This window comes from Sphaerisporangium cinnabarinum (genome assembly GCF_055567015.1).
Genome location: NZ_JBVHRG010000006.1, coordinates 158,474 through 272,590, shown reverse-complemented (window position 1 = coordinate 272,590; position 114,117 = coordinate 158,474). Strand labels below are relative to the sequence as shown.

The 114,117-nt window shown below is 74.3% G+C and carries 98 protein-coding genes and 1 tRNA gene (1 of these 99 running past the window's edge); 45 read left to right on the top strand and 54 right to left on the bottom strand.

What is annotated here, in order from left to right; genetic code table 11:
* Both ACZ4MO_RS11240 and ACZ4MO_RS11235 read left to right on the top strand, forming a co-directional pair.
* On the top strand, positions 1 to 44 hold the 3' end of the coding sequence (locus ACZ4MO_RS11240) for an alpha/beta fold hydrolase (RefSeq protein ID WP_175007628.1). Its footprint begins 1,510 nt before the window's first position; 44 of the gene's 1,554 nt are visible here — the last part of the coding sequence; the start codon falls outside the window, past its left edge; its stop codon occupies positions 42 to 44.
* 112 nt (positions 45 to 156) lie between these two features.
* A tRNA-Thr gene (locus tag ACZ4MO_RS11235) sits at positions 157 to 232 on the top strand.
* 97 nt (positions 233 to 329) lie between these two features.
* On the opposite strand, the gene ACZ4MO_RS11230 is transcribed toward ACZ4MO_RS11235, so the two are convergent.
* From ACZ4MO_RS11230 to ACZ4MO_RS11215, 4 genes are all read right to left on the bottom strand, one after another.
* On the bottom strand, positions 330 to 1,094 hold the full coding sequence (locus ACZ4MO_RS11230) for a hypothetical protein (RefSeq protein WP_175007629.1): 765 nt from the start codon (positions 1,092 to 1,094) through the stop codon (positions 330 to 332).
* Between the two features lie 92 nt (positions 1,095 to 1,186).
* A complete protein-coding gene (locus tag ACZ4MO_RS11225; RefSeq protein ID WP_175007630.1) occupies positions 1,187 to 1,786 on the bottom strand; it encodes an alpha/beta family hydrolase in 600 nt (199 codons plus the stop codon).
* A 61-nt stretch (positions 1,787 to 1,847) separates the two neighbouring features.
* Positions 1,848 to 3,932, bottom strand: a complete 2,085-nt coding sequence (locus ACZ4MO_RS11220) for a heavy metal translocating P-type ATPase (RefSeq protein WP_175007789.1) — start codon at positions 3,930 to 3,932, stop codon at positions 1,848 to 1,850.
* Between the two features lie 290 nt (positions 3,933 to 4,222).
* Positions 4,223 to 5,260, bottom strand: a complete 1,038-nt coding sequence (locus ACZ4MO_RS11215) for a substrate-binding domain-containing protein (RefSeq protein ID WP_175007631.1) — start codon at positions 5,258 to 5,260, stop codon at positions 4,223 to 4,225.
* Positions 5,261 to 5,365: 105 nt separating this feature from the next.
* Here ACZ4MO_RS11215 and ACZ4MO_RS11210 point away from each other — a divergent pair, with 105 nt between their 5' ends.
* Positions 5,366 to 5,857 carry a hypothetical protein gene (locus ACZ4MO_RS11210; protein WP_175007632.1) on the top strand — a complete coding sequence of 164 codons (492 nt, stop codon included), beginning with the start codon at positions 5,366 to 5,368 and terminating at the stop codon, positions 5,855 to 5,857.
* Between the two features lie 55 nt (positions 5,858 to 5,912).
* Here the strand turns inward: ACZ4MO_RS11210 and ACZ4MO_RS11205 are convergent, their stop codons facing one another.
* Both ACZ4MO_RS11205 and ACZ4MO_RS11200 read right to left on the bottom strand, forming a co-directional pair.
* Positions 5,913 to 6,611 carry a hypothetical protein gene (locus tag ACZ4MO_RS11205; protein WP_175007633.1) on the bottom strand — a complete coding sequence of 233 codons (699 nt, stop codon included), beginning with the start codon at positions 6,609 to 6,611 and terminating at the stop codon, positions 5,913 to 5,915.
* A gap of 172 nt (positions 6,612 to 6,783) precedes the next feature.
* A complete protein-coding gene (locus ACZ4MO_RS11200) occupies positions 6,784 to 7,116 on the bottom strand; it encodes a cupin domain-containing protein (protein WP_175007634.1) in 333 nt (110 codons plus the stop codon).
* A gap of 164 nt (positions 7,117 to 7,280) precedes the next feature.
* Between ACZ4MO_RS11200 and ACZ4MO_RS11195 the strand changes: the two genes are divergently transcribed.
* Positions 7,281 to 9,347: an AarF/UbiB family protein gene (locus ACZ4MO_RS11195; protein WP_175007635.1), complete on the top strand. Its 2,067-nt coding sequence runs from the start codon at positions 7,281 to 7,283 to the stop codon at positions 9,345 to 9,347.
* A 2-nt stretch (positions 9,348 to 9,349) separates the two neighbouring features.
* Here the strand turns inward: ACZ4MO_RS11195 and ACZ4MO_RS11190 are convergent, their stop codons facing one another.
* On the bottom strand, positions 9,350 to 10,303 hold the full coding sequence (locus tag ACZ4MO_RS11190; protein ID WP_175007636.1) for a universal stress protein: 954 nt from the start codon (positions 10,301 to 10,303) through the stop codon (positions 9,350 to 9,352).
* 193 nt (positions 10,304 to 10,496) lie between these two features.
* The gene (locus ACZ4MO_RS11185; RefSeq protein WP_255436953.1) at positions 10,497 to 11,144 is read right to left on the bottom strand and encodes a hypothetical protein; all 648 of its coding nucleotides are present in this window, start codon (positions 11,142 to 11,144) and stop codon (positions 10,497 to 10,499) included.
* Between the two features lie 281 nt (positions 11,145 to 11,425).
* Here ACZ4MO_RS11185 and ACZ4MO_RS11180 point away from each other — a divergent pair, with 281 nt between their 5' ends.
* Positions 11,426 to 13,993 carry an AAA family ATPase gene (locus ACZ4MO_RS11180; protein ID WP_175007637.1) on the top strand — a complete coding sequence of 856 codons (2,568 nt, stop codon included), beginning with the start codon at positions 11,426 to 11,428 and terminating at the stop codon, positions 13,991 to 13,993.
* A gap of 244 nt (positions 13,994 to 14,237) precedes the next feature.
* Positions 14,238 to 15,041: a putative protein N(5)-glutamine methyltransferase gene (locus ACZ4MO_RS11175; protein WP_255436954.1), complete on the top strand. Its 804-nt coding sequence runs from the start codon at positions 14,238 to 14,240 to the stop codon at positions 15,039 to 15,041.
* A 100-nt stretch (positions 15,042 to 15,141) separates the two neighbouring features.
* Here ACZ4MO_RS11175 and ACZ4MO_RS11170 read toward each other — a convergent pair whose 3' ends face one another.
* Positions 15,142 to 15,858, bottom strand: a complete 717-nt coding sequence (locus ACZ4MO_RS11170) for a uridine kinase family protein (RefSeq protein WP_342779520.1) — start codon at positions 15,856 to 15,858, stop codon at positions 15,142 to 15,144.
* Between the two features lie 72 nt (positions 15,859 to 15,930).
* Here ACZ4MO_RS11170 and ACZ4MO_RS11165 point away from each other — a divergent pair, with 72 nt between their 5' ends.
* A complete protein-coding gene (locus ACZ4MO_RS11165) occupies positions 15,931 to 16,626 on the top strand; it encodes an NUDIX hydrolase (protein WP_255436955.1) in 696 nt (231 codons plus the stop codon).
* Positions 16,627 to 16,711: 85 nt separating this feature from the next.
* Here the strand turns inward: ACZ4MO_RS11165 and ACZ4MO_RS11160 are convergent, their stop codons facing one another.
* The 3 genes from ACZ4MO_RS11160 to ACZ4MO_RS11150 all read right to left on the bottom strand — a co-directional run bounded on the left by ACZ4MO_RS11160 (position 16,712) and on the right by ACZ4MO_RS11150 (position 19,775).
* Positions 16,712 to 17,377, bottom strand: a complete 666-nt coding sequence (locus ACZ4MO_RS11160; protein WP_175007638.1) for an LUD domain-containing protein — start codon at positions 17,375 to 17,377, stop codon at positions 16,712 to 16,714.
* Entirely contained in the window at positions 17,374 to 18,837 is a 1,464-nt protein-coding gene (locus ACZ4MO_RS11155) for a LutB/LldF family L-lactate oxidation iron-sulfur protein (protein WP_108048996.1), read from the bottom strand. Before ACZ4MO_RS11155 ends, ACZ4MO_RS11160 begins: the two co-directional genes overlap by 4 nt.
* A 143-nt stretch (positions 18,838 to 18,980) precedes the next feature.
* A complete protein-coding gene (locus tag ACZ4MO_RS11150; RefSeq protein WP_175007639.1) occupies positions 18,981 to 19,775 on the bottom strand; it encodes a (Fe-S)-binding protein in 795 nt (264 codons plus the stop codon).
* 173 nt (positions 19,776 to 19,948) lie between these two features.
* Between ACZ4MO_RS11150 and ACZ4MO_RS11145 the strand changes: the two genes are divergently transcribed.
* On the top strand, positions 19,949 to 20,653 hold the full coding sequence (locus ACZ4MO_RS11145; RefSeq protein WP_175007640.1) for a GntR family transcriptional regulator: 705 nt from the start codon (positions 19,949 to 19,951) through the stop codon (positions 20,651 to 20,653).
* Between the two features lie 118 nt (positions 20,654 to 20,771).
* On the opposite strand, the gene ACZ4MO_RS11140 is transcribed toward ACZ4MO_RS11145, so the two are convergent.
* The 6 genes from ACZ4MO_RS11140 to ACZ4MO_RS11115 all read right to left on the bottom strand — a co-directional run bounded on the left by ACZ4MO_RS11140 (position 20,772) and on the right by ACZ4MO_RS11115 (position 28,922).
* Positions 20,772 to 22,103 (bottom strand): DUF6596 domain-containing protein, encoded by a 1,332-nt coding sequence (locus ACZ4MO_RS11140; RefSeq protein ID WP_175007641.1) that lies wholly within the window; start codon positions 22,101 to 22,103, stop codon positions 20,772 to 20,774.
* 1 nt (position 22,104) lies between these two features.
* The gene (locus ACZ4MO_RS11135; RefSeq protein ID WP_061266624.1) at positions 22,105 to 22,461 is read right to left on the bottom strand and encodes a YciI family protein; all 357 of its coding nucleotides are present in this window, start codon (positions 22,459 to 22,461) and stop codon (positions 22,105 to 22,107) included.
* Positions 22,461 to 22,631: a hypothetical protein gene (locus ACZ4MO_RS11130; protein WP_186810323.1), complete on the bottom strand. Its 171-nt coding sequence runs from the start codon at positions 22,629 to 22,631 to the stop codon at positions 22,461 to 22,463. The genes ACZ4MO_RS11135 and ACZ4MO_RS11130 overlap by 1 nt, the downstream gene beginning before the upstream one ends.
* Positions 22,628 to 24,220, bottom strand: coding sequence for a glucuronate isomerase (gene uxaC / locus ACZ4MO_RS11125; protein WP_175007642.1), 1,593 nt, complete (start codon positions 24,218 to 24,220; stop codon positions 22,628 to 22,630). Before uxaC ends, ACZ4MO_RS11130 begins: the two co-directional genes overlap by 4 nt.
* A 168-nt stretch (positions 24,221 to 24,388) precedes the next feature.
* Positions 24,389 to 27,760 (bottom strand): 3-keto-alpha-glucoside-1,2-lyase-like domain-containing protein, encoded by a 3,372-nt coding sequence (locus tag ACZ4MO_RS11120; protein WP_255436956.1) that lies wholly within the window; start codon positions 27,758 to 27,760, stop codon positions 24,389 to 24,391.
* A 157-nt stretch (positions 27,761 to 27,917) separates the two neighbouring features.
* Positions 27,918 to 28,922: a LacI family DNA-binding transcriptional regulator gene (locus tag ACZ4MO_RS11115; protein ID WP_168945395.1), complete on the bottom strand. Its 1,005-nt coding sequence runs from the start codon at positions 28,920 to 28,922 to the stop codon at positions 27,918 to 27,920.
* Between the two features lie 300 nt (positions 28,923 to 29,222).
* Between ACZ4MO_RS11115 and ACZ4MO_RS11110 the strand changes: the two genes are divergently transcribed.
* The 8 genes from ACZ4MO_RS11110 (at position 29,223) to ACZ4MO_RS11075 (ending at position 37,243) form a co-directional block, all read left to right on the top strand.
* A complete protein-coding gene (locus tag ACZ4MO_RS11110) occupies positions 29,223 to 29,513 on the top strand; it encodes an adenine nucleotide alpha-hydrolase family protein (RefSeq protein WP_175007643.1) in 291 nt (96 codons plus the stop codon).
* Positions 29,514 to 29,861: 348 nt separating this feature from the next.
* Positions 29,862 to 30,689 carry a TIM barrel protein gene (locus ACZ4MO_RS11105; RefSeq protein ID WP_175007644.1) on the top strand — a complete coding sequence of 276 codons (828 nt, stop codon included), beginning with the start codon at positions 29,862 to 29,864 and terminating at the stop codon, positions 30,687 to 30,689.
* A 68-nt stretch (positions 30,690 to 30,757) separates the two neighbouring features.
* Complete coding sequence (locus tag ACZ4MO_RS11100; protein ID WP_175007645.1) at positions 30,758 to 31,648, top strand: ABC transporter permease subunit; 891 nt, start codon at positions 30,758 to 30,760, stop codon at positions 31,646 to 31,648.
* Positions 31,649 to 31,736: 88 nt separating this feature from the next.
* Positions 31,737 to 32,759, top strand: coding sequence for an ABC transporter substrate-binding protein (locus tag ACZ4MO_RS11095; RefSeq protein WP_175007646.1), 1,023 nt, complete (start codon positions 31,737 to 31,739; stop codon positions 32,757 to 32,759).
* A complete protein-coding gene (locus ACZ4MO_RS11090) occupies positions 32,756 to 33,574 on the top strand; it encodes an ABC transporter ATP-binding protein (protein ID WP_499278873.1) in 819 nt (272 codons plus the stop codon). Before ACZ4MO_RS11095 ends, ACZ4MO_RS11090 begins: the two co-directional genes overlap by 4 nt.
* On the top strand, positions 33,571 to 34,644 hold the full coding sequence (locus ACZ4MO_RS11085; RefSeq protein ID WP_175007647.1) for a Gfo/Idh/MocA family protein: 1,074 nt from the start codon (positions 33,571 to 33,573) through the stop codon (positions 34,642 to 34,644). The genes ACZ4MO_RS11090 and ACZ4MO_RS11085 overlap by 4 nt, the downstream gene beginning before the upstream one ends.
* The gene (locus tag ACZ4MO_RS11080) at positions 34,641 to 36,125 is read left to right on the top strand and encodes a mannitol dehydrogenase family protein (protein ID WP_175007648.1); all 1,485 of its coding nucleotides are present in this window, start codon (positions 34,641 to 34,643) and stop codon (positions 36,123 to 36,125) included. The genes ACZ4MO_RS11085 and ACZ4MO_RS11080 overlap by 4 nt, the downstream gene beginning before the upstream one ends.
* A gap of 2 nt (positions 36,126 to 36,127) precedes the next feature.
* Positions 36,128 to 37,243 (top strand): mannonate dehydratase, encoded by a 1,116-nt coding sequence (locus ACZ4MO_RS11075; protein WP_206154087.1) that lies wholly within the window; start codon positions 36,128 to 36,130, stop codon positions 37,241 to 37,243.
* A 26-nt stretch (positions 37,244 to 37,269) separates the two neighbouring features.
* On the opposite strand, the gene ACZ4MO_RS11070 is transcribed toward ACZ4MO_RS11075, so the two are convergent.
* Positions 37,270 to 37,686 (bottom strand): TIGR03618 family F420-dependent PPOX class oxidoreductase, encoded by a 417-nt coding sequence (locus ACZ4MO_RS11070; RefSeq protein WP_061266625.1) that lies wholly within the window; start codon positions 37,684 to 37,686, stop codon positions 37,270 to 37,272.
* A gap of 123 nt (positions 37,687 to 37,809) precedes the next feature.
* Between ACZ4MO_RS11070 and ACZ4MO_RS11065 the strand changes: the two genes are divergently transcribed.
* Positions 37,810 to 38,835 carry a 3-oxoacyl-[acyl-carrier-protein] synthase III C-terminal domain-containing protein gene (locus tag ACZ4MO_RS11065; RefSeq protein WP_175007649.1) on the top strand — a complete coding sequence of 342 codons (1,026 nt, stop codon included), beginning with the start codon at positions 37,810 to 37,812 and terminating at the stop codon, positions 38,833 to 38,835.
* A 23-nt stretch (positions 38,836 to 38,858) separates the two neighbouring features.
* Here the strand turns inward: ACZ4MO_RS11065 and ACZ4MO_RS11060 are convergent, their stop codons facing one another.
* The gene (locus ACZ4MO_RS11060; protein ID WP_175007650.1) at positions 38,859 to 39,395 is read right to left on the bottom strand and encodes a DUF488 family protein; all 537 of its coding nucleotides are present in this window, start codon (positions 39,393 to 39,395) and stop codon (positions 38,859 to 38,861) included.
* 110 nt (positions 39,396 to 39,505) lie between these two features.
* On the opposite strand from ACZ4MO_RS11060, the gene ACZ4MO_RS11055 reads away from it, so the two are divergent.
* Positions 39,506 to 40,555 carry an aldo/keto reductase gene (locus tag ACZ4MO_RS11055; RefSeq protein ID WP_175007651.1) on the top strand — a complete coding sequence of 350 codons (1,050 nt, stop codon included), beginning with the start codon at positions 39,506 to 39,508 and terminating at the stop codon, positions 40,553 to 40,555.
* 64 nt (positions 40,556 to 40,619) lie between these two features.
* Here the strand turns inward: ACZ4MO_RS11055 and ACZ4MO_RS11050 are convergent, their stop codons facing one another.
* From ACZ4MO_RS11050 to ACZ4MO_RS11040, 3 genes are all read right to left on the bottom strand, one after another.
* Positions 40,620 to 41,957 carry a sigma-70 family RNA polymerase sigma factor gene (locus ACZ4MO_RS11050; protein ID WP_175007652.1) on the bottom strand — a complete coding sequence of 446 codons (1,338 nt, stop codon included), beginning with the start codon at positions 41,955 to 41,957 and terminating at the stop codon, positions 40,620 to 40,622.
* 33 nt (positions 41,958 to 41,990) lie between these two features.
* Positions 41,991 to 42,428 carry a YciI family protein gene (locus ACZ4MO_RS11045; RefSeq protein WP_175007653.1) on the bottom strand — a complete coding sequence of 146 codons (438 nt, stop codon included), beginning with the start codon at positions 42,426 to 42,428 and terminating at the stop codon, positions 41,991 to 41,993.
* A 117-nt stretch (positions 42,429 to 42,545) separates the two neighbouring features.
* Positions 42,546 to 43,343 carry an ATP-binding cassette domain-containing protein gene (locus tag ACZ4MO_RS11040; protein WP_175007654.1) on the bottom strand — a complete coding sequence of 266 codons (798 nt, stop codon included), beginning with the start codon at positions 43,341 to 43,343 and terminating at the stop codon, positions 42,546 to 42,548.
* A 247-nt stretch (positions 43,344 to 43,590) separates the two neighbouring features.
* On the opposite strand from ACZ4MO_RS11040, the gene ACZ4MO_RS11035 reads away from it, so the two are divergent.
* Positions 43,591 to 45,876: a SpoIIE family protein phosphatase gene (locus ACZ4MO_RS11035; protein WP_255436959.1), complete on the top strand. Its 2,286-nt coding sequence runs from the start codon at positions 43,591 to 43,593 to the stop codon at positions 45,874 to 45,876.
* 80 nt (positions 45,877 to 45,956) lie between these two features.
* On the opposite strand, the gene ACZ4MO_RS11030 is transcribed toward ACZ4MO_RS11035, so the two are convergent.
* The 7 genes from ACZ4MO_RS11030 to ACZ4MO_RS11000 all read right to left on the bottom strand — a co-directional run bounded on the left by ACZ4MO_RS11030 (position 45,957) and on the right by ACZ4MO_RS11000 (position 56,368).
* A complete protein-coding gene (locus ACZ4MO_RS11030) occupies positions 45,957 to 46,430 on the bottom strand; it encodes an ATP-binding protein (protein WP_209828385.1) in 474 nt (157 codons plus the stop codon).
* Positions 46,427 to 46,762: an STAS domain-containing protein gene (locus tag ACZ4MO_RS11025; RefSeq protein WP_228485224.1), complete on the bottom strand. Its 336-nt coding sequence runs from the start codon at positions 46,760 to 46,762 to the stop codon at positions 46,427 to 46,429. The genes ACZ4MO_RS11030 and ACZ4MO_RS11025 overlap by 4 nt, the downstream gene beginning before the upstream one ends.
* 227 nt (positions 46,763 to 46,989) lie before the next feature.
* Entirely contained in the window at positions 46,990 to 50,589 is a 3,600-nt protein-coding gene (locus ACZ4MO_RS11020) for an RICIN domain-containing protein (RefSeq protein WP_175007656.1), read from the bottom strand.
* A 205-nt stretch (positions 50,590 to 50,794) separates the two neighbouring features.
* Complete coding sequence (locus ACZ4MO_RS11015) at positions 50,795 to 53,023, bottom strand: beta-galactosidase (protein WP_175007657.1); 2,229 nt, start codon at positions 53,021 to 53,023, stop codon at positions 50,795 to 50,797.
* 138 nt (positions 53,024 to 53,161) lie between these two features.
* Positions 53,162 to 54,493: an ABC transporter substrate-binding protein gene (locus tag ACZ4MO_RS11010; protein WP_043654300.1), complete on the bottom strand. Its 1,332-nt coding sequence runs from the start codon at positions 54,491 to 54,493 to the stop codon at positions 53,162 to 53,164.
* Between the two features lie 110 nt (positions 54,494 to 54,603).
* Complete coding sequence (locus ACZ4MO_RS11005) at positions 54,604 to 55,542, bottom strand: carbohydrate ABC transporter permease (protein ID WP_043654299.1); 939 nt, start codon at positions 55,540 to 55,542, stop codon at positions 54,604 to 54,606.
* 4 nt (positions 55,543 to 55,546) lie between these two features.
* A complete protein-coding gene (locus ACZ4MO_RS11000; protein WP_499278866.1) occupies positions 55,547 to 56,368 on the bottom strand; it encodes a carbohydrate ABC transporter permease in 822 nt (273 codons plus the stop codon).
* A gap of 293 nt (positions 56,369 to 56,661) precedes the next feature.
* On the opposite strand from ACZ4MO_RS11000, the gene ACZ4MO_RS10995 reads away from it, so the two are divergent.
* Together ACZ4MO_RS10995 and arfA are read left to right on the top strand one after the other, a co-directional pair.
* Positions 56,662 to 57,798 (top strand): LacI family DNA-binding transcriptional regulator, encoded by a 1,137-nt coding sequence (locus ACZ4MO_RS10995; protein ID WP_081599966.1) that lies wholly within the window; start codon positions 56,662 to 56,664, stop codon positions 57,796 to 57,798.
* Between the two features lie 65 nt (positions 57,799 to 57,863).
* Positions 57,864 to 59,387: an arabinosylfuranosidase ArfA gene (gene arfA / locus ACZ4MO_RS10990; protein WP_171467486.1), complete on the top strand. Its 1,524-nt coding sequence runs from the start codon at positions 57,864 to 57,866 to the stop codon at positions 59,385 to 59,387.
* A 41-nt stretch (positions 59,388 to 59,428) separates the two neighbouring features.
* On the opposite strand, the gene ACZ4MO_RS10985 is transcribed toward arfA, so the two are convergent.
* Positions 59,429 to 60,658, bottom strand: coding sequence for an ROK family protein (locus ACZ4MO_RS10985; protein WP_175007658.1), 1,230 nt, complete (start codon positions 60,656 to 60,658; stop codon positions 59,429 to 59,431).
* A 101-nt stretch (positions 60,659 to 60,759) separates the two neighbouring features.
* Here ACZ4MO_RS10985 and xylA point away from each other — a divergent pair, with 101 nt between their 5' ends.
* Positions 60,760 to 61,941, top strand: a complete 1,182-nt coding sequence (xylA, locus tag ACZ4MO_RS10980; protein WP_249355793.1) for a xylose isomerase — start codon at positions 60,760 to 60,762, stop codon at positions 61,939 to 61,941.
* Between the two features lies 1 nt (position 61,942).
* Positions 61,943 to 63,538, top strand: a complete 1,596-nt coding sequence (locus tag ACZ4MO_RS10975; protein WP_255436961.1) for a xylulokinase — start codon at positions 61,943 to 61,945, stop codon at positions 63,536 to 63,538.
* 106 nt (positions 63,539 to 63,644) lie between these two features.
* Here the strand turns inward: ACZ4MO_RS10975 and ACZ4MO_RS10970 are convergent, their stop codons facing one another.
* From ACZ4MO_RS10970 to ACZ4MO_RS10915, 12 genes are all read right to left on the bottom strand, one after another.
* Positions 63,645 to 64,181 (bottom strand): tRNA (cytidine(34)-2'-O)-methyltransferase, encoded by a 537-nt coding sequence (locus tag ACZ4MO_RS10970; RefSeq protein ID WP_499278863.1) that lies wholly within the window; start codon positions 64,179 to 64,181, stop codon positions 63,645 to 63,647.
* A 79-nt stretch (positions 64,182 to 64,260) separates the two neighbouring features.
* Positions 64,261 to 65,325: an NAD(P)-dependent oxidoreductase gene (locus tag ACZ4MO_RS10965; RefSeq protein WP_175007659.1), complete on the bottom strand. Its 1,065-nt coding sequence runs from the start codon at positions 65,323 to 65,325 to the stop codon at positions 64,261 to 64,263.
* Positions 65,322 to 66,509: a dihydrodipicolinate synthase family protein gene (locus ACZ4MO_RS10960; protein WP_222592333.1), complete on the bottom strand. Its 1,188-nt coding sequence runs from the start codon at positions 66,507 to 66,509 to the stop codon at positions 65,322 to 65,324. Before ACZ4MO_RS10960 ends, ACZ4MO_RS10965 begins: the two co-directional genes overlap by 4 nt.
* Positions 66,509 to 67,567, bottom strand: coding sequence for an NAD-dependent epimerase/dehydratase family protein (locus tag ACZ4MO_RS10955; protein ID WP_222592334.1), 1,059 nt, complete (start codon positions 67,565 to 67,567; stop codon positions 66,509 to 66,511). Before ACZ4MO_RS10955 ends, ACZ4MO_RS10960 begins: the two co-directional genes overlap by 1 nt.
* Before the next feature lie 8 nt (positions 67,568 to 67,575).
* Positions 67,576 to 68,496 carry a carbohydrate ABC transporter permease gene (locus ACZ4MO_RS10950; RefSeq protein ID WP_255436962.1) on the bottom strand — a complete coding sequence of 307 codons (921 nt, stop codon included), beginning with the start codon at positions 68,494 to 68,496 and terminating at the stop codon, positions 67,576 to 67,578.
* Positions 68,493 to 69,446, bottom strand: coding sequence for a carbohydrate ABC transporter permease (locus ACZ4MO_RS10945; RefSeq protein ID WP_083385437.1), 954 nt, complete (start codon positions 69,444 to 69,446; stop codon positions 68,493 to 68,495). The genes ACZ4MO_RS10950 and ACZ4MO_RS10945 overlap by 4 nt, the downstream gene beginning before the upstream one ends.
* Positions 69,447 to 69,520: 74 nt before the next feature.
* A complete protein-coding gene (locus ACZ4MO_RS10940; RefSeq protein WP_499278860.1) occupies positions 69,521 to 70,795 on the bottom strand; it encodes an ABC transporter substrate-binding protein in 1,275 nt (424 codons plus the stop codon).
* 103 nt (positions 70,796 to 70,898) lie between these two features.
* Positions 70,899 to 72,260 carry a Gfo/Idh/MocA family oxidoreductase gene (locus tag ACZ4MO_RS10935; protein WP_175007662.1) on the bottom strand — a complete coding sequence of 454 codons (1,362 nt, stop codon included), beginning with the start codon at positions 72,258 to 72,260 and terminating at the stop codon, positions 70,899 to 70,901.
* 380 nt (positions 72,261 to 72,640) lie between these two features.
* Complete coding sequence (locus ACZ4MO_RS10930; protein ID WP_186810325.1) at positions 72,641 to 74,860, bottom strand: peptidase C14; 2,220 nt, start codon at positions 74,858 to 74,860, stop codon at positions 72,641 to 72,643.
* 83 nt (positions 74,861 to 74,943) lie between these two features.
* The gene (locus ACZ4MO_RS10925; protein WP_222592335.1) at positions 74,944 to 77,217 is read right to left on the bottom strand and encodes a peptidase C14; all 2,274 of its coding nucleotides are present in this window, start codon (positions 77,215 to 77,217) and stop codon (positions 74,944 to 74,946) included.
* A gap of 906 nt (positions 77,218 to 78,123) precedes the next feature.
* Positions 78,124 to 79,221: a GNAT family N-acetyltransferase gene (locus tag ACZ4MO_RS10920; protein ID WP_175007663.1), complete on the bottom strand. Its 1,098-nt coding sequence runs from the start codon at positions 79,219 to 79,221 to the stop codon at positions 78,124 to 78,126.
* Positions 79,222 to 79,391: 170 nt separating this feature from the next.
* The gene (locus ACZ4MO_RS10915; protein WP_043653767.1) at positions 79,392 to 80,081 is read right to left on the bottom strand and encodes a GntR family transcriptional regulator; all 690 of its coding nucleotides are present in this window, start codon (positions 80,079 to 80,081) and stop codon (positions 79,392 to 79,394) included.
* Between the two features lie 148 nt (positions 80,082 to 80,229).
* Between ACZ4MO_RS10915 and ACZ4MO_RS10910 the strand changes: the two genes are divergently transcribed.
* The 4 genes from ACZ4MO_RS10910 to ACZ4MO_RS10895 are packed head-to-tail and all read left to right on the top strand — an operon-like array spanning position 80,230 to position 84,813.
* Positions 80,230 to 81,876, top strand: coding sequence for a hypothetical protein (locus tag ACZ4MO_RS10910; RefSeq protein ID WP_499278855.1), 1,647 nt, complete (start codon positions 80,230 to 80,232; stop codon positions 81,874 to 81,876).
* Positions 81,873 to 82,670 carry an SDR family oxidoreductase gene (locus ACZ4MO_RS10905; RefSeq protein ID WP_175007665.1) on the top strand — a complete coding sequence of 266 codons (798 nt, stop codon included), beginning with the start codon at positions 81,873 to 81,875 and terminating at the stop codon, positions 82,668 to 82,670. The genes ACZ4MO_RS10910 and ACZ4MO_RS10905 overlap by 4 nt, the downstream gene beginning before the upstream one ends.
* Positions 82,667 to 83,977, top strand: coding sequence for an enolase C-terminal domain-like protein (locus tag ACZ4MO_RS10900; protein ID WP_255436964.1), 1,311 nt, complete (start codon positions 82,667 to 82,669; stop codon positions 83,975 to 83,977). Before ACZ4MO_RS10905 ends, ACZ4MO_RS10900 begins: the two co-directional genes overlap by 4 nt.
* Positions 83,974 to 84,813, top strand: coding sequence for an SDR family oxidoreductase (locus tag ACZ4MO_RS10895; protein WP_175007666.1), 840 nt, complete (start codon positions 83,974 to 83,976; stop codon positions 84,811 to 84,813). Before ACZ4MO_RS10900 ends, ACZ4MO_RS10895 begins: the two co-directional genes overlap by 4 nt.
* 39 nt (positions 84,814 to 84,852) lie before the next feature.
* Here ACZ4MO_RS10895 and ACZ4MO_RS10890 read toward each other — a convergent pair whose 3' ends face one another.
* The 3 genes from ACZ4MO_RS10890 to ACZ4MO_RS10880 form a co-directional block, all read right to left on the bottom strand.
* The gene (locus tag ACZ4MO_RS10890; RefSeq protein WP_499278853.1) at positions 84,853 to 85,920 is read right to left on the bottom strand and encodes a type I restriction enzyme HsdR N-terminal domain-containing protein; all 1,068 of its coding nucleotides are present in this window, start codon (positions 85,918 to 85,920) and stop codon (positions 84,853 to 84,855) included.
* Positions 85,921 to 86,318: 398 nt separating this feature from the next.
* Entirely contained in the window at positions 86,319 to 86,651 is a 333-nt protein-coding gene (locus tag ACZ4MO_RS10885) for a nuclear transport factor 2 family protein (RefSeq protein ID WP_021482951.1), read from the bottom strand.
* 47 nt (positions 86,652 to 86,698) lie between these two features.
* Positions 86,699 to 87,511 carry an SDR family oxidoreductase gene (locus ACZ4MO_RS10880; RefSeq protein ID WP_175007668.1) on the bottom strand — a complete coding sequence of 271 codons (813 nt, stop codon included), beginning with the start codon at positions 87,509 to 87,511 and terminating at the stop codon, positions 86,699 to 86,701.
* A 70-nt stretch (positions 87,512 to 87,581) separates the two neighbouring features.
* On the opposite strand from ACZ4MO_RS10880, the gene ACZ4MO_RS10875 reads away from it, so the two are divergent.
* Positions 87,582 to 88,586, top strand: coding sequence for an NAD(P)-dependent oxidoreductase (locus ACZ4MO_RS10875; protein ID WP_175007669.1), 1,005 nt, complete (start codon positions 87,582 to 87,584; stop codon positions 88,584 to 88,586).
* A 38-nt stretch (positions 88,587 to 88,624) separates the two neighbouring features.
* Entirely contained in the window at positions 88,625 to 89,479 is an 855-nt protein-coding gene (locus tag ACZ4MO_RS10870) for a fumarylacetoacetate hydrolase family protein (protein ID WP_175007670.1), read from the top strand.
* Positions 89,480 to 89,494: 15 nt separating this feature from the next.
* On the opposite strand, the gene ACZ4MO_RS10865 is transcribed toward ACZ4MO_RS10870, so the two are convergent.
* Positions 89,495 to 90,367 carry an SMP-30/gluconolactonase/LRE family protein gene (locus ACZ4MO_RS10865; protein ID WP_186810326.1) on the bottom strand — a complete coding sequence of 291 codons (873 nt, stop codon included), beginning with the start codon at positions 90,365 to 90,367 and terminating at the stop codon, positions 89,495 to 89,497.
* Positions 90,368 to 90,575: 208 nt separating this feature from the next.
* Between ACZ4MO_RS10865 and trpS the strand changes: the two genes are divergently transcribed.
* Positions 90,576 to 91,709 (top strand): tryptophan--tRNA ligase, encoded by a 1,134-nt coding sequence (gene trpS, locus ACZ4MO_RS10860; RefSeq protein ID WP_175007671.1) that lies wholly within the window; start codon positions 90,576 to 90,578, stop codon positions 91,707 to 91,709.
* Here trpS and ACZ4MO_RS10855 read toward each other — a convergent pair.
* Entirely contained in the window at positions 91,703 to 92,368 is a 666-nt protein-coding gene (locus tag ACZ4MO_RS10855) for a methyltransferase domain-containing protein (RefSeq protein ID WP_175007672.1), read from the bottom strand. The two genes, trpS and ACZ4MO_RS10855, sit on opposite strands and share 7 nt — an antisense overlap.
* A gap of 39 nt (positions 92,369 to 92,407) precedes the next feature.
* On the bottom strand, positions 92,408 to 94,348 hold the full coding sequence (locus ACZ4MO_RS10850; protein WP_175007673.1) for a phosphoenolpyruvate carboxykinase (GTP): 1,941 nt from the start codon (positions 94,346 to 94,348) through the stop codon (positions 92,408 to 92,410).
* 116 nt (positions 94,349 to 94,464) lie between these two features.
* Between ACZ4MO_RS10850 and ACZ4MO_RS10845 the strand changes: the two genes are divergently transcribed.
* Entirely contained in the window at positions 94,465 to 95,961 is a 1,497-nt protein-coding gene (locus tag ACZ4MO_RS10845) for a helix-turn-helix domain-containing protein (protein ID WP_175007674.1), read from the top strand.
* A gap of 21 nt (positions 95,962 to 95,982) precedes the next feature.
* Here the strand turns inward: ACZ4MO_RS10845 and ACZ4MO_RS10840 are convergent, their stop codons facing one another.
* Complete coding sequence (locus tag ACZ4MO_RS10840) at positions 95,983 to 97,053, bottom strand: hypothetical protein (RefSeq protein WP_175007675.1); 1,071 nt, start codon at positions 97,051 to 97,053, stop codon at positions 95,983 to 95,985.
* Positions 97,054 to 97,215: 162 nt separating this feature from the next.
* Here ACZ4MO_RS10840 and ACZ4MO_RS10835 point away from each other — a divergent pair, with 162 nt between their 5' ends.
* From ACZ4MO_RS10835 to ACZ4MO_RS10780, 12 genes are all read left to right on the top strand, one after another.
* A complete protein-coding gene (locus ACZ4MO_RS10835; RefSeq protein ID WP_175007676.1) occupies positions 97,216 to 98,472 on the top strand; it encodes a hypothetical protein in 1,257 nt (418 codons plus the stop codon).
* Positions 98,473 to 98,524: 52 nt separating this feature from the next.
* On the top strand, positions 98,525 to 98,740 hold the full coding sequence (locus ACZ4MO_RS10830; protein WP_043653789.1) for a hypothetical protein: 216 nt from the start codon (positions 98,525 to 98,527) through the stop codon (positions 98,738 to 98,740).
* Between the two features lie 181 nt (positions 98,741 to 98,921).
* Positions 98,922 to 101,216 (top strand): chemotaxis protein CheW, encoded by a 2,295-nt coding sequence (locus tag ACZ4MO_RS10825; protein WP_255436983.1) that lies wholly within the window; start codon positions 98,922 to 98,924, stop codon positions 101,214 to 101,216.
* A complete protein-coding gene (locus ACZ4MO_RS10820; protein WP_043660141.1) occupies positions 101,213 to 101,626 on the top strand; it encodes a chemotaxis protein CheW in 414 nt (137 codons plus the stop codon). The genes ACZ4MO_RS10825 and ACZ4MO_RS10820 overlap by 4 nt, the downstream gene beginning before the upstream one ends.
* A 55-nt stretch (positions 101,627 to 101,681) precedes the next feature.
* The gene (locus ACZ4MO_RS10815; protein ID WP_499278849.1) at positions 101,682 to 103,295 is read left to right on the top strand and encodes a methyl-accepting chemotaxis protein; all 1,614 of its coding nucleotides are present in this window, start codon (positions 101,682 to 101,684) and stop codon (positions 103,293 to 103,295) included.
* Positions 103,296 to 103,336: 41 nt separating this feature from the next.
* A complete protein-coding gene (locus ACZ4MO_RS10810) occupies positions 103,337 to 104,944 on the top strand; it encodes a methyl-accepting chemotaxis protein (protein WP_209828426.1) in 1,608 nt (535 codons plus the stop codon).
* A 64-nt stretch (positions 104,945 to 105,008) separates the two neighbouring features.
* The gene (locus ACZ4MO_RS10805) at positions 105,009 to 106,061 is read left to right on the top strand and encodes a chemotaxis-specific protein-glutamate methyltransferase CheB (RefSeq protein ID WP_175007678.1); all 1,053 of its coding nucleotides are present in this window, start codon (positions 105,009 to 105,011) and stop codon (positions 106,059 to 106,061) included.
* On the top strand, positions 106,058 to 106,870 hold the full coding sequence (locus ACZ4MO_RS10800; protein ID WP_175007679.1) for a CheR family methyltransferase: 813 nt from the start codon (positions 106,058 to 106,060) through the stop codon (positions 106,868 to 106,870). Before ACZ4MO_RS10805 ends, ACZ4MO_RS10800 begins: the two co-directional genes overlap by 4 nt.
* Positions 106,867 to 107,250 (top strand): response regulator, encoded by a 384-nt coding sequence (locus ACZ4MO_RS10795; protein ID WP_175007680.1) that lies wholly within the window; start codon positions 106,867 to 106,869, stop codon positions 107,248 to 107,250. The genes ACZ4MO_RS10800 and ACZ4MO_RS10795 overlap by 4 nt, the downstream gene beginning before the upstream one ends.
* Positions 107,247 to 107,717, top strand: coding sequence for a chemotaxis protein CheX (locus ACZ4MO_RS10790; protein ID WP_175007681.1), 471 nt, complete (start codon positions 107,247 to 107,249; stop codon positions 107,715 to 107,717). The genes ACZ4MO_RS10795 and ACZ4MO_RS10790 overlap by 4 nt, the downstream gene beginning before the upstream one ends.
* Positions 107,714 to 108,076 carry a response regulator gene (locus ACZ4MO_RS10785; RefSeq protein WP_175007682.1) on the top strand — a complete coding sequence of 121 codons (363 nt, stop codon included), beginning with the start codon at positions 107,714 to 107,716 and terminating at the stop codon, positions 108,074 to 108,076. Before ACZ4MO_RS10790 ends, ACZ4MO_RS10785 begins: the two co-directional genes overlap by 4 nt.
* Positions 108,077 to 108,107: 31 nt before the next feature.
* Complete coding sequence (locus ACZ4MO_RS10780; RefSeq protein WP_061266681.1) at positions 108,108 to 108,596, top strand: hypothetical protein; 489 nt, start codon at positions 108,108 to 108,110, stop codon at positions 108,594 to 108,596.
* Between the two features lie 178 nt (positions 108,597 to 108,774).
* Here the strand turns inward: ACZ4MO_RS10780 and ACZ4MO_RS10775 are convergent, their stop codons facing one another.
* From ACZ4MO_RS10775 to ACZ4MO_RS10760, 4 genes are read right to left on the bottom strand one after another with little or no spacing between them, the layout of a single operon-like run.
* The gene (locus ACZ4MO_RS10775) at positions 108,775 to 109,140 is read right to left on the bottom strand and encodes a flagellar assembly protein FliW (RefSeq protein WP_061266682.1); all 366 of its coding nucleotides are present in this window, start codon (positions 109,138 to 109,140) and stop codon (positions 108,775 to 108,777) included.
* Positions 109,140 to 110,015, bottom strand: a complete 876-nt coding sequence (flgL, locus tag ACZ4MO_RS10770; protein WP_175007683.1) for a flagellar hook-associated protein FlgL — start codon at positions 110,013 to 110,015, stop codon at positions 109,140 to 109,142. The genes ACZ4MO_RS10775 and flgL overlap by 1 nt, the downstream gene beginning before the upstream one ends.
* Positions 110,016 to 110,044: 29 nt before the next feature.
* Positions 110,045 to 111,466, bottom strand: a complete 1,422-nt coding sequence (gene flgK / locus ACZ4MO_RS10765) for a flagellar hook-associated protein FlgK (RefSeq protein WP_108051604.1) — start codon at positions 111,464 to 111,466, stop codon at positions 110,045 to 110,047.
* Between the two features lie 12 nt (positions 111,467 to 111,478).
* A complete protein-coding gene (locus ACZ4MO_RS10760; RefSeq protein WP_175007684.1) occupies positions 111,479 to 111,967 on the bottom strand; it encodes a flagellar export chaperone FlgN in 489 nt (162 codons plus the stop codon).
* Positions 111,968 to 112,174: 207 nt separating this feature from the next.
* On the opposite strand from ACZ4MO_RS10760, the gene ACZ4MO_RS10755 reads away from it, so the two are divergent.
* Together ACZ4MO_RS10755 and ACZ4MO_RS10750 are read left to right on the top strand one after the other, a co-directional pair.
* On the top strand, positions 112,175 to 112,975 hold the full coding sequence (locus ACZ4MO_RS10755) for a sigma-70 family RNA polymerase sigma factor (RefSeq protein ID WP_175007685.1): 801 nt from the start codon (positions 112,175 to 112,177) through the stop codon (positions 112,973 to 112,975).
* Positions 112,976 to 113,127: 152 nt separating this feature from the next.
* Positions 113,128 to 113,991 (top strand): flagellin N-terminal helical domain-containing protein, encoded by an 864-nt coding sequence (locus ACZ4MO_RS10750; protein ID WP_175007686.1) that lies wholly within the window; start codon positions 113,128 to 113,130, stop codon positions 113,989 to 113,991.
* Positions 113,992 to 114,117 lie beyond the last annotated feature (126 nt).

Here is a 114,117-nt window from a genome sequence, read left to right as displayed (position 1 = left end):
ACCTCGTGGACGGGACCGTGCCCGAGGACGGGCTCCGCTGCTGACACGGAGGGGGCCCGACGGCGGCCCGCGGGGCCGCTTTGGAATCTAGCCCGGTCGTTGGGTACAGTAGGCGCTCGTTGCCACCGGTTCGCCGAGCGGACCGGGACGTAGCACGCCGCCTTAGCTCAGTCGGCAGAGCGATTCACTCGTAATGAATAGGTCAAGGGTTCGATTCCCTTAGGCGGCTCCATCACGGCAGAAGGCCGGGTCCTCGGACCCGGCCTTCTGTGCTCCCGGAGCGCGGTGTCGCCGTGGACCCCCGGCCCGCCGCAGAGCCTCGTCGAGCCTCAGCCGACGCGGCGCAGGAGCAGGATCACGCCGCCGGCCGCGGCGGCGACGAGCCCGCCGACACCCACCGCGGCGAAGGTCGGGAAGGCCTCGCCCGCGGGCGGGGGCGGCGCCGTCCGGTCGACGGAGGCGAGCGGGACCCGCACCGGCTCGGGGCCCGCGGTCGTGGGCGCGGCGGTCGGCGTCGGCTCGACGGGAGCGGCCGTCGTCGGGTCCTCCGTCGGCTCCTCGGTCGGCTCCTCGGTGACGTCGGGCTCCGGCGCGTCCGGCGTCTCGACGGGTGCCTCCACGGCCGCCGCGGCGGGCGGCTCCTCGGCCGGGGGTGAGGCGACCGGTGCGTCGGGGGCCGGTGCCGGGGCCGGGGTCGTGGGGGAGGGTTCGGCCTGCGCCGTCGTGCAGACGGGGTCGTCCCCGTTCCAGCGCGCGTGCTGCGCCCGCAGCCCGGACACCTGGGCCCACGTGACGCAGTAGCCGTCCGGGAACGTGCGCGTCGGCACCGAGAAGGCCAGGAACCCGTCCGCGGAGTCGCGCGGGCCGTAGGAGTCGGAGTAGTACCGCTCGCGGCTCCCGTCCGGCGCGCTCACGGCGTAGGAGACGGCGCCCCACTCGGACCAGAGCCGCTCCGGGTCGAACGAGACGCCGTCGACGCTCACCTCGAGCCCGCTCTCGCCGTCCCGGCCGACGGCGGTCGCGGGTGCGGCGGCGACGGCCACCACGAGCACCGCCAGGGGCGCGAGGGCGAGCAGGCGGCCAGCGGCGCGCATCAACACCTCCGGGTCGTTCGGGTGTGGTCCGCGGCACATCGTACGCAGTCGTGCGGGCCGGTCCGAACGCCGGGGCGCCCCCTGGGGGCGGCTCAGGCCCCGAGCGTCGCGAGCCACCGGACGACGGCCTCGCACACGGCCGCGTCCTGGCCCTTGAGGTCGTGGGCCCCGGGGAGCTCGACGCGGGTGACAAGACCGGGGATCGCGGCGGTGTGCTCCGCGAGCTCGTCCGGCGTCGCGAACGGGTCGGTGCGCCCGGAGACGAGGAGGACCGGCACGTGGAGGTCGGGGAAGTGCTCCGTCCGCAGCCGTTCGGGCTTGCCGGGCGGGTGCAGCGGGTAGCTGACCAGGGCCAGCCCGGCGGCAGGGAGCCCTTCGGCGACGGTCATCGAGCACATGCGCCCGCCGTACGAGCGGCCGCCGAGCACGAGGCGGTCCGTCGTGGTGCCGAGCTCGGCGGCGAACGCCTCCGCCTCGGCGCGGACGTGCGCGACCGCGACGGGCGGACGGTCGGGCATCCGCTTGCCGGCGATCCGGTAGGGGAAGTCGACGCGGCGCACGGGGACGGGCGGGTCGAGGGCGACCAGCGCCTCGTCGATCGCGACGAGCGCGCGGTGGTCGCGGCTCGCGCCGGCGCCCGGCGTGAGCAGGACGCCGGCGACGGGCCGGTCGTCGGGGGTCGGCGTGGTCACCGTCCCAGTCTCGCAGCGCGCACGACGTTCCTCGTGGTCGGGGCGGGCCTCGCGGCCCGGGTCACCGCGCCGCGAGCCGCGCCGGGTCGAGGTCGGTGCGACGCAGCAGCTGCGCGTTGAGCGCGACGATCACTGTCGACGCGGACATGAGGATCGCGCCGACCGCCATCGGCATGACGAACCCGACGGGCGCGAGCACGCCCGCGGCGAGCGGTACGGCTGCGATGTTGTAGCCCGCGGCCCACCACAGGTTCTGCTGCATCTTGCGGTACGACGCGTGCGACAGCTCGATGATCGACAGCACCGCGCGCGGGTCGGAGCTCGCGAGGATCACGCCGGCCGAGGCGATCGCGACGTCGGTGCCGGCGCCGATCGCGATGCCGACGTCCGCCTGGGCGAGCGCCGGGGCGTCGTTGACGCCGTCGCCGACCATCGCGACGACGCGCCCGCCCTGCTGCAGCTCCGCGACCTTCGCGTCCTTGTCCTCGGGGCGCACGCCCGCGAACACCTGGTCGATGCCGAGCTCGCGTCCGACCGCGCGGGCGACGGGCTCGGCGTCGCCGGTGATCATGACGACCCGGATGCCGCGCCGGTGCAGCGCGTCGACGGCCTCGCGCGACTCGGGGCGGATCGCGTCCGCCAGGGCGAACGCGCCCACGACCTCGCCGGACCGCGAGTCGGACGCGGTGCCGGTGCCGTCGTCGCCCGCGACGACCACGTGCAGGACGGTCGAACCGTCCCCGGCCCACGCGGCGGCGTCGGGCAGGGGGTCGAGGCCGCGCTCGCGCAGGAGCGCGGGACCGCCGACCGCGACGCGGCGGGCGCCGTCGGGGGTCGGGACGGTCGCCTCGACGCCGACGGCCGTGAGCGACCGGAAGTCCGTGGCGCGGGGGACGTCGTCGCCCCGCTCCTCGGCCGCCCGCACGATCGCCCGGGCGAGCGGGTGCTGGCTGTCCGCCTCGGCCGCCGCGGCGAGCGCGAGGAGCGCGGCCTCGGACGTGCCGCCCGCGGTCGCGAGGTGCACGACGACGGGCTCGCCCGCGGTCAGCGTCCCCGTCTTGTCGAACAGGACGGTGTCCACGGTACGCATGCGCTCGAGCGCCAGGCGGTCCTTGACGAGGACGCCCGCCTTCGCGGCACGCTCCGTCGACAGCGAGACGACGAGCGGGATCGCGAGGCCCAGCGCGTGGGGGCACGCGATGACGAGGACGGTGATCGCCCGGATCAGCGCCTGCTCGGGCGTGCCGAGGACGAGCCACAGGCCGATCGTCAGGGCCGCCGCGCCGAGCGCGTACCAGAACAGCCACCCGGCGGCGCGGTCCGCGAGGCGCTGCGTCTTCGTCGAGGACGCCTGCGCGTCCGCGACGAGCCGCTGGATCCCGGCGAGCGCGGTGTCCTCGCCGACGGCCGTGATCCGCACGCGCAGCGCGTCGTCCGTCGCGACGGTCCCGGCGACCACGCCGTCCCCGACCGTCCGGCGCACGGGGCGCGACTCGCCGGTGATCATCGACTCGTCGACGTCCGCGGAGCCCGACGCGACCTCGCCGTCCGCAGGCACGCGCCCGCCCGGCCGGACGACGACCAGGTCGCCCACGCGCAGGTCCGTCGGCGCGACGGTCGTCACGCTCCCGTCCTCGGCGACACGCTCCGCCTCGTCCGGGAGGAGCGCGGCGAGCGAGTCGAGCGCGGACGCGGTCTGCGCGAGCGAGCGCATCTCGAGCCAGTGGCCGAGCAGCATGATGACGACGAGGAGCGCGAGCTCCCACCAGACGTCGAGCTCGTGGGCGAGCACGCCCATGCTCGCTCCCAGCGAGGACACGAACGCGACCGTGATGGCGAGCGAGATGAGCGTCATCATCCCGGGCTTGCGGCTCCGCAGCTCGCTCACCGCACCGGTGAGGAACGGGCGCCCGCCCCAGGCGTAGATCACCGTGCCGAGGACGGGGGACACCCAGGGGACCCAGGCGGCGTCGGGCAGGTCGTAGCCCAGGAGCATCGCGAACATGGCGTTCAGCGCGACCGTGGGGACCGCGAGCACGAGCATGATCCAGAACAGGCGGCGGAACTGCCCGACGTGGTCGCCGTGCCCACCGTGCCCGGTCATGTCGTGCCCGCTGTGCCCGCTGTGGCCGCTGTGCGCGGTCATGTCGTGCCCGCCGTGACCGGCCGCGGCGCGGTCGCTGTGGACGGACGCCTCGTGCCCGGGCTGGTCGTGCGTCGCGTGATCGTGCGTCGCGTGGTCGACGGCGGCGCTCGGTGCCGCTCCGTGCTCCCCCGGCTCGCCGGTCCGGCGCCCGGGGCCGTGCTCCGTGCGGTGGTCCACCGTGTCCCCTCTCGGCCGCTGATACCCCTAGGGGGTATTACCTCCTCCCGATCATGCCGCGCAGGCACGGATCCGTCAACCGTTCAGGGCGGGCCGTCAGCGAGGGCATGGCGTCAGAGCGCCGGGGTGGACTCCCGCAGCACGACCGCGCACCGGACGGCCACGCGCCGGGGCTCGGCGTCGTCGTCCGGGGCGAGGGCCAGGCGGAGCGCCTGCTCGCCGACCTCGGTCAGCGGGATGCGGACCGTCGTCAGGCCGGGGGTGACGTCGCGCAGCGTCACGATGTCGTCGAAGCCGGCCACCGCGACGTCCTCCGGGACGCGCAGCCCCGCCTCGCGCGCGGCCGCCATCGCCCCGACAGCCATGACGTCGTTCACCGCGAAGACGGCGCGGGGCGCGCCGTCGGGCCCTGCGGCACCCACCCGGGCGAGCAGGTCGCGCATCCCGCCGTGGCCGCCGTCGCGCGTGAACGCGCACTCGACGACGGCCTCCGCCGGCACGGGGGACCCCAGCGCGGCGAGCGCGGCGGTGAAGCCCCGCGCGCGGTCCACGGCGGTGCGGTGGCTCGACGGCCCGGCCAGCACGCCGAACGCGCGGTAGCCCAGCCCGTGCAGGGCGCGCGCGAGGTCCGCCGCGCCGTCGGCGTTCGCGATCTCCACCGCGGGCAGGTCGCCGAGCGGCTGCCCGACGAGCGACACGCCGCCCCCCGACGCGCGGTACCGCTCCAGCGCGTGCCGCAGCGCGCCGTCGGCGTCGTCGGCGAGCCGGCCGCCGCCCAGCACGACCGCCCGCGCGCGCTGGCGGTCCATGAGCTCGACGAACGCGCGCTCGCGCTCGGGGGAGTGCCGGGTGCTCGTCAGCGTGACGATGAGCCCGTCGCGGTCGGCGGCCTCCGCGACCCCGGCCGCGAGCGACGAGAAGTACGGGTCCGCGATGTCGTGCACGACGAGCCCGACGCTCGTCGTGCGGCCGCGGGCCATGGCCTGCGCGCTCGGGTCGGGGGAGTACCCGAGCCGGCGCGCGGACGCGAGGACCCGTTCCCGCAGGTCCGGGCGCACGGTGCGGTTCGCGCTCCCGTTGATCGCGCGGGACGCGGTCGCGAGGGAGACGCCGGCGTCACGAGCGACCTCGCTCAGGGTGGGTCCGGGCACGGGACCAGGCTAGCGGGGCGCCCTGTCGCCGGGTGGGCCGCCCCGGGAGCGGTTACGTTCGGGAGAGCCCGGTCGACCGGGCCTCACCACGCCGCAGGAGGTCCCATGTCCCAGGACGCAGCCGCGCCGCGCGGCACGACGGCGGTGCTCGCCCGGGCGCTCGCGCTCGGTGTCGCCGCGGGCTCCCGCAGCAGCCTCGGGGTCGCGGCGCCGGTGCTGGCCGGCCGCGCGCGCCCCGGCGGGTCGGGCCGGTCGGGTCACGGGCCCGGGCCGCTCGCGCGCGGCGCGGCGCTCCTGGGCGTCGTCGGCGAGCTGGTCGGCGACAAGCTGCCCCAGACGCCGAGCCGGCTCGCGCCGCCCGGCCCGGTCCTGCGCGTCGCGAGCGGCGCCGTGGGCGGCGTGCTCGTCGCCCGGCACCGGACCGGTCCCGTCGGGCTGGTCCTCGCCGCCGCGGCGGGGGCCGCGGGCGGGGCTGTCGGGACGTGGGGCGGGGCGGCGTGGCGACGCCTCGCCGTCGGCGAGCGGCCCGACTGGCCGGGCGCCGTCGCGGAGGACGTCACGGCGCTCGCGCTCGCGGCCTGGGCCGTCCGGGCCTGAGCTCCGCGTCTCCAGGGCCGGGGCCCAGGACGGTCCCCGGCCGGGGAGCCGTCCGTCAGCAGCCCGCCTGCTCGTACCGGCACAGCAGCTCCCACGCGGCACGGGCCTGCTCCGAGACCGTCTCGCGGGCCGCGCCGACGGTGCTCTCCCCGCCGTCGAGCGCGACGAGCGCGACCGCGGCACCACGCCGCGTGGTCGCCAGGTAGGTCCCGAGCGCCGTGTCCAGGTCGCCGCTCTCGCCCGACCCGTAGTAGTCCGCGGCGAGCCCGGTGCCCTGGGCGCCGACGTCGACCGGCTCGACCGCGTACGTCGTGCCCTCCGCGCCGCCCTGCGCCGCGCACGCGGCGAGCAGGTCCGCGAGCCGCGCGGCCTCGGCGGTGGCGGCGTCGGCGTCGGCGAACACCGCGACCTGGTGGACCCCCACGACGCCCTCGGCCGCGCCGTCCCCCTCGGTCGCGGTGCGCATCGCCGTGGCGTCCGCGGGGCCGCCGTCGGCGCACGCCTCCGGGAGGTGCCAGTCCGCGACCCCCTCCGCCTCGGCACGCCCGCCTTCCGCACCCCACGCGCCCTCGGGCAGCAGGACGTCGGCGGGCGCGTCCGTCGGGAGCGCCGGGGCGGGAGCGCCGGGCGCCGGGGTCGAGGGTTCCGGGGCCGACGGCTCCGGGGTGCCCGGGGTGTCGCCTGGGGCTGCGGTGCAGGCCGCGAGGACCAGGGCGCTCGCGGCAAGGACGGTCGTCGTCGTCGAGGCTCTCATCCGCACCACCCTGGCAGCGGTGCGCTCGGCTCGCAGGAGCACCTCACGCCCGCCGCAGCCGCGGCTGCGGCCAGCACACCCCACCCGCCGAGCACGGGGTCCGCGACCGTTCTCGTCGCGATCCGGTCGCGGATCGCGTGCTCGCGGGGGCTCGGGCGGAAGGACCGGGGGCTCAGGTGGCCGGGATGCTCGTCACGGTCGTCAGGAGGAACGCCGCGTCCTCGACCGCGCTGACCGCGTGCCGTTCGTGCGTGAGCACGCGCAGCTCGCCCTCGCCGAGCTCGACGTCGCCCTCGCCGAGCGCGGTGACCCGGACCCGCCCGCGCAGCACCTGGATCGACGCCGCGGGCGGGGAGTTGTGCTCCCCGAGCTCGACGCCCGCGCGCAGCGCGAGGATCGTCTGGCGCAGCGAGCCGTCGTGCAGCACGACCTCCGCGCTGCGGCCGTTCGGCGCGGTGCGGGCGTTCGTGAGGTGGGCGTCCGTGAGGAGGTCGACGTTCGTCATCGGGGCTCCGGCCTGTCGGGGAGCTCCATCATGCCGCGCCGCCGACGTCGCTGCCGCCCGTGCCGCGGCCGGGTCGAGCTGGTTGCCGCGACCGGCTCGGGCGGGCGGGGCGCGCCGGTGGCGCGTGCTGGTGGTCTGCCGTGCGGTCCGGAAGAGTGGCCGCCATGCAGGTGGTCTCCGGTCTCCTCGTCGGTCTGTTCGGCCTCGTCTTCACCGTCGGGATGCTGCTGCTCCTCGCCGCGACGGCGCGGCGCGTCATGGGCGCGCCCGTCGGCTGGATCCGCTCGGCGGTCGTGGCCCTCGCGATGCTGTCGGTCGCGTCGTGGGTGCTCACGGGCGGCCTGCTCGACGCCGGCTGGTCGCGCCCGGACGGGACGCTCACGGTCGAGCCGGGCGTCGCGCTCGTCGCCGTCGTGCTCGCGTTCGCGTGGGCGTTCGTGCTCGGGCTGTGCGTGCTGCTCGTGCTCGAGCTCCTCGTCCCGACGGGCTCGGTCCCGGGGCCGTGGCGCGCGCTCCGAGGGCTGCGCCAGGGCCGTCGCGAGACGCGGCGCTACGCCCAGATCCTGGGGATCGGCGTCCGGCACGGCCTCGGTGGGGCGCTCACGCGCGGAGCGCGGCAGCCGGACGGCTCGCGCCTGTCGCGCACCGACCAGCGGCGACAGGCGGCCGCGCTGCGCGACGCCCTGAGCGACGCCGGCGTGACGTTCGTGAAGTTCGGCCAGGTGCTGTCCACGCGCCGGGACCTGCTGCCCGCCGCGTTCGCGGACGCGCTCGCCACGCTCCAGAGCGAAGTCCCGCCCGCGCCGTGGTCGCAGGTGGAGGCGGCCGTCGCGGGCGCGCTCGGGCGTCCGATCGACCAGGCGTTCGCCGACTTCTCGCCGGAGCCGCTCGCCTCGGCATCCGTGGGCCAGGTCCACGCGGCCCGCCTGCTCGACGGGCGCGACGTCGTGGTCAAGGTGCAGCGCCCGGGTGCCCGCGCCCAGGTCGAGACGGACCTCGCGATCCTCGGGCGGCTCGCGCGCCGCATCGAGCGCGACACGGCGTGGGGCCGCTCGCTCGGCGTCGTCGACCTCGCCGACGGCTTCGCCGCGTCGCTGCGCGAGGAGCTCGACTACACGGTCGAGCTGGAGAACACGCTCGCGCTGCGCGCGGCGCTCGCGCGGGGCGCGGCGGAGGACCGGCGCCCCGACGACGACGCCACCGACCTGGCCGCAGGCCCGCGCGTCCGGGTCCCCGACGTCTACCCCGAGCTCTCCGGGACGACGCTGCTCGTCATGGAACGGCTCGACGGCGTTCCCCTCGGCCGCGCCGCGGACGTGCTCTCCGGCCTCGACGACGACGTGCGCGCCGACCTCGCCTCTCGCCTCCTCGCGGCGACGCTCGAGCAGGTGCTGGTCGCGGGCACCTTCCACGCCGACCTCCACCCCGGGAACGTGCTCGTCACCGCCGACGGCCGTCTCGGCCTGCTCGACATGGGCTCCGTCGGCCGGCTCGGCGAGCCCGACCGGCTCGCGCTCGCGGCGGTGCTGCTCGCGGTCGACGCCGACGACGCCGTCGCCGCGACCGACGCCCTCCTCGAGCTGCTCGACGCCCCGGCCGACCTCGACGTGCGCCGCATGGAGCGCGCCGTCGGGCAGGTGATCGTGCGGTTCCGCGGCGCCGGCGCGAGCGGCGCGATGTTCACCGCGCTCTTCCGGCTCGTCACCGACGCGGGCCTCGCCGTCCCGTCGCAGGTCGCCGCCGCGTTCCGGACGTTCACGTCGCTGGAGGGCACGCTGCGCCTGCTCGACCCCGGGTTCGACCTCGTCGCCGCGGCCCGCGCGACCGCGCAGCCGCTCGTGCGGCGCGTCGTGACACCGCAGGGCCTGCGCGAGCGCGCGACGAGCCTGTTCCTCGGCCTCGCGCCGGAGCTCGAACGGCTCCCGCGCCGGCTCGCGAAGATCACGAGCGACGTCGAGGCCGGGCGGCTCACCGTCACCGTCCGCTCGTTCGCGCACCCCGAGGACCGCGCGTTCCTCACCGGCCTCGTGCAGCAGGTCGTCTCCACGGTCATCGCCGCCGCGGCCGTCGTCGCGGCGGTCGTGCTGGTCTCCGCCGACTCCGGCCCCGAGCTCGTCGAGGGCCTGAGCCTGTTCGCCGTCCTCGGCGCTGCGCTCGGGTTCGTCGGGACCGTGCTCGCCGTGCGCGTCCTCGTGTTCGCGTTCCGGGGGTCGGCCGCGCGCCGCGAGTGACCTCAGGCGTCGTGCGCGCCCGACGGGTGCGTCGCGTCCGCGGGCCGCACGACCGTGACCGGGCAGTGCGCGTACTCGACCGCGTGCCGGCTCACCGAGCCCAGGAGCAGCCGGTCGAACCCGCCGACGCCGCGGTTGCCGAGCACGAGCCGCTCGGCGCGCGACGACGCCTCGATGACCCCCTTCGCGGCGTGCACGTGCTGCACGCTGCGCACGAGGCGGTCGTCGGGCAGGTCGACCCCCGCCGCCTCGAGCGCGGCGTCGAGCTTCTGGGCGGCGAACTTCTCGTAGTCGTCGATGGGCGGTGTCCACCCCCACGAGTCGGGCAGGGGCGCGAGCGAGACGATCTGCCAGCAGAACAGGGCCTCGAGCGTCGCGCCCGTACGGCGCGCGACGTCGGCGCCGTGCCGCAGCGCCTGGACCGACGTCGCCGACCCGTCGACACCGACGACGACGGGCCGCGCGTGGTCGTGGCGCACGTCGGGCGTCCCGCGCACCACGGTCACGGGGACGGTCGCGTGCTGCACGACGGCGGTCGGCACCGACCCGAGGACCATGCGCCCGAGGCGGCCCCGGCCGCAGCGCCCGAGGACGAGCAGGTCGGCGTCGTCGCCGTCGGCGGCGTCGGGCCGCACGTCGTCCTGGGCGGGCTGCGCGACGCGCGGCTGGGCGAGGGCGAGCAGGACGGCCGCGGGGCTGCCGCGCTCGGCGACGGCCCTCGCGGTCACCACGTCCGGGCCGATCCCCGTGCGGGCGTGCGCGGCGTCGAGCCACTCCTGGGCCAGCGCGCGCTTCTCGTCGGCCACCGTGCCGGGGCCGTCGCCCGGTCCCTGCCGCGACTCGAACGCGAGCACCGCCGTCAGGGGCACCGCCCGGTCCGTCGCCTCGCGCAGCGCCCAGTCGAGCGCGCCGCCCGACTCCTCCGACCCGTCGACACCGACGATCACGCCGCGCATCTCGCCACCTCCGCCCGGTCTGCCGACCGCGTGCGCCGTCGGCGTGCTGTCCCGACGCCGTCGGGGGCGCCGGTGCTCTCTCGACCCTAGGCCGCGCGGGCGCGCCGCGCCCGGGACGGGCGTCCCGAGGTGGTGGACGAGAGTCCCGCGTCGCGTCGACACGGGCGGCACGCGGCGCGCCGCGGGGAGGCGGTCAGAACCGCGGGTCGGGCTCGTCCTGGAGGATGTTGCGCAGGGGGCGGGTGACGACGTCGACCCGCGCGAGCAGGTCCGCCGGGCCCGAGACGACGAGCGCCCTGTCCCCGACCGGCACGTACACCGCGGCGTGCTCCCGCACGGTGACGTACAGGCAGGGGCGCGTCTCGCCGTCGACCCGGAACGTGGTGCGCACGACGGGCGCGACGTCCACCTCCTCGACGATCGCGCGCATCGCGGCGCGGTACTCCTGGTAGGAGTCGAGGAAGTCGTCGTCGCCGGGGGTGTCCGAGTGCAGCGGCGCGGCGAGCGCACCGCTGAGCGCGGTGCGGGCGATGTCCTCGGCCTGCTCGTCGTGCGCGGCCCGCACCCGCAGCGTCTCGACGTCGAGCGTCTCGCCCGTGAACGACACGTAGGAGCGCAGGAAGCGCTCCTCGGCCGGGTCGTGCGCGCCGTGGCCGGCGCCCGTCAGCGTCTCCTCGTCGAGGTCGAGGCCCCAGGTGAGCGGGTCGTCGACCTCCGCGACGGCGCCGTGGAACCGGGCGACCACCTGCTCCCACGACGCGGGCGAGCCCGCGGGGCGTGCCTCTCGCTCGTCCGCGTCCGGTGCGGGGGTGTCCTCCGGCGGCTGTTCCGGTTGGTGCATCGCTCTTCGCCACCCTTCTGGACGTCGTGCGGGGCGCACTCCCGAGCCTGCCCGTGGCGCGGGCCGCGGTCAACGCCTCGGGCGCGTGTCGGACCGGGTGATCTCCTGCGTCGTGCTCCCGGGACCGCCCGGCAGGTCACGGCCCGACCTCTCTTTCACGCCCCTGGCGAACAACGGCATACGGAGGGGGTGCGGCTCGTTCGAACCGCATAGAGTCAATGCGGTCAGGCTTGTACCCGTCGTCCGGCGGGCAGGTGTACGCCGCTCACGAGGAGCAGCACATGTTCGAGAGATTCACAGACCGAGCCCGTCGGGTCGTCGTCCTCGCCCAGGAAGAGGCGCGGATGCTCAACCACAACTACATCGGCACCGAGCACATCCTCCTCGGCCTCATCCACGAGGGCGAGGGTGTCGCGGCCAAGGCGCTGGAGTCCCTCGGGATCTCCCTCGACGGCGTCCGCACCCAGGTGACCGAGATCATCGGCGAGGGCCAGCAGGCTCCGAGCGGGCACATCCCGTTCACGCCGCGCGCCAAGAAGGTGCTCGAGCTGTCGCTGCGCGAGGCGCTCCAGCTCGGTCACAACTACATCGGCACCGAGCACATCCTGCTCGGCCTCATCCGCGAGGGCGAGGGCGTCGCCGCCCAGGTCCTGACGAAGATGGGCGCCGACCTCAACAAGGTGCGCCAGCAGGTCATCCAGCTCCTGTCCGGCTACCAGGGCAAGGAGCCGGTCGCCGCCGGCGGCCCCACCGAGGGCCAGCCGTCGGGCTCGGCCGTGCTCGACCAGTTCGGGCGCAACCTCACCCAGGCCGCGCGCGAGGGCAAGCTCGACCCGGTCATCGGGCGCAGCCTCGAGATCGAGCGCGTCATGCAGGTCCTGAGCCGCCGCACCAAGAACAACCCCGTCCTCATCGGCGAGCCCGGCGTCGGCAAGACGGCCGTCGTCGAAGGTCTCGCCCAGGACATCGTCCGCGGCGACGTCCCCGAGACGCTGAAGGACAAGCAGCTCTACACGCTCGACCTCGGCGCGCTCGTCGCCGGGTCGCGCTACCGCGGTGACTTCGAGGAGCGCCTCAAGAAGGTGCTCAAGGAGATCCGCACGCGCGGCGACATCATCCTCTTCATCGACGAGATCCACACCCTCGTGGGAGCGGGTGCCGCCGAGGGCGCGATCGACGCCGCGAGCATCCTCAAGCCGATGCTCGCGCGCGGCGAGCTGCAGACCATCGGCGCGACGACGCTCGACGAGTACCGCAAGCACGTCGAGAAGGACCCGGCCCTGGAGCGTCGCTTCCAGCCCATCCAGGTCGCCGAGCCGTCGCTCACGCACGCCATCGAGATCCTCAAGGGCCTGCGCGATCGCTACGAGGCGCACCACCGCGTGTCCATCACGGACTCCGCGCTCGTCTCCGCGGCCACGCTCGCGGACCGGTACATCAACGACCGGTTCCTCCCGGACAAGGCGATCGACCTCATCGACGAGGCGGGCGCGCGCCTGCGCATCCGCCGCATGACGGCCCCGCCGGAGCTCAAGGAGCTCGACGAGGAGATCGCCGAGGCGCGCCGCGAGAAGGAGTCCGCGATCGACGCGCAGGACTTCGAGAAGGCCGCCGGCCTGCGCGACAAGGAGAAGCAGCTCACCGCGAAGCGCGCCGACAAGGAGAAGGCGTGGAAGTCCGGTGACCTGGACACCGTCGCGGAGGTCGACGAGGAGCTGATCGCCGAGGTCCTGGCCATGGCCACGGGCATCCCGGTCTTCAAGCTCACCGAGGAGGAGTCCAGCCGCCTGCTCCACATGGAGGACGAGCTGCACAAGCGCGTCGTCGGCCAGGAGGCCGCGATCAAGGCGCTGTCGCAGGCGATCCGCCGTACGCGTGCGGGCCTCAAGGACCCGAAGCGCCCCGGTGGGTCGTTCATCTTCGCCGGCCCCACGGGCGTCGGGAAGACGGAGCTGGCCAAGGCGCTCGCCGAGTTCCTCTTCGGGGACGAGGACGCGCTCATCCAGCTCGACATGTCGGAGTTCTCCGAGAAGCACACCGTCTCGCGGCTGTTCGGCTCGCCCCCCGGGTACGTCGGGTACGACGAGGGTGGTCAGCTCACGGAGAAGGTGCGGCGCAAGCCGTTCTCGGTCGTCCTGTTCGACGAGGTGGAGAAGGCCCACGCGGACATCTTCAACTCGCTCCTGCAGATCCTCGAGGACGGTCGTCTGACCGACTCGCAGGGCCGGGTCGTGGACTTCAAGAACACCGTCATCATCATGACGACCAACCTCGGCACGCGGGACATCGCCAAGGGCGTCCAGACCGGCTTCAACGCCGGCGGCGACCTGGTCACGTCCTACGAGCGCATGAAGGCGAAGGTCAACGACGAGCTCAAGCAGCACTTCCGGCCTGAGTTCCTCAACCGCGTCGACGACGTGGTGGTCTTCCCGCAGCTCTCGCAGAACGAGATCATCCAGATCGTCGACCTGATGATCGCCCGTCTCGACGCCCGCCTGCGGGACAAGGACATGGGCATCGAGCTCACGCAGCCCGCGAAGCACCTCCTCGCGGAGAAGGGCTACGACCCGGTCCTGGGTGCTCGTCCGCTGCGCCGCGCGATCCAGCGCGACATCGAGGACGTGCTCTCCGAGAAGATCCTGTTCGGCGAGCTCAAGGCCGGCGAGATCGTCCTGGTCGACGCCGAGGGCGAGGGCCTGCTCGGGGAGTTCACCTTCCGGGGCGTCTCGAAGGGCGAGCACGACCGCGGCCCGGTGAGCGTGGGCGCGGCCGCCGCGCTCGACGCCCCCACCGGCGTCTCGGTCCGCGACCTGCCCCCGACGGGCGAGCTGCAGGCCGGCGCGGAGTGACGCACTCCTGAACGCCTGACACACGGGCCCCGATCCTCCTCCGGGAGGGTCGGGGCCCGTCGTCGTCCCGGCACCCTGCGGCACCGTCGCCAGAGCGCGAGACGCGGTCCGTTCGGTACGGCAACACCGTCGAGCAGCGCCTGCTCGACCTCCCGCGGGGGTGAGGTGCTCGGCGATGATGGGTGGACCGTCGCGGCGGCAATCCCCGCGCGGACGCGGCTCGGCGCGGAGTACCGTCCGGGACGTGGACCAGAGCCCGCTCGACGACCTGACCGCCCGCCTGCGCGCCGCGGGGTGCGTCTTCGCGGAGGACGAGGCCGCGCTCCTCGCCGAGCGGGCCGACGACGCCGCGCACCTCGAGGCGCTCGTCGCGCGCCGGGTCGCGGGCGAGCCGCTCGAGCACGTCCTCGGGTACGTCGACTTCCACGGGCTGCGGGTCGCCGTCGACCCGGGGGTGTTCGTGCCGCGCCAGCGCACCACGCTGCTCGTCGACGAGGCGGTCGCGCTCGGGCGACGAGCGGGGCCGGCGGTCGTCGTCGTCGACCTGTGCTGCGGCGCCGGGGCGCTGGGGCTCGCGACCGCGGTGGGCCTCGGCGGCGACACGACCGTCTCGCTGCACGCGAGCGACGTGGACCCGGCCGCCGTCGCGTGCGCGGCGCGCAACGTCGCGGCCGTCGGCGGCACCGCGTCCGCGGGCGACCTGCTCGACCCGCTGCCGCCCGGTCTGCGCGGCCGGGTCGACCTGCTCCTCGCCAACGTGCCGTACGTCCCGACGACCGAGATTGCGCTCCTGCCGCGCGAGGCGCGCGACCACGAGGCGCACGTCGCGCTCGACGGCGGCGGCGACGGGCTGGACGTGCTGCGCCGCGTCGCGGCCGAGGCGCCCGCCTGGCTCGCCCCCGGCGGCCACCTGCTCACCGAGTCCGGCGAGCGTCAGGCGGCGGGCGCCGTCGCGGTGCTCGACCGTGCCGGGCTCGTCGCGCGCGTCGTCCGGGACGACGAGATCGGCGCGACGATCGTCGTCGGGACGCTCCCCGCCGAGACGTGAGAAGTGGCCCCCGGGACGCGCCTGCGAGGGGCCGCTTCTCACGTCTCGTCAGGCTTCCGCACGCGCCGGCGGCGCCGGTCGAGGAACGCCGGGGCGAGGCCTAGGCCGAGGCGGGTCGCAGCAGTGCGCGGATCTCCTTCTCGGCCTGCGTGGGCGTGAGCGCGCGGCAGCCGAGCGACTCCCAGTGCCGCACGAGCGCGGGCTCGGCGCGCAGCAGCGCCCACCCGCGCCGGAACAGCGTGAGCGGCGGCTTGCGCATCTCGGCGAGGTCACGCAGGAGGCGGAACCAGAACGTCACGAGCCGGGGACGGTACAGGCAGATCGCGTCGGCCAGGACGTCCTGCGCGCGGCAGGCCGCGACGATCTCCGCCGCGAAGATGCCCTCGGCGAGCACGACGCGCGAGCCCGTCACGTCGACGTGGGTCGTGCCGGTGCGGAGCGACGTCGGGATGTCGTAGACCGGCACGTCGGCGTGGCCCGTGCGCGCGAGGTCGACGAGCGCCGCGACCGCGCCCTCGGCGTCCCACGAGCGGGGGTCGTCCCAGTCCACGATGCCGAAACGCTGCGGCAGGTCGGGGTGGTCGTGGTCGAGGTAGAAGTCGTCGAGCGCGACGACCGGGAGCCCGAGCCGGCGGGTGAGCGACGTCTTGCCCGAGCCCGACGCGCCGGTGAGCAGCACGATCCGCGTCGGCACCTCGCGCGACCCTGGCGGGAGGTCGAACAGCGCCGGGTCCCCGGCGGGTCCGGTCGGCACCGGGTCGGTCCGGGTGGCGGCGTCGGTGGGGCCGCCGTCGGCGTCGTGCTGAGGGTCGCTCACGGGACACCATTGTCGCAGCGTCCCGCGCGAGCCACGGGGCGCGCCGTCGGGAGCGGCGCGTAGCCTTCCCCGGTGACCGCTCCGGACCCCGCCGCCCTGCTCGCCCGCGACGCCCTCGACCGCCTCGACCGGTGGGAGCCCGTGGATCCCCGTCAGGAGGCGCTCGCGGCGGAGTACCGCGCGTTCGTCCGCGGCGACGCCGGGCCGCGCGCCGAGGCGGTGCGGCGTGACGGCGGTCCGCAGCACCTCACGGCGAGCTGTTTCGTGCTCAGCCCGGGGCTCGACCACGTGCTGCTGTGCTTCCACCGCAAGGGCAGGTTCTGGGTCCAGGTGGGCGGCCACACCGAGCCGGAGGACACGACGCTCGCCGGTGCCGCCTACCGCGAGGCGCGCGAGGAGAGCGGCATCGAGGACCTCGTCCCGTTCGACCCGGACCCCGAGCCGGGCGTCCCGTTCGACGCGGACCCCGAGGCGGGCGTGGGGTCCGTGGCCGGGCCCCGGGCCGGCGCCGCGCCGTCCGCCCCGGTCGACGTGCACCGGCACGACCTCGCCGCGGCGTTCGGCACGTGCCGGACGCACTGGGACGTCGGGTTCGTCGCGTTCGCCGACCCGGACGCGCGCACGGTCGTCAGCGACGAGAGCGAGGACGTCGCCTGGTTCCCGGTGGACGCGCTGCCGCCCGGCACGCCCGACGACTTCCCGGTGCGCCTGGCGACCGTCCTCGCGGAGGTGCGGCACCGCCGTCGGGCAGGCATCCCCACGAGGTAGAGCCCCGGTCGCGCGAGGTAGAGCCCTGGTCACGACCAGGGCGCTACCTCGGCGGACCGGGGCTCTACCTCGGCGGACCGGAGCTCTACCTCGGCGGGGCGAGGACGACGTGCAGGGTGCGGGGGCCGTGCACGCCCTCGACGCGGGAGAGCTCGATGTCGCTCGTCGCGCTCGGGCCGCTGATCCACGTCTGCGGACGCTCGGGGTGCGCGGCGAGCAGGCGCACGGCCTCGGGCACGGACTGCACCACCTGGTCCGTGCGCACGACGCACACGTGGAGGTCGGGGACGAGCGTGATCGCGCGGCGGCCCTGGTCGGGCTCGCCGTCGAGCACGATCGTGCCGGTGTCGCCGATCGCGACACGCGCCGCGGTGACGACGGCGTCCGTGCGGTCGAGCTCGTCAGGCGTGCGCGGGTCGTCGCGCGCGTCCCGCACGACGGCGGTCCCCGCGCCCAGGGCCGCGAGCCACGCCGCGTCGAGACCGGCCGGGACGACGACGGACGTCGCGTCGACGAGCAGGTCGGCGACGACCGTGGCCACGTCCGCCGACGTCTCCGCGCGGTGCACGTGCGCCCGGTAGTCGACGAGCCGGTCGACGAGCACGTCCACGACCTCGGGCGACCCGGGGGCGAGCTCGCCGTGCTCGCGGTAGGCGCGCGGGGCGGTGCCCGACGCCGCGAGGCCGGCCGTCGCCGTCGACCCGCCGAGCGCGGTGCGCACGCGGGCGAGGACGTCGTCGCGCGCGCTCACCGGTCCTCGCCTCCCTCGGTGCGGGGCTCGTCGGACGGGCGGTCGCGCCACCAGTCGCGGAAGGTCTGCTTCGCGGGCGCCGGGAGGTCGCGCGAGCGGGTCCACGCGGACGCGGGCGGCGGGAGGGTCGAGATCCGGCCCTTCGGCCCGGCGACCAGGCGTCCGACCCCCGCCGCCTTCTCCGCGAGCTCGAACCGCCGCGCGTCGGACATGACGAACGACGCCGCCTTCATCGCGGCGCCCCACCCGGTGGGGCGGCCGCGGTCGGCGTCGACCTCGCGTGCGCGCAGCTCCACGAGGATCGACGGGATGTCGATCTTCACGGGGCACACCTCGTAGCACGCGCCGCACAGCGTCGAGGCGTAGGGGAGGGACGCGTTCGGGTCGTGGTGGCCGGAGAGGCCACCGGAGGACTTCGTGAGCTGCGGCGTGAGGATCGCGCCGATCGGGCCGGGGTACACCGAGCCGTACGCGTGGCCGCCCACCCGCTCGTACACCGGGCACACGTTGAGGCACGCGGAGCAGCGGATGCAGTGCAGCGCAGCCCGCCCGACCTCGTCGGCGAGGACGTCGGTGCGCCCGTTGTCGAGCAGGACGAGGTGGAACTCCTGCGGGCCGTCGCCGGGCGTGACGCCCGTCCACAGGGACGTGTACGGGTTCATGCGCTCGCCCGTGGACGACCGCGGCAGGAGCTGGAGGAACACCTCCAGGTCCGTGTACGTGGGCACGACCTTCTCGATCCCCATGACGGTGATGAGCGTCTCGGGGAGCGTGAGGCACATGCGCCCGTTGCCCTCGGACTCGACGACGGTCAGCGTCCCCGTGTCCGCGACGCCGAAGTTCGCGCCGCTGATCGCGACCTTCGCCGAGAGGAACTTGCGGCGCAGGTGGGCGCGCGCGGCCATCGCGAGCTCGCGCGGGACGTCCGACAGGTCGGGCGGGGCGTCACCCATGCGGGCGAGGAAGATCTCGCGGATCTCCGCCCGGTTGCGGTGGATCGCGGGCACGAGGATGTGCGACGGCATGTCGTCGGCGAGCTGCACGATGAGCTCCGCGAGGTCCGTCTCGTACGCCGCGATCCCCTCGGCGGCGAGCGCCTCGTTGAGCCCCGTCTCCTGCGTCGCCATGGACTTCACCTTGACGACCTCGTCGACGCCCTTGGCCTTGACGAGGTCCGCGACGATCCGGTTCGCCTCGTCCGCGTCGCGCGCCCAGTGCACGACGCCGCCCCGCGCCACGACGTTGCGCTCCAGCTCCTCGAGGAGCTCGGGCAGGCGTGCCATGACGTCGGTCTTGATCGCGGAGCCGGCGTCGCGCAGCGCCTCCCAGTCCGGCACCTCGCCGACGACGGCGGCGCGCTTGGCGCGGATGGTCGACGTCGCGTGCGCGAGGTTGCGCCGCAGCTGCGTGTTCTGGAGCGCCTCGCGCGCCGCGTCGGGGAACGACCCGCCCCAGCGCAGCGGGGCGTCCGGGCGCGGGACGTCGCCGAACGCGTCCGACGCCGCCCCCGCACCCGCCGAGGTGCCGTGGCCGCCCGGGTGGGCGACGTCGTCGGGCAGTGTGCGCGCGCCGCGCCGGACGGGCAGGCCGAGGAACGTGCGGCTCACCGGGTACCCCCACGTGTCGACGGGCCCACCCCGGCGGGGGCGGGCGTGTCCTTCGTGGAGGCGAGGATCTCCGCGAGGTGCAGCGTGCGGACGCCCGCGCGGATGCGCGACAGGCCGCCGCCGATGTGCATGAGGCACGACGCGTCGCCGGCGGTGAGGACCTCGGCGCCCGTCGACTTCACGTGCGTCATCTTGTCGGCGAGCATCGCCGTCGACGTCTCGGCGTTCTTCAGCGCGAAGGTGCCGCCGAACCCGCAGCACGCCTCCGCCGCGGGCAGCTCGACGAGGTCGATGCCCTCGACCGCGCGCAGGAGGCGCAGCGGCTTGTCGCCGACGTGGAGCATGCGCAGCGAGTGGCACGTCGGGTGGTAGGTGACCCGGTGGGGGAAGGAGGCGCCGACGTCGGTCACGCCGAGCACGTCGACGAGCAGCTCGGACAGCTCGTACGTCTTCGCGGCGACCGCGTCGGCGGTGCGCGCGAGGTCGTCGAGCCCGGCCCGTCGGCAGACCATCCCCTGCTGGTGCCGCACGGACCCCGTGCAGGACCCGGACGGGACGACGACGGCGTCCCACTCGCCGTCGAGCACGGGGGAGAACGCCTCGACGTGGTTGCGCACCACGGGGACCGCCTCGTCGAGGTACCCGGTGTTGACGTGCATCTGTCCGCAGCAGGTCTGGCGCTCGGGGAAGAACACCTCGTGGCCGAGGCGCTCGAGGAGGAGGGCGGTGGCGCGCGGTGCCTGGGGGAACATCACGTCGCCGATGCAGGTCGCGGTGAGGGCTATGCGCATCAGGGCTCCGGGGAGGCGAGTCGGGTCCAGTCTCGCCGGGCCGCGTCGTCGCCGCTCGCCGAGACCGCCGCGGTGAGGCGCCGCGGCTGTGGTCTGACCACAGGCCGTCCACTGTAGACCACGACGGCCGCGTGGTCTGACCACAGCGAGCCGGGGTCGCCTACCCTGAGCGGGTGCGCACCCACGAACGCGTCCTCGCCCGCATCGAGGCGGACCTCGCCGCGGGCCGCTGGGCGCTCGGCGAGCGCCTCCCGGCCGAGCGCGCGCTCGCCGAGGAGCTCGGTGTCTCGCGCCCCTCGGTGCGCGAGGCGCTCCGCGTGCTCGAGGCCATGGGCATCGTGCGCACCGCCGTGGGCTCCGGGCCCGACGCCGGCGCGACCGTCGTCGACCGGCCCGCCGCGGGCCTGGGAGCGGCCGTGCGCCTGCACGTCGCGTCCGGGACGCTCGCGGTGCGCGACGTCGTCGAGACGCGCGTCCTGCTCGAGACGTGGGCCGTCCGCGCGGCGGGGGACCGGGGCGTCGAGGACGGCGAGGAGGTCGTGGCGACGCTCGCGGAGGCCGACGCCCTGCTCGACCGCATGGACGACCCGGCGCTGCCCGCCGCCGACTTCCGCGAGCTCGACGCGACGTTCCACGTGCTGCTCGTCCGGCTCGCGGGCAACGCGCTCGTCGAGGCCGTCATGACCGGGCTGCGCGGTGCGATCGAGTCGTACGTCGCCGCGGGCAGCGCGGCGCTGCCGTCGTGGGAGCGGACCGCCGCACGCCTGCGCGCCGAGCACCGCGCCGTGCTCTCCGCCGTCGCGGAGGGCGACGGCGAGCGCGCGGCCCGCGAGGTGCGTGCCCACATCGAGGGGTTCTACGCCGAGACGGGCCTCTGAGGGCCGGTCGCGGTACGGCCGCCGGACGAGGTGCCGCGGGGGATGCCCGACGGTGGCGCCACCGCGAGATCGGCCTGAGCGTTCGAGATCGACTCCCAGGGGGTCGATGTCGCGACGGCTAGGTCGATCTCGCGAGGGGGAGGTCCGTCAGGCGGTGGGTCAGGAGGCGGCGGTCGCCCTCGCGATCGACGAGCGCAAGGGCACGGCGCAGATCGACGGCGGCATCCGTAGGGCGCCCGGCGCGGACGAGCAGCTCGGCGCGGACGGCGGGCAGCAGGTGGTAGCCCGCGAGCGCCGGCTCGTCCGCGACGGCGTCCAGCGCGGCCAGCCCCGCCTCGGCGCCGCGCACCTCCGCGACCGCGACCGCGCGGTTGAGCGCGACGACGGGCGAGCCGGTGAGGTCGAGCAGGACGTCGTAGAGGCCGAGGATCTGCGGCCAGTCGGTCGCGGCCGCGTCGGTGGCCTGGTCGTGGAGCGCCGCGACGGCGGCCTGCACCTGGTACGGCCCGGGCCGCCCGACGGTGAGCGCCGCATCGAGCTCGGCCAGGCCCTCGGCGATCTCGTCGTGCCGCCAGCGGGCGCGGTCCTGCTCGGCGAGGGTCCGCGTGACGCCGTCGGGCCCCACGCGCTCGTCGCGGCGCGCGTGCTGGAGCAGCAGCAGGGCGAGCAGGCCGCGCGTCTCGGGCTCGTCGTCGAGCAGGCGCGCGGTGAGGCGGGCGAGCCGGACGGCGGCGTCGGCGAGCGCGCGCCGCTCGGCCGAGCCCGCGACGGCGTCGGCAGGCTCCGCCCACGCGTCGTACCCCTCGGTGAACAGCACGTACAGCACCGCGAGGACGCCCTCGACGCGCTCGGCCCGCAGCGCGGCCGGCGGCACCCGGAAGGTCATGCCGGTCGCGCGGATGCGGCGCTTGGCCCGGACCAGGCGCTGCGCCATCGTCGCCTCGGGGACGAGGAAGGCGCGTGCGACCTGGGCGGTCGTCATGCCGGTCAGCGACCGCAGGGTGAGCGCGACCCGCGCCTCGGCGGGCAGCGCCGGGTGGCAGCACGTGAAGAGCAGGCGCACGAGGTCGCCGTCCGGGTCGTCGGCGTCCCAGGCGTCGTCGTCGAGGCCGCGCGCGACCTGGTCGAGCACGGGATCCGCTGCCCGGCCCCCGCCCCGGTGACGCGGGTCGACGCGCTCGCCCAGGCGGCCCGCCGCGGCGACCCGCTCGGCCTCGACCCGACGACGGCGCAGCACGTCGATCGCGTGGCGGCGCGCGGTCGTCGTCAGCCACGCGCCGGGACGCTCGGGCACGCCGTCGCGGCCCCACGTCCGCAGCGCCGCGGCGAACGCCTCCTGCGCGGACTCCTCGGCCAGGTCGAGGTCGCCCGTGCTGCGCGCGACGGCGCCGAGGACGCGTCCCCACTCGGTGCGGAACGCGTCCTCGACGGGGTCCGTCGCGGGCGTCAGCTCAGGACCCGTCGAGGTCCAGCGGCCATGCAGGGTGCAGCTCGATCGCGCCGCCGTACGCCATGGGGTGCTCGGACGCGATGGCGATCGCGGTGTCCAGGTCGGGGGCCTCCAGGACGTCGAAGCCCGCGATCGACTCCTTCGTCTCGGAGAACGGCCCGTCCGTGACGAGCACCTTGCCGCCCCGGACCCGCACGCCCACGGCGTCCTCGGGCGGGCGCAGCCGGTCGCCGACCACCGCAGCGCCGCTGCCGTAGTGCCGCCCGACCCACTCCTCGATCGGGGCCGCGGCCTCGGCCTCCTCGGGCCGCAGCCCCGGGTCGTCCGGGGTGCCGAGCACGAGCATGAGGTAGCGCATCAGAGGTCCTCCGCCCTCGTCGCCGCGGGCCGGCGGAGCGCCGTCGGCCCGGAGAACGCCACGTCCGCGACGGCCGTCCCGTCCCCGACGCTGCGTCCGTCACGGTACCGCGCACGGTCCGGCGGGTGCTCGCGGTCCGCCGCGAGGATCGTCTCCAGGAACGTCGTCATCGTGCCTCCTCGTCTCGCACGGCCCGTGCGGCCGTACGGGAGGACGACGAAGCCCGGGCGCCGAGATCGACACCTTTCTGCTGCCGTGGCGGTCGGCGGGGTGAGGGGTAGGAGGCGCGCGGCAGGTGGTACGCCAGGTCGACGGCGGTCTCGACCGCCTCGTCCATCTCCAGCCGGTGCTCGGCGACGAGGCGCGCGAGGAACCCGGCGTCGACCCGGCGCGCCAGGTCGTGGCGGGCCGGGACGGAGCAGAACGCCCGGGTGTCGTCGACGAACCCGCTCGTGTTGTAGAAGCCGGCGGAGTCCGTGACGGCCTCCCGGAACCGGCGCATGCCGTCGGGCGTGTCGAGGAACCACCACGGAGCTCCGAGGCGGAGGGCGGGGTACACGCCCGCGAGCGGGGCCAGCTCGCGCGAGAACGCGGTCTCGTCGACCGTGAACGCGATCATGCGGAACCCCGGATGGTGGCCGAACGCCTCGAGGACCGGACGCAGCCCGCGCACGTACTCGGTGCGCTCGGGCACGTCGTACCCCCGGTCGGGTCCGTACGCCTGCACGACGCCGGTGCAGTGGTCGCGCAGCACCCCGGGGTGGAGCTGCATCACGAGCCCGTCCTCGGCGGACATCGCCGCCATCTGGAAGAGCATGTGCGCGGCGAAGGCCCGCGCCTCCGCAGCCGTCGCGACGCCGCGCAGCGCACGGTCGAGCACGTGCGCGGCGTCGACGTCGTCCATGGGGGTCGTGTCGGCCGTGGGGTGACCGTGGTCGGTCGCGCGGGCGCCCGCGGCGACGAACGCGGCGCGGCGCTCGCGGAGGGCGTCGAGGAACGACCGGTAGTCGACGACGTCGGTGCCCGCCGCGGCACCGAGCTCGGCGACCTGGGCGGCCCAGTCCGCCCGGTCCACGCGCAGGACCGGGTCGGGCCGGAACGTCGGCACGACACGCTCACCCCAGCCGTCGGCCGCGAGGCGCGCGTGGTCGACGAGCGGGGACTGGGCGGCGTCGGTGGTCGCGAGCGTCTCGATGCCGAAGCGCTCGAACAGCGCGCGGGGGCGGAACTCCGGTCGCGAGAGCCGGTCGACGAGATGGTCGAACAGCTCGTCCGCCGTGGCGGCGGACGGGCGGACCGGGGCCTCGAAGACCTCGACCAGCGCGTGCTCGAGCCAGTACCGCGTCGGGGTCCCGCGGTAGAGCCGCCACCCGGCGCAGAACCGACGCCAGATCGTCCGGGGATCCGTCGCCGCGGGCGCCGTGCCAGCGGGCGCCGACGCGAGGGGTGCCGCACCGAGGTCCTGCACACCGCGTACGCCCGGCGAGCCGTGCGGCGACGTGCTCTGCGCGACGAGCATCCGGACCAGGTAGTGGTCCGGGGTGACGAGGAGTGCTGCGGGATCGCCGAAGGGCGCGTCGTCCGCGAGGAGCGCGGCGTCGACGTGCCCGTGCATCGAGACGATCGGCAGCCCGCGCGTGGCGTCGTACACCTCGCGGGCGAGGGGCCGCAGAGCCGGGTCCGCGGGCAGCGCGCGGTCGGGGTGCAGGGTCCACGGTGCCGTGGTGGTCCTGGTCTGGTGGTGCGTCGTGCTCGTCACGGGTGTCCTCCGGTGGTGCGCGGGGGGCGGTGGTCCCTCCGGTGCGGACGGGAGCGCGCGCCCTGGTGCGTGGTGGTCTCGGGGCGGGTGCGCAGCACGTCCCGACGACGCGTCGGGCTCGGTGCCGCCCGCGGACGAGCGGGCGGCACCGAGCCCGACGGTGGAGCCTCAGCCGCAGGTCGGCTGACCGTGCTCCGGTGTCGCGACGGTCTCCCGCTCGTCGGAGGTGTCGGACGGGCGAGCGGTGACGGTCACGGACCCTGCCGCCGGTGCCTCGCGTCCTCGGACGGCGAACGCCTGATAGGCGTTGCCGCCGGGAGCGACGCCGGCGAACGTCTTCGACCCGTACGGCGTGTCGAGGACCACGTCCAGCGGGACCTCGTCGTCGTTGAGCGCCCGGACCGCCACGTAGGGCGCGCCGGCGAGGCAACGGACCTCGGCGGTCGCGGTGACCGCGACCTCCTCCGGGCCGGGAGCCTCCGTGCTCGGGAGGCGCTCGATCCAGACGTTCCGGAACCGCGGGTTGAGGCCAGGGTCGCCGTGGTCCTGGAGCTTGACGTACCCCGACGTCGGACCCTCGTCCTTGCCGTTGCCGGTCTTGCCGTCGACGGCGACGTCGTCGTGCACGAGCTGCCCGTTCCACACGAGCGTGATGCGGGCGTCCTCGGTCTTGGTGCCGTCCGGGCCGAAGCGCGCGGCACGGAACTCGAGGTCGTAGGTCTGCCAGGTGCCCATCGGGGTCGCCGCGTTCACGTCGGGGGCCTTCTTCAGGTAGATGGCCCCCGCGTCGTTGTTCTTCGGCGGGTCGATCCCGAACGACTCGAGCACCTGGACCTCGTAGCGCTCCTGGATGTAGACGCCGCTGTTGCCGCGTGCCTGGCCCGTGACCTCGGGCCCGTGCTCGGGCTGGTACCACTCGATGTGCATGCGGAAGTCGTCGAACCTCTCCTTCGTGCGGATGTCGCCGCCGAAGGACTCGAACGAGCCGTCCGCGATCGGCCACGTCGCGGGCCCGCCCCCGTTGACCGCGGCCCACGCGTCCAGGTCGTCGCCGTCGAAGAGCGTGATGCGTTCGCTCGGGGTGACCGTGAGGCTGTCGAGGTTGACGTGACCGATGTCGTCGTCGTCGTGCCGGATCGTGATGGTGTTCGCACCCTCGCGCAGCGGCACCGTCTCGACCTGCGTCGCCCAGGCCGACCAGCTCACGGTGCTGTCGAACCAGACCTGCTTGAGCTTCTCGCCGTTGACGTACAGGCTCAGGTTCCGCGGGGTCGGTCGCGGGTCGCTGTTCTGTCCGTTGGCGTACCGGATCGCGAGGTCGTGGGGCCCGGCCTCCTCGGTGCGGACCGCGAAGGTGGTCTGTGCGCCCGGCTCCCAGTTGCGGTCGACGAAACCGCTGCCCGAGTAGCCGGCGTGGTTGCTGTTCCAGCCGGCACCGCCGGAGATGTCGGCGGCCTCGGCCTCGTAGACGGGCGGCGCGACGGAGCCGTCCGGCAGGCGCGTGAGCGTGTACCAGGCCTCGGTGCTCCACAGCTCCTGTCCGCTCTCGGACGCGAAGGGTCGCGGGGAGTGGACGTTCACGACCCGCCCCGGCTTCAGCCCGTCGACCTGCAGCGTCACGGTCTTCCGGTCCGCGGAGACGGCCGCGGCCGTGACGTCGAGGTCCTCCTCGTCGACCTTGGGTCCGCCGTACTGCGGTGTCGCGACGTAGCGCCACTGCGACGCCGTGTACCTCGACGCGAGGTCCTGCGCGGTCTCCTCGGACAGCGGCTGCGTGTACTCGATCTCGAACCCGCCCTCGACCGCGCGCATCGCGAGCATGTCGAACGCGTGGTTGTCGTCGTACGTGAGCTTCTGCAGCCCGTACGAGAGCTTGCCCGCCTGGCCCCAGTTGCCCGACCAGCCGATCCCGCCGACGTAGATCGCGCCGTCGGGGCCGACGCTCGTCCGGCTCACACCGGACTCCAGGCCCTGCGTCATGCGGAAGACGGCGCCCTGCTCCTGGCCGGCGACGTCCTCGAGGTACGCACGCTGGAGACCGCCGTAGGTCACGTCGCCGATCGCCAGCTGACCGGCGAACACGCCCTCGGTGAGCACGACCGGGTTGCTCGGCGAGTTCGAGATCTCGCTGTGCGGCATCCACAGGACGGGCTCGGTGACGGGCTGGTCGTCGTACGGGCCGTCGGGGTTCGTGAAGTGGTTGTAGAACGCGCCCTCCTCGACGCGGACCAGCTTCGACGTCGGGATGCGGACACCCTGGTTGTCGGTGACGTACATGCCACCGTCGGCGCCCCAGCCGAGGCCGTTCGGCGTGCGCAGGCCGCCCGCGACGTACTCGACCTCCCCGGTCTCCCTGCTGATCTTCATGACCGAGCCGCGGTTCTCGGCGAGCTGCGGGTCGAGCGAGTTACCGCCGGGCACCATGGCGATGCCGGTGGTGACGTAGAAGTACCCGTCCTCGTAGAGCAGGCCGAACGCGAACTCGTGGTAGTTGCCGCCGAACGGCCAGGTCGCGATCGTGTCGTGCTCGTCGGCGACCTCGTCGCCGTCGGTGTCGACGAGCGCGGTCAGCCCGTCCTTCTCGGACACGTAGATCGTGCCGTCGACGTACTTCAGACCCATCGGCTCGGTGAGGCCCTCGGCGACCTTGGTGTAGGTCACGTCGTCCGCGCCGGTGTCCCCCTGGACGTGGTCGACCAGGTAGACCTCGCCGCGCTGCGTGAGCCGGTCGCCTCCCCACGTGGAGATGGCCAGACGGCCGTCGGGTAGCCAGTCCATGCCGGTCACCTGGGGCTGGAAGCCCTCGGGGCGCAGGTCCGTCAGGGTGTAGTCGGGGTGCACCTCGGTGAGCGGCAGACCGTCGCCCGGGGCCTCGGTGACGCCTTCGCACTCCTTGCGGCCGGGTGAGGTGACACGCGTGACGTCGGCGTCGGTGCTCAGCACGGAGGTCGGGACCACGACGTAGCCCGAGGCGCCCGGGGGGCGCCACTCGAGCTTGAGCCGCTGGTCGAACTCGCCGTCGAAGTGGTCGATGCGCAGTGCGCGGTAGCCCGGCTCGAGCTCGATCGACCCCTCCTTGGACGTCGCGCCGTGGCGACCCGGGTGGTCGACGACGAGCTGGTCGTCCAGGAGCAGCCGCGCTCCGTCGTCGTTCGTGATGCGGAAGTCGTACGTGCCGGCCTCGGGGACGTTCAGGTATCCCGTCACCTCGGTGACGAACTTGTCCGTGAGGCCGAAGTCGGCGGCCGTGGTCCAGTCGATCGTCGGCATGATCTTGTCGACGTTGGGCGTCTGCCCGGGCTTGAGCGTGCAGTAGTCGTCGAGGATGACCTGCACGTCGAAGACGCGCAGGGTGACGCCTGGCTCCTGGGGGCGGATGTCGGCCTGGGTCGCGGCGGGGACGGCGGTCGGTGCCGCTGCCTGGGCGGTCAGCACGCCCGACGGGAGGGCGAGCGCGGCGATCGTCGCGACGACGGCGCGCCGTCGTCTGCGCCGTGCTGCGCCGTGCGGAGGTCGTACCAGGTTCGAGGGGTGGTCCATCTGCCTGCCTCTCCATCGAGGGCCGTGCGTGTCCGGGACGGTGCGCGGGGCGCGCATCGGTGCGCGCCGTGCGGTCACTATCCGGGGGCGTGCGCGGCCGGGGCAACGAGTTGCCACTTGTTGCCCTTGCCGGTCGACGTGGTGCGCCCTCGGCGGTTCAGCCCGGACGACCGGTCGAGCCTCGCTCCACGAGCTTGGCCGGCAGGAGGGTCGGTCCGACAGCGGCCGGGGGCGACGAGCGCAGCTGGGCCAGGAGACGCTGGACGGCGAACGACCCGAAGTGGCGCAGCGGAGCGGCGACCGTGGTGAGCGGGGGCGTGCAGAAGTCCGACCCGAAGATGTTGTCGAACCCGACGACGCTCATGTCCCGGGGCACGTCGACGCCGAGCCGACGCATGCCGCGCATGGCTCCGATCGCGATGAGGTCGTTGTAGGCGACGACCGCCGTCGCGGCGTGCGCGACGAGCGCCTTCGCCGCGGAGAGCCCGCCGGCGAGCGTGGGTGCGTAGGGGCCGACCCGACGGGCCTGCACGTCGACCTCGCGCGTCGCCTCGCGGAACGCCCGCCAGCGCATCCCGTCGGCCCACGACGCCTCCGGCCCGGCGGCGTAGGCGAGGCTCGTGTGCCCGAGACCGGCGAGGTGCTCGACGGCGCTGCGCATGCCCTGGGCGTTGTCCGTGAGCACGCTCGGGACGTCGGTGACGTGCCGGTTCATGACGACCGTCGGGCGCTGCTTCGCGGCGACGCGGATCGAGGAGTCCGAGAGCCGGGACGTCGCGAGGATCATGCCTTCCACGAGGGGGAGGGTGCGGTCCAGGGCCCGGCGCTCGGCCTCGTCGGACTCGTGCGCGTCCACCATGAGCAGCGTGTAACCGGCGTCCTGGGCGGTCTTCTCGGCGCCACGGAGGATCTCGAAGAAGAACGGGTTGGTGACGTCCGCGACGACGATCCCGAGCAGGGAGGTCCGGCCGGTCGGGAGCCCGCGGGCGAGCGGGTCGGTCCGGTAGCCGAGCTCGCTGGCGATCTGCCGGATGCGTTCTGCGGTCTGGGCGTTGACGCGGCCGGGCCGCGAGAAGGCCCGCGACACGGTCGAGGGCGCGACGCCGGCCGCCTGGGCGACGTCGTAGATCGTCGGGCTGGCACCATTGCCGGCGGGGGTCATGCGGTCGGACTGTAACGTTGCTGACAGCGTCGGACAACAACCGGTTGTCGTCGTCGTGTCGCGCGGGGACGGTGCCGGAGGCAACCGACGGCAACTCCTTGACGGTCACCGGGGTGCGCCGTCCAATGGCTCCGTGAAGCCGCGACCGACCCCGTCCTCGACCCTGCCGACGGTTCGGCGCGGACCGGGTGCCAGGCCGCCAGGCTCGGACTCTGCAGCACCCGCACCCGCACCCGCGGCCGCGCCGGCGCCCCCGTCGCACCGGTGCCCACGGTGAGGCGCACCGCCACCTCGCCGGTCGTGACCGGCCCTGGACCGGACCCGGTCGACCGCACGGCCGCGGTCGACGGGCCGGCTGCGGTCGAGAAGGCGGTGCAGGTGGAGACGGCCGAGAGCGAGCTGCGGCGGCTCGGCCTCGACGCCCTGCGGGTCCACCACCACGGTGACCTCGCTCGCGTCGAGGCGCCCTCCGTGGAGCTGCTCGCGGTCGCGAGCGAGCCGCTGCGCGGCGAGGTGCTCCGGGCAGTCCGGTCGGCGGGGTTCCGTCTCGTCGCGCTCGACCTCGCCGGGCCGCCCGACCCCGCTGCCTGACGGCGGCCCTCGTCGACCGGTGGCAACCGGTGGCAACCGGTACCGGGCGCGGGCGGGCGAGCGCACGTTCCCGCACGCACCCGCGGAACCCGGCGGTGGTCGTGCCCGACTCGCTCCGACGGCGTCGGGGGGCAACAAGTGGCAACTCGTTGTCCGCCGAGAAGCCCGCCCCTACTGTCCATGCCAGGCGCACCGAGAACGAGCTCCGTGCGCCGGACCTCGACACCGTCTCGTCGACGACCCGCCTCACCTCCGTGCACCGCCCCGTCCGGCGCCTCCCCGCGTCGTCGGGAGCCGGACGGCGGTCGCCGCGCCGTCGCCGGGAGACGACCAGAAGGAGGACGTGCGATGTGGACGCTCTCGGGCTTCGCGGACGAGATCTCGCCCGACGTCGAGACGCAGTGCGTCGTCGCCGCCGAGCTGGGGCTGCGCTTCGTCGAGCTCCGCAGCGCGTGGGGGACGAACATGCTCGACCTCGACGCCGACCAGCGCGCTGAGGTCGCGCGCCTGCTGCACCGCCACGACCTGAGGGTCTCGAGCATCGGCTCGCCCGTGGGCAAGATCTCGGTCGACGACGACTTCGACCCGCACCTCGACCGGATGCGGCACGCCGCGCGGCTCGCGCAGGAGCTCGGGGCGCCGTACGTGCGGGTGTTCTCGTTCTTCGTGCGGCCGGGGACGGACCCGGCGACCGTGCGCGACGACGTCCTGCGGCGGATGCGGGCGCTCGCCGAGGTCGCGCGCACAGCGGGCGTCGTGCTGGTCCACGAGAACGAGAAGCACGTCTACGGCGACACGCCGGAGCGGTGCCTCGACGTCGTCGAGTCGGTGGGGTCGGAGCATCTCGCGCTCGCCTGGGACTCGGCGAACTTCGTCCAGGTGGGCGTCGCGCCCTACACCGACGGGTACGCGCTGCTGCGCCCGTACCTCGAGTACGTGCAGGTCAAGGACGCGCTCGCGGCGACGGGGGCAGTCGTGCCCGCCGGCCGCGGCGACGGCCAGGTCGTGGAGACGGTCCGTGCCCTGCGGGACGACGGGTTCGACGGGTTCTTCTCGCTCGAGCCGCACCTCAGCGACGCCCATGCCCTCGGCGGCTTCTCCGGACCCGAGCTGTTCACCGAGGCGTGGGAGGCCTTCACCACGATCCTCGAGGCCGAAGGGGTGCCCTACCGATGACGAGTGCACCGACTCCGGACGTCCCGCGCCGCACCCACCCCCGCACCACGACCATGGAGGACCGCAGGATGACGACAGCCCAGGACGTGCGACCCGCCCGCCCCGCGCCGGGACCTCCGGCGACGCCCCGACGGGTGCGCTCGGGTGCCCGGGCCGCGACGTCGCTGGGTGCGCGCACGGTCGCCGTCGCGTCTGCGGCGTGGCGGCCGGCGCTCGTGCTCCTCGCCCTGTTCGCGGTGTGGTGGTTCGTCGCATGGCGCGAGCTCGTCCCCGCCTACCTCGTCCCGTCGCCCGGCGCCGTTCGGGACACGATGGTCGCGGACTGGCCGATGCTGCTCGAGCACACGTGGGTCACCACGATGGAGACGGTCGTCGGGTTCGTCCTCGCGGCGGCGATCGGCGTCGCGACCGCGGTGCTCCTCGTGTACTCCCCGACCGCGGAGAAGTCGCTCTACCCCCTGATCCTCTTCGCCCAGGTGATCCCCAAGATCGCGATCGCCCCGATCCTCGTGGTGTGGTTCGGGTTCGGCGCGACGCCCAAGATCGTCCTCGCGGTGCTCATCGCGTTCTTCCCGGTCGTCGTCTCGGCCGTCGCCGGTCTGCGGTCGATCGACCCCGAGCTGCTGGAGATGTCCGCGACCATGGGTGCGTCGCGCTGGAAGACGTTCCGCAAGATCCGCTTCCCCGGGTCCCTTCCCCAGCTCATGTCCGGGCTCAAGGTCGCGGTCACCCTCGCGGTCGTCGGCGCTGTCGTGGGTGAGTTCGTCGGCGCCGACCGCGGCCTCGGGTACGTGCTCCTCCTGGCGAGCGGCAACCTCGACGCGCCTCTGCTGTTCGCCGACCTCATCCTCATGTCGCTCATCGGCGTCGTGCTCTTCCTCCTGGTCGAGCTGCTCGAGCGGCTCCTCATCCCGTGGCACGCGTCGCGGCGCGGGAACCTCGTCCTCGCGGCGTCATGACGTCCCGGGACACCGGCGGCCGCCGGGTCCCGGTCCAGCACACCCCGCCCCTCGACGACGAGGCGGCACGAGCAGAAGGGCTCTTCCCATGCGCGGTGGACAGTTCGCAGTGACGCTGGCGGTGGCCGGCGCCGTGGTGGCAGGGACGGCGGCCTGCGGGCAGCCCGACCCGGCACCGCCCGGCGGCGAAGGGAGCGCGAACCTCACCGAGGTCACCGTCACCCTCAACTGGGTCCCGTACGGCGAGCACGCGCCGTTCTACTACGGCGTCGACCAGGGGATCTTCGAGGAGGAGGGCATCGACCTCACCATCCAGCCGGGGAACGGGTCGGGGAACACGGTCCAGCAGGTGGCGCAGCGCAACACGGACTTCGGGTGGGCGGACACACCCCCGCTGGCCAACGCGATCAGCTCCGGGATGCCCGTGCGCAGCGTGGGCGTCTTCCTGCAGACCGGACCGAGCTCCGTCGAGTTCTTCGCCGACCAGGGCATCGCCGAACCCGCCGACCTCGTCGGCAAGACCGTCGGGGGCACGCCCGGCGACGCGATGTACGGCACGTTCCCGGCGTGGCTCGAGCTCAACGGCGTGGACCCTGCGGACGTGACGGTGGTCAACGTCGACGCGGCGGGCAAGATCGCCGCCCTCATCGAGGGCAAGGTGGACGCCATCCAGGGGTTCCACCACGACCAGGCGCCGACCATCGAGAACCAGACCGGGGAGGAGGTCGACGCGCTGCCCTTCGCCGACTTCGGGATGAACCTTCTCGGCACCGGTCTGGTCGCCAACGAGCGGCTCATCGCCGACGACCCGGACCTCGTCGCGGCGATGGTGCGCGCGACCTCCCGTTCCTTCCTCGCGGCCGCCGAGGACCCCGAGGGCGCGGTCGCGGCGATGGCGGACGGCGCCGAGCAGGCGCCGGACGACGCGGTCCTGGCGGCCCAGCTCGCCGCGACGATCGAGCTGCTCGGGCTCGACGAGGCCCCCGCTCCGGGCGTCAACGCCGAGGAGCAGTGGACGAGCACGCTGACGTTCCTCTCCGAGAACACCGACTTCGACGGTGGCACCACCCCCGCCGACTTCTGGGACGGCTCCTTCGGGGCGGACCTGTGACGGCGGCCCCGGAGCGGGTGGCTCCGAGCATCGACACCCGAACCGAACCGGTCATCGAGGTCCGCGACCTCACCATGCGGTTCGCGTCGAAGCGGTCCGAGACGGTGGCTCTCGACGACGTGTCGCTGACCGTCCGGGCCGGCGAGCTCGTGACGATCGTCGGGCCGTCCGGCTGCGGCAAGTCGACGCTTCTCAAGATCGTCGCGGGTCTCACGGCGTACACCGAGGGCGAGGTGCGCCTCAACGGTCAGGTCGTCACGCGTCCCCAGCGCGACATCGGCTTCGCGTTCCAGCGCTCGGCGCTGCTCGAGTGGCGCGGGGTGCGCAAGAACATCCTGCTCCAGGCCGAGATGCGCGGGATGGACCGGCGTCGCGCCCAGGAGCGCGCCGACGCGCTCATCGAGCTCACCGGGCTCACCGGCTTCGAGAAGGCGCTGCCGCACGAGCTCTCCGGTGGCATGCAGCAGCGCGTCGCCCTGTGCCGGGCGCTCCTGCACGAGCCGCGGGTGCTGCTCATGGACGAGCCCTTCGGCGCGCTCGACGCTCTCACGCGCGAGCAGATGAACATCGAGATGAACCGCATCTGGCGGGAGACGGGGACGACGATCGTGCTTGTCACCCACTCCGTGCCGGAGGCCGTGTTCCTGGGCAGCCGGATCGTCGTCATGAGCCGCCGCCCGGGCCGGATCGTCGAGACGCTCGAGCCGGGGCTGCCCGCCGAGCGCGACTACGGGGCGACCCTCGTCGACCCGCGGTTCACCGGTGCTGCCGAGCGGCTGCGCGACCTGCTGGGCGCCAGCCACGTGGTCGAATGAGCGGGGTCGTGGTCGGGGGCCCGAGTGCCGCGGGAGCCGTCGGGGTCGGCATCGTCGGGTCAGGCAGCATCGGCGCGCTGCACGCGCGGGCGCTGCGCGACCTGCACCCGCGGGCGCGCCTCGTCGCGTACAGCGGGCGCGACCTGCCCGACGTCGCGGCGAGCGGCGTCCGGCCGGTGCGTACGACGGCGGACGACGTGGTCCGCCGCCCGGACGTCGACGTCGTCGCGGTCTGCACCCCGAGCGGGAGCCACGCGCGGCTCGCGCTCGCCGCGCTCGAGGCCGGCAAGCACGTGGTCGTGGAGAAGCCGCTCGCGCTCACCGTCGAGGACGCGCTGCGCGTGGAGCGGGTCGCGCGCGAGCGGGGACGCCTCGTCTCGATGATCGCGCAGCGCCGTTTCGAGCCGCAGCACCAGGTGCTGCGGCGCGCGCTCGACCAGGGCGCGCTGGGCGACCTGCGGCTCGTCGCGACGCACGTCCCGTGGTTCCGCGACGACGACTACTACGCGGCCGCGTCGTGGCGGTCGGACGAGCGAGAGGGCGGCGGCTCTCTCGTCAACCAGGGCGTCCACAACGTCGACCTCCTGCGGTGGTTCTGCGGACCGGTCGAGTCCGTGACCGCCCAGGCCGCGACCCTCGCGCGCCCGACGGGCGCCGAGGACACCACGGTCGCGACCCTGCGCCTGGCGTCCGGCGGTCTCGGGGTCGTCACGACGACGACGGCGACCCCGCCCGGCTTCGTCGCGACCCTGACGCTCCACGGGTCGCGCGGCTCCGTCGAGCTCGCGCAGGACGAGGTGGTCCGGTGGGACGTCCCGGGCGTCCCCGCTCCCGCGTCCGGCAGTGCGGCGGGCGGGGCCGCGGACCCGCTGGCGATCGGGCACGCCGGTCACCGTGCACAGTGGGAACGGGTGCTCGCGGCGCTCGACGGCGCGGAGCCGCCACCGGTGGGGCCCGCCGACGCAGTGGAGACCGTCCGGCTCCTGTGCGCGATCCGGGAGGCGGCCGCGACCGGGCGCGCCGTCCGTCCGGCCGACCTCGCGCGCGTCGGACCCCGGGAGGCGGCGTGACGACGCGGCTCCACCGGGGCGGACCGCCGTCGCTCCGGCCCGCGCCGGTGGACCCGGCGGAGGTCGGCATCGTCCATCTCGGGATCGGCGCGTTCCACCGGGCGCACCAGGCGGTCGTCACGGAAGACGCCGCGCTGGCCACGGGGGAGGACCGTTGGGGGATCCTCGGTGTGACCCAGCGCTCCGCGGCCGTGCGGGACCAGCTCCGTCCGCAGGGTGGCGTCTACACCGTGCTGACGGTCGGCACCCGGGAGGCGACCGCGCGGGTCATAGGTTCCGTGACGGACGTGGCGTGGCCGGCCGAGGAGACGCCACGCATCCTCGCGACGATCGCTGCGCGCACGACGCACATCGTGACGCTCACCGTCACCGAGAAGGGCTACGCGCGCCGCGCCGACGGGGACCTGGACACGGAAGCGGTACGCGACGACCTCGGCCTGCTCGCCGCAGAGGAGACGGGTGAGGGCGCGGACCAGGAACCCGGGCCGGCCACGACCGCCGTCGGGCTGCTGGTCCGCGGGCTGGCCGCGCGCCGCCGGGCCGGCGGCGCGCCGCTCACCGTGGTGAGCTGCGACAACCTCGCCGACAACGGCCGCGTGCTCGCCCGCCTCGTGCGCCAGGCGGTCGACGCCGCGCTCCCCGGCCGCACGGGCGACGCGCTGCGTTGCTGGCTCGCGTCGGCGGTGACGTTCCCGTGCACCATGGTGGACCGGATCGTGCCCGCCACCACGTCGGCGCACCGTGGGGAGGTCGCGGAGCTCCTCGGCGCGCGCGACGAGGGCGTCGTCGTCGCGGAGCCGTTCCTCCAGTGGGTCGTCGAGGACCGCTTCGCCGGGCCACGCCCGGCGTGGGAGCTCGGCGGCGCGACGCTCACGAGCGACGTCGCGCCGTACGAGCGCGCCAAGCTGCGTCTGCTCAACGGGGCGCACTCGTACCTCGCCTACGCCGGGTCGCTGGCAGGCCACGCCACCATCGCCGACGCTGTCGCCGACCCGGTGCTGGCGGCCGGGGCCCGCGCGCTGCAGGCCGATGCTCTGGAGACGCTCGAGGCGCCGGAAGGCGTCGATCTGCCTGCCTACGCCGAGGCCCTGCTGGGTCGGTTCGCGAACCCCGCGACGGGCCACGCGACCCGGCAGGTCGCCATGGACGGCACGTCGAAGATCCCGGTGCGGTGGGGGACGACGCTCGGCGACCTCCTCGCGAGCCGGCCTCACGGCGTGCACGCGCCGGGCGTCGTCGGTGCCCTCGCCGCCTGGGCCACGTTCGTCGTGACGGAGGTACGGGCCGGGCGTCCCCTGGACGACCCGCGCGGCGACGAGCTGCGCACGGCCGTGCAGGGGGCGCCCGACCAGGCGGCGGCCGCCCGCGCGCTCGTCCGCCTCACGGGGCTGCTCCCGGGCGTGGAGGACGTCCGGCTGGACGAGGTCGCCGACGCGGTCGTCGGCGCGATCAGGACGAGAGACGAGGTGGGTGCCCGGTGAAGATGGGTTTCCGGTGGTACGGCGAGGGCAACGACACGGTGACGCTGGACCACGTCCGGCAGATCCCCGGGGTCGAGACGATCGTCTGGAGCCTCCACGGCAAGCAGGCGGGCGAGGCGTGGGGGCAGGCGGAGATCGACGCGGAGGTCGCGAGGATCACCGGTCTGTCCGCCGCGGCTCGAGCGCGAGGGATCACCCGGACCTTCGACGCCGAGGTCGTCGAGTCGGTGAACGTGCACGAGTCGATCAAGCTCGGGAGGACGGTCCTCGGCCTGAGCCGCGACGAGGCGATCGACAACTACGTGACGACGATCCGCCGGCTGGGCCGGGCGGGCGTGAAGGTCGTCTGCTACAACTTCATGCCCGTCCTGGACTGGTTGCGCACCGACCTCTGGCACCCGCTGCCCGACGGCTCGACGGCGCTCTTCTTCGAGCGCGCCGTCGTCGACTCCTGGACGCCGCAGCGTCTCGTCGCCGAGATGGAGACGAGCACGCACGGCCTCACGCTGCCCGGGTGGGAGCCCGAGCGGCTCGCGAGCCTCGCAGAGCTCGACGCCGCCTACGAGGGGGTGACCCACGACGACATGTACGCGCACTACCGGTACTTCCTGGACGCCGTGATCCCCGCGTGCGAGGAGGCCGGGGTACGGCTGGGCGTGCACCCGGACGACCCGCCGTTCGACGTCTTCGGCTGGCCGCGCGTCGTCTCGACCAAGGACGACCTGGCACGTGTCCTGGCCCTCCACGACAGCCCCTACCACGGTCTGACGCTGTGCCTCGGCAGCTTCTCCGCGAACCCCGAGCAGGACGCCGTCGACGCGGTGCGCACGTTCATGGACCGCATCCACTTCACCCACGTGCGGAACATCAAGCACCTGGGAGACGGGGACTTCACCGAGGTCGCGCACCGGGCGTGCGAGGGCAGCGTCGACACGACGGGCATCATGCGCGCGTATGCGGAGGCCGACTACCGGGGCTACGTCCGCCCCGACCACGGGCGGCACCTGTGGGACGAGAACACGACCGCCAAGCCGCGACCCGGCTACGGCCTGTACGACCGCGCGCTCGGGATCCAGTACCTGCTCGGCGCGTGGGACGCGTTCCGCCACGGCGGGTGACGACCGGTGCCGGGCGGCGGGCGGCGCTACGCGTCGTCGCCGGCCTTCGCCTCGCCCCAGCCGTACCAGCGCTCGACCTCGACCCAGGCGCTGACGCGCGGGTCGGTCCGGTTCGCGTACTCGTGGCCGGTGTAGTGGCGCGAGATGCGGTCGATGTCGGCCAGGCCCTCGTCGGCGCGCAGCTCGACGACGCGCCCGATGAGCGTCACGTGCGTGTACCAGTTCTCGTCGAGCACGGTGAGCGAGACGCGAGGGTCGTTCCGCAGGTGCTTGAGCCGCACGCGGGACTCGTCGAGGTTGACGAGCACGCGGCCGTCGTCCTCCCACACGTACCAGGTCGCGGCGGTGACGGGCGCGCCGTCGGAGCGCACCGTCGCCATGACGGCGGCGTTCGGGCGGCGGAGCATCTCGACGAGACGGGAGGGCAGCGGCGGACGGGACACGACGGCTCCTTCGGTGGCACGACGGCGGACCTCCCGACGGTACGTCACAGGTGTGGCGCACGACCTCCCGGAGGTCGCGCGGAGCGTTCTGACGACGAGCGGCCGCGTGACATGATCGTCCTCATGCTCACTCCCGCCACCGGCGCGGCCGGGTCGCGCATCGTCGGCCTCGGTCACTTCCAGCCCGAGAAGACGCTGACGAACGACGACATCGCGCAGCTCGTCGAGACCAACGACGAGTGGATCCGCTCGCGGACGGGCATCGTCACGCGGCACGTCGCGGACGACGACACGACCGTCGCCGACATGGCGACCGCGGCGGCCCGCCACGCGCTCGACGACGCGGGCGTCGACCCGGCCGAGGTCGACCTCGTCATCGTCGCCACGGCGACCGCGACGGACCGCTCGCCCAACACGGCGGGCCGTGTCGCGTACCACCTGCGCACGGGGGTCATGCCCGGGCAGTCGACGCCCGAGGAGGCGTCCGAGCTGGACCTGCGGGGCGTCGTCGGGCCGGCGGTGCTCGACGTGAACGTCGCGTGCTCCGGCTTCGCCCACTCCGTCGGCCTCGCCGACCAGGCGATCCGCGCCGGCTCGGCCCGCACGGCCGTCGTGATCGGCGCGGAGAAGCTCACCGCGTTCACCGACTGGACCGACCGCAGCACGTGCATCCTCACCGCCGACGGCGCCGGAGCGGCCGTGCTGCGCGCGACGGACGAGCCCGGCGTCGGCCCGGTCACCTGGGGCTCCGAGCCCGACCTCACCCCGGCCGTGCTCATCGAGGCGCCGCAGGAGAAGTTCGCCCAGGACGGTCGCGCCGTCTTCAAGTGGGCCATCACGCGCGCCGCCGAGCGCGCGCGCACCGTCGTGGAGCGCTCCGGCGTCTCGCTCGACGACATCGAGGTGCTCGTCGCGCACCAGGCGAACCTGCGCATCATCGAGCCCCTCGCGAAGGCGCTCGGGCTGGAGTCCAAGGTCGTCGTCACGGACATCGTCGAGTCCGGCAACACGTCCGCGGCGTCCATCCCGCTCGGGCTCTCCAAGTGGTGGCACGCGGGCAAGATCCCCGCGGGCGTCCCCGCGCTCCTCTTCGGCTTCGGCGGCGGCTTCGCGTGGGCGGGCCAGGTCGTGGAGACCCCGACCCGCTGACGCGGGGCGACGAGCCCGCTGCGTCAGCCCGCCGTGTGGTCCGGCTCGGGCGGGTACCAGACGCGCGTGCCCTCGACGCGGGCGAAGGACGTCAGGGTGTGGGGCCGTGGCGCGGCGTCGGAGACGATGTCGCGCACCTCGACACCGCGGACGACGAGCGCGTCCCCGACGAGCGACCGGTGGCAGCGCCACGGGACGGCCTCCGCGCACATCAGCACGAGGTCGTCGTGGGCGCTGCGCCGCACGAGGTCGTCGACCGCGGCGCCGAACTCCGGAGTCTGCATCTGGTCCGCGTACCCGCGGAACGACAGGTTGCGCCACGCGCCGTTCGGGCTGTCGGGACGGGCGTGCCGCAGGCCGCCGAGCGCGCGCACCCACCGGTACGTGATCCCGTGGGACCGCAGGACGGGCGCCAGGGCGTCCTGGCCGAACTGGGGGTTGTGCCGCGACCGCGGTACCGTCCGGACGTCGACCAGACGGCGGATGTCGTTTCCCCGGAGGAGCGTAAGGAACTCCTCGACCGGACGCGTGGAGTGCCCCACCGTGTACACGACGCTCACCCGGCCACTCTAGGAAGGCACCGCGTCCCCGGCACGAGGGACGGGACGCCCGGGCGGCCCGGTCGTGGACCGGGGTGGGCGTCGCGGCCGGCGCACGCCAGAATGGGCCTATGCCCCTCGCCCCGCGCTACCTCGCCGCCGACGACCGCTACGACACCATGACCTACCGGCGGACGGGGCGCAGCGGCCTCGACCTGCCCGCGATCTCGCTCGGTCTGTGGCACAACTTCGGGGACGTGAACCCGTTCGAGACCCAGCGCGCCGTGCTGCGCCGCGCGTTCGACCTCGGGATCACCCACTTCGACCTGGCGAACAACTACGGCCCGCCCTACGGCTCGGCGGAGGAGAACTTCGGCTGGCACCTCGCGCAGGACCTCGGCGCGTACCGCGACGAGCTCGTCATCTCGTCGAAGGCCGGCTACGACATGTGGCCCGGCCCCTACGGCGACGGCGGGTCGCGCAAGTACCTGCTCTCCTCGCTCGACCAGTCGCTCCGGCGGATGAACCTCGACTACGTCGACGTCTTCTACCACCACCGTCCGGACCCGAGCACGCCGCTCGAGGAGTCCATGCGCGCGCTGCACGACGCCGTCCAGCAGGGCAAGGCGCTGTACGTGGGCGTCTCCAACTACTCGCCCGCGCGCACGCGCGAGGCCGCGGCGATCCTCGCCGACCTCGGCACCCCGCTGCTCATCCACCAGCCGAGCTACTCGATGCTCAACCGCCACGTCGAGGACCCGGCGCACGAGGACGCGTACGACGGCGTGCAGACCGAGTCGCTGCTCGACGTCGTGGGCGACCTCGGCGTCGGCACCATCGTCTTCTCGCCGCTCCAGCAGGGCCTGCTCACGGACCGCTACCTGTCCGGGTCGGCACCCGAGGGGTCGCGCGCGGCCCGCCCGGACTCGCCGTTCCTGTCCGAGAAGAACCTCGACGAGACGTACCTGGAGCGTGCCCGGGCGCTGAACGAGATCGCGGGCGCCCGCGGCCAGACCCTCGCCCAGCTCGCCCTCGCCTGGGTGCTGCGCGACGAGCGCGTCACCTCCGCCCTCGTCGGGGCGAGCAGCGTCCGCCAGCTCGAGAACAACGTCGCGGCGCTCTCTGCGCCGCCCCTCACCGACGACGAGAAGGCCACCATCGAGTCCGTCCTCGCGAGGTAGAGCGCCGGTCGCGCGAGGTAGAGCCCTGGTCGCTACCAGGGCTCTACCTCGCGGGGTGGTCGGGTCACGCAGTGTGTGGGTCGGCCGACGACGACGCGGCGGCGGCGCGCTCGAGCAGGAGCTGGCGCTCGTAGCGGGTCGGGGCGAGGGCGGCGGCGCGCTCGAGCACGTCGGCCGCCTCGGCGTGCCGACCCAGGCGGGTGAGCAGGTCTCCGCGCACGGCCCCGTAGAGGTGGTGGCGCGCGAGCCGAGGGTCGTCCGCGACGCCGTCGAGCACCGCGAGCGCGGCCGCCGAGCCGTCCGCGAACCCGACGGCGACGGCGCGGTTGAGCTCGACGACCGGCGACGGCGCGACGGACGCGAGCGCGTCGTAGAGCGCGACGATCGCGTCCCAGTCGGTCTCCGCCCAGGTCCGGGCGCGCGCGTGGCACGCGGCGATCGCGGCCTGGAGCGAGTAGGCGCCGAGCGCCCGTCCGGCCCGCGCGCCGAGCGTGAGCGCGCGGTCGAGGGCGTCGAGCCCGTGGCGCACGAGGAGCCGGTCCCAGCGCGCGCGGTCCTGGTGCTCGAGGAGCACGGGCGCACCGTCGGGCCCGGTGCGCGCGGCGAAGCGGGACGCCTGGAGCTCCATGAGCGCGACGAGCCCGTGCACCTCCGGCTCGGCCGGGAGCAGCCCGGCGAGCACGCGCCCGAGGCGCATCGCGTCGTCGGCGAGCTCGCGCCGCACCCACGTGTCGCCCGACGTCGCGGCGTAGCCCTCGGAGAAGACGAGGTACACGACCTCCAGCGCGGCGGGCACCCGCTCGGCGAGCTCGTCGGCCTGGGGGACGGCGAACGGGACGCGCGCCTCGGCGAGCGTCCGCTTCGCCCGCGAGATGCGCTGCCCGACGGTCGCGGACGGCACGAGGAAGGCCCGCGCAACCTCGTCGGTGGTCAGGCCTCCGACGAGGCGCAGGGTGAGCGCCACGCGGGACTCGCGCGGCAGCACGGGGTGGCACGCGACGAGGACGAGCGCGAGCAGGTCGTCGCCCACCGGGTCCTCGACGACCGCGTCGGGAGCCGGGACGGACCCGACGAGGACGGCGCCGCCGTCGGCGGGGTGCGCCGTCGGGCCTCCCCACCCGCCGGGCGCGGCGAGGTCCGCCGCGAGCCGCGCGTACTTCTCGTCGCGCGTGCGCTCGCGGCGGACCAGGTCGACGGCGCGGCGGCGCGCGACCGTCGTCAGCCACGCGCCGGGGTTGTCCGGCACGCCCTGCACCGGCCACTGCTCGAGCGCCGCGACGAACGCCTCCTGCGCGACCTCCTCGGCGAGGCCGACGTCGCGCAGGGTGCGGGCGAGACCGGCGACGAGCCGCGGCGACTCGATGCGCCACACGGCGTCGACGGTGCGGGAGACGTCGGTCATGCCCGGGCCCGGCCTCGTCGTGCGGGTCCGGCGTCAGGCGCCGTGCTGCGCGCGGATCTGGTCGGCGAGGCGCTCGTCCTTCTCGCGCTGCTCGGGCGTGTACTCCGCGCCGAAGTCCTCGGCCTCGAAGATCGGCCGGATCTCGAGCACCTCCTCCAGGCCCGCGCTCGGGTCGCTCGGGCACTTCCGCGCCCACTCGACGGCTTCCTCGAGCGAGGAGACCTGCCAGATCCAGTACCCGGCGACGATCTCCTTGGACTCGGTGAAAGGACCGTCGACGACCGAGGTCTCGCCGCCGCGGAACACGACCCGCGCGCCCCGGGACGTCGGCTGCAGGCCCTGCCCGTCGAGCATGATGCCGGCCTGGACGAGCTGCTCGTTGTACTCGCCCATCTGCGCGAGCATCTCCTGCGTCGGGGCGATCTTGTCCTCGTCGGCCCCGCTGCCCTTGATCATGACCACGACTCGCATGACGTTCCTCCTCGGTGAGTGCCTCCTCGACCGTAGTGTCGTGGAGGCGGGTTCACCAGGACGTCGGACGGCGGACCCCGGTCTTCGACACGGCCCGCCGACGAGTTCTCCCGGACGTCAGCGGAAGCGCTGGACGGCCAGCGGGGCGGCCTCCGCGAGGCCGCGGACTGCCGGGTGGTCGGCGCCCGGCGCCGTGCCCGCGAACACGTCGCGCAGCGACCCCGACGCGACGAACGTCCGGTCGGCGAGCACGTGCACGGTGGGGCACATCCGCTCGACGAGCTCGAGGTCGTGCGAGACGAGCAGCACGGCGGTGCCGAGCGCGGCCGTCGCGTCGGCGAGGCGCCGCACCACGTCGCCGCGCATCGCGGGGTCGACGGCGGTGAGCGGCTCGTCGAGGAGGAGCGCCCGGGGGCGCGTCGCGAGCGCGACGGCGAGCGCGACGCGCTGCTTCTCGCCGCCCGAGAGCGACTGCACGGCGCGCGGCGCGTACCGGGGTTCGAGCGCGACGTCGCCGAGCAGGTCTTCGACGGACCGCCCGCTCGGGCGGCCGGCGCGCCGCGCGTCCTTGAGCGCCGCGGACAGCGTGCGGTCCACGGTCCAGCGGGGGTCGATGCCGATGCCGGCGAGACCGTCCTGGGAGACGCGGCGCACGTCCGCCGTGAACTGCTTCTTGTCCCGGCGGGAGAGCCTGCCGACCGTCCGCTCGGCGTACGTCACGTGGCCCGCCGTCGGGCGCACGAGGCCGACGAGCGCGCGCACGATCGTCGACTTCCCGGCACCAGACTCCCCGACGATCCCGACCGGCGCGGTGCCAGGGGTCACGTCGAGGTCGATGCCGTGCACGACGTCGGGACCTCCGTAGCCGGCCGCGAGGCCGCTGGCGCGCAGGAGGGGGGTCGTCGTCGTGCTCATGGGTCACCTTCTGGTCGTCGGGGTCCGGGCGGGCGGTCCGGGCTCCCGCTCGTCCGACGAACGACGCTACCGCGGAGTTCCGTGGTGTCGGTCACGGGGCTCGTCCGACGACGCCCGGGAGCCCGGCGCACGAGCGGGTCCCGGCGCGCGGTAGCCTGGGGCACGCGTCTCCGGATCCTCGAGCCCAGGTGGTCCGCCGACCGTAGTACGGCAACCGTCCCTGGACGCGATGCCCGGACGGAGGATCGTGACCAGGACGGTCGACGAGCCGGAGCTTCTCGCGCCCGGCGAGGCGGTGGACCTCGACAACTGCGCCCGCGAACCCATCCACGTCCCCGGCATGATCCAGCCGCGCGGGGTCCTGCTGGTGGTGCGCGAGGCCGACGGCGTGCTGCTCCAGGCGTCGGCGAACGTCGAACGGCACCTCGGCGTCCCCGCGGAGGTGCTCGCGGGTCGGCCGCTCGCCGACGCGCTCGGCGCGGAGCCCGCGCGCGACCTGCTCGAGCACGCGGCGGACGGCGCGGACCTCGCGACGCGCAACCCCGTGACCCTGCAACTCGACCGGTGGGACGGGCGGCCGCTCGACGTCGACGCCGTGCTCCACCGGCCCCCGCTGCCGGCGGAGGGCCCGGGGTCCGAGCCGGTGCTCGTCGTCGAGATCGAGACCGCGTCGGGCGCGCGCCCGCTGACGTTCCCCAACACCTACCTCGCCGTCCGGCAGGCGTTGCGCGACCTCGAGCGCGCCGCGACGCTCGACGAGCTGTACGACGACGCGGCCCGGCACGTGCGCGCGCTCACGGGGTTCGACCGCGTGATGATCTACCGCTTCGACGCCGACCACAACGGCGAGGTCGTCGCCGAGGCGCGCCGGGACGACCTCAACGCGTTCCTGGGGCTGCACTACCCGGCGTCGGACATCCCGCCGCAGGCGCGCGCCCTGTACGAGAAGAACTGGATCCGGCTCATCGCGGACGTGGACTACGCGCCGCAGCCGGTCGTCCCGACGCTGCTGCCCACGACGGGCGCGCCGCTCGACCTCACGTACTCGACGCTGCGCAGCGTCTCGCCGATCCACCTCGAGTACCTGCGCAACATGGGCGTGCGGGCGTCGATGTCGATCTCGCTCCTGCGCGACGGCAGGCTGTGGGGGCTCGTGGCGTGCCACCACTACTCCGGGCCGCACGAGCCGCCCTTCGAGGTCCGCACCGCCGCGGAGTTCCTCGGGTCCGCGCTCTCGGTCCGGCTCGTCTCCCAGGCGGAGGACGAGCGGGAGATCGAGGTGCGGCGCGCCGAGGGCGTCCTCGCGCACCTCGCCGCGGACAGCCGCGACGAGAGCGTCCCCATCGGCATCGCCCTGACGCGCTCGGGGTGGCTGCGGCGCCTCGTCCGGGCCGACGGCGCGGCCGTCGTCGCGGAGGGCGGGCTCATCGCGGTCGGCAACGTGCCCGACGAGGACGGGTGCCGCGCGCTCGTCGCGTGGGTCCTCGGGCACGGCGAGGACCTGGTCACGACCGACGCCCTGCACCGGGACGCGCCCGAGGTCGCGGCGCTCGTGCCCGACGTCGCGGGCGTCCTCGGCATCGTGCTGCCCGAGGGGCAGGTCGTGCTGTGGGTGCGCGACGAGGTCCTGCGGCACGTGGACTGGGGCGGCGACCCGTACAACAAGGAGATCGCGCGCGGCGAGGACGACTCGGTGCGGCTCAGCCCGCGCAAGTCGTTCGAGCGGTGGCGCGAGGTCGTGCGCGGGCACAGCCTGCCCTGGACGTCGGACCAGACGGACGTCGCGACGTCGTTGCGCGGCCACCTCGTCGAGGCCCTCTACCTGCGCGGCCGCAAGGCGGTGCGGGCGACGGAGGAGCTCCAGCGGAGCCTCCTGCCCGCGCTCCTGCCCGACGTCCCGGGGTGGACGCTGCAGTCGCGCTACGAGTCGGCGGGCACGGGACTCGTGGGCGGCGACTGGTACGACGCGCTCGTGCTGCCGTCCGGGCGGCTCGCGCTCGTCGTGGGCGACGTGACGGGCCACGGGCTCCAGGCCGCGGCGACGATGGGCCAGCTCGGGACGACGCTGCGCGCCGCGCTCGTGAGCACGGGTTCCGCGGTCGAGGCCGTGACGCTCCTGGGCGAGGTCGCGCGCTGGACGCTCCCCGGCGAGGTCGCGACGATCGCCGTCGCGGTGCTGGACCCGGTGACCGGCGTCGTCGAGCACGTCTCGCTGGGGCACCCGCCGCTGCTCGTCGTCGCGCCCGACGGCACGACGAGCTGGACGGAGAGCGCGATCGTGCCGCCGCTCGGGCTCGTGGACCGCGTGCCGCCCGCGCAGCACGTCCAGGTGCCGCCCGGCGGCGCGCTCGTGCTGTACAGCGACGGTCTCGTGGAGCGGCGCGAGGAGTCGATCCTCGACGGGCTCCGGCGGCTCGCGGCGTTCTTCGCGGCGGAGCCGGGGACGGTCGACGTCGACGGCGTCGTCGCCGCCGCGCGCGACCCGCGCTCCGCGGACGACGCGACCCTGCTCCTGGTGCGTCGCGACGCCTGAGGTGCCCCCGGGAAGTGCGGCGTCCGAGCCGCGCGGCGGGGGGAGCCGCGCCGCGGCGGAGGGTGCGTGACGGCGGGGCGTCAGCCGATCGGGAGGAGCGCGCTGCGCACGCCGGCCCCGCCACGGAAGACGGGGACGTCGAAGCGCGCCCAGACGTGCTTCTCGCCGGTGCCGGCACGGAACCAGCCGACGGCCGTCGAGGCGCGCTGCGCGAGCACGAGGCCGAACCCGCCCGCGCCCGGTGACCGCCGGCCCGCGACGACCGGGACGTCCGGCGAGTGGTCGACGACGTCCACGACGAGCTCGCGGCCGTCGCTGAGCAGCCGCACCTGCGTCGGGGGGAGGCCGTGGCGCAGCGCGTTCGTCGCGAGCTCGCTCGCGACGAGGACGACGCGCTCGGGCGTGGCCTCGAGCGCGCGGTCCGCGGGCAGCGGGGCGCCGGTGAGCATGCGGTGCAGGCCCTCCCGCAGGGTGGCGAGGTCCGCCAGCGTGCGCAGCGGCCAGGCACCGATCTCGACGAAGCCGGGCGGTACCGCCGCGTGGGCGAAGGTCACGCCTCGTCCTCGGCAGGTCCGGCGTCGTCGGTGAGCTCGAACAGCTCGGCGACGCCGCTGAGCTCGAGCAGGTCGCGGACGCGCCGCGGGACGCGCTCCAGCACGGGTGCCCCCGAGCCGGCCGTGGCGGCGTGGTAGAGCAGGCGCAGGCCGCCCGAGTCCATGAAGGTGACCGCGCCGAGGTCGATGTGGATGCGCCCGTCGGCCGACTGCGCGAGCCGCAGCAGCTCGTCCTCGCGCCGGGCCTGGACCGCGGCGTCGATCTCGCCGCGCATGGTCCAGCGCGTGCCGCCGGCCGTCGTCAGGACGTCTCCGCTCGTGGTGGGGGTCACGGTGGTGGGCTCCTCCTCGGTCCCGGCACTGTACCGGGCACCCGGGATACGGTACGCGGCTCCGCCGACGCACGCGAGGCAGTGTCGCGGCGTGGCCGCGATCGTCGGGTGACGTGCCTCTCCCGCGCCGCGGAGGGCGGCGCGGGGGAGCCACGACGAGGGCCGCACGGCGGGCCGGGACGGCGTCGCGGACGACGCCGACCCGACCCGCCGGGCGGCCGGACGGCTCAGCAGGAGCGCGCGTCGAACGCGACCTCGAGCGGCGCGAACCCGTCGACCGTCACGACGGCCGTCCCGCCCGGGACGGACGCCGCGCGCGACGCGAACGACTGGTAGGCGCTCGCGCCCGGCGCCACCGCGGCGACCGTGCGCGTGCCGTACGGCGTCGCGAGCGTCACGTCGAGCGGCGCGTGGCCGTCGTTCGTGGCGCGGACCGCGACGTACACCTTGCCGGCCAGGCACCGCGTCTCGGCGGTGACCGTCACGGGCGCCGCACCGGCGTCGGCCGTCCAGCGCAGGGCGTACGCCCGCTGCGTGCCGTCCTCGGCCGTGACGCGCACCGTCGTCGTGCCGGGCACGCCGTCCGCGGCCTCGACCGCGACCGTCGCCCAGGGGTCGTGCGCGACCGCCTCGACGGCGGGCACGTCGCCCGTGACCGGCACGTCGTACGTCGTGACGGCCGGGTCGAACCCGGTGAGCGGCTCGCCGGCCACGGTGATGCCCGACGCCGCGGCGTCGGTCCCCGTGCCCGGCACCTTGGCGAGCACCTCGATCTCGGAGACCACCAGGTGGGTGTTCGCCCGCGCCGTGAGGACGACGCGCACGGACGACGTCCGCACGTCCGCAGGGATCTCGACCGCGGGCGCGGGGCCGTCCGGCGAGGCGTCCACCGTGACGGGCGCGCCGACGTCGGTCCACGTGCCGTCCACGAGCGCCTGGAGCCGGACGGACTGCGCCCAGCTCGCGCTGGACCCGTCCTTCCAGAACCGTGTCACGACGCCGGTGACGTCGCGGTCGCCCGGGAGCGTGACCGTGAGCGTGTCGGACGCCCGCTTGGTGCCCGACACCCAGTTCGACCACGCCTTGTCGGTGAGGTTGCCGTTCACGACACCGCCGACGGCGTAGCCCGGCTCGGTGAACGTCGCGCCGGCGGTCGTGCCCGCGGCGAGCGCTCCGTTGGCGGACGCGGCCTCGGTCACCTGGACGCGGACGGTGGCCGGGAGCGTGGCGCCCGCCCCGGCGTCGGCCGTGCCCGTGAGCTCGACGACCCCGACGCCGTCGTACGCGCCCGCGGGGGCGTCGTCCCAGACCACGGGGCGCTCGACCTCCGCGCCGCCCGCGGCGACCGCCGTGACGGTCGCGGGCAGGGCCGGGGTGCCGCCCGCGTACGCCTTGGCGCGCGCGGGGAGCGTGGACGTGAGCTCGTCGACGACGACGGTCGCCGTCGCGGCGACCTCGCCGCCGGTCGGGGTGGCCACCGTGCCCGCCACCTCGACGGTGCCGCGCTCGGCCCACGCGTCGTCGTCCGGCACGGCCCACGAGACGGGGAGCGCGCCGCGCGCCCCGTCGCGGTAGACCGGCGTGACCGTCGCGGGCAGCTCGGGCGCGGTGCCCGGCGTCGTGAACGCCTGGACGGGCTCGGTGCCGAGGACCGTCTCGTCGACGATCCGCCAGCGCTGGTTCACGCCCGAGTTCGCGAGGTACGTGCCCACGGGCGAGCCGTCCGCCGTCGCCTGGCCGCCGACCTCGAGGAGGGTCTTCGAGGACGCGTTGACGAGCGTGAAGGTGCCGTCGCCGGTCGTCGAGAGGATCCACTGCGCGGCGAGCGGGGTGTCCGCGACGTCGGCGGGCGCGTCCTGGAGGACGGCGGACGTGTCGGCCGCGACGGCGAGCTGGCGGCCCGTGGCCGCGTTCGTCACGGCGTAGCGCGTCCGGTGCGTGCCGGAGCCCTCGGGGGCGCCGAGCGCCGTGAGCTCCCACGCCTGATCCGCGACGGGCGCGTCGGTGCGGATCACGACGCCCGTGCCCGACGCCGACGGCGCGAGCGAGCGGTCCGCCTGCACGCCGTCGAGACGGTAGGCGTGCCCGCCCTGCACGAGCGCGGCGTCGTCCGCGACGCCGGAGACGCCGTCGACGACGAACGTCGTCACGGACTCGGCCGGCACGACGAGCGTCGCGCTGGGGCCGTCCGTGCCCGGCGTGACGGCCACCGGCTCGCCCTCGACGAGGTAGCCGGCCGTGCTCGTGACCACGGGGGTGACGGTCGCATCGGACCCGACCGCACCGAACTTCGACAGGTCGAGCGTCACGGCGCGCTCGGCCTTCGTGGCGTTGACGTGCACGACCGTCGCGGACGTGCCGTCGGCCGACACCGCGGCCGTGCTGCTGGCGTCGTCCGAGCGGATCAGCGAGTCGCCCGGCTCGATGTAGTGCGTGAAGTTCTGGGTCGCCCAGTACTTCGTGTTCGTGTAGATCGGGCACGTCTCGAGCGTGTCCTCGGCGGTGCAGTCGAACGGGATCTGGATCTCGCCCCAGTTCATGCCGTTCGCGCTCTCGCCGCCGGGCGCCATGTTGGCGTAGTCCTCGACCGGCTGCCAGAACACCCACGCGCTCGGCTCGAGCTCGCGCAGGTCGTCGACGATGTGCTGCGCGCTGCCGAGGCCGGACTCCATGGTCTCGAAGTCCTGGCCCGTCGAGCTCCAGTTCCCGCCGACCTCGCTCATCCACAGCGGCTTGTCCTCGCCCTTGGCGATGTCGCGGACCGTCGTGCGCTGGCCCGTGCCGTAGGTGTGGACGTTGAGCTGCGACACCTGGTCGCGGACCGCCTGCGGGTACGCGTTCCAGTTGGTCGCGAACGTGCCGGGGTTGGTCTCGTCCATCGCCGAGATCACGGCGTCGGTCGAGGAGCCCTCGAGCGCCGCGGCGAGCGCCGGGACGACCTTCGCCTGGAGCGCGGGGCCCATGTGGGCGCCCTCCTGGCGGCCGCCGGTGGGGTTGCCGTCGGCGCCGAGCTGCGTGCCCCAGTAGTTGGTGTTGGGCTCGTTGAACGGGTCGATCGTGTCGACCTCGATGCCGTGCGCGTCCTCGAGGCGCTCGGTCACGCCGACCAGGTAGGCCGCGAAGTCGTCGATGCTGTCCGTCTTGAGCTGGTCCGCGGTCGAGCTGAACCCGCCCGAGACGTACCCGCTCACGGTCATGAACCACGGCGGGGAGTTGCTGAACGTCTCCCAGTGCGTGACGTCGTCCTTGATGCGGTCGACCCACCAGCGCTGCGTCGCGTCGGCGTCCTCGTCCCAGTGGTCCGGGTTCTCGGGGTCCCACCAGTCCACGTCGGTGCGCGTCGTGCCCTCGGGCGCCTTCCACCAGCCGTCGACGGCGCCGCCGGCGCGCAAGTAGTCCGGCACGTCGGGAGCGTTCCCGCCGCCGACGTTGTAGCGCGCGATGTTGAGGTTGAGGCCCTCGTCGCCGAACACCATGTCCGCGAGCCGGTCGCGGATCTCGTCCGGGTAGCCGCCCGTGGCGTTGGCGAACCACACGAGGCTCGTGCCCCAGCCCTCGAACGGCGCGCCCGCGTACGACGGGTCGGGCGTCACGGTGACGCCCGCGACGTCGGCGGGGGCCGCCGTCGTGCCGGTCGCGGCGACCGCGCCCGCGGGCGAGGCCTGCGCGGGCAGGGCCGCGAGCGCGCAGCCCGCGACGAGCGCCCCGGCGCCGAGGCCCGCGACGACGCGGGCCCCCGTCCGGCGGGCGGCCGGGCCGCCCGGGCCCGTGCGGCGAGGACCGGGTGGTCCACCCCGCGTGGTCGTGTCGGTCTCGGTCGGGCTCATCCCTGAGCCACCTCCTTCGCGTCGCTGCGAACCGGCGGGGTGCACCGGGTGCGGGTCGTTCCCGCGGGGGTCTGTCGTGCCGAGGTAGAGCCCTGGTCCGCCGAGGTAGAGGCGTGGTCTCGACGACCGCGACCGCTGCCTCCACCTCGGCGTTACCAGGCCTCTACCTCGGGGTACCGGGCCTCTACCTCGTGGTACCGGGGCTCTACCTCGCGGTGGCGGGCTGCTTCCTCGGCGGGGTCGGCTCGGCCGGGCGGCGGACGACCGCGACGCCGCGCGGCTCGAGCAGCAGGGCGCCTTCCACCGTGCCCTCCACCGCGGCCTCCGCCGTGCCTTCCGCCGTGCCTTCCGCCGTGCCATCCGTCGTGGCAGCCCTCGTGCCCGACGCCGTGAGGCGGCGCCCGGCGAGGACGTCGCCCGCGACGTCGGGCACCTCGACCGGACGGGCCGTGCGGTTGACGAGGAACCAGAAGTCGTCCGTGCCGTCGGTGCGGACCGCGAGCTCGACGTCGCCGCGGACGGCGGCGGGCAGCTCGCTGCGCACGCCCGCGTCGTCGAGCAGGCGGGCGAGCACGGGGACGAGGCCCTGGCGGCCGAACCGCGTGGAGACGTACGCGGCGGAGCCCTCGCGGGCGCCCGTGCCGTCCCCGCTGCGGACCGTCCGGCGGGTCACCGCGGCACGCCCGGCCTGCTCGCCGGTCTTGTACCAGCCCAGCACCTCGACGTCCGGGTCGACGACGTCCACCGGCTCGGTCCACACCGTGCCCTCGAGCTGCTCGCCCGCGAGCTCGACCGTCGCGCTCTCGCCGTCCAGGAGCGGGGCGAACTCCTCGACCCGGATGCCGAGCAGGTCGCGCAGCGCGCCCGGGTAGCCGCCGAGCCAGGCATGGTCGTCCTGGTCCACGACGCCCGAGAAGTAGGTCGTGACGAGGTGGCCGCCCGCCTCGACGAACGCCGTGAGGCGGTCGCGCAGGCCGGCCGGGACGACGTGCAGCACCGGCGCCACGACGACGTCGTACGTCGCGAGGTCCGTCGCGGACGGCACGACGTCCGCGCGCACGCCGAGAGCGAGGAACGCCGAGTACCAGTCGAGCGCCTCCTGGCGGTAGCGCAGCCGGTCCGTCGGGTGGGAGTCGAGCTCGCTCGTCCACCACGAGTCCCAGTCGAAGACGATCGCGGCGCGCGCGGGCTTCTGCGTGCTGCCCGCGACGGGCGCGAGGTCGCGCAGGGTCGCGCCGAGCGCGACGACGTCACGGAACAGGCGCGAGCGCTCGCCCGCGTGCGGGACCATGCCCGAGTGGTACTTCTCCGCGCCGGCCGCGGACTGGCGCCACTGGAAGTAGCAGACCGCGTCGGCGCCGTGGGCCACGTGGGTGAGCGAGTCGCGCGCGAGCTCGCCCGGCTTCTTCGCGACGTTCACGGGCTGCCAGTTCACCGCGCTCGTCGAGTGCTCCATGAGGAACCACGGCCGGTGCCGCGCGATGCCGCCCGTGAGGTTCGCGGAGAACGACAGCTCGTCGAGCGCCTGCGGGCCGGGCAGCACGTAGTGGTCGTTGGAGACGAAGTCGAGCTCGTCCGCCCACGCGGCGTAGTCCATGCCCTTCGTCTCGCCCATGACCATGAAGTTCGTCGTCACGGGCACGTCCGGCGTGACGCGGCGCAGGATCTCCGCCTCCGCGCGCAGGTACTGCCGGAGCGCGTCGGACGAGAAGCGCTTGAAGTCGAGCTGCTGGGTGGGGTTCGGGTGCGACGCCGCGAGCCGCGGCGGGAGGACCTGGTCCCACGCGCTGTAGCGCTGCGACCAGAACGCGGTGCCCCACGCGGCGTTGAGCGCGTCGAGCGTCGGGTAGCGGTCGCGCAGCCACGCGCGGAAGGCGGCGGCCGCGTCGTCGGAGAAGTCGTAGACGTTGTGGCAGCCGAGCTCGTTCGACACGTGCCAGGCGACCAGCGCGGGGTGGTCGCCGTACCGCTCGGCCATGCGCTCCACGAGGCGCAGCGCGTGCTCCCGGAAGATCGGCGACGTCGGGCGCCACTGCTGCCGCGCGCCCGGCCACAGGGTCTCGCCCGTGCGGGTCTGCGGCAGGATCTCCGGGTGCTTCGTCGTCAGCCACGGCGGCGGCGAGGCGGTCGCCGTCGCGAGGTCGACCGTGATGCCGTGCGCGTGGAGCAGGTCCATCGCGTCGTCGAGCCACGCGAAGTCCCACGTGTCCTCGGTCGGCTGGATGCGGGCCCACGAGAAGATCGCGAGCGAGACCACCGTCACGCCGGCCTCGCGCATGAGGCGGACGTCCTCGTCCCAGACCTCGCGCGGCCACTGGTCCGGGTTGTAGTCCGCGCCGTAGGACAGGCCCGACGGCGTGTACGCACCGGGCTCGCCCGGCGGCGTGTGCGGCCCGGGACGGCGCAGCCAGCGGAACGGGGTGGGGGAAGACATGCGTGCTCCTAGCGGGACGGTGCGCGGCGACGGGCGGTGCCCGGCCGGTCGGGAGGACGCGCGACGGCGTCCTCGGGGAGGTCGTCGGGCCGGCGAGCGAGCGCCGGCCCGACGACCGGGGGTGACGGTGTCAGCGCGTCACTCGTTGACGGTGAAGCCCTGGTCCTTGCCGTAGGTGACCGTGGCGTCCTGCCACGCGGTCAGCCCGTCGGCGAGCGGGGTGCCCGAGACGTAGGCCTTGCCGACGGTGTCGTTGAAGACGGAGTTCGCGTACACCTGGAACGGCAGGTACGCCCAGCCCTCGGCGACGTGCGCGGCGGAGTCCGCGAGGACCTCGTTGACCTTCTGGCCGCCGAAGTACTCGAACTCCTGCTGCGTGAAGTCGTCGGCCTCGAGCTCGGCGACGGTCGCGGGGAACGCGCCCTCGGCGACGCGGGTCGCGATCCCGTCACCGACCGTCGCGTACTCGAGGAACGCCCACGCGAGGTCCTGGTTCTTGCTCGCCGCCGGGATGGCGAGCGAGCTGCCACCGTTCTCGGAGGTGACGTCGGCGCCGGCCTCCCACTGCGGCATGGGCGCGACGGCCCAGTCGCCCGAGGCGGACTCGACCGAGGTCTCGAGGTTGCCGCGCATCCAGGCGCCGATCACGAGGCTCGCGATCGACCCGTCGGCGAGGCCCTGGTACCACTCGTCGCTCCACGACGTGACGGGCGCGACGAGGTCCTCGTCGATCATCTGCTGCCACGTCGTCGCGAACTTCTGCGTGCCCTCGTCGGAGAAGTCGACGGTGACGTCGGTCCCGTCGACCTGGTAGGGGCGCCCGCCGGCCTGCCAGATCATGGAGGTCGTGAAGCCGGCGTCGCCCGTGTCGTTGGTGAGGTACGCGCCGGGGTCGGCGGCGTGCAGCGCCCGGGCGGCCTCGACGTACTCGTCCCACGTCGTCGGTACCGCGATGCCGTGCTCGTCGAACACGCGCTTGTTGTAGAAGAGCGCCATCGGGCCGGAGTCGGTCGGCAGCGCGTAGACGCCGTCGCCCTGCGTCACGGCGTCCCACGGGCCGGGCGTGAACGTGCCGTCGAGGTCGTCGGCCCCGTAGGACGAGAGGTCGGTGAGCGCCTCGGAGAGCGCGAACTGTGGGAGGGCGTAGAACTCGATCTGCGCGACGTCGGGCACGCCGGAGCCGGCGGCGATCGCGTTCTGGAGGGCCGTGTACTGGTCGTTGCCGGTGCCGGCGTTGACGATGTCGACCGTCACCCCGGGGTTCTCCTCCTCGAAGTCGGCGGCGACGCTCTCCAGCGTGGGGTCCCAGGCCCACACGGTGATCGTGCCGCCCTCCTCGAGGGCGCTCTCCGCGTCGTCGGAGCTCCCGCCGCCCGACCCGCCGCTGCAGGCGGTGAGCACGAGGGCGAGGACGCCGGTGGCGGCGATGGCGGCGGTCGCTCGGCGCGACCTGCGGGTGATGGGGGACATGCGGGTTCCTCTCACTTCGTCGTCAGACGGACGGGTGGTGCGTGGGGTGGTGCGGGTGGGGGTGTGCGCCGGGGTGCCGGCGGGTGGGTGGACGGTCCGGCGCCGGACCGTCACTCCTTGACGGAGCCGGCCGCGAGGCCGGACTGCCAGTAGCGCTGCAGGAACAGGAACGCGATCACGAGGGGCAGGATCGTCAGGACCGCGCCGGTGATGACGAGGTTGAAGATCGCCTGCCCGCCCGCGGTGGCCGCCTGGGCGTTCCACGCGTTGAGCCCGAGGGTCAGCGGGTACCAGTCGGGGTCCTTGAGCATGATCAGCGGCAGGAAGTAGTTGTTCCAGGTCGCGACCATGGTGAAGAGCAGGACGGTGACGATGCCGGGCGCGAGCAGCGGCAGGGACACCTGGAAGAACGTGCGGGCCTCGTTGGCGCCGTCGACGCGGGCGGCCTCCAGCAGCTCCTGGGGCACCGACTCGGCGGCGTAGGTCCACATGAGGTAGAGGCCGAACGGGGAGATCAGCGACGGGATGATCACGGCCCAGGGAGTGTTCGTCAGGCCCATCTGGCTGAACATGAGGAACGTCGGCACGGCGAGCGCCGTGCCCGGCACCGCGACGGCGCCGATGACGGTCGCGAACACGCCTCGCTTGCCGGGGAAGTCGAACTTGGCGAGCGCGTACCCGCCCATCACGGCGAGGAACGTGGCCCCGCCGGCGCCCACGACCACGTAGAGCAGGGTGTTGGCGAGCCAGCGGACGAAGATGCCGTCGTCGTAGGTGAGCGTCTGGACGACGTTGTCGACCAGCGCGAACTCGCTGCCGAACCACAGCCCGAAGCTGTCGAAGAGGTCGGGCTGGGTCTTCGTCGCGTTGACGACGAGCCAGACGAGCGGGACGAGCGAGTACACGAGCACGACGCCGGTCAGGACGGTGAGCAGCACGCTGCGGCGGGGCTTGTCGGCGGAGTACGCGGCACGCCGGGGCGTGCGGAGGCGGACGGGCTTCGGTCCGGGGCGGGACGCGGCGGAGGCCGTGGGGGTCGCGGTGGTCATGGTCTCAGGCCTCCTTGCGCATGCCGCGGAGCTGGACCACGTAGGCGACGATCATCGTGACGACGCCCATGATGATCGCGACCGTGGCCGAGTAGTTGTACTGCTGCCCGGAGAAGGACAGCGAGTACGCGTACAGGTTCGGGGTGAAGTACGTCGTGATCGCGTTCGGGGCGAGCGCCTGCAGGATGCTCGGCTCGTTGAAGAGCTGGAAGGAGCCGATGATCGAGAAGATCGTCGCGATGACCAGCGCGCCGCGGATCGCGGGCAGCTTGATCGCCGAGATGATGCGCCACTGGCTGGCCCCGTCGAGCTCCGCGGCCTCGTACAGCGAGGTGGGGATCACCCGCAGCGCCGAGTAGAAGATGAGCATGTTGTAGCCCACGAACTCCCAGGTCACGATGTTGCCGATCGAGGCGAGCACGAGGTCGGGGGAGAGCGGGTTGGGCAGCGAGACGCCGAGCGCGTCGTTGATGTTGCCGACGAGCCCGAACCGCGTGCCGTACATGAAGCCCCACATGAGCGTCGCGACGACGGCCGGGACGGCGTACGGCAGGAAGATCGAGATGCGGAAGAACGACTTGCCGTAGAGCCGGCCGCTGTCGATCGCGAGGGCGACGAGCAGCGCGAGGCCGAGCATGATCGGCACCTGGACCACGAGGAAGAGGCTGACGCGCCCGAGCGCCTCCCAGAACTGCGGGTCCGAGAACGCCCGGGCGTAGTTGTCGAGGCCCACGAAGTGCGTGCCGCCGACCATCTGCGTGCGGAACAGGCTCAGGTACAGGGAGTACGCGATGGGTGCGAGGAACACCAGGGCGAACACGGCCATGAACGGACCCACGAAGCCCCAGCCGACCCACGAGCGCCGGTGGCGTCGGGTGCGGGGGGACGAAGGTGCGTCGACCGATGGCAGGGACGCTCCTGCCACGGGTGGGGACGTCGTCGTCATGCTGTGTCCTCGTCGTCGGGGGAAGGGGACGCCGGTCGTCGCCCTTGTTTACGCAAACATCAGCATGCACGACATTCGATGTTTGCGCAAACATCGCTTAGGGTGGTCGACGTCGGCGCGACGGCGCCGAACCAGCGCTGGAGCTGTGCCGCCACTGACCGCGAGGACGACGGATGACCAACCGGCTCGACGACGACGCCCCCGTCACGACGACGGCGCCGCAGCGGCGGACCGCTCCGGTCGCCGAGACGGTCCCCGCCGTCGAGCCGGCCCGGGCCCGCCGGCCGCACGACGTCCGCCGCGTGTCGATGGCCGACGTCGCCCGGATGGCCGGGGTGTCCGCGCAGACCGTGTCGCGCGTCGCCAACGGGCACCCCGGGGTCGTGGAGGAGACGCGGACCCGCGTGCTCGCCGCGATGGCCGAGCTCGACTACCGGCCGAACAGCGCGGCCCGCGCGCTCAAGAGCGGCACGTTCCGGACCATCGGCGTGATCCTCTTCTCGCTCGCGACCACGGGCAACGTCCGCACGCTCGAGGCCATCGCGACGTCCGCGGCCGCCCAGGGCTACGCGATCACCGTCATTCCCGTCGCCGCGCCGACCCAGGGTGGCGTGCACGGCGCGTTCACGCGCCTCGGCGAGCTGGCCGTCGACGCGATCATCCTCCTCATGGAGGTGCACCTGCTCGACGTGGCGCGAGTCAACCTCCCGCCCGGGGTGAAGGTCGTGGTCGCCGACTCCGACGCCGGCGACGCGTACGCCGTCGTCGACACGGACCAGGCGGACGGCACCCGCCAGGCGGTGCAGCACCTGCTCGACCTCGGCCACCGCACCGTCCACCACCTCGCCGGCCCGGAGAGCTCCTTCGCGGCCGAGCGCCGGGCCGTCGCGTGGCGCGAGACGCTGGAGCGCGCCGGCCGTCCGGTGCCCGAGCCGGAGCGGGGCGACTGGTCGCCCGCGTCGGGCTACGAGGCCGGGCGGCGGCTCGCCGAGGACGACGACGTGACCGCGGTGTTCGTCGCGAACGACCAGATGGCGCTCGGGCTCGTGCGCGCCCTGCACGACGCGGGCCGGCGCGTGCCGCAGGACGTGAGCGTCGTCGGGTTCGACGACCTGCCCGAGTCGAGCGAGTTCCTGCCGCCTCTGACGACCGTCCACCAGGACTTCGCCGAGGTGGGGCGTCGGTGCGTCGAGCAGGTCCTGCGCCAGGTGCACGACGGCGTCGCCGAGACCGGGACGCGGCTCGTGCCCACCCGTCTCGTCGAGCGCGCGAGCACCGCACCCCCGCCCGCCGCGGCCACACGTCGCTGAGCGTCGCCCGCGCACCGCAGAGCCCCGCCGTCGACCCGTCGGCACCGACCCACGAGACGAGGACCATGACCCACGCACGCATCCAGATCGATCCGGACGACGCCGTGGGCGCCGTCTCTCCGCGGCTGTTCGGCACGTTCGTCGAGCACATGGGGCGCTGCGTGTACGGGGGGATCCACGACCCCGGGCACCCCTCGGCCGACGCCGACGGCTTCCGCGGCGACGTGCTCGAGCTCGTGCGCGAGCTGGGTGCGACGGTCGTGCGCTACCCGGGCGGGAACTTCGTCTCCGGTTTCCGGTGGGAGGACTCCGTCGGCCCGCGCGAGCAGCGCCCGGTCCGGCTGGACGCCGCCTGGCACAGCATCGAGACCAACCAGGTCGGGCTGCACGAGTTCGCCGGGTGGGCCGAGCGCGCGGGGCTCGAGGTCATGATGGCGGTCAACCTCGGCACGCGCGGCGCGGCCGAGGCGGCGCAGCTCCTCGAGTACTGCAACCACCCGGGCGGTACCGCGCTGTCCGACGAGCGGCGGGCGAACGGCGCGCCGGACCCGTTCGGCTTCCGCCTGTGGTGCCTCGGCAACGAGATGGACGGCGACTGGCAGATCGGCCACAAGACGGCCCACGAGTACGGCCGGCTCGCGGCCGAGACCGCGCGGCTGATGCGCTTCGTCGACCCGACGGTCGAGCTCGTCGCGGCGGGGTCGTCGTCGGCCGACCAGCCGACGTTCGGGGACTGGGAGCGCGAGGTGGTCCGCCAGACCGCCGGGCTCGTCGACCACGTGTCGCTGCACGCCTACTACGAAGAGACCCCGGGCGACCTGCCCTCCTTCCTCGCGTCCGGCGTCGGGCTCGACCGCTACATCGCGACCGTCGCGGGGATCCTCGACGAGGAGGAGGCGGCGCTCGGCGACCGGATGCAGGGTCGGCGGCTCGGCATCAGCGTCGACGAGTGGAACGTGTGGTACCTCGACCGCTTCAACGAGCGGGACAAGGAGCCGCTGCTGACGGGCGCGTGGAACGTCGCGCCGCGGATCATCGAGGACGAGTACGCGGTGGCGGACGCCGTCGTCGTCGGGAGCCTGCTCAACTCGCTCGTCCGGCACGCGGACCGGGTCTCGATGGCGAACCAGGCGCAGCTCGTCAACGTCATCGCGCCGATCCGCACCGAGCCCGACGCCGACGCGTGGCGGCAGACCATCTTCTGGCCCTTCGCGATCACGGCCGCCCGTGCGCGGGGCGCCGCGCTGCGCGTCGCCGCGGACTGCCCGACCGTCCCGACCGCCGCGTACGGCGACGTGCCCGTCGTCGACGTCTCCGCGACGACGACCGCCGACGGTCGTGTCGAGGTGTTCTGCGTGAACCGTGACCCGGAGCACCCTGTCGAGGTCACGCTCGCCGCGGGTGGGGTGCGCGCGGTGCGCGACGCCGTCGTGCTGACGGTCCCCGAGGGGCACGACCGGTTCGTGACCAACACGCGGGACGCGCAGCCCGTCCGCCCCGTGCCGCTCGGCGCGCGCGTCGAGGACGGCGAGGTGCGGCTGACGCTCCCGGCGCTCTCGTGGGCGGCGGTCGGGCTCGACCTGGCCTGACGCGGGCCCCTGGGCGCGCACCACCGGCGCGCGCCCGGGGATCAGTCCTCGGCGACCCAGGCGCTCGGGTCCTCGACGACGCCGCGCAGCACCTCGCGCGCGCCGCCCGTGAGCGCGGCGTGGTCGCCGACCGGCGCGGGCAGCAGCACGACGTCGGTCCAGGGGGCGGCGAGGACGCGCGCCCGGAGCTCGGCCTCGGCGGCGGCGCGCAGGTAGGGCAGGAGCGCGGGGTAGATGCCGCCCAGTAGGACGGTGTCGATGTCCACGAGGTTGACGTAGTCGGCGAGCGCGCTGCCGAGCGCGGTCCCGGCGCGCTCGACCGCGGCGAGGGCGTCCGGCTCGCCGGCGTCGAGGGCGGCGACGAGCGCCCCGGTGGGCGCGTCGACGGGCAGGCCCGCGCCGCGCAGGAGCGCGTCCTTGCCCGCGTACTGCTCGAGGCAGCCCGTCGCGCCGCAGCGGCACCGGGGGCCGCGCGGGTCGACGACGACGTGCCCGACCTCGCCCGTCCAGCCGTGGCGGCCGTGGAACAGGCGGCGGTCGACGACGATCGCGGACCCGATGCCCACGTCGCCCGACACGTAGAGGTACGTCGAGGGCGCGGGGCCGCTCGCGTCGTCGGGCACGACGCCGTGGCTCGCCTGGGCGAGCGCGGCGAGCTTGGCCTCGTTGCCGATCTCGACGGCGACGTCGGGGCCGAGCCCGAGGAGGCGGACGGGGTCGAGGTGGGACCAGCCGAGGTTGGGCGCGACCTCCAGCCGCCCGGCGCGGGGGTCGACGAGGCCGGGCAGGGCGAGGCGTGCGCCCGCGACCGTCATGCCGTCGGCGCGGACCTGCGCGAGCAGGTCGTGCGCGATGCGGCCGAGGCGGGCCAGCACCGCGGTGGGGTCGCTGTCGTGGAGGTCGTCCGGGTCGACGTGCTCCGCGACGACGGCGCCGGTGAGGTCGAGCACCCGGCCGCCGAGGTAGTCGACGTTCACCTCGAGCCCCAGCCCCACGAGGGTGCGCGGCGCGGGGGCGAGCGGGACGGCGGGCCGCCCGGCGCGCTGCGGGGTGGCCGGCGGCAGCTCGGCCACGATGCCGGCGGCGACGAGCCGGTCGACGAGCGTCGAGACGGTGGCGCGCGTGAGGCCGCTCGCGCCGGCGATGTCGGCCCGTGAGCACGGGTGCGACGCCTCGAACACGGCTCGCGCGACCAGGGCGAGGTTGTGCTCGCGCAGCGTGGCCTGGCGGGCTGCTGGGGGACCCGTCCGGGTCGCGACGCTGCGGTTCACGGTCTTGACCTTACCGACCCGTGCGGATAAGTTCAGCCGTAAGACATAAATAGGCCGGGGTCGACCGACGTCGCTCCGGCCCTCTCGACGAGGAGACCACCGTGGCCGACGAGCCCATCCAGGACATCAACTTCTCCTTCGGTCTGTGGACCGTGGGCTGGACCGCGCAGGACCAGTTCGGCAGCGCGAGCCGCCCGGAGCTCGACCCGGCCGAGTCGGTGCGTCGCCTGGCCGACCTCGGCGCGTGGGGCTTCACGTTCCACGACGACGACGTCGTCCCGTTCGGCTCCGACGACGAGGAGCGCACGAAGCGCCTCGGCGCGGTGCGCCAGGCCGCCGAGGACACGGGCCTCGTCATCGAGATGGTGACGACCAACCTGTTCAGCCACCCCGTCTTCAAGGACGGCGGCCTCACGTCGAACGACCGCGGCGTGCGCCGCTACGCCCTGCGCAAGGTGCTGCGCAACGTCGACCTCACCGCCGAGCTCGGCGCGAAGACGTTCGTCATGTGGGGCGGCCGCGAGGGCACCGAGTACGACGGCGCCAAGGACCTGCACTCCGCGCACGAGCGCTACGCCGAGGGCATCGACCTCACCGCGGCGTACATCAAGGAGAAGGGCTACGACCTCAAGATCGCGCTCGAGCCCAAGCCGAACGAGCCCCGCGGCGACATCTTCCTGCCGACCATCGGCCACGCGCTCGGCCTCATCGCGAAGCTCGACAACGGCGACATCGTGGGCCTCAACCCGGAGACGGGCCACGAGCAGATGGCGGGCCTCAACTACACGCACGGCATCGCGCAGGCGCTGTGGGCGGGCAAGCTCTTCCACATCGACCTCAACGGCCAGCGCTCGATCAAGTTCGACCAGGACCTCGTGTTCGGCCACGGCGACCTGCTCTCCGCGTTCTTCACGGTCGACCTGCTCGAGAACGGCTTCCCGAACGGCGGCCCCACGTACACGGGCCCGCGCCACTTCGACTACAAGCCGTCGCGCACCGAGAACGAGGTCGGCGTGTGGGACTCCGCGCGCGCCAACATGGAGACCTACCGCCTGCTCGCGCGCAAGGCCGCGGCGTACCGCGCCGACAGCCGCGTCCAGGAGGCGTTCGCGCACTCGGGCGTCTTCGAGCTGGGACAGTCCACGCTGGGCGAGGGCGAGTCCGTCGCCGACCTGCTCGCGGACCGCAGCGCGTACGAGGAGTTCGACGTCGACGCCGCGGCGAACCGCGACTTCGGCTTCGTGCGCCTCAACCAGCTCGCGCTCGAGCACCTCATCGGCTGAGGTGGCCACCGACGCCAGGACGTCCGACGCCGGCGGCGAGCGCGTGCTCGTCGCCGGCGTCGACACGTCCACGCAGTCCTGCAAGGTCCTCGTGCGCGACGCCGGGACGGGCGCCCTCGTGCGCACCGGCTCGGCCAAGCACCCCGACGGCACCGAGGTCCACCCCGACGCGTGGTGGGACGCGTTCCGCGAGGCCGCGTCCGCGGCGGGCGGCCTGGACGACGTCGCGGCGCTCGCCGTCGGCGGCCAGCAGCACGGTCTCGTCGCGCTCGACGCGGACGGCAACGTCGTGCGCGACGCGCTCCTGTGGAACGACACGCGCTCCGCGCCCGCGGCGCGCGACCTGATCCGCGAGCTCGGCGAGGCGCGCCTCGCCGAGGGCGTCCCCGACGCCCACGACCGGGTCGAGTCCGCGACCGAGGCGGGCGCCCAGGCGTGGGCCGACGCGATCGGGTCCGTGCCGGTCGCGTCGCTCACGGTGACCAAGCTGCGCTGGCTGCGCGACGCGGAGCCGGAGAACGCGGCGCGCGTCGCCGCCGTCGCGCTGCCGCACGACTGGCTCACGTGGCGCATCGCGGGGTACGGCCCGGCGGGCGACGAGTCCGCGCCGCTCGGGCCGGACCTCGACGCGCTCGTCACGGATGCGTCCGACGCGTCGGGCACGGGCTACTACGACGCGACGAGGGACGACGGGCCCGACGGCCGGGGCGCGTACCGCCTCGACCTGCTGGAGCTCGCGCTCGGACGGACCGACGTCGTGCTTCCGCGCGTCGTCGGGCCGTCCGCGACGGCGGGCGTCGCGCACCCCTCGGTCGCCGGGAGCGCGGTCGACGGCGGCACGCTGCTCGGCCCCGGCGCGGGCGACAACGCCGGTGCGGCGCTCGGCCTCGGCATGGTCGCGGGCGACGTCGCGGTGTCGATCGGGACGTCGGGCGTCGTGTCCGCCGTGACCGACGACCGCACGGCGGACGGTTCCGGGCTCGTCAACGGGTTCTCCGACGCGACGGGCCGGTACCTGCTGCTCGCCGTGACGCTCAACGCGAGCCGGGTGCTCGACGCGGCGCGCGCCGTGCTCGGCGTCGACCACGCGGGGCTGTCGCGGCTCGCGCTCCAGGCGCCCCCCGGCGCGGACGGGCTCGTGCTCGTGCCGTACCTGGAGGGCGAGCGCATGCCCAACCGTCCCGACGCGTCGGGCACGCTGCACGGCATCCGGCTCGGCACGTCGACGCCGGAGCACCTCGCGCGCGCGTACGTCGAGGGCATGCTGTGCGGCCTCGCGGACGGGCTCGACGCGCTGCGGGCGCTCGGCGTCCGGGTCGAGCGCGTGCAGCTCATCGGCGGCGGCGCGCAGTCCGAGGCGGTCCGGCGCATCGCGCCGCAGGTCCTCGGCCTGCCCGTCACGGTCCCCGAGCCCGGCGAGTACGTGGCCGATGGCGCCGCGCGCCAGGCGGCGTGGGTCCTCGCCGCGCACGAGGCGGGCGGCTCCGGGGCGGACGTCGCCCCGCCCACCTGGGCCGCGTCGTCGGCCACGGTGGTCGAGGCCGACCCGGTCCCGGCGATCCGGGACCAGTACGCGACGGTGCGCGACCTCGTCTGACCCCGCCCCCGCTGAGTGCATGAGACAGTCGCGTCCGAGGCCTTCGGGCGCGACTGTCTCATGCACTCACGGGATGCCGGGCGGGTGGGCCGGTCGGGTGCCGCGGTCAGGAACCGCCGGCGAAGCCCGTCTGGCGCCACGCCTCGTAGACGGCGATCGACGCCGCGTTGGTGAGGTTGAGCGAGCGGCGACCGGGCAGCATGGGGATCTTCAGCTGGTCCGTGATCCGCTCGTGGGCCAGCACGTCGTCGGGCAGGCCCGTCGGCTCGGGGCCGAACAGCAGGACGTCGTCCGGCCGGTACGTCACGTCGGTGAACGACGTCGTCGCGCGCGTCGTGAACGCGAAGACCCGGCCCGGGAGGGTCGCCAGCGCGGCGTCCAGGTCCGCGTGCACCTCGACGCTCGCGAGGTCGTGGTAGTCCAGCCCCGCGCGCCGCAGCTTGGGCTCGTCCAGGTCGAAGCCCAGCGGCTCGACGAGGTGCAGACGCGCCCCGGTCACCGCGGCGAGGCGGATCGCGTTGCCCGTGTTCCCCGGGATGCGCGGCTCGAAGAACACGACGTGGGGCAGGGTCGACGGCGGTCGGGCGGCCGGGTCGGCGACGTGCGGCCGCCAGTCGGTGCGGGGGTCGGGGGTCTCGCTCACGCCCCCGATTCTCGCAGCGGTCCGAGCGGGGCGCGGTACACCTCGACGTCGGCCCCGGTCGTGGCGCAGCGCGGGAGGCTCAGCCCATGCGGTCGAGGTCGGTCGCGCGGACCTCGTGCACCAGCGGCTCGCCCGCGCGGAAGCGGGCGAGCTCGTCGACGACGATCGCGCCCTGCGCGAGCCGGCCCTGCACGGTCGCGGCGGCGTGGTGCGGGGTGAGGAGCACGTTCCGCAGGCGGCGCAGCGGGTGGTCCTGGGGCAGCGGCTCGGCGTCGTAGACGTCGAGGGCGGCGCTGATCCGCCCGCTCGCGAGCTCGCGGACGAGCGCGTCCTCGTCCGTGAGCCACGACCGTGCGGTGTTGACCAGCCCGGCGTGGTCGGGCAGGAGCGCGAGCTCACGCGCGCCGAGCAGGTGATGGGTCTCGGGCAGCACGGGCGCGTGCAGCATCGTCACGCGGCTCGTCGCGAGCAGCTCGTCGAGCCCGACGAGCGTCGCGCCCAGCGCGGCGGCGTCGGCGGGGGAGAGGGTCGGGTCGGCGACCACGACCTCCGCGCCGAGCGCGCGCAGCACCGCGATCGCCGCGCGCCCGGTGCGCGACGCCCCGACGACGCCGACGCGTGTGCCCGCGATCTCGTACCGCGGGGGTGCGGCCTCCGCGTCGGCCCACGGGACGCCGTCGTGCAGGGCGTTGTGGAACGCGGGGACCTGGTGGAGCAGCGCGAGCGCGAACGTCACGGAGACCTCGGCGACCGGGCGAGCCATCGCCTGGCCCGCCTGCGTCACGCGGACCCCGCGCTCCCACAGCGCGGGCGTGACGAACGGCTTGACCGAGGCGCCCGTGTGCGCGACGAGCCGCAGACCGGGGAGCCGGTCCAGGAGGTCCGCGTCCAGGGGCGGCGTGCCCCAGGAGACGACGAGCGCGTCGACACGCTCGCGCGCCGCGGGGCTCAGCCGGTCGAGCGCGGCGCCCAGCGCGCGCGGCTCGTCGACGACGTCGAACGGGCCCGCGCCGGCCAGGCGCTCCCACACGTCCGGGGCGAACAGCTCGGCGCGCAGCCACGGCGCGACGGCGACGACCGCGCGGGCCGCCCCGGTCCCCGGGCCGGGGCCCGTGGCGGTCTCCGTGCCGGGCGCGCCGGTCACCGCAGCCAGTCCTCGAGGTGCTCCGCGACGAGCGCGTCGTCCGCGGCCGCGAGCCACGGGTACGACGCCGTCACCCGCGTCAGCTCGTCGGCCTGCCCGGGGGAGAGGGTCTCGGCCGGGTCGAGGCACCAGATGCCGTCGAGCAGACCCTGGCGGCGCAGCACCTCGTGCACGCCCGCGATGACGCCCGCGAAGTCGTGCGCCGCGTCGAAGACGGCCGCGTTCGCGTCGGTGAGCCCGGCCGCGCGCGCGGTGAGGGTCGCCAGGGCGGCGGCGTCGGGCACGGTGGCCCCGCCGTCGGGGCCGATGCCGTGCGCCGCGTGCGCGAGCGCGAGCGTCTCGACCGCGCCCCGGGTCCAGACCGCCCACTGGCCGAGCAGACCGCCCACGAACCGGGCCGCGAAGGTCGAGGCGCGCCCCTCGGCGTCGGTCACCGGGACGTCGAGACGCTGCGTGAGGTCGGCGACGATCGCGTCGTCGTTGCCCGTGTACAGCGAGATCTCGTCGCCGCGACCCGACGCGGCGACGCCGCGCAGCACGTCGATCGTGCGGTAGCGGTGGAACGGCGCGGCCTTGATCGCGACGACCGCCTCGATCGACGCGTACTCGCGCCAGAAGCCGACGGACAGGCGCGGGCCGCCGATCGCCTCCTGGAGGTAGAACCCGATGACGGGCAGCACCTCGCCGACGGCGCGGGCGCGGTCGAGCAGCACGCGCTCGACCTCCTCGCGCGAGCCGGTGAGACCGGGCACGCGCGGCGCGAGCAGCACCGCGTCGTAGCCGAGCGACGCCGCGAGCTCCGCCTCCGCGACGGCCTGCCGCACGTCGCCGGCCGCGCCCGCGACCTGGACGAGCGGGCGGGGCCCGGTGTGCAGCGAGCCCGCGGGCGCGTCGCCCGCGACCGTCGCGCGCGACACCTCGGCCGCGAGCTCGAGCACGGGCCGCAGGAGCCCGTGCTCGCGGATCTCGAACTGCGTCGTGTGGACGCCGACGGCCACGCCGCCCGCGCCCGCCGCGTGGTAGTACCGCGTGAGCGCGCGCTGGCGGCGCTCGTCGAGACGACGGTCGGCGTCGAGCGCGAGGGGCTGGGCCGGGATGACCGTGCCCGCACGCAGGAGCGCGGCGACGTCGTCGGCGAGGCGCGGGGTGGCCGACGCCGCGGCGGGGGTGGTGGGGGCCGTCATCAGAACGCCCCGTCGCGCACGGCGAACTTCGTCGGCTTGCCGCTCGTCGGCAGGCCGGCCGCGAGCCACTGCGCCTGCCAGTCCACGAGCGTGCGCAGCGGCACCTGCGGGTAGCCGAACAGCTCGTGGCAGCGCGTCGCGTCGTTGAGCAGCGCCGTCGGGGCGGGCTCGCCCGTGAACGACACCTCGCGGTCGAGGCCGCGGCCGAGGAGCTCCGCGAGGCGCCGCACCGACGCCGTCTCCGGGCCGGTGAGGTTGATCGCCGTCGCGGGCGACGACGCGAGCGCGAGCGAGCGCAGCGCGACCTCGTTCGCGTACCCCTGCCACACGACGTTGACGTGCCCGGTCGTGAGGTCCACGGGCTCGCCCGCGAGGATCGGCGACGCGACGTCGAACAGGACGCCGTAGCGCAGGTCGACGGCGTAGTTGAGGCGGATCGTCACGACCTTCGTGCCGCGCGAGAGCGCGGCGTGCTGGAGCACGCGCTCGCGGCCGAGGCAGCTCATCGCGTACTCGCCGACCGGCCCGACGGGGTGCTCCTCCGAGCACCCGCCGGACTCGACGGGCACGAGCGGGTAGACGTTCCCGGTGGAGAACGCCGCGATGGTGGAGTCGGCGTAGCGGCGCGCGACGTCGTGCACGAGGGCCGCGTTCGCGGCCCACGCGAGCGACGGCGCGGACGACGTGCCGAACTTGGCGCCCACCATGTAGACGACGTCGGCGCCGTCGGGCAGGGCGGCGAGGTCCGCGTCGGGCGCGAGCAGGTCGGTCGCGACGACGTTCACCCCGGCGTCGCGCAGGCGGTCGGCCTGCTCGGGGTCGGACCACCGCGAGACGGCGTGCACGGCGTCGCCCGTGCGCCCGGCCGCGTCGAGCGCCCGGCGGGCGAGGACGGTGAGGCTCGGGCCCATCTTCCCGCCCGCGCCGAGGATGACGAGGTCGCCCGAGCGGGCGGCCAGGTCCTCCACGAGGGCGGGCGACGGCGTCGTGAGCAGCTCCTCGAGCTCCGCGACGGACGTCGGGGCCTTCAGGGCGGTGGTGCTGGTCTGCGTGGTCATGTGGTGAGTCATCCCTTGATGCCGGACGAGGTGACGCCCTCGACGAAGAAGCGCTGGGCCACGAGGTACGAGGCGAAGATCGGAACGAACGAGATGGTGGCGCCCGCGAGCACCATGTTGAGCGGCACGTCCTGCTGCTGGAGCGAGGCGATGCCGACGGTCAGCGTCCAGTGGTCGGTGCCCTGGCCGATGATGAGCGGCCACAGGAAGTCGTTCCAGTGCCACAGGAAGACGAACGTGCCGAGCGTCGCGAGGATCGGCTTGCACAGCGGCAGCACGATGCGCAGGAAGATGCGCCACTCCGAGGCGCCGTCGAGCTTCGCGGCCTCGAACAGCTCGTCGGGCAGGTCGAGGATGAACTGCCGCATGAGGAACACGGCCTGCGCGTTCGCGAGCGTCGGCAGGATCAGGCCCCAGTAGGTGTCGAGCCCGCCCGCCTGCGCGATGAGGATGAACGTCGGGATGAGCGTCACGTGGTACGGGACCATGACCATCGCGAGGAACGACCAGAACATCGCCTCGCGCCCGGGGAACTTCTTCTTCGCGAACGCGTAGCCGGCCATCGACGCGAGCAGCAGCACCGCGACCACGGACACGACGGAGTACACGAGCGTGTTGACGAGCCAGGTGCCGATGTTGCCCGCGCCGAGCACGCGGCCGTAGGCCTCGGTCGTGAGGTTCGTCGGCAGGAGCGACGCGGGGAAGTCGATCGCGGCGGCCGGCTTCAGCGACAGCACGACCATCGCGTAGAACGGGAAGATCGTCACGACGGCGGCGAGCGAGAGCACGGCGTAGCGCAGCACCTTGCCGCGCAGCGACAGGTCGCTCGCGCCCTTGCGGCCGCGCCGGCGGCGGGTCGCGGCGGGGCGCACGGGCATCGCGGCGCCCTCGAGCACCCGCCCGGTGGTGGTGGGGTCGACGGCGGTCACTTGTCCCTCCCGATGGCGTAGCGCTGGATCAGGGCGACGACCAGAGTGACGACGAACAGCGCGACGCCGAGCGCGCTCGCGTAGCCGAGGTCGAAGTACTTGAAGCCCTGGTCGTAGATGTAGAAGACGAGGTTGTAGCTCGCCCGGGCGGGGCCGCCCGCCGTCATGACGTAGACGAGGTCGAAGATCTGGAACGACGCCGTCGTCTCGATGACGGCGAGGAAGAACAGGGTCGGCTTGAGCTGCGGCGCGATGATGAACCAGAACCGCTTCCACGGCCCGGCGCCGTCGATCGCGGCGGCCTCCTCGAGCTCGCGCGGCAGGTCCTGCATGCGCGCGAGGAGGATGAGCATCCCGTAGCCGAAGCGCGACCAGATCGCGACCATCGCGAGCGCGGGCAGCACGAGCAGCGTGTCGCCCAGCCAGGAGTCGGTCGAGAACCCGAGCGCGCCCATGAGCTTCGACCACGGGCCGTTCGTGGAGAACACCCACGTGAACACGGTCGCGGCGAGCACGAGGCTCGTGACCACGGGCAGGAAGAACACCGAGCGGTAGAAGCCGGAGCCGCGGAACGAGCGGCGCACCATGAGCGCCATGAACGTCGAGATGGCGAGCGACACGGGGACGATGAGCACGCTCAGCACGACCGTGACGCGCAGCGCCGACCAGAAGATCGGGTCGTCGACCATGCGCCGGAAGTTCTCGACGCCCGTCCACTCGGCGCCGACGCCGATGGTGTAGTCGAAGAAGCTCAGCGCGACGCCGGCGATCGCCGGGCCGAAGCGGAACAGCAGGAACAGCAGGAACGCGGGGAGGGCGAACAGCAGGCCGATCCTCGCCTCTCGGCGCTCCAGGACGCGGCGGGTCGTGCCGCGCGGGGGCTTCGGCGCCGGGCGGCGGTCGGCCCCGTCGGCGGTCAGCCCGTCCGAGGTGGGGGCGGTCGCGGTCATGGGTTCTCCTCTCGTACCGCGAGGTACCGCGGCGCGGGCAGCAGGGGGGACGGCTGCCCGCGCCGCGGCGTCGGTCAGCCGAGCAGCGGGTTCGCCGCCGCGGCCGCGTCCTTCAGGGCCTGCTCCGGCGTCTTCTCGCCGATGAGCGCGGCCTGGAGCTCCGGGGCGAGCACGCCCATGACCTCACGGGACTTCTCGTTGACCTCGCCCGCGGTCGTGTACTGGAGCGTCTCCTCGAGCGCGGACAGCACCGCGTCGTCGGCGTACAGGCCCGACTCGCTCTCGTACGGCGAGAACCAGCCGGCGGCCTGGGCGTACTCGGCGCTCACCTCGGGCGAGGTCGCGAACGCGGCCCACTTGCCCGCGGCGTCGAGGCTGTCCGCCGTCTTGAGCACGGACAGCGAGCCGACGGTGCCGAACGCGACCGCCTCCGCCTCCTTGAGCGGCGGGAGCACGACGACGTTCTCCTCGCCCCAGAAGCCCGCGACGTCGGCCGGGCCCTGCTGCCAGGTGCACGCGATCTTGCCCTTGGCGGTGTTCGTCTGCTCGAACGCGGGGATGGTCGTCAGCAGGTCCTTCTCGATGTACCCGCCCTCGGCGAGGTCGACCGCGAACTGCAGCGCCTCGACGCCCTCGGGGGAGTCGAACGCGACCGACGAGCCGTCCTCGGAGAACACGGACCCGCCCGCCTGCCACAGCAGCGGGTAGAAGGACTCGTTGAGCGTCGCGTCGACCGAGCCCCAGTAGTTGGTGACGTCGTAGCCGGCGGCCTGGAACGTCGGCGCGAGCGCCATGAGGTCGTCCCACGTCTCGGGGTAGTTGCCCGCCTCGCCGACGGCCTCGAACGCCGCGGCGTTGCACACGAGCGGCTTGCTGTTCATGATCAGCGGCGAGCCGAGCATCGCGCCGTCGACCGTGACGGCCTTCGACGCGTTCTCGCGCAGGTCGCCCACCTGGTCCGTGACGTAGTTGTCCACGGCGGCGAGGGACTTGCCGTACTTCGGGATCTGGTCCGGGATGAGGTAGACGACGTCGGGGCCCTTGTCGCCCGCGATCGCGGTCGCGAGCGTCTCGTCGCGGCCGGCCCACGGGTAGATCTCGACCTTGACGTCGACGTCGGGGTTCTCCTCCTGGAACGCGGCGACCTGCTCGTCCCAGAAGGCCTTGTGGGCGGCCTCGTCGGCGATGACGGGGTACGTCCACATGGTGACGGAGCCGGACGCGGCGCCGTCCTCGGGCGTGGGGGTGGAGCTGCCGGCGCCGGCACCGCCGGCGCAGGCGCTCAGCGCGCCGAGCGTGCCGACCGCGAGCGCGGCGGTCCAGAGGCGCTTCGTCGTGCGCAGGGTCATCGACGTGTCTCCTTGGTGAGGTCCCGCCCGGGTGGGCGGGTGGGGGTGGGGGTGCTGCTGGGCGGTGTGGTGCTGTGGTGGTGCGGTCGTCGGGCCCGGCGCGTCAGCGCGCCGGGACGTCGACGACGGTGCGCCGGTGGCGCGACTCCTCGGCCGCGAACACGGCGAGGTGGCTCTGCAGGGACTCGACGGCGCCCGACCGGACGTGGCTCGGGTCCCCCGTCGCGACGGCGCGCACGAACGCGTCCATCACCCCCGAGTCGCCGCCGCCGTGGTCGTCGGCGGCGTTCGTGGCGCCGTGGTGGCCGCCGTCGTGCACGGTGACGCTGCCGTCGCGGAAGTCGGTCACGCGGACCTTCTCCCCGTCGCCGTCGAGGCACCCGTGGGTGCCGAAGATCTGGGTCTTGCGGTGGTCCTGCTCGGAGAACGCGGTCATGGTGAACGTCGCCGCGCCGCCGCCCTCGAGCTCCATGGCGACGACCTGGTGGTCGACGACGTCGTTGTCCGAGGCGTAGACGCAGCGGCCGTAGTCGCCGGTGCGCAGGGCCTCGACGACGCCCGCCTCGTCGGTCGCGTCCGTGATGACGGAGACCGGCCAGATCGGGCCCTTCTCGCGCAGCGTCGACAGGTACAGGCGCGGGGCCGAGTACGGGCACGTCGGCTCGAGCGGGCAGTCCAGGCAGCGGTCCGCCGCGCCCGCGGGCCGCTCCTCGGGCCGGAAGTGCTTCAGGGAGCCGAAGCTCGCGACCGTCGCGATCCGCTTGCCCGTGACGTAGCGGATCCAGTCGAGGTCGTGGCTCGACTTCGCGAGGAGCATCGGGCTCGACGTCTTCTCCGAGCGCCACGGGCCGCGCACGTAGGAGTGGGCGTCGTGCCACCAGCCGACGGGCTCGAGGTGCTGGACGTTGACGATCTCGCCCAGGACGCCCGAGTCGACGACGGACTTCACGAGGTCCGTGTACGGCATGTAGCGCATCACGTGGCAGACGCCGAAGAGCACGCCCGACGCCTCGACCGCGTCCACGACGTCCCGGCACTCCTCCGGGCTCGGCGCGAGCGGCTTCTCGACGAGGATCGCGTACCCCTGCGGTGCGAGCGCGACGACGGGGTCGCGGTGCTCGCGGTCCTGCGTCGCGACGATCACCATGTCCGCGAGCCGGCCCGTGCCCCCTGCGGCCCGGTCGGCGTCGCCCGCGGCGACGAGGTCGCGCCAGGTCGCGAACTCCGCGACCTGCGGCCGCGCGGCACCCGGGTCGACGGCGAGCGCGGCGGTCGGGCCGACGGGGACGTCGACCTGGGCCGCGACGGCCTGGTCGACGACGAGCCCGCGCTGGTGCGCCCGAGGGTCGGCGACGGCGACCAGACGGGCGCGTTCCGGGTGCTCGGCGATCCAGCGCGCGTACGTCTGTCCGCGGTTCCCGGCGCCGACGAGGGCGACGGTGACAGGCTGGGGGGTGGGGGTCACGTGTGCGGTCCTTGCTCCGTTGCGATGGTCCTGCGGGGCGGGGGTCTCCCGCCCCTGGCAGGCCTCGTTTGCTATTTGCTATAGCAAGCCTGCCATGCCGATGTTACGCCAGATCGGCGCTCGTGTTAACTCGCGCACGACGCGATGCGGAGTTGTGACCTTTCGCGTCGCGGCTGCGGCACCGGCGCGGTGGTCGACGTGGGTCGGGGCCGGGGGTGGTGAGTGCGGGTCTACCATCCGCGCGGCTCGTTCCTCGCGGCGCTCCCGCCAGGCCCGCCACGACCCGCACTCACCACCCCCGGCCCCTTCGTCGTCTCGCCTCGTGCGGTGCTCACCGCGCCGGGTCGCGCCCGGTGCGGAGAGCGGCACGAGGGGGCTCGTCAGACGACGAGGTTGCCCGTCGTGACGACGCGGTCGCCGTCGTCGGGGAACGCCGTGCGGGTGACGTCCTGCTCGACGTTGCCGCTGTGCAGGACGTACGAGTCGCCACCCAGGGCGGACGGTGCGAGCGCCAGGGTCCCGCCCGCGAAGGTCGAGCCCGTGGCGGACCAGTTGTTGATACCGGCGTCGAGGTTCACGTGCCCAGTGTCGCCCGACGGCGCGGCGCTGCGGACGCCGTCGAGCGCCCAGGTGACCGGCTTGTCCGCCTTCGCCCGGCGCAGGAAGCTCCCGCCCGCGGGCTTGCCCTCGAGCCGGGCGCCGCCGTCGAGCCGGACGGTCTGCTCGGCCGCACCCGCCGCGACGACCGCGACGTTGCGCACGACGCCGCCGCGCACCGTGAGGTCGCCGCTCACCGTCACCGTCCCCTCGCCCTCGGCCGCCTCGAGCGTGCACGCGTCGAGGACGACGGCGCCCTTCCCGGCGAACGACGCGTTCTTCAGCCCGTTGAGGGTCGTGCGCACGAGGTGCACCGGGTTCGTGACGTTCGCCTGGGTGATCGCGGTGTCCGGCAGGACCGCGAAGCGCGACCCCTCGATGACGTTGGGCCGCTTCGACAGCGCCGAGGCCTGGGAGATGATCAGGGTGTCGTCGGCCTGGCAGCCGCGGAGCTGCACGCCGTCGGCGTTGACCCACAGCATCCCCGAGCCCGCGAGGCCGTCCTTGCGGATGACCTGCACGTCCTCGAGCGTGAGGTCGGTGACCTTGACGCGCGCGACGAACCACGAGCACACGTGCCGCGTCACCGTGATGCGCTTGGCCGCGCCACCCCAGGCCGCGCCCGAGTTGGCGAACGTCATGAGCCCCGAGTTCCCCACGTACGTGAGGTCGTGCTCGTACTGGCCGTGCGTGACGAACGGGCCCTGGTCGTCGCCGTCGCCGTGGCAGTTCTCCACGAGCCCGTACGACGACGCGGTCCAGTCGTTGAGGTGCCGCGCGTTGGTCGTGTGGCAGTCGACGACGTGCCCGTAGTTGCAGTAGATCTGCTGCGTCAGGTAGCCCGCGCCGCCCCACGTGACCGACGCCGGGTTGGTCAGCGAGCAGCCCGCCGTGCGGAAGAACGTGCTCCAGCGGCGCATGACGAGCGGCCAGAACGTCGCGACGCCGTGCACGTTCTCCACGTCGCAGCGCACCGCGTACTCGTAGGCGATCGGGTGCGAGCCGGTGTACTGGTCGCCGTCGGGCCGGCCGCGGAACGCGAGGTTGCGCACGTGCACCTGCTCGACCGGCTCGACGCGCGTCCACGTGAGCGTGCGGCCCTTCGCGAGCGACCAGCCCGCCTTGTAGTTGACGCGCACGTGGGTGGCGTCGACGATCTGCGTGATCTGGACGAGGCGCTGGAGCTCGCGCTCCCACCGGCCGGCGAGCGCGTTGACCTCGACCGCGTACCACTGGCCCACCTCGAACTGCGACGAGTCCGCGACCTCGTAGTCGTCGCGCAGCTCCGGCATCGTCGCCGTCAGGGTGTTTTTCCGGACGTCGTCCGTGACCTTCCCGCGGAAGAACAGCACGGCCGCGAACGGGTCGTCCTGCCCGGCGTCCTCGATGCCCTCGGTCGTCATGAGGTGGTTGCCGAAGTCGAGCTCGAGGTTCGAGCGCGTGAACGTGTGGCGCCGCGTGAAGTTGAGGTCCGTGTGGGCCTCGATGCGGGTGATGCTGGGGTCGTTCACGAGGGCGTCGAGGGCGTCGTCGGCGGGGGTGTCGGGGCCGAAGAGGCCGAACCAGCGGAAGTCTCCAGTGCCGGTGTGCAGCGTGTGCCAGCGCCCCTTGGCTCCCGCGTCCTTCGGGGCGAGGACGGTGCCACCGTTGGCGGCGGCGGTGGACTTCGCGTCGTAGCGCACGAGGCGCGCGGCGCCGTCGCCGGGGGTGGCGTGGCCGAGGACCTGGGCGACGGTGCCGTCGTCGAGCTTCTTGGCTTTCCAGCCGGTGAGCTGGGCGACGGTGGTGGCGACGAGGACCTCGTCGTCGGGCTTGTCGTCCTTCTTGGTCGCGAGCGGTGCGCCGGGGAGGGGCGCCGCGTGGGCGCTGCCGGTGCCGAGCGCGACGGCGCCTGCGGCGAGGGAGGCGATGCCGGCGACGCGCAGCAGGTGGCGCCGCGAGGGCGCCTGGGCGGCCTCGCCCGGCGCGGCCGTCGTCGGCTCGGTCGTGGTCTCGAGGGTCATGGGGTGTCCTTTCGTCGGCCCGGCGCGACGGCGCGGGTGTCGGTGGGGAGGGGGATCAGGTGCCCGGGCGTCACCCGGGCGGGTCACACGGTGAGGTTCGCGTCGACGAGCACGCCGTCGCCCGCGGTCGGCAGGCCCGCGCGGTCGACGCCGGTCTCGACGTTGCGCGCATGGAGGACGCGCACGCCGTCGGGCAGGTCGAGGCGACCGCCCGTGAACCGCGACCCGGTCGCGGCGTAGCGGTCCCCGGGGCGCAGCGCGACGTGCGCGGTGCCGTCGGCAGTCCGCAGGTCGGCGCCGCGGAGCGTGACGTCCACGGCACCCGCGCCGGTGCCGCGCGAGACGAGGGCCCCGGCCGTCGTCGTGCCCGCGGCCCGGACGCCGTCGAGCACGAGCCGCTGGTCGCGCGCGCCGCTGAGCCGCACGCCCACGCCCTGCCACGACCCGCCCGTGACGGTCACGTCCGCCGAGCCGAGGTCGACCGGCGAGGCCGGGGCGTCGTCCGTGCCGCCGACGAGCTCGCAGTCGGTGAACGTCACGGGGCCGGCGCCGCGCAGGATCGTGCCGTCCACGCCCGTGATGCGGGTGCGCACGAAGTGCACGGGGTTCGTCACCGGCGTCTGGTGCAGCACCGACCCCGCAGGCAGCGCGAACGCGCAGTCCTCGACGACCGTCGGGCGCCGCGACAGCGACGACCGCTGCCCGACGGCGAAGAAGCCGGCCGTGCAGCCGCGCACCTGTGCGCCGTCGGCGTTGATCGTGAGCGTCGCCTGCGGGTCGAACGTCGACCGTGCGACGACGTGCACGTCCTCGAGCGTGAGGTCCGTGATCTTGGTGCCCGCGACGAACCACGAGCACGTGTGGTGCTTGACCGTGATGCGCTTGGCCGCCGTGCCCCACTGACCGCCCGAGTTGGCGATGTCCATGAGCCCGCTGTTGCCGACGAACACGAGGTCGTGCTCGTACTGGCCGTGGGTCGTGAACGGGTTGCCGCCCTGGTCGTCCCCGTCGCCGTGGCAGTTCTCCACGAGGCAGTACGCCGACGCCGTGAGGTCGTTGAGGTGCCGCGCGTTGTGGCTCGTGCAGTCGGAGACCCGCCCGTAGAGGCAGTAGATCTGCTGCGTGAGGTAGCCGGCGCCGCCGTAGAAGACCGTCGGCGGGTTGGCGACCGAGCACCGCTCCGTGACGAAGTGGGTGTTCCAGCGCCGCATGATCACCGGCCACCACGTGCGGTGGCCGTGCACGTCCGAGACGTCGCAGCGCACCGCGTACTCGAACGCGACGGGGTGGGAGCCGGTCATCTCGCGGTCGTCGGGCAGCTCGCCGTTCGCCGGGCCGTCGAAGGGCCCGGACCCGTGGAACGTCATCGCGCGCACGTGCACCTGCTCGACGGGCTCGACGCGCGTCCAGGTGAGCACCCGCCCGGCGGGCAGCTCCCAGCCGTTCTTGTAGTCGACGCGCACGTGCGACGCGTCGAGCACCTGCGTGACCTGGACGAGGCGCTGGAGCTCACGCTCGTCCCCACCGCCGCCCGGGCGCTCGTCCGAGCGCAGCGCCCACCACTGCCCGACGGCGAACGCGCCCGCGTCCGCGACCTCGAAGACGTCCGCGAGGTCGGGGAGCGTCGCGGCGAGGGTGCGCTGCTGCGTCTCGTCGGTCACGCGGCCCTGGAAGAACAGGACCGCCCCGAACGGGTTGTCGTGGGCGTTGCGCTCGATGCCCTCCGTCGTGACCGTGTGCCCGCCGAAGTCGAGCTCGAGGTTCGAGCGCGTGTAGGTGTGGCGGCGGGTGAAGTTGAGGTCCGTGTGGGCCTCGATGCGGGTGATGCTGGGGTCGTTCACGAGGGCGTCGAGGGCGTCGTCGGCGGGGTTCTCGGGGCCGAAGAGTCCGAACCAGCGGAAGTCCGCGGTGCCGGTATGGAGGGTGTGCCAGCGGCCGGTGGCACCGGCGTCGGTGGGGGCGAGGACGGTGCCGCCGTTCGGGGTCGCGGTGGACCTCGCGTCGTAGCGCATGAGGCGGGCCGCGCCGTCGCCCGGGGTCGCGTGGCCGAGGAGCTGGACGACGGCGCCGTCGTCGAGCTTCTTGCCCCTCCAGCCGGTGAGCTGGGCGACGGAGGCGGCGACGAGGACCTCGTCGTCGGGCTTGTCGTCCTTCTTGGTCGCGAGCGGTGCGCCGGGGAGGGGCGCCGCGTGGGCGCTGCCGGTGCCGAGCGCGACGGCGCCTGCGGCGAGGGAGGCGATGCCGGCGACGCGCAGCAGGTGGCGCCGCGAGGGCGACGCCGCCGCCTCGGTGGTCGTGGGATCGGTCGCGTCGGGGTGGCCGGACGCGGGGCGGGTCTGGGATCGGGGAGTGGACAACGGGGGCACCCTTCGTGACGTCGGGAGGACGCCGTGCGGGCGAGCGACGCGATGGCTCCGGCGGCCCGGGGCTGCGGGGTGTTCCGGGGGAGCGGTGCTGCGGGGTCGTGCGGTTCCGGTGCTGGGTAGGGGGTCAGCGGGTTCGTGCGCGTCGTTGCGACGGTGAACCGGACTCTCGGAGAGTAGCCGGATGCTATGGCATCGTCAAGAGCAGCCGGCAATGCGTAGGCGCAGGTCAGAGTGGTTGTCGGGTGTGGAAGATTGCCATAGCAAGCGAACCCCGGGACACGGCGGCACGCCAGCCACGCCGAGGTAGAGCCGTGGTCTGCCGAGGTAGAGCCGTTGCCGCGCGAGGTAGAGCTCCGGTCACGCGAAGTAGAGCCCTGGTTCGCCGAGGTAGAGCTCCGGCCACGCGAGGTAGAGCCGCGGTGTGACCTGGGCGCGCGGGGGCTTGGGTCGGTGCGCCGTCGGTCGGTCTGGCGGTCGTGGGCCGGGAGGCCCGGCTCGGTCGCCTCTTCACCTCCATGCCCGCCCGCCACTCGGCGACCGCCGGGCCTGGGGCTCCCCGGTGGCGGCCCGGTGCCTCGTCGACCAGGCCGTCCCGGCGGGTCGAGCAGGCGAAACGGGTGCGTGAGGCGACCTGGACGCGCCCGGACCGCCTGATCGACGGGGCGGCGCCATGTCGCGACACGGAAGTGTCGCGTGCGCTGCACAGCGACGACCTGGACCAACCCCCTCGTCCCGAGCGCGCGCCGTCGGGCATCAGCGCGGGTTCTCTGCTGCGGCCCGCCGTGGCTCTACCTCGGCGAACCACGGCTCTACTTCGGCAGGCCAGGGGTCTACCTCGGCGAACTGCGGCTCTACCTCGGCGGACCGGGGCTCTACCTCGTGGTGTGGGTCAGTCGGTCAGAGGTAGTCGCCGGGCCAGTGGAAGGCCACCCCGGTCGCGGCGGCGTCGCGGAGGTGCGCGACGACGTCGGCCGTCGCGCGGACCGGCCGGAGCATGCCGGTCGTGTCGGTCGAGACGACGGGCGCGGCGAGGACGGCGGCGGCGAAGCGGTCGGTCAGGGCGTGCGCGGGGAGGCGCACCTCGACGGTGGCGGAGCCGTGCAGGTCCGCGCGGTGGAGCGTGGTGCGCGCGAGGGCGTCGACGACGTCGCGCGCGCGGTCCGACGCCGGGTCGACGCCGAGCTCGCGGACCTTCAGCACGTCCGGCGCGGGCTCGAGGGCGAGGGAGCCCACGACCTGCCCGTCGGCGGCCCGTGCGGTGAACACCTCGGCGCCGGAGTACCAGAGCGGGATGCGGCGCTCCCAGTGCTCGGCGGTGCGCCGGGTGGCGAGGGGGCGTGGTCCGTCGGCCACCGTGTCGAACGCGTCGTGCAACACGGCGAGCTGCTCCCACCCCAGCGCGACCGACCACGCGGGCCACGGGACGCCGGGCAGGCGGTCGGTGCGGACAGTCAGGGGTGCGTCGTCCGCCGAGCCCGACGGCGGCGCCCCCGGCCCGGACGGCGCGTCGCCTGGGGTGGGAAGGTGGAACGACTCGGCAGCGAGACCGTTCACCGCGTGGGTCGCCGCGTCGTCGACCGGACGCGGTGCGCCGCGCAGGAGCGGCACGTCGAACGTCTCGAAGCCGCTCGACCGGTAGACGCCGGGGGTGCCGGTGAACAGGAGCGCGACGTCCGTGCCGTCCTGCTCCATCTGCTCGACGGCCCGCGCGAGCAGTGCGCGGACGAGTCCCCGGCCCCGCGCCTCGGGGGCGATCGCGACGTTGGCGACGCCGCCGGCCCGCAGAGTGTCGCCGTCCGGCCCGCCGAGCTCGCGCGGCGTCCAGTACACCGAGCCGACCACCCCGCCGTCGAGCGGGTCGAGGGCGACGTGCGTGCGGTCGAGCCGGTCGTCGTCCGTCTCGTAGACCGGCACCATGAGCGGCGCGTCGAACGCGCGGCCCCACAGCGCGTAGAGCGAGGGGACGTCGTCGGGCGTGGCGGTGCGCAGGTGCATCAGGATCCCAGGGTCCGGGCCGGTGTTGACGGGATGCTATAGCAAAAGTAGGGTCGCGGGACGACCGTCGGCGTGCGACGCGACGGACCGTGCGGGCCGGGCTGGGCGCGCACGGATGCCCCGGGTGGCGGCGGTGCCGCCATCCGGGCTTCTCCTGCGAGCGCGAGCGGTCAGCCGTTCGCGGCGGCGGGCTCGGCCTCGTCGTCCGTGTGGCTCGCGAGGCGCGCGGCGGCCTCGCCGATGTGCTCGGCCATGACGCGCTGGGCCGTGTCCGGGTCGCCGCCCGCGATGGCGTCGACGATGAGGTCGTGGGTGCGCGCGTGCGCGACGCGCGCCTCGGGTTCGAGCGCGGCGTTCGCGGCGCGCAGGAACCCGGTGATGCGGCTGCGGAGCTGGGCGTTGAGCGTCATGAGCATGCGGTGGTCGGCCATCTCCCAGAGCTGCTCGTGGAAGCGCCGGTCGAGCTCGAACACGCGGGCGTTGCTGCCCTTCTCCGCCGCCTGGACCATCTGCTGGACCGTCTTGCGCAGCTTCGCCTCCTTCGCCGGGTCCCAGGCGTCCTGGACCCGCACGACGGCGAACTGCTCCAGCAGGGTGCGCAGGCTCGAGATCTCCTCCAGGTCGCGGCTCGTGAGCGCGGCGACGCGCGCGCCACGGTGGGGGAGCCGCTCGACGAGGCCTTCCTGGGTCAGGCGCGTGAGCGCCTCGCGCACCGGGATGTGGCTCGTGCCGAGGCGTTCGGCGAGCTTGCGCTCGACGAGCCGCTCGCCCGGCGCGAGATCGCCGCTGAAGATCGCCTCGCGCAGCTCGACCGTGACGCGGTCGGCGACGTTCTGGTCCGGCACGCTCTTGAGCGCCATGGTTTCTCCGTGGTGTCGTGGGGGCGGCGGGCTCGGATCGTCGAGGGTCGGGCGCCGCTGAAGGATAGCGGCCACGGTGCCGTCCCGGGGGCGTCTCGACAAGACAACATGCTATAGCATCGGCACTCCCGAGCCCAGAGGAGGTGCGATGGTCGCCCTGCACACGCGGGCCCCCGTCCCCGCGTTCGTCGGCCTGGCCGGCATCGCAGTCCGCGACGTCACGCCCGCCCCGGGTATCCGGGCGCGCAACTGGGGCCCGGCGGACTGGGACGTCTCCGAGGGCGCCCACCGCGCGATGACGCTGACCGCCGTCGCGCTCGCAGAGGAGCGCCCCGACCCCGGGGCCTCCGAGCCCTTCGTCCTCGTGACGATCGACGGCACGTGGTGGCGCCGGGTCGACGACGAGGCGACCCTGCGCGCGACCGTCCTCGACGCGACCGGGCTGCCCGTCGAGCGCCTGCTCGTCTCGCTCTCCCACACGCATGCCGGGCCGGTCCTGTGCTCGGGCGACGCCGACCTCGCGGGCGGGGACCGCGGCGTCGCCTACCTGCACGACCTCGCGCGCGCAGCGGCCGACGCCGCCGCGGAGGCGATCGCGTCCCTCCGGCCCGCGACCCTCGAGTGGACGACCGGCCGCTGCGGCCTCGCGTCGAACCGCGAGGCGCTGCTCGACGGCTGCGCGGCCGGGGACGCGGGGACGGCCGCGGGAGCCGCTGCGGCGAGCACGCCGCCCCGGCCGCTCGTCGGCTTCAACCCCGACGCCGGCACCCCGCGCTCGCCCGGTGCCGACCCCGCGGACGACACGGTCGTCGTCGGGCGGCTCACGGCGCGCCCCACGCGCGCCGCGGACCCCCGGCCCGACGGCGCCGCGCCCGCGGGCGAGGACGTCACCCTCGCGACGATCGTCAACTACGCGTGCCACCCGACGACGCTCGCGTGGCAGAACCGGCTCGTCTCGCCCGACTACGTGGGCGCGATGCGCGACCTCGTCGAGCGCGAGACGGGCGCCCCCGTCGCGTTCCTCCAGGGGGCGTCGGGCGAGCTCGCCCCGCGCGAGCAGTACACGGGCGACACCGCCGTCGCGGACCGCCACGGCACCTCGCTCGGCCACGCGGTGCTCGCCGCGCTCGCGGAGCTCCCGCCGCCGGGCACGGAGCTGGAGCTGACCCACGTCGTCGAGTCCGGCGCGCCGCTCGCGGTCTGGGAGCCCGCGCCGTCGGCCGCGCTCCCTGGCACCGGCACCGGCACCGGCACCGCCGCACGGCCCGACGCCCGGACGCTCGCCGCCGTGACGGAGCCCGTCACGCTCGACCTGCGCGACCTCCCGACGTGGGACGAGCTCGAGGCCGAGTGGGCCGGCATCGACCCGCGCTCACGCGAGGAGCGCCTGCGCCGCGCGCGGAACCTGCGCGACGGCTACGTCACCGGCCCGACCGTCCAGCACCCCACGTGGGTGTGGCGCGTCGGCGAGGCGCTGCTCGTCGCGCACCCCGGCGAGGCGTACTCGCGCCTCCAGCGCACGGTGCGTGCCCACGCCGGGACGCGGCCCGTCGTCGTCGCGAACCTCACCAACGGCCCCGGCTTCGTCTACCTGCCCACGCGCGAGGCGTACGACGTCGGCGCCTACCAGGCGTGGCAGTCGCCGCTCGCGCCGGGCTCGCTCGAACGCCTGGAGCGGCACGCGTGCGCCGTCGTCGACGACGTGCTCACCGGCACCGCCGCCTGGCCCCCCGGCGTCGGCGCGCCACGACCCGTCGCACCCCCGACCCGTCCCGTCCCCGAGGAGGACCAGTGACCACCCCCGCCCCCGACGCCCCGCGCGTCCCGCTCGCCGTCGTCACCGGGGGAGCGGCCGGCATCGGCCGTGCCGTCGCCGAGCGTCTCGCGACCGACGGGTTCCGGGTCGTGTGCGCGGACGTCGTGCAGCACGACCTCCCCGCGCTCGACCTCGGCGCCGTCCCCGACGCGCCCGGACTCGTGTGGGCCCCGCTCGACGTCACCGACCACGCCGCCGTGCGCGCCGCGTTCGACGACCTCGCGGACGGGTTCGGCGGGATCGACGCGCTCGTCAACAACGCGGGCATCCAGCGCCACCGCGCGCTCGAGGACCTCACGTGGGACGAGTGGTCGGCCGTCGTGGACGTCAACCTGCACGGCGTCTTCGCGTGCCTCCAGGCGGCGGGTCGCCACATGCTCGCGGCCGGCCGGGGCGCCGTCGTCAACATCTCGTCCGTCTCGGCCCGCGGCTCCGCCGGTCGGGCCCCGTACTCCACGACCAAGGCCGCCGTCGTCGGGCTCACCGCGACCGCGGGCGCCGAGTGGGCCGCGCGCGGCGTGCGGGTCAACGCCGTCGCGCCCGGGTACATCGACACGGGCGTGTTCCGCCAGGGCGTCGCCCAGGGCACGCTCTCGGAGGAGACGATCCTCGCGCGCATCCCCGCCCGCCGGCTCGCCCAGCCGGAGGAGATCGGCAACGCGGTGAGCTGGCTCGTGTCCGACCAGGCCGCGTACATGGTCGGCCAGACCGTCTACGTCGACGGCGGGTTCCTCGTCGACTACGGCGTGCCGCTCGCCAAGAAGCCGGAGTGAGCGCGGTGCCCGCCGCGCGCGTCGTCGCCGTCCGCACTGCGACGACGGTCGTCCCGCTGCCGCAGCCGCTGCGCCTCGGCGCGATGACGGTCGAGCGCCGCGAGTACGTCGGCGTGCGCGTCGTCGCCGAGACGGACGACGGCCGCGCCGTCGCCGGGGAGTCGTACGCGCTCACGCGCGAGGCGCCCATGGCCGAGCTCGTGGACCGGCTCGTCGCCCCGCACGTGGTGGGCCGCGAGGTCGTGGCGTCCGACGGCGTCGCCGCGCGCCAGAGCGTCGGCGCCGCGGGGGACGCGGCCCTGCGCGGGTCCGCGATCGTCGGCCGCGTGGGCCTCGTGCGGCGCGCGATCGGCCTGGTCGACGTCGCGCTGTGGGACCTCGCGGGCCGGCTCGCCGGGCGTCCGGTGTGGTCCCTGCTCGACGACGGCGCGGACCTCGCCGGGTCCGCGGGGCCGGGTGTCGGCGGCGACGGGGACGCTCCGTCACGTGCTGTCGCCGGGAGCCCTCGTGACGTCCCGTCCGTGGCCGTCGCGGTGCCACGCCCCGCGATCCTCGTCGCGGCGTACCCGACGCCCGGCCGCACCGCGCGCGACGTCGCGGACGAGGTGCTCGCGCACGCGCGCGCCGGGTGGCCGCTGCTGAAGATCTCGCGCTCGCCCGACCGCGCCCTCATGCGCGACCTGCTCGCGATCCTGCGCGCCGAGCTGCCCGACGTCACCGGCCGTCCGACCGTCGCGGGGCGCAGCGGCGTCGTCGTCGACGTGGGCTTCGGCTGGCGCGACGCCGACGAGGCGCTCGCGGACCTCGACGCGTGGGGCGTCACGGGCGCGGCGGGGGAGAGCGCGCCCGCGCTCGCCTGGCTCGAGGACCCGCTGCTGCCCGAGGACGCGGCCGGCGCGGCGCGCGTCCGCGACGCGTCCGGGCTGCCGCTCTCCGTGGGCGACGAGGTGACGGACCCCGAGGTCTTCGCCCGGCTCGACGCGCGGGGCGCGCTCGACGTGCCGCGCGTCGACGTCGTCGCGATCGGCGGCATCACGCCCGCCGACCCGCTCGTGCGCGCGTGGGCCGCGCGGGGGAAGGTCGTGTCCAGCCACGTGTACCCCGAGGTGAGCGTGCACCTGGGCGGAGCGGCGGGCATCGGCGTCGAGACGTTCGACCGCTCGCCCGCGGGCAACCCCTACGACCCCGCGCCGCTGCTCGTGCACGGCGGTCCCGTTCTCGACGGCGGCCACGCGACCCCGTCCGACGAGCCCGGCCTGGGCTTCACGCTCGACCCCGACCGCTTCGACCTGGAGGCGACCCCGTGACCGGACCCTCGGCTGGACCCGCGAGCGAGCACCGCAGCGCCGTCGTCACCGGCAGCGGCAAGGGCATCGGCCGCGCCGTGGCCGCGCGCCTCACCGCTGACGGGTGGACCGTCGTCGGGCTGGAGCGCACCCCCGGCTCGGGGACGGTCGAGGAGGGGGTGTGCGCAGCCGTCGTGCTAGGGGACTCGCGCGACCGCGAGACCCACCGCGAGGCCGCGCGGGCCGCGCGCGACCTCGCGCCGCTCGCCGGATGGGTGAACAACGCGGGCATCACCGTCCGCACGCCGCTGCACGCGCTCGCCGACCCGGAGCGGGCGGCGCAGGTCGAGCAGGACGCGCGCGACGTCGTCGAGATCAACGGCCTCGGCTACCTCTGGGGCTGCGCCGCCGCCGTCGAGGCGTTCACCGACCAGGTGAGCGGCGGATCGATCGTCAACATCGGCTCGATCCACGGCCGCGCGGCGTTCGCCGACCACGCCGCCTACGAGCTGACCAAGGGCGGCATCGACGCGCTCGCGCGCTCCGTCGCCGTGACGTACGGGCGGTACGGCGTCCGCGCCAACACCGTCGCGCCGGGCGGGGTGCGCACCCCGCACCTCGACGCGCAGATCGCCCGTGCGGCCGACCCGGCAGCCGAGGAGCGCGCGCTCGCCGAGGGCCCGCCGCTCGGGCGCATCGCCGAGTCCGCGGAGATCGCCGCCCTCGTCGCGTTCCTGCTGTCCGACGAGGCCGGCTACGTGTCCGGCCAGTCGATCGCCGCCGACGGCGCCTGGACCGCGTCGTTCGGCAACCCGCCCCACGACCCCGACCTCGACGCGCGCTACGGCCTCGCCTGACCGGGGGGATCACCGACGCGGGGCGGTCCGTCACACCCTCTAGAGGTAGTTGTGGACGGTCTTGCGCACGTGCTCGGCGTGCTCGTAGATCTCGTCGAGGGACGTGATCGGGTGCCGCGTCTCGACCTTGTTCTCGTCGAACAGCCCGAGATACCTCTGCCCGGTGTTGAAGTGCAGGCGCGCGATCGGCTTGCGGTTGTTGTCGTCCAGCAGGACACCCATGTAGCTCTTGGTGTCACGATGCACGATCCGGGCCGGTGAGACCTCGCTGCACGCGATCGCGCGGATGATCTGATAGCCCTCGATCTCGTCGAGGGTGGTCTCGATACCCCGGTCGTCGGGGCGCGTCGCTTCGGCAACACTCTCCTGTGCTGCCTCGGTGCCGGTCATCGGCACGCTGCCCGCGTCCGGGTACGCCTGGCCACCGAGCGCCGCCTTCAGCCTGTCGTTGACCTGGTCGGCGAGGAACTGCTTCATCGCCTTGGCGACGAGAGTCCTGAACTGCTCCTTCACCTTCTGCGTGAACGAGCCGTCGTACACCCGGTTCGTGAGCGCCTTGATCCACTCGTCGTCCGGCTCGCGGAACTGAGCGGCGAGCGCACGCTTCAGAGCGCCGATGTACTTGAGCTCCTCCGCGGCGCTGACGACGGACTCCAGATCGAATGTGTCCTTCGTGAGCTTCTGCACCTCAGGGATGAGCGTCTCGTCCAGGTCGAGCAGGTCGAGCTGGAGGAAGGGCTTCTCGTCCATGCGGTTGGGCTTGTCGAGATCGGTGAAGAAGTGGAAGTGCTGCCCGTTCGTGAGGATGGCGATCCGGGCGTTGGTCGTCGCGAAGTAGCGGAACAGCTGGGAGGCGTGGTTCAGGCTCAGCGGGGACCCGATCGTCTTCGCCTCGACGAGCATCTGGAGCTCGCCGTCCTTGACGATCGCGTAGTCGATCTTCTCGCCCTTCTTCGTTCCGACGTCCGCCGTGAACTCGGGGATCACCTCGTTCGGGTTGAAGACGTCGTACCCGAGGACCAACGAGATGAACGGCATGACGAACGCGTTCTTCGTCGCTTCCTCGGTGCCGATCGTCGCCTTCTGCTGCTGGATCTTCGTCGCCAATGACGCCAGTCGTTCGCCGATCTCCACAGTGAGTTCCCCCTGGTCGTGCCGTTGCGAAAGGTTGCGGGGAGCCTAGTGCGCTGTCGCGGCCGGCGACAGAGCGAGGCGCTCATCTCGGCGGGTGAACATCGGGAGCCGCGCAGCAGCGTGTGAGGCGGACGACCTCGCCGGCCTGGTGAACGCGGCCGACGACCTGGTAGACCTCCGCGCCGCGAAGGCCGCTCGCGACGAGCTGAGCGGCATGGGGGCCTGCGGTGCCCTGGGAACAGGTCAAGGCTGACCTCGGCCTGGCGTGAGGCACCGGATCGAGGCCGCGCGCCCGCCCCTGCAGGCGCAGAAGATCGCTCGCCCCGGCGCGGTGGGACGCCGCCGCGAGGGTGACCGGTAGACCGAGGGCCTCAGCCCTTGACCATGCTCGCGCGGGTGATGAGACCGTCGCGGACCTCGAACGTCGCGATGGTCTCGCCGGTGCCGTTCGACGTCGTGACGAGCTCGCGCGCGACGAGCCAGCGGTCGCCGAAGGTCACGGACGCGTCGATGACGCAGTGCAGCGCGGTGTCCTCGAACCGGCTCGCGTAGAACGCGCGCAGGGCGTCGCGGCCGACGATCGGCTCGGGGGTCACGCCGCTCACGACGGCGTCGGGCGCGTAGGTCGCGCAGAAGCCGTCGAGGTCACGGACGTTGAAGGCGTCGACCTGGGCGGTGACGACGGCGGACGGGGACGTGCTCATGGGTGCCTCCTCGGGCAGGGTGGGCGAGTGGTGCGTCGGACCGGCGGTCAGTCGATCCGGACGCCGCCGTTGACGTCGTACGTCGCGCCCGTGACGAACCCGGCGCGCGGGGAGGCGAGGGACGCGACGACCCAGGCGACGTCGTCGGGCGTGCCGAAGTCCCCGAGGGGGATGGACGCGGTGAGCCCGGCGCGGGCGTCGGGTGCGAGCTGGTCGGTGATCGCGCTCGTCACGGGGCCGGGGGTCACGGCGTTCACGCGGATGCCCTCGCTCGCGAGGATGCGCGCGAAGGAGCGCGTGATCGCGAGGATCGCGGCCTTGCTCGCGGCGTAGTGCACGCCGGTCTTCAGTGCGCCCTGCTCGCCCGCGATGGACGAGAGGTTGACGATCGCGCGGTCGCGCGCGGTCCGCTCGTCGGGCGTGACCGTGGCCCCGGCGGGCGACGGTCGGTCTGCGCGCAGCAGCGGGAGCGCGGCGCGCGACAGCACGAACGTGCCGCGCGCGTTGGTCTCCATGACGAGGTCCCACTCGTCGAGCTCGATGTCGTCGAGCGCGCGGTAGGGGCACACGCCGCCGTTGTTGACGAGCACGTCGAGGCGTCCCCAGGCGTCGGTGACCTCGGCGACGAGCGCCTCGACGGACGCGGTGTCGCGCAGGTCGAGGCGCGAGACGCGCGTCGCGGCGCCCTCCTCCTCGCACCGGGCGGCGGTGGCGCGCGCGCCGGCCTCGCCGCCGGTGTACGTGAGCCAGACGTCGTGCCCGTCGCGCGCGAGCTGGAGGGCGGTGGCGGCACCGATGCCGGAGCTGGCGCCGGTGACGAGGGCGAGGCGGCGGCGGGCGCCGCCCGGGGCAAAGGTCATGAGCCCACGCTATAGCATCCGACCGGCCCGAGGGTTGGTCGAGGGTGCTATTTGCTATAGCATTCCTCGCATGACAGCCGACACCGTCGTCATCACCGACTGCGACCTGCCCGGGACCGCGTGCGAGGACACCCTGACCGCCGCCGGGCTGCGGGCCGTGCGTGCCGCCGCGCGCACCGAGGACGAGGTGATCGCCGCCGTCGACGAGGCCGCCGCGAGCGGGTCCGCGCCCTCCGCGCTCGTCGTGCAGTGGGCCCCGATCACGGCCCGCGTGCTCGACGCCGTCGCCGGCCCGGGCGGGGTGCGCATGGTCTCGCGCATGGGCATCGGCTACGACATGGTCGACGTCGCGGCCGCCACCGAGCGCGGCGTCGCCGTCGCCAACACCCCGACCTACTGCATCGAGGAGGTCGCGAGCCACACGGTCGCGATGATCCTCACGCTCGACCGCGGCCTCGTCGCCTACGACCGCGCGCTGCGCGCCGGCACGTGGGCCCCGACGGCGCAGCACGCCGCGCGCCTGTCCAGCACCGTCGTCGCCGTCATCGGGTACGGGCGGATCGGCTCCGAGGTCGCGCGCTCCGCCCGCGCGCTCGGCTACCGCGTGCTCGTGCACGACCCGTTCGTCGACCCGCAGGCCGTGGCCTCCGACGGGCACGAGGCCGTGGGGATCGACGAGGCCGTCGCGCGCGCCGACGTCATCACGCTGCACGCGCCGCTCACCGAGTCGACGCGCCACCTGCTCGACGCCCGCACCCTCGCGGCCGCGAAGCCCGGCGTGCGGGTCGTCAACACGTGCCGCGGGCCGCTCGTCGACGAGGGCGCGCTCGCCGACGCGCTCGCGTCCGGCCACGTGGGCTCGGCCGCGCTCGACGTCTACGCGACCGAGCCGCTGCCCGCCGACTCGCGCCTGCGCACGCTCGACAACGTGCTGCTCACCCCGCACGCCGCGTGGTTCTCGCCCGAGGCCATGCAGGACCTCCCCGTGCACACCGCGCGCAACGCCGTCGACTTCCTCGCGGGCCGCCCCGTGCCGTCGATCGTCAACCCGGACCACGCGCGCGCCCTCGCCTGAGGAACCGCGCCACCCGCCCCGACCTAGGAGACCCACCCGTGCAGCTCGTCCGACTCGGCCCCCTCGGCCAGGAGCGTCCCGCCGTCCGCGAGGACGGGGTCGTGTACTCCCTCGACCCGCTCACCCGCGACATCGACGGCGCGTTCCTCGCGGCCGACGGCGTCGGCCGGGTCCGCGCGGCGCTCGCCGCGGGCGCGCTGCCCGTGCTCGACGGCGCCGACGAGCGGCGCGTCGGTGCGCCCGTCGCCCGGCCGACGGCCGTCGTCTGCATCGGGATGAACTACGCGGAGCACGCAGCCGAGTCCGGCTCGGCGCCGCCCGACGTCCCGATCGTCTTCTGGAAGCACTCGAACACGGTCGTCGGCCCGCACGACGACGTGCTCGTGCCGCCCGGCGCGACGACGGTCGACTGGGAGGTCGAGCTCGGCGTCGTGATCGGCCGCCGGGCGCGCTACCTGTCGTCCCCGGAGGAGGCGCTCGACCACGTCGCGGGCTACGTCCTGTCCCACGACGTCTCCGAGCGCGACTACCAGATGAAGGTCTCCGGCGGTCAGTGGTCGAAGGGCAAGAGCTGCGAGACGTTCAACCCGCTCGGCCCGTGGCTCGTCCCCGCCGACGAGGTGGACGTCCAGAACCTCGGGCTCCGGTCCTGGGTCAACGGCGAGCCCCGCCAGGACTCGACGACGGCCGACATGATCTTCGACGTCGCCTCCCTCGTGCACCACCTGTCGCAGTACATGGTCCTCGAGCCCGGCGACCTCATCAACACCGGCACCCCGCAGGGCGTGGCCCTCTCCGGGCGCTTCCCCTACCTGCGCGCGGGCGACGTCGTCACGCTCGAGATCGACGGCCTGGGCCGCGCCGAGCAGCGCGTGCGCGACGCCGTCCGCTGACGACCGCGGGGACGCTCAGCCCGCGAACGGCAGGGCCGGGAGCCCCTGGACCCCCGGGTCCGCCACGAACAGCGACCCCGACGCGGCCTCGTCCGCGTCGGGGTCGTCCAGCCCTTGGCGCGAGGTCGTGACGAACAGCCGGTCGAGGTCGTCGCCGCCGAACGTGCACGCGCTCACCTGCGACACCGGGAGCGGGACGACGGCGTCGAGCGTGCCGTCGGGGGAGTAGCGCCGGACGGCCCCGCCGCCCCACAGTGCCACCCAGACGCCACCCTCGGCGTCGACCGTGAGGCCGTCCGGCATGCCGTCGTCGGGGTCGATCTCCACGAACGCGCGACGCCGCACGAGACCGCGCGAGTCCTCCGCGGCGGGCACGACGTCGAGCACGTCGATCCGCCGCGTCGCCGAGTCGACGTAGTAGGCCCGCGACCCGTCGGGCGAGAACCCGAGCCCGTTCGACACCTCGACGCCGTCGAGCGCGACGCGCGACGACCCGTCCGACTCCACCCGGTACAGCGCGCTCGGCCGCTCGCCCTCGGCCTGGCCGCCCACGTAGAACGCGCCGTCGGGCGCCGCCGCCCCCTCGTTGAGGCGGACCGTCGGGTCGTCGACGAGCGACGCGAGCGTGCGGACGGGGGCGCCGTCGCCGTCCGCCACCGCGACCGACCGCGCGAGCCCGACGACGAACCCGCCCCCGGTCCGCGGCCGCACCACGGCCGCGTGGTCGCCCACGTGGAGGCGGTCGACGCCGCCGTCGGGCCGCAGCGTCAGGAGGTCGCCCGCGAGCATGTCCACGTACCGCAGGCCGCCCCAGCCCGGCCACCACACCGGGCCCTCCGCGTGGTAGGCGACGGGACCGGTGACGTTCTCGACGGAGATCTCAGGCATCCGACCATTCTCGCCGAGGGCCGTCGGCCCGCGCGGCGGGCGTAGGGTGGACGCATGATCACGCAGAGCTGGTGGTGGCTGCCTCCGCAGCCGTGACCAGTCCTGCCCACGTCCCGAGCTGCGCGCCGCAGCCGGGACGTCGTCATGTCCGGGCCGGTCCGGTCCTCGACCGGGCGTGGTGCGTGGCTCCCCACCGAAGGAGAGCACCATGACCACGACCCTCGACCCCGCGCCGTCGGCCCTCCCGTCCGCGACGCCGTCCGGGCTGTCGGCGTCGACCGCGTCCGTCGCGGCGGCCCGCGAGCGGTCCGCGCAGATCGAGGCCCGGCTCGCGACCGACCCGTCCGGCTTCCGCGTCCTCACCGGCGACCGCCCGACGGGCGCGCTGCACCTCGGGCACTACCTCGGCACCCTCGCGAACCGCGTCCGGCTGCAGGACGACGGCGTCGAGGTCGTGCTCGTCGTCGCCGACTACCAGGTCATCACCGACCGCGACGACGCGGGAGACCTGCGCGCCACCGTGCGCGAGGTCGTCCTCGACTACCTCGCGGCCGGGATCGACCCCGCCCGCACGACGGTCTTCGCGCACTCCGCGGTCCCGGCGCTCAACCAGCTCCTGCTGCCGTTCCTCAGCCTCGTCACGACCGCCGAGATCGAGCGGAACCCGACCGTCAAGGCCGAGGCCGTCGCGGCCGCCGCACGGCAGGGCCGACCCATGAGCGGCCTGCTGTTCACCTACCCGGTGCACCAGGCCGCCGACATCCTGTTCTGCCACGGCAACCTCGTGCCCGGCGGGCAGGACCAGCTCCCGCACGTCGAGCTCACGCGCACCGTCGCACGACGCTTCAACCAGCGCTACGCCGCCGCGCAGCCCTACTTCCCCGAGCCCGACGTCCTGCTCGCCCCCGCGCCCACCGTGCTCGGCACCGACGGGCGCAAGATGAGCAAGTCCGCGGGCAACGCGCTCGAGCTGCGCGACGACGAGGACGCCACCGCGCGCTTCGTCCGCCGCCACCGCACCGACTCCGAGCGGCACGTCACGTACGAGCCCGAGCGCCGGCCCGAGCTCGCGAACCTCCTCACGCTGGGCGCGTTCGCCGCCGGGACGACGCCCGAGGCGCTCGCCGACGAGGTCGGTGCCGCCGGGGCGGGCCGCCTCAAGCAGGTGGTGACCGAGGCGCTCGTCGAGCACCTGCGCCCCCTGCGCGCCCGCCGTCGTGCTCTCACCGCGGGCGACGGGCCCGACCCGCTCGACGTGCTGCGCGAGGGCAACGCCCGCGCGAACGCGATCGCCGAGCGCACCCTGGCCGAGGTCCGCGAGCTCATGGGCACCGCCTACTGATCCGCCCGGCGGAGCTCCGCGCGCCACAGGCCGCGCCCGCCCGGCGCGGGCCGGTCCAGCCGCTCGACCGAGACGGCGACGAGCCCGTCCTGGCCGAACGCGTCGATCTCGGCTCGGGTGAGGGGCCAGGGCGGCCCGTCGTCGTCGGGCTCGTCGGCGACGGCCTGGATCACGAGGAGCGTGCCGCCCGGCGCGACGAGGGAGCGTACGCCGGCGGTGAGCTCGGCGCGGACGACCCGGTGCACGGCCTGGACCGTGTAGACCTCGACGACCAGGTCGAAGGCTCGGCGCCACGCAGCGGGCAGGTCGAGCAGGTCGCCGACGGCGTACGTCACCGCCGACCCGGGGCGACGGTCGCGCGCGGCGGCGACCGCGGACGGCGCGACGTCGAACGCGGTCGTGACGTAGCCGAGCCGGGACAGGTGCTCCGCGTCGGCGCCCAGCCCGCACCCGACGACGACCGCCGTGCGGTGCTCCCCGTCCGGCGGGACGACGACCCGCTCCACCAGCGCGGGGTGCGGGTCGTCGTGCTCCCACGGTGTCGTCACGGTGCCGCTCGCTGCGGATGCCCAGAGCTGCTCGAACCAGGCCGTCGGGTGGGCGTCGTCCGCCCTGCCCAGCAGGTCGGCCTCGGACTGCCAGGGGCGTCGTTCGACCATGCGACCGACACTAGCCGCGCCCGGCCCCGACGCACGCGGTCACGCGCCCAGCCGGTCCCGCAGCCGCGCGAGCTGTGCCCAGAGCTCGTCGGGCACGCGGTTGCCGAAGGTGTCGAAGAACTCGGCGGTCAGCTCGGCCTCGGCGAGCCACTGCTCGGGCGAGACGTCGAACAGGGCGTCGAGGTCGGCGTCGTCCAGGTCGAGGCCCCCGAGCTCGAGCGCTCCGGCCGCGGGGAGCAGGCCGACGGGGCTCTTCACGGCGCCGCTGTCGGTGCGGACGCCGCGTGACCGGTCGACCTGTGCCGCGATCCACGCGACGACGCGCGCGTTCTCGCCGAACCCGGGCCAGAGGAACCGGCCGTCGGCGTCCTTGCGGAACCAGTTGACCTGGAAGATCTTGGGGCGCTTCTCGGGGTCGAGGGAGGCGCCGACGCGGAGCCAGTGCGCCCAGTGGTCGGCCATGTTGTAGCCGCAGAAGGGCAGCATCGCGAACGGGTCGCGGCGCAGCGCGCCGACGGTGCCCTCGGCGGCGGCGGTCTGCTCGGAGGAGATGGTGGCGCCCATGAAGACGCCGTGCTCCCAGCCGTACGCCTGCGCGACAAGCGGGACGTTGGTCGCGCGGCGCCCGCCGAACACGATCGCGTCGATCGGGACGCCGTCGGGGTCCTCCCAGGAGTCGGCGATCGTCGGGCACTGCGCCGCGGAGACGGTGAACCGCGAGTTCGGGTGCGCGGCGGGGCGGCCGGCGTCGGGCGTCCAGTCCTGGCCGGTCCAGTCGATCAGGTGCGCGGGCGGCTCAGGGGTCAGGCCCTCCCACCAGACGTCGCCGTCGTCGGTGAGCGCGACGTTCGTGAAGATCGTGTCCCGCGCGAACGTCTCGACGGCGGCGGGGTTGGTCTCGACGCCGGTGCCGGGCGCGACGCCGAAGAAGCCGGCCTCGGGGTTGATCGCGCGCAGGCGGCCGTCGGGGCCGGGGCGCAGCCACGCGATGTCGTCGCCGATGGTCTCGACGGTCCAGCCGGGGATCGTCGGTCGCAGCATCGCGAGGTTGGTCTTGCCGCACGCGGACGGGAAGGCCGCGGCGAGGTGGTAGGCCCGGCCCTCGGGCGACGTCGCGCGGATGAGCAGCATGTGCTCGGCGAGCCAGCCCTCGTCGCGCGCCATCGCGGAGGCGATGCGCAGCGCGAAGCACTTCTTGCCGAGGAGGGCGTTGCCGCCGTACCCGGAGCCGTACGACCAGATCTCGCGCGTCTCCGGGAAGTGGACGATGTACTTCGTGTCGTTGCACGGCCACGGCACGTCCTCGGAGACCGCCCCGGTGTCGTCGACGAGCGGCGCGCCCACCGAGTGCACGGCCGGGACGAACGCGGCGCCGGCGTCGATGAGGTCCATGACGGCCGTCCCGACGCGCGTCATGATCCCCATGCTGACGACGACGTACGGCGAGTCGGTGACCTGGATGCCGACCTGGGAGATGGGGCCGCCCACCGGGCCCATCGAGAACGGGACGACGTACATCGTGCGGCCGCGCATCGAACCCTCGAACACGCCGCGGAGCTCGGCGCGCATGGCGTCCGGCTCGCGCCAGTTGTTGGTCGGGCCGGCGTCGACCTCCTCGCGCGAGCAGATGAACGTGCGCGACTCGACACGCGCGACGTCGCTCGGGTCGGAGCGCGCGAGGTAGCTCCCGGGGCGCAGCTCCGGGTCGAGGGGCAGGAGCGTCCCGGCGTCCACGAGGAGGTCGGTGAGGCGCTGCTTCTCCGCCGCGGAGCCGTCGCACCAGACGATCGCGTCCGGCTCGGTGAGGGTCGCGATCTCCCGCACCCAGGCGCGCGCGTCGCGCGGACGAGGGTCGGCCGTGCCGCCTCGCTGCCCCGGCGACCGGTCCGTCGACAGCCCGGCGAGGTCGGTCTCGACGTCGTCGAGCAGCGCGGCCTGGCGGGTGCGGCGGGTCTGGCGGGGGCCTGCGGCGGTGGTCATGGGTTCTCCTCGCTCGGCGGGTGGGCGGTGCTGTGCCCCCAGCCTCACGCCGAACCGGCGTGGATTTCGCCTCAGAACGCTATGAAGATTCGTCGATCTTGACGTAATGTCAAGCCATGGCCAGCGCGACGTCGTCCAGCCGCCCCGGGGACCGCCCCGAGGCTCAACCCGCGGCCCAGGCGGACCTCATCACGCTCGGCCGGCGCGTGCGGCACTTCCGAACGGCGCGCGGCCTCACCCTCGACGCGCTCGGCGAGGCCGTGGGCACCGCGCCGAGCCTGCTGTCGATGATCGAGAACGGGCGTCGCGAGCCGCGGCTGTCGCTCCTCCAGCAGCTCGCCCAGGCGCTGGGCGTGCCGGTCACGGACCTGCTCACGGACGAGCCGCCGTCGCGCCGCGCCGCGCTGGAGATCGCGCTCGACCGCGCCCAGCGCGGACCGCTGTTCGCGGGTCTCGGGCTGCCCGCCGTGAAGGCGAGCCAGAAGCTGCCCCTGCCGGTGCTCGAGAACCTCGTGGGCCTGCACGCCGAGCTCCAGCGCCGCGCGACCGAGGCCGTCGCGACCCCCGAGGAGGCGCGCCGCGCCAACACCGAGCTCCGCCTCGAGCGCCAGGCGCGCGACAACTACTACCCGGAGATCGAGGCGCTCGCCGAGGAGATGACGCGCAAGGCCGGGTACACCGTCGGCGCGCTCACCCACCGCACCGTCGCGCGCATGGCCGAGCAGCTGGGCTTCACCATCTGGCACGTCGACGACCTGCCGCACTCGACGCGCACCGTCACCGACCTGGAGAACGGGCGCATCTACCTGCCGCCCGCGTCGATCCCCGGCGGCCACGGGCTGCGCTCGCTCGCGCTCCAAGCCATCGCGCACCGCGTGCTCGGGCACGAGCGGCCGCGCTCGTACGCGGAGTTCCTGCGCCAGCGCGTCGAGATCACCTACTTCGCGGCGTGCTGCCTCATCCCGCAGACCGCGGCCGTCGACTTCCTGGAACGGCGCAAGCGTGAGAAGGACCTCGCCGTGGAGGACCTGCGCGACGCGTTCGGCGTGACCCACGAGGCCGCCGCGCAGCGCTTCACGAACCTCGCGACCGTGCACCTCGGCATCCCGCTGCACTTCCTGCGCGTCGGCGACGACGGCGCCCTGTTCCGCGGCTACGAGAACGACGGCCTGCCCCTGCCCGCCGACGTCACGGGTTCGATCGAGGGCCAGATGGTGTGCCGCAAGTGGGCCGCCCGCGAGGCGTTCACGCGTCGCGACCGCGCGCAGGAGTCGTACCAGTACACGGACACGCCCGCGGGCACGTTCTGGTGCTCCACGCAGACCGGCACGACGACGTCCGGCCAGTTCTCCATCGCCGTCGGGGTGCCGTTCGCGTCGGCGAAGTGGTTCCGCGGCCGGGACACGACGGTGCGGCGGCAGTCGTCGTGCCCGGACGAGTCGTGCTGCCGCCGCCCGGCCGCGGACGCGGCCGCGCGCTGGGAGGACGCGTCGTGGCCCAGCGCACGCATGCACCAGCACGTGCTCTCCGCGCTCCCGAGCGGCGCGTTCCCCGGCGTCGACGCGACGGAGGTCTACGCGTTCCTCGCCAAGCACGCCCCCCGCGACGCCTGAGCGAGCGCTCGGCGAGGCGCCTCAGGCGACCGTCCGGCCCGAGAGCGCCGCGACCTGCCGGTGCACCTGCGCCGTCTCGATCTCCGACCGCAGCGCGACGCGGTCGAGCCCGACGGCCGCCGCCTGCGCGACCGGGCCGAGCACCATGCGCAGGTCCGCGACGGCGTCGAGCGCGGCCCGCTTCGTCGTCGCCCGCTCGGCGCTCGCCGTGACGAGCGACAGCGCCAGCCCGAGGTCCTCGGCGACGAGCTCGCGCGGGGAGAGCAGCGTCGACGCGATGCGCGCGAGCGTGCCGACCTGCCTGCCGAGCTCGCGTGCGGGGGCCCGGCCGCGCCCCAGGCGGGCCGCGCGCTCGCCGAGCTCGCGGGCCACGAGGGCTGACGACGCGTCGCGCAGGTCCTCGACGTAGGTCCGGGACTCGCCCGGCCCGGCGAGGGGCCGGTGCACCCGGTCGAGCGACCACGCCGGGTCGCGCCCGTCGGCCCGCAGGTGCCGGTCGAGGTCCACCGCGTCGAGCGCGGCGTCGGCCCCGCCGGCGAGCCACGCCTCGACCCGCGCCACGTCTGCCGGGTCGTCGACGTCGAGCCCCACGGTCGACAGCACGTCGAGCCAGGTCCCGGTCCGTGCGTCGAAGAGCGGGACGAGGTCGTGGTCCTCCGGTCCGACGGGGCGCACGAACCGATCGTGCGCCGGGTCGTGCAGCAGGACCCACTCCTGCCCGTCGAGGGTCACCGGGCCCGCCTCGGTGAGCTCGAGCACGACGCGCAGCGCCCACTCGTCGTAGGTCTCGCCCCACGTCTCGCCCGTCACCGGGTCGCGCAGGACCCGCGGCGTGCTCAGGCGCTCGGGCAGCCACAGGAGCGGGTGCCACATCGCCTCGGGGCGCACCGTCGCCCACCGTCGCCGGCCCGCGGGCACGGTCCACGGCAGGGGGAGCGGTGACGCGGACAGGGGCGAGAGCAGCAGCTCGCCGTCGGCCAGGCCGGCGAACGCCTGCCAGCGGTGCAGGCGGGCCACCGTCTCGATCGCGGACGCGGGGAGCAGGAGGCCCGCTCCCGGTCCGGCGTCGAACGTCCGGCGTCTGTGCTCCACAGGGGTCCTCTCGTCGTGGTGGTCTCCACGCCTATGCGACGGGGGCGCACGCCAACCTGCGCGCACCACCTCGAACCACGCGCGGGCGAGTGTGACGGACATCACGTTGCCGCGGGGCTGCGAGCGGCCGATTTTCGCGCGGGCGCCGCACACACCCTCGCCATGCACACCTCGACCGTCGCCACCGACGTCCCCGCCCCCCGTACCCACGACCGCGCGAGCGACGAGCTCGACCGCCTCACCACCGACCTCGCGCTGCGCGTGCGCTCCGGGACGCTCCCCGAGCGCGAGGCCCGCATGGCGGTCTTCGAGGCCGTCTTCCGGACCGGCATCATCCCGTCCGAGACGCTGCGGTACTGCCACCGGCACGACGTCGCGCGGTTCCTGCACGACGACATGGTCGAGGCGGCCGTCGACTTCTACACCCGCAAGCTCCTCGACCTCCCGAGCGCCGACGGCGCGGCCGGGGACTCGACAGGGCGCAACGGCACCAAGTTCTTCGACCTCGAGGTGTTCGCCGACGGCGCGAGCGCGGCCGGATCGATCCGCCAGGCGCTCGGCGACTACACGCTCATGCACCGCACGCTCCTGCGCTCCGTGCGCAGCGCGCGCCGGGTGGGGCAGATCGTGTCGACCGACCTCCTGGAGGGCACGGTCGACGACGAGGGTCGGCTCGCGGGCCTCCTGCACGAGCTGCCGGTCGTCCCCGACCCCGCGACGGACGTCGTCGACGCGGGCCGCTCCGCGCAGCTCGAGCAGCTCTACGAGACGCACGTGAGCGCGGCCGCACGACAGCGTGGCGTGCTCCGCACCCAGATCGACGCGGGCGCGATCCGGGAGGCGTTCGACCTGCCCGAGCTCGACCGCCCGCTCGACCCGGACGCGCGCGCCCGGATGCTCGGGTGGGTCGAGGAGGACGAGGACCTCGCCCTGCGCTCCGTCGTCGGGCTCCTCGCCCCGACCGACGAGCGCCGTGCGGTCCTGCTCGGCCGGCTCTGGGCGGCGTTCGACCGCGACCGGCTGCAGACCGTCGCCGACCACGAGTACGGCGCGCGGATCGCGCACCTCCTCGTCCGCGACGCGCTCGCCGACCGCGCGCGGCCCGGCCGGCCCGCCGTCTCCCGCACCCGCGTCGCCGTCAAGCAGGCCGTCGCGGGCTGCGGTGCGGACGCCGCCTGGGTGACCGAGCTCACCGCCGTCTTCCTCGAGCACGAGCACGAGGCGCGCTCCGCGTGGGACCCCGACCGCGGGACCGGCGAGTCGACGCGCGACGCGGCGCGGTACCTCGACGCCCTGACGTCGGCCGCGGCACTTCCCGGCGCCCCGCTGGGTGCGACGCCGCTCGCCGTGCGCCGCGCCCTCGCCGACCTGGTCGCCGCGGCGCGCACGGGTGGCCAGAAGCGGTCGCTCGTCGCATAGGACCTCACGACCACCGACGCGCCTCGCCCGCGAGGCACCGAGAGGAGACCCCATGGCCGCCGTCCCGGCACGCCCGCGCACGACCATCGCGGAGCGCTGCGCCCCGCTGAACAAGGAGCTCGCCCGGCGCCGCTCCGGCTCGCCGCTCAACCCGCGCGACGTGCACGAGCTCATCGCCTCGCTGGTCGAGGAGCTCGTCCTGCAGGGCATGACGCGCCCGGAGGCCGCGGGGCTCGTGAACCGCGCCGCGCAGAAGGCGACCGCCTGACACCACCCAGGACGACCCGCGCCCCACGACGCGGCACCGCGTACCGACAGTGCGCGATGACCGCCCGTGCCGAACGGGTCGGCCACCCGGGCACCCGCGGGGGTACCCGGTCCGCACGCCGGAGACCGGCGACGAGACAGACGCACGCCAGACATGGCGGGGAGGTACGGACGTGGACGAGATGGACGAGATCGTCCACGAGTTCCTGGTCGAGTCCTACGAGAACCTCGACCAGCTCGACCAGGACCTCGTGGCGCTCGAGAGCGACCCGTCGTCGCGCGCGCTGCTGAGCAGCATCTTCCGCACGGTGCACACGATCAAGGGCACGAGCGGCTTCCTCGGGTTCGGCAACCTCGAGCGCGTGTCCCACGTGGGCGAGTCGCTCCTGTCGGAGCTGCGCGACGGCGAGCGGGCGATGGACCAGCCGACGGCGGACGTGCTGCTCGCGCTCGTCGACACCTTGCGGGCCATCCTCGCGAAGGTCGAGTCCGGCGTCGGGGACGACCTCGACGTCGACCCGATGGTCGCGCGGATCGTGGCCGTCCAGGACGGCACGGCGGCGCCGGAGCCGGACGTCGCGACCGATGCCTCGACCGACGTCGCGCACGACGTCGCCCCCGAGACCGACCCCGAGCACACGCCCGTCCCCGACCCGGACGGCACAGCCGCGCACGACGTCGCCCCCGCGCCCGTCGCGGCACCGCCCGCTGTCGAGCCGGCGGCCGCGACCGCCGTCGGACCGGCGCCCGCGCCCGAGCCGGCACCCGAGCCCGAGCCGCACACCCGCAACGCCGCGGACGGCTCGATCCGGGTGGACGTCGACCTCCTCGACACGCTCATGCGGCAGGTCGGCGAGCTCGTGCTGGTGCGCAACCAGATCGACCGGATCGCCGGCGCGGGCGAGGACCAGGAGACCAAGCGCTCCGCGCAGCGCCTCAGCCTCATCGCGTCCGAGCTGCAGGAGGGCGTCATGAAGACGCGCATGCAGCCGATCGAGCACGTGTGGTCCAAGATGCCGCGCGTCGTGCGCGACCTCGCGAAGACGCTGGGCCGCGACGTCCGGATCGAGATGACGGGCGGTGACACCGAGCTCGACCGCTCCCTGCTCGAGGCGGTCAAGGACCCGCTGACGCACCTGGTGCGCAACGCCGTCGACCACGGGATCGAGGCGCCCGACGACCGGCGCCGCGCCGGCAAGCGGCCCCAGGGGCTCGTGACGCTGCGCGCCTACCACTCGAACGGCCAGGTCGTCGTCGAGATCACGGACGACGGCGCAGGTATCGACCCCGAGAAGGTCGGGCGCACCGCCGTGGCCAAGGGGCTGCGGACCGCGGGCGACGTCGCCGCGATGGCCCCGTCAGAGCTGCTCGACCTGCTGTTCCTGCCCGGCTTCTCGACGGCCGCGAAGGTCACCAACGTGTCCGGGCGCGGCGTCGGGATGGACGTCGTGCGCACGAACATCGAGGCCATCGGCGGCTCGGTCGACGTCGAGTCGACGGTCGGGACCGGCACGACGTGGCGCATGCGGATCCCGCTGACGCTCGCGATCATGCCCGCGCTCACGGTGATGTGCTGCGGCGCGGTCTACGCGATCCCGCAGGTCAGCCTCCTCGAGCTCGTCGCCCTCGGCGACCAGCACGGCGAGATCGAGCACGTCGGCACCGCGCCCGTCTTCCGGCTGCGGGGCACGCTGCTGCCGCTCCTGTCGCTCTCCGAGGTGCTCGGGCTCGACCCGGAGTCCGAGGGGCGCGTCATCGCGGTCGTCGAGGCGGACGACCAGCGCTTCGGCGTGATCGTCGACCGCGTCCTCAACATGGAGGAGATCGTCGTCAAGGCGCTCGCGAACCGGCTCAAGCAGATCGGCATGTACTCCGGGGCGACGGTGCTCGGCGACGGCGGGGTGGCGCTCATCCTCGACCTCCAGGCGATCGCCCGCAAGGTGCTCACGTCCGACGCCGCGGACCTGGCCCGCGCGTACGCGCAGGACACGACGGAGAGCGCCGCGACCGTCGAGCAGATGCTCGTCGTCGGGGCGGGGGACCGCCGCGTGGCGATCCCGCTCTCCGCGGTGACGCGGCTCGAACGCATCCGCTCCGACACGATCGAGCAGGTCGGCTCGCGCGAGGTGCTCCAGTACCGCGGCGCGCTGCTGCCGCTCGTGCGGCTCGACCAGCTCCTGGGCGCCGCCGGCGGCCCGCCCGCGGACGAGCTCGACATCGTCGTGTACACCCGCGCGGGGCGCAGCATCGCGATGGCGGTCACGGAGATCTTCGACATCGTCGAGGACGACGCGCGCCGGCGCAGCGACATCGACGGCCACGGGCTCACGGGGTCGACCGTGCTCAAGGACCGCGTGACGGAGCTGCTCGACGTCCGCAGCGCCGTCCAGGCGGCGGACCCCGGCTTCTACGACGACCTCGACCCCTTCGACGACGCGACGGCCGGGACCGACCTGTCGCTGGCAGGTGCCCGATGACCACGCAGCAGCTCGTGACGTTCACGCTGGCCGACCGGCTGTGCGGGATCCCCGTCGACCGGGTCCAGGAGGTCCTGCCGGGCCGGGCCCGGACGCGCGTGCCGCTCGCGCCCGACGACGTCGGGGGCCTCGTCAACCTCCGCGGGCAGGTCGTGCTCTCCGTCGACCTGCGGCGTCGCCTCGGCATGGCGGCCCACGACGCGGACCAGATGATGGTCGTCGTCTTCGTCGGCGACGAGACCGTGAGCCTGCTCGTCGACACGATCGGCGACGTGCTCGAGGTCGACGCCGACCAGTTCGAGACGCCGCCCCAGACGCTCCCCGAGGAGCTGCGTGCCGTGATCCGCGGCGCGTACAAGCTCCCCGACCGGCTGCTGCTCGCCCTCGACGTCGACGCCGCGGCGTCCTGAGCCCGCCGGGCTCGCCCTTCCCTCTTCTCGACCCTCGTCCCCCCAGGAGCCACCGATGTCCACGCTCGAGACCCCCCGGCCCACGCGCCGGCGTCGCTTCGCCGACTTCTCCGTCCGCACGAAGATCCTCACCGCGCTCGGCGTGCTCGCCGTCGTGCTCGTCCTCGTCGTGGCCTTCGCGCTGCAGAGCCTGCGGTCGACGTCCGACGACACGGCGTCGGTCGCGAGCGTGGCGAGCTCGCTCCTGCGCAGCAACGCGGAGGTGGACCACGACACGCAGGAGGCGTGGCGGCTCACCTACCAGTACGACATCGTCGAGGGCGAGGCTCGCGAGCAGACCGTGGAGCAGATGGCGGCGACGGACGCCCGCGTCGAGGAGCAGATCGGCCTGATCGACGCGGTGCTCGCCGCCGACGGGGTGGAGGAGCCGAACTGGACCGCGTTCAAGGCGAGCTGGGCCGAGTGGCTCGCCTTCCGCGACGCGACGCTCATGCCGGCGGTCGAGGCGAAGGCCGTGACGCCCGAGATCCAGGCGGCCAACGACGAGATCATCGCGACGTACCGCGCCTCGCTGTCGGCGTCCGGTGACGCGGTCTACGCCTACCTCGACACGGTCGCGGACGACGCGGCGGCGAAGGCCGCGCGCGCCTTCCTCCTCATGATCGTCGTCGCGGTCGTCGGGCTCCTCCTCGCGGTCGTCGTGGGCGTGCGGGTCGCCAACCGCATCCGTCGGTCCGCGGGCACGGTCCAGCACGCGCTCGGCGCGCTCGCCTCCGGTGACCTGACGGTGCGGGCCGAGGTGGTGGGTCGTGACGAGCTGGGGCAGATGGCTGCGGCGTTGACGAGTGCGCAGGAGAACTTGCGGGGGATCATCGCGGAGGTGGCGGGGACGTCGGAGGCGGTGGCTGCGGCGACGGAGCAGCTGTCTGCGGCGGGTGCGCAGTTCTCGGCGTCGTCGGACGAGACGGCGGCGCAGTCGGGTGTGGTGGCGTCGGCGGCGGAGCAGGTGTCGCAGAACGTGCAGACGGTGGCTGCGGGTGCGGAGGAGATGGGGGCCTCGATCCGGGAGATCGCGCAGAACTCGAACGAGGCGGCGAAGGTGGCGAACAAGGCCACGGAGCGGGCTGCGGCGACGAACGAGACGGTGCAGAAGCTGGGGACGTCGTCGCAGGAGATCGGTGACGTGATCAAGGTGATCACGTCGATCGCGGAGCAGACGAACTTGTTGGCGTTGAACGCGACGATCGAGGCGGCTCGTGCGGGTGAGGCGGGCAAGGGGTTCGCGGTGGTGGCCAGCGAGGTGAAGGAGCTGGCGCAGGAGACGGCGAAGGCGACGGAGGACATCGCGCGTCGGGTGGAGGCGATCCAGGGGGACACGGTGGGTGCGGTGGAGGCGATCGGGGAGATCGCGGACATCATCGGGCGGATCAACGACTACCAGCTGACGATCGCGTCGGCGGTGGAGGAGCAGACCGCGACGACGAACGAGATGTCGCGGGGGGTGCAGGAGGCGGCGACGGGGTCGAGCGAGATCGCGGGCAACATCACCGGCATCGCCGCCGGCGCGTCGTCGACGGCGGAGGCCGTCGAGCAGATGAACGGCTCGATCGCCGAGCTCGCCCGCATGGCCGCCGAGCTCCGCAGCCGCGCCTCCCGGTTCACCTACTGACCCCCTGACACCCGTACGCCTTCCGCAGAGAGACGACCACGATGCCCACGAACCAGCAGCAGGACCTTCCCCGACGCCCGTGGAGGGACAGTCCCGTCCTCGTCAAGATCCTCACGTCGGTCCTCGTCATGGTGGTGGTGACCGGCGTCATCACGGCCGTCGCGCTCGTCTCGATGCGCGAGCTGCGCTCGGACGCCGACGAGATGTACCGCGGCAACGTCACGCCGCTGCAGCAGCTCACGGAGATCCAGCGCGCCTTCCAGGGCGACCGCGCCCGCGTGGTCCAGTACGGGATCGCGGACGCGGAGACCCGGGCGAGCCTCCTCGACGAGCTGGTGGAGCGCAAGGTCGACCTGGACGCCCAGATCGAGGCGTACCGTCCCAACGCGGTGAGCCAGACCGACGTCGACGCGCTCGTCGCGGCCCTGGACGCGTACTACGCGGCCGCCGAGGGCGGGCTCTTCCCGCTCGCCGACGCGGGTGACACCGCGGGCTTCGCCGCGTACTTCGACGACACCGTCCGTCCCCTGACGACGGGCGTCCTGGACGCGATGCAGGTCGAGACGGTGTCCCAGGGCGAGCAGGCGGCGGAGCTCGCCGAGGAGACGGACACGCTCGCGGCACGGGCGCTGCTCGCCACGATCCTCGTCGCGGTGCTCGGCGCCCTCGCGGCGACCGCGCTGTCCTACGTCGTGGCGCGCGGGATCGCCCTGCGGATCCGGGCCGTGTCGAGGAGCCTGACCGCGCTGGGCGACGGTGACCTGACGGTGCGGGCCGAGGTGGTGGGTCGTGACGAGCTGGGGCAGATGGCTGCGGCGTTGACGAGTGCGCAGGAGAACTTGCGGGGGATCATCGCGGAGGTGGCGGGGACGTCGGAGGCGGTGGCTGCGGCGACGGAGCAGCTGTCTGCGGCGGGTGCGCAGTTCTCGGCGTCGTCGGACGAGACGGCGGCGCAGTCGGGTGTGGTGGCGTCGGCGGCGGAGCAGGTGTCGCAGAACGTGCAGACGGTGGCTGCGGGTGCGGAGGAGATGGGGGCCTCGATCCGGGAGATCGCGCAGAACTCGAACGAGGCGGCGAAGGTGGCGAACAAGGCCACGGAGCGGGCTGCGGCGACGAACGAGACGGTGCAGAAGCTGGGGACGTCGTCGCAGGAGATCGGTGACGTGATCAAGGTGATCACGTCGATCGCGGAGCAGACGAACTTGTTGGCGTTGAACGCGACGATCGAGGCGGCTCGTGCGGGTGAGGCGGGCAAGGGGTTCGCGGTGGTGGCCAGCGAGGTGAAGGAGCTGGCGCAGGAGACGGCGAAGGCGACGGAGGACATCGCGCGTCGGGTGGAGGCGATCCAGGGGGACACGGTGGGTGCGGTGGAGGCGATCGGGGAGATCGCGGACATCATCGGGCGGATCAACGACTACCAGCTGACGATCGCGTCGGCGGTGGAGGAGCAGACCGCGACGACGAACGAGATGTCGCGGGGGGTGCAGGAGGCGGCGACGGGGTCGAGCGAGATCGCGGGCAACATCACCGGCATCGCCGCCGGCGCGCAGGAGAGCGCCCGGTCGATGGAGCAGCTCAACGTCGCCGTCGGTGAGCTCGCCCACGTCTCGGAGCTGCTCGACGCCCAGGTCTCCCGGTTCCGGCTCTGAGAGCGCCGACCATGACGCCCCCACCCCGCGCGGCCGGCGCGTGCCGCGCCCGAGGAGGCCGACGGTGATCCGCGTGCTCGTCGTCGACGACTCCGTCGTGATCCGCCGCCTCGTCGCGCAGACGCTCGACCGAGACCCTGACATCACCGTGGTCGGCACGGCGGCCGACGGCCGCCTCGCCCTCGCGAAGGTCGAGCAGCTCGACCCCGACGTCGTCACGCTCGACATCGAGATGCCCGTCATGGACGGCATCGAGACGGTGCGGGCGCTCCGCGCGGCCGGCCGGCGCATGCCCGTCGTCATGTTCTCGACGCTCACGGAGCGCGGGGCGTCCGCGACCCTCGACGCCCTGACGGCCGGTGCCACGGACTACGTCACCAAGCCGAGCGGCACCGGCTCGGTCCAGACGGCGCTCGAGCGCGTCGGCCAGGAGCTCACGCCCAAGATCAAGGCGCTCGTCCCGCGCGCTCCCGGCGTCCCGGCGACGAGGAGCGCCCGGACGGGGGCCTCGGTCCGCCGCCCCGTCCCGGCACGACCCGTGCGCGCGGTCGTCGTCGGCTCCTCCACCGGAGGGCCGGAGGCGCTGCGGACGGTGCTGTCGTCGTTGACCACGCCGCTGCCGGTCCCGATGCTCGTGGTCCAGCACATGCCGCCGGTCTTCACCCGCCAGCTGGCCGAGCGCCTGGACCGCGCAGGCCCCACGACGGTGGTCGAGGCCGCCGGGGGCGAGGTGCTCCGGCCCGGTCACGCGTACCTGGCGCCCGGCGGCCGGCACCTCGAGCTCGCCCGCCAGGGCGCGGACCTGACGACCCTCGTCACGGACGGGCCCCCGGTGAACTTCACGCGGCCCGCCGTCGACGTCCTGTTCCGCTCCGCGGTCCGCACGCTGGGCGGCGACCTGCTCGCCGTCGTCCTCACGGGGATGGGGTCCGACGGCCGCGAGGGTGCGGGCGAGATCGCCCGCGCCGGCGGCCACGTGCTGGCCCAGGACGAGGAGAGCTCGGTCGTCTGGGGCATGCCGGGAGCCGTCACGACCGCGGGGCACGCCCACGCGGTCCTTCCCCTCGACCAGGTCGCGCGCGCCGTCGTCGGCGCGGCCGAAGGAGCGCACGCATGACCGTCTCCACCCAGTCGTTCGCGTACGTGAGCGACCTGGTCCGCAAGCACAGCGCGATCCAGCTCGCGCCGGGCAAGGAGTACCTCGTCGAGGCGCGGCTCGGGCCGCTCGCGCGCGAGAAGGGGCTCCAGGGTCCCGACGCCGTCGACAGCTACGTCCGCCGCTACCTGCGGGGCGGCTCCCCGGCGGAGACCGTGCGCGTCGTCGAGGCGATGACGACCAACGAGACGTCCTGGTTCCGCGACACCTCGCCGTTCACCGCGCTGCGCCGAGCGATCCTGCCGGAGCTCGCGGGCGCGGACCTCAGCATCTGGTCCGCGGCGTGCTCGACCGGCCAGGAGCCGTACAGCATCGCGATGGTCCTGCGCGAGGAGCGGGTGCGGAGCTACCGGATCCTCGCGACGGACATCAACGCGCAGGTCGTCGAGCGGGCCCGCACGGGCCGGTACAGCCAGCTCGAGATCAACCGCGGCCTGCCCGCGCCCATGCTCGTGCGCAACTTCCGGCGCGTGGGCGCCGAGTGGGAGGTCGACCCGGCGCTGCGGGAGAACCTCACGTTCCAGCAGCACAACCTGCTCACGGCACCGCCCGGGCCCCGGATGTTCGACATCGTCTTCCTGCGCAACGTGCTCATCTACTTCGACCTGCCGACCAAGCAGTCGATCCTCGCCCGGCTCCGCAGCCGGGTGCGGCCGGGCGGCTTCCTCCTGCTGGGTGCCGCCGAGACCACCGTCGGCGTCGATCCCGCGTGGGAACGGGTCGACGTCACGCAGGGCTCCATCTACCGACTCCGAGGAGGCAGCGCATGAGAGCGCTGATCATCGACGACGCCCGCGTGATGCGCCGCATCGTCGCCACGACGCTGAGGGATCTCGGCTTCGAGACCGCCGAGGCGGGTGACGGACGCCAGGCGCTCGACCTGCTCGAGGCGGGCGAGCGCTTCGAGCTCGCGTGCGTCGACTGGAACATGCCGGTCATGGACGGGCTGCAGTTCGTGCAGGCCGTCCGCGCGCGCCGCGAGTGGCGCGACCTCACGCTCATGATGATCACCACGGAGTCCGAGCAGTCGCGCATCGTGCGCGCGCTCGCCGCCGGTGCCCACGAGTACCTCATCAAGCCGTTCACGCCGGACGCACTCATGGGCAAGCTCGACATGCTCGGGCTCCTGCCGACCAAGGAGCTCGCATGATCGACACCCGGGACACGCTCACCCAGAGCGTCCTGCCCATCGCCCAGGACCTCTTCGCCGCCATGGTCGACGGCGAGCCGGGCCTGCTCGAGCCCGTCGACGCCCTCGCGGCGCCGATCGCCGACCCCGTGCACGCGTGGGTCGACATCGTCGGCCCGACGTCGTGGCGCACGCTCGTCGTGACCGCCCGCCCGACCGCGGACCGGATCGCGCGCGCGCTCCTCCAGCTGGACGACGGCGAGACCGTGAGCCTCGACGACGTGCGTGACGCGCTCGGCGAGGTCGCCAACGTCGTCGGCGGGAACCTCAAGGGCATGCTCGACGGTGGCTCGTCGCTCACCCTGCCCGTGGTCGACACCACGGGCCCGGCGGTCGTGCGAGCGGCCGACCACGCGCAGGCGCTGCTGTGGCGCGGCGAACCCCTCGTCATCTCGTTGTGGACCTCGAAGGACGGAGAACAGCTGTGAGAGTCGTCGTCGCGGACGACAGCCGCGTGATGCGGCAGATCGTCGTCCGGACCCTGCGCCAGGCGGGGTTCAAGGACTGGGAGATCCTGCAGGCCGGGGACGGCGCCGAGGCGCTCGCCCTCACCCTGGCGGAGCAGCCGGACCTCGTGCTGTCCGACTGGAACATGCCGGAGATGAACGGGATCGACCTCCTGCGCGCGCTGCGCACCGCGGGGTCGAGCGTGCCGCTCGGGTTCGTCACGTCGGAGGGCTCGCCGCAGATGCGCGAGCTCGCGGACGCCGAGGGCGCCCTGTTCCTCATCGCCAAGCCGTTCGACGCGGACACGTTCGAGGACGTCCTGCGCCCGCACGTCCGTTGACCCCGACGTCCGTCCCCCGGAGGAGCCCCCTGTGACCACGACCCCCCTGCCCGAGCTCAAGGAGATCCGCGACCTGTACGCGGGGCTGGTCGGCCGCGGCTGCACGGCCGTGCGCGCGAGCGCGCTCCTGACGCCCGAGACGAGGCCGGGTGTCATCGCCGCGACCTACGTCAGCCACCGGGCCCAGGTCGAGGCGGTCGTCGCCGTCGACGTCCCGCTCGGCGCCCACCTCGGCGCCTCGATCGGCCTCGTGCCGCCCGGCCCCGCCCAGGACGCGGCGGCCGACGGCGCGCTGAGCGACGTCCTGCTCGAGAACCTGTCCGAGGTCCTCAACGTCACGGCCGCCCTCTTCAACGCCGAGGGCGCGCCGCACCTCAAGCTCGCCGAGGTGTTCGACTCGACGCGCGGGCCGCTCCCGGGCGCACCCGTGACGTTCCTGCGCAGCACCGGTCGCCGCCTCGACGCGGAGATCGAGATCGCCGGCTACGGCGGCGGGGCGCTGACGGTCGTCCTCGCCTGACGACGACCGGGACCGACCCGCACGGAGGCCGGGCCAGGGGCGCACGCCCCGGGCCCGGCCTCTCGTCGTCCCCCGGTTCGCGCCCCGGCACGGCACGGCACGACGACGGACAGCCACCCCGGTGCCGTGAGCGGCGCCGGGGTGGCTGTGGTCGGGTGGGGACGGGCCGTCCGCGAGGTCAGGCCGTGACGAGGGTCCGCCGCAGGTCGAGCCCCTGCCCCTCGAGGACGGACTGGACCGCGGCGCCCGTCTCGGGGTGCACGAGCACGGGCGCCAGGAGGTTCGCGTGCACGCGGCCCGCGCGCACGCTCGCGACGACGAGGACGAGCGGGTCGGTCTCCTCGGCGCCGATGCGCGCGAGGTCGGACGACGGGATCGCGGGGGAGTACCCGGGCACCCAGCGGCCGGGGTCGAGGACGAGCATCTCGACGCCGGGGGTGTCGAGCGCGGACAGCGTGTAGACGCCGTCGCCCTGCTCGGTGAGGAGCTCGAAGCGTCGGGCCGCGAGGCCGGGGGGCGGGGTGACGAAGGTGAGCGTGGTCATCAGCGGAGGTAGTCCAGGAGTGAGGGCTGCAGGAGGGTGGCGCCGATGCTCAGGGTCGCCTGGTAGGCGACCTGCTTGAGCTGCAGGTCGATCGCGAGCTCGGCGAGGTCGGCGTCCTCGATGGCGCCGCGGCGCGTCTCGAGCGAGGTGCGGTTGCCGAGGTTGGTGTCGGCGGCGCGCTCGAGCTGGTTCTGCCGGGCACCGACCGTCGTGTGCTGGGTGAGCACCGCGTCGAGCCGAGCGTCGACGGCGGCGAGGTGCCCCCCGCTCCCGTTGCCGGCCCGCAGGTCGGCCGCCACGGAGTCCAGCAGCGCGAACACGGAGCCGGACCCCGTGCCGAAGACGGCCGCGCCGTCCACGTCGACGCGGACCGTCGAGTCGACGCCGATGCGACGCTCGACGGGTGCGCCGCCGCCGCCCGTGAACGAGTAGTCGTCGCGGAAGGCGACGCCCTCGTCCGAGGTCCCGGCGAAGACGGTGCGCCCGAGGTACGTGGAGTTCGACTGGCGCAGCAGCTCGTCGCGCAGCTCCACGAGCTCGGCGGCGACGGCCTCCCGGCCCTCCGCCGACGTCGTGTCCGACGCGCCCTGGAGGACGAGGTCGCGCACGCGCTGGACGATGTCGGTCACGGTGCCGAGCGTCGAGTCGAGCGTCGCGAGCCAGCCCTCGCCGTTCGCGATGTTCCGGTCGTACTGCTGCTCGGCTGCGAGCCGGCCGCGGATCGCGAGGGCGTCCGCCGCGGACGACGGGTCGCTCGAGGCACGCGTGATCTTGCGCCCCGAGGTGCCCTGCTCCTGGAGCTCGGCGATCCTCGCGAGGTTGGACTGCAGGCTCCTCGTGACGTACGAGGCCTGCATCTGGTTGGTGATGCGCACGGTTCTCCCCTTGCGGACCTGGTCGCGGGCTACAGCCCGACGCGGCCGGTGCGGTTGATGAGCTGGTCGAGCATCTCGTCGACGGCGGTGAGCACGCGGGCCGCGCCCTGGTAGGCGTGCTGGTACTGCATGAGGTTCACGGTCTCCTCGTCGAGGGAGACCGCGGAGTGCGAGAGCAGGTCGCTGAACGCCGCCGTGGACGCCGTGGTGGCGAGCTTCGCGTCGTAGCCGGCCGAGCTCGACTTCACGGCGAGCTGCGTGACGTGCGTCGACCACACCGCGTCGGGCCCGCCGGCGGCGCTTCCGAGCGCGGCGATGCGGTCGGCGACCGACCCGTCGAGGCTGCCCGCGCCGACGGCGGCGGTCGCGACCTGGCCGGGCGCGGTCACCGCGACCCGCAGGCCGGCGCCCGCGGACCTGCCCGGCTCGATCGCGAAGAACGCTCCGCCCGGGGTGCCCGACGGCGTCAGGCCCGTCGTGTGCAGCGCGTTGACCTGCGTGACGAGCGCCGACGCGAGCGCGTCGTAGCCCGCCGCGGCCTGGGCGTACACCCCGCCGGAGGACACCGGCGCGAGTGCCGACAGGTGCCCCGCGAGCTCGCCGCCCTCGAGCCCGACGGCCGCACCCGGACGGTGCGACCACTCGAGCCGCACCGCGTCGGCAGCCGCCCCGTCGAGCGTCGAGGCCCCGACGAGCCGGACCTCGTTCACGTGGTTGCCGTCGACGAGGAGGTTCCCGCCCAGGAGCACGTTGACGGTGCCGTCGGGGTTCGTGCTCGTCTGGGCGCCCGCGAGGCGCGCCAGGTCGGCGGCGAGCTGGTTGCGCTGGTCGACGAGCTCGTTGGCGGAGCCGTTCTGGCCGGAGGCGTCGAGGATGCGCGTGTTGAGCGCGGCGATCTTGTCCGCGACCGTGTTGATCTCGGCCACGAGCGAGCCGGCGCTCGTCCGGGCCTGGCCCCACGCGGTCTCCACGCGGGCCCGGCCGTCGACGATCCGGTCGACGACGGCGCCGGCCTCCTCGACCACGACCCAGGCCTGGGCGTCCTTGCCCGGCGAGTTCGCGGCGTCCTGCCAGGCGCCCCAGAACGACTGCAGCGCGGCGGACAGCCCGGTGTCCGAGGGCTCGCCATGGATGTCCTCGACGGCCGTGAACGCGGCGGCGCGCACGCCCGCGTACCCGTCGGCGGACGCCGTCTGGCGCACGCGCGACTCCAGGAACAGGTTCCCGAGGCGGGCGACGCCGTCGATCGTCACGCCCTGGCCGGACCGCGCGGACTGCGAGAGCCGCCCCAGGCCCATCTCGGTGAGCGGGGCCGTCGCCGACTGCTGCACGCGCTGGCGCGTGTAGCCCGGCGTGTTGACGTTGGCCACGTTCTGACCGGTGACGTCGATGCCCGCCTGGGCGGCGCTCAGGCCTCGGAAGGCCGTGTTGAGGATGGAGAACGAGCTCATGGGAGGGGCTCCTTACAGCATCGTGTCGAACAGGCGGGCGACGTCGGACCGGTCCGTGGTGGCGCCGGTCGCGTCGTAGGTGCGGGGCTCGCCGCCGAGCGTCGCGAGCGTCTCCTGCGTGGAGCGCGACGCGTGGTTGACGAACTGGGTGTTCGTGTCGCGGACGGTCTTGATCCGCACCGTCAGCTCCGTGAGGCCCGTGAGGTGGCCCTCGAAGATCTCGCGCCAGGGCCCCGCGGTGGGGGCGGCCGCGGCGATCTCCCGCAGCGTGGCGTCGGGCGCCAGGCCCCACTCCGCCGCCACCGTCTCGGACGCGACGGTGCGCACGAGGGTCGCCTCGCGCACCTTCTCCATGACGGTCTCGACCTCGCGGTTCGCGTGGGCGAGCCAGCGGGTGCGGCCGGCGGTGAGGAGGAGCTGCTCCTCCTCGAGCTTGAACAGCAGCATCTCGAGCAGCTCGCGCTCTCGCCACAGCAGGGTCGACAGCTCCTGAGGGCCCAACGTGGCTCTCCCTTACGTGCGCGGTGGTCGGTCGGGGCGGCGGGCACGGGCCCGCTCGAGACGCACTGTCGGCACGCGCGGTGCGCATGTGGCGACTGATCCCCGGGCCCGCTGCATGGGAGAGGTCAGGACGCGGTCGCCGCCGCGCGCCTCACCCGCGTCTCCCGGTGCCGTACCGGGCCCGCCCCAGCAGAAAGGTGCTTCGGCGTGAACCTCTCCGAGCGCAACGCTCTCGTCGTCGACAACCTTGCCCTCGTCGGCTTCCTCGTCTCCGACCTGTGCGCGCGGGCCGACCACCTCTCGCGCGAGGACCTCGCGTCGGTCGGCGCCGTCGCGCTCACCACGGCGGCCACGAGCTTCGACCCGGCCCGCGGCGTGCCGTTCGGCGCGTACGCACGGCGTCGCATCATCGGGGCGCTCGCCGACGAGCTGCGCTCGCAGGACTGGGCCCCGCGCTCGGCGCGCCGGCGCATCAAGGAGCTGACGTCGGTCACGGCGTCGCTCACGGCGTCCCTCGGCCGCGAGCCGACCGACGCGCAGGTCGCCGAGGCGATGGGCGTCGCGGTCGTCGAGGTGCGCGCGGCCCGGGACGACGCGGGGCGGTCCATCGTGGCGATGGAGGACTCGACCTACGACCACGTGGTGCTCGAGGCGCCGACCCCCGAGGAGCAGGTCCTGTCCGTCGAGGAGCGGCACGTGGTGCGCGAGGCGGTGGCGGCGCTGCCGGACCAGCTGCGGCACGTCGTCGAGCAGGTCTACTTCGTGGGACGCAGCGTCGGCGAGCTCGCCGTCGAGCTGGGGATCAGCCACTCGACGGTCTCGCACGCGCGCATCGAGGCGGTCCGCCTGCTCCGCGAGGGTCTGGAGGCCCACTACTCGGCCCGGGAGGCCAAGGGCCCGGCCGTGCCGCTCACGGCGCGCCGCCGCGACTACCTCGCCGAGCTCGGCGAGCGCGTCGCGGGCGGAGCCACCCAGCGGTCCGCGTGGTCGGTGCCCGCGGCGTCCTGACGACGGGGCGCGCGACCACGTCGACCGCGGTCCGCCGGTCGGCCACCGTCGGGCCGCGGCGTCCGACAGTCCCCAGGAGGAGGCCGGTCGTGGGGACGGGCCGGAACCGGACGAGCCGGCCCGCCCGGGCCGCGCGGGACAGGAGCGCACGCATGGGTCTCTCGATCGTGACGAACATGGCGGCGACGACGACGTACCGCCGGCTCGCGGCGACGCAGCGCGAGCAGGGCGCGTCGGCGGAGCGCCTCGCGTCCGGGCTGCGGATCACCGGTGCCGCCGACGACTCGGCGGGGCTGACGACGGCCGAGGGGCTGCGCGCCCAGGCGAACGGCAGCGCCGTCGCGCAGCGCAACGCAGCAGACGCGGTCGCGATGCTGGAGACGGCGGACGGCGCGCTCGGCGGCATCCAGAGCATGCTTCAGCGCATGCGGGAGCTCGCGCTCCAGGCGGCGAACGACACCAACGGGCCGGACGCGCGCGCCGCGCTCGAGGAGGAGCTGGGGGCGCTCGCGCGCGAGGTGAGCCGGACCCACAACGAGTCCGCGTACGGCGACCAGCTCCTCCTCGCGAGCGAGCCGACGGTGACGTTCCAGGTCGGGGCCGGCGGCGACGCCGCCTCGACGATCTCCGTCCAGCTCCCGCGCGTGACGTGGGCGGTGTCGTCGGCGCTCGTCGCGGGCGACGGCGACCTGCGCGTGAGCCTGACCGGCGCGGGCTACCCGGACCTGGCGCACCTCACCTCGCGCGCGGCCGTCGAGGCGATCGACCGCGCGATCTCGCGCGTCTCGGAGGAGCGCTCGCGCATGGGCGCCACGATCAACCGGCTCGACCACGCGGCGCGCCTCGCGGGCAGCACGGGCGAGAACCTGCGCGCCGCGGAGTCGCGGATCCGGGACGCGGACCTCGCCCAGGAGGTGCGCGACGGCGCGCGCCTGAACGTGCTCGCGCAGGCCGGGACGGCGATGCTCGCGCAGGCGAACCAGGCGCCGTCGTCGGTGCTGCAGCTCCTCGGCTGAGCCGACACGATGTGACGCAGATCACTGACCACGACGTGCCCCCGGGTGCCGAGAGTGCTCGGTGACCGGCCCACGGATGGGCTGGGGGATCATCCACTCGCCCGTCTCACGGAGGACGTCATCATG

Coding starts and splice junctions, on each gene's coding strand:
- ACZ4MO_RS10810 (WP_209828426.1), top strand. CDS start 103,337: ATGCCCACGAACCAGCAGCAGGACCTTCCCCGACGCCCGTGGAGGGAC.
- ACZ4MO_RS11230 (WP_175007629.1), bottom strand. CDS start 1,094: ATGCGCGCCGCTGGCCGCCTGCTCGCCCTCGCGCCCCTGGCGGTGCTC.
- ACZ4MO_RS10825 (WP_255436983.1), top strand. CDS start 98,922: ATGGACGAGATCGTCCACGAGTTCCTGGTCGAGTCCTACGAGAACCTC.
- ACZ4MO_RS10930 (WP_186810325.1), bottom strand. CDS start 74,860: ATGACCCTCGAGACCACGACCGAGCCGACGACGGCCGCGCCGGGCGAG.
- ACZ4MO_RS11015 (WP_175007657.1), bottom strand. CDS start 53,023: ATGTCTTCCCCCACCCCGTTCCGCTGGCTGCGCCGTCCCGGGCCGCAC.
- ACZ4MO_RS10940 (WP_499278860.1), bottom strand. CDS start 70,795: ATGACCCTGCGCACGACGAAGCGCCTCTGGACCGCCGCGCTCGCGGTC.
- ACZ4MO_RS11115 (WP_168945395.1), bottom strand. CDS start 28,922: ATGACCCCCGCCGGCAATGGTGCCAGCCCGACGATCTACGACGTCGCC.
- ACZ4MO_RS11195 (WP_175007635.1), top strand. CDS start 7,281: ATGCAGGTGGTCTCCGGTCTCCTCGTCGGTCTGTTCGGCCTCGTCTTC.
- ACZ4MO_RS11040 (WP_175007654.1), bottom strand. CDS start 43,343: ATGAGCACGACGACGACCCCCCTCCTGCGCGCCAGCGGCCTCGCGGCC.
- ACZ4MO_RS10845 (WP_175007674.1), top strand. CDS start 94,465: ATGGCCAGCGCGACGTCGTCCAGCCGCCCCGGGGACCGCCCCGAGGCT.
- ACZ4MO_RS11130 (WP_186810323.1), bottom strand. CDS start 22,631: ATGACGACGTTCCTGGAGACGATCCTCGCGGCGGACCGCGAGCACCCG.
- ACZ4MO_RS10795 (WP_175007680.1), top strand. CDS start 106,867: ATGAGAGCGCTGATCATCGACGACGCCCGCGTGATGCGCCGCATCGTC.
- ACZ4MO_RS10995 (WP_081599966.1), top strand. CDS start 56,662: ATGACCAACCGGCTCGACGACGACGCCCCCGTCACGACGACGGCGCCG.
- ACZ4MO_RS10800 (WP_175007679.1), top strand. CDS start 106,058: ATGACCGTCTCCACCCAGTCGTTCGCGTACGTGAGCGACCTGGTCCGC.
- ACZ4MO_RS10920 (WP_175007663.1), bottom strand. CDS start 79,221: ATGCACCTGCGCACCGCCACGCCCGACGACGTCCCCTCGCTCTACGCG.
- ACZ4MO_RS10750 (WP_175007686.1), top strand. CDS start 113,128: ATGGGTCTCTCGATCGTGACGAACATGGCGGCGACGACGACGTACCGC.
- ACZ4MO_RS10790 (WP_175007681.1), top strand. CDS start 107,247: ATGATCGACACCCGGGACACGCTCACCCAGAGCGTCCTGCCCATCGCC.
- ACZ4MO_RS11095 (WP_175007646.1), top strand. CDS start 31,737: ATGCGCGGTGGACAGTTCGCAGTGACGCTGGCGGTGGCCGGCGCCGTG.
- ACZ4MO_RS10885 (WP_021482951.1), bottom strand. CDS start 86,651: ATGAGCACGTCCCCGTCCGCCGTCGTCACCGCCCAGGTCGACGCCTTC.
- ACZ4MO_RS10875 (WP_175007669.1), top strand. CDS start 87,582: ATGACAGCCGACACCGTCGTCATCACCGACTGCGACCTGCCCGGGACC.
- ACZ4MO_RS11075 (WP_206154087.1), top strand. CDS start 36,128: ATGGGTTTCCGGTGGTACGGCGAGGGCAACGACACGGTGACGCTGGAC.
- ACZ4MO_RS10815 (WP_499278849.1), top strand. CDS start 101,682: ATGTCCACGCTCGAGACCCCCCGGCCCACGCGCCGGCGTCGCTTCGCC.
- ACZ4MO_RS11010 (WP_043654300.1), bottom strand. CDS start 54,493: ATGTCCCCCATCACCCGCAGGTCGCGCCGAGCGACCGCCGCCATCGCC.
- ACZ4MO_RS11100 (WP_175007645.1), top strand. CDS start 30,758: ATGACGACAGCCCAGGACGTGCGACCCGCCCGCCCCGCGCCGGGACCT.
- ACZ4MO_RS11045 (WP_175007653.1), bottom strand. CDS start 42,428: ATGCGAGTCGTGGTCATGATCAAGGGCAGCGGGGCCGACGAGGACAAG.
- ACZ4MO_RS10775 (WP_061266682.1), bottom strand. CDS start 109,140: ATGACCACGCTCACCTTCGTCACCCCGCCCCCCGGCCTCGCGGCCCGA.
- ACZ4MO_RS11065 (WP_175007649.1), top strand. CDS start 37,810: ATGCTCACTCCCGCCACCGGCGCGGCCGGGTCGCGCATCGTCGGCCTC.
- ACZ4MO_RS11085 (WP_175007647.1), top strand. CDS start 33,571: ATGAGCGGGGTCGTGGTCGGGGGCCCGAGTGCCGCGGGAGCCGTCGGG.
- flgK (WP_108051604.1), bottom strand. CDS start 111,466: ATGAGCTCGTTCTCCATCCTCAACACGGCCTTCCGAGGCCTGAGCGCC.
- ACZ4MO_RS10865 (WP_186810326.1), bottom strand. CDS start 90,367: ATGCCTGAGATCTCCGTCGAGAACGTCACCGGTCCCGTCGCCTACCAC.
- ACZ4MO_RS11050 (WP_175007652.1), bottom strand. CDS start 41,957: ATGACCGACGTCTCCCGCACCGTCGACGCCGTGTGGCGCATCGAGTCG.
- ACZ4MO_RS11180 (WP_175007637.1), top strand. CDS start 11,426: ATGTTCGAGAGATTCACAGACCGAGCCCGTCGGGTCGTCGTCCTCGCC.
- ACZ4MO_RS10820 (WP_043660141.1), top strand. CDS start 101,213: ATGACCACGCAGCAGCTCGTGACGTTCACGCTGGCCGACCGGCTGTGC.
- ACZ4MO_RS11185 (WP_255436953.1), bottom strand. CDS start 11,144: ATGCACCAACCGGAACAGCCGCCGGAGGACACCCCCGCACCGGACGCG.
- ACZ4MO_RS11150 (WP_175007639.1), bottom strand. CDS start 19,775: ATGCGCATAGCCCTCACCGCGACCTGCATCGGCGACGTGATGTTCCCC.
- ACZ4MO_RS11005 (WP_043654299.1), bottom strand. CDS start 55,542: ATGACCACCGCGACCCCCACGGCCTCCGCCGCGTCCCGCCCCGGACCG.
- ACZ4MO_RS11200 (WP_175007634.1), bottom strand. CDS start 7,116: ATGACGAACGTCGACCTCCTCACGGACGCCCACCTCACGAACGCCCGC.
- ACZ4MO_RS10830 (WP_043653789.1), top strand. CDS start 98,525: ATGGCCGCCGTCCCGGCACGCCCGCGCACGACCATCGCGGAGCGCTGC.
- ACZ4MO_RS10945 (WP_083385437.1), bottom strand. CDS start 69,446: ATGACCGCGACCGCCCCCACCTCGGACGGGCTGACCGCCGACGGGGCC.
- ACZ4MO_RS11220 (WP_175007789.1), bottom strand. CDS start 3,932: ATGACCGCGCACAGCGGCCACAGCGGGCACAGCGGGCACGACATGACC.
- ACZ4MO_RS10915 (WP_043653767.1), bottom strand. CDS start 80,081: ATGGCGCTCAAGAGCGTGCCGGACCAGAACGTCGCCGACCGCGTCACG.
- ACZ4MO_RS11000 (WP_499278866.1), bottom strand. CDS start 56,368: ATGGCCGTGTTCGCCCTGGTGTTCCTCGCACCCATCGCGTACTCCCTG.
- ACZ4MO_RS10955 (WP_222592334.1), bottom strand. CDS start 67,567: ATGACCACGCAGACCAGCACCACCGCCCTGAAGGCCCCGACGTCCGTC.
- ACZ4MO_RS11135 (WP_061266624.1), bottom strand. CDS start 22,461: ATGCGCTACCTCATGCTCGTGCTCGGCACCCCGGACGACCCGGGGCTG.
- ACZ4MO_RS10910 (WP_499278855.1), top strand. CDS start 80,230: ATGGTCGCCCTGCACACGCGGGCCCCCGTCCCCGCGTTCGTCGGCCTG.
- ACZ4MO_RS10855 (WP_175007672.1), bottom strand. CDS start 92,368: ATGGTCGAACGACGCCCCTGGCAGTCCGAGGCCGACCTGCTGGGCAGG.
- ACZ4MO_RS11190 (WP_175007636.1), bottom strand. CDS start 10,303: ATGCGCGGCGTGATCGTCGGTGTCGACGGGTCGGAGGAGTCGGGCGGC.
- ACZ4MO_RS11205 (WP_175007633.1), bottom strand. CDS start 6,611: ATGAGAGCCTCGACGACGACGACCGTCCTTGCCGCGAGCGCCCTGGTC.
- ACZ4MO_RS11120 (WP_255436956.1), bottom strand. CDS start 27,760: ATGGACCACCCCTCGAACCTGGTACGACCTCCGCACGGCGCAGCACGG.
- ACZ4MO_RS10835 (WP_175007676.1), top strand. CDS start 97,216: ATGCACACCTCGACCGTCGCCACCGACGTCCCCGCCCCCCGTACCCAC.
- trpS (WP_175007671.1), top strand. CDS start 90,576: ATGACCACGACCCTCGACCCCGCGCCGTCGGCCCTCCCGTCCGCGACG.
- ACZ4MO_RS11105 (WP_175007644.1), top strand. CDS start 29,862: ATGTGGACGCTCTCGGGCTTCGCGGACGAGATCTCGCCCGACGTCGAG.
- ACZ4MO_RS11055 (WP_175007651.1), top strand. CDS start 39,506: ATGCCCCTCGCCCCGCGCTACCTCGCCGCCGACGACCGCTACGACACC.
- ACZ4MO_RS11210 (WP_175007632.1), top strand. CDS start 5,366: ATGTCCCAGGACGCAGCCGCGCCGCGCGGCACGACGGCGGTGCTCGCC.
- ACZ4MO_RS11020 (WP_175007656.1), bottom strand. CDS start 50,589: ATGAGCCCGACCGAGACCGACACGACCACGCGGGGTGGACCACCCGGT.
- ACZ4MO_RS10880 (WP_175007668.1), bottom strand. CDS start 87,511: ATGACCTTTGCCCCGGGCGGCGCCCGCCGCCGCCTCGCCCTCGTCACC.
- arfA (WP_171467486.1), top strand. CDS start 57,864: ATGACCCACGCACGCATCCAGATCGATCCGGACGACGCCGTGGGCGCC.
- ACZ4MO_RS10850 (WP_175007673.1), bottom strand. CDS start 94,348: ATGACCACCGCCGCAGGCCCCCGCCAGACCCGCCGCACCCGCCAGGCC.
- ACZ4MO_RS10960 (WP_222592333.1), bottom strand. CDS start 66,509: ATGACGGCCCCCACCACCCCCGCCGCGGCGTCGGCCACCCCGCGCCTC.